Source organism: Pseudorhodobacter sp. W20_MBD10_FR17 (assembly GCF_052119765.1).
Lineage (GTDB): Bacteria > Pseudomonadota > Alphaproteobacteria > Rhodobacterales > Rhodobacteraceae > Pseudorhodobacter.
The window spans coordinates 1-91,398 of record NZ_JBGQOQ010000014.1 but is presented as its reverse complement, the minus strand read 5'-3'; the positions used below and the strand labels follow the sequence as shown (position 1 = coordinate 91,398).

Annotated in this window: 95 protein-coding genes, 1 tRNA gene, 1 other RNA gene and 1 pseudogene; 52 read left to right on the top strand and 46 right to left on the bottom strand. The window is 56.6% G+C overall.

What is annotated here, in order from left to right; genetic code table 11:
• The coding region (locus ACEN2J_RS11495; RefSeq protein WP_442105964.1) for a hypothetical protein at positions 1 to 198 on the top strand (198 nt) is incomplete at its 5' end.
• Between the two features lie 22 nt (positions 199 to 220).
• Here ACEN2J_RS11495 and ACEN2J_RS11490 read toward each other — a convergent pair.
• Positions 221 to 2,020 carry a TniQ family protein gene (locus ACEN2J_RS11490; RefSeq protein WP_442105963.1) on the bottom strand — a complete coding sequence of 600 codons (1,800 nt, stop codon included), beginning with the start codon at positions 2,018 to 2,020 and terminating at the stop codon, positions 221 to 223.
• 389 nt (positions 2,021 to 2,409) lie between these two features.
• Positions 2,410 to 6,090, bottom strand: coding sequence for a vitamin B12-dependent ribonucleotide reductase (locus ACEN2J_RS11485; RefSeq protein ID WP_442105962.1), 3,681 nt, complete (start codon positions 6,088 to 6,090; stop codon positions 2,410 to 2,412).
• A 743-nt stretch (positions 6,091 to 6,833) separates the two neighbouring features.
• On the opposite strand from ACEN2J_RS11485, the gene ACEN2J_RS11480 reads away from it, so the two are divergent.
• The 3 genes from ACEN2J_RS11480 to rarD all read left to right on the top strand — a co-directional run bounded on the left by ACEN2J_RS11480 (position 6,834) and on the right by rarD (position 9,702).
• Positions 6,834 to 7,253 carry a Fur family transcriptional regulator gene (locus tag ACEN2J_RS11480; RefSeq protein WP_442105961.1) on the top strand — a complete coding sequence of 140 codons (420 nt, stop codon included), beginning with the start codon at positions 6,834 to 6,836 and terminating at the stop codon, positions 7,251 to 7,253.
• Positions 7,254 to 7,338: 85 nt separating this feature from the next.
• A complete protein-coding gene (eno, locus tag ACEN2J_RS11475) occupies positions 7,339 to 8,616 on the top strand; it encodes a phosphopyruvate hydratase (protein ID WP_442105959.1) in 1,278 nt (425 codons plus the stop codon).
• Positions 8,617 to 8,790: 174 nt separating this feature from the next.
• Positions 8,791 to 9,702, top strand: coding sequence for an EamA family transporter RarD (gene rarD, locus ACEN2J_RS11470; RefSeq protein WP_442105957.1), 912 nt, complete (start codon positions 8,791 to 8,793; stop codon positions 9,700 to 9,702).
• Here rarD and ACEN2J_RS11465 read toward each other — a convergent pair.
• On the bottom strand, positions 9,689 to 10,783 hold the full coding sequence (locus tag ACEN2J_RS11465; protein ID WP_442105956.1) for an anhydro-N-acetylmuramic acid kinase: 1,095 nt from the start codon (positions 10,781 to 10,783) through the stop codon (positions 9,689 to 9,691). The genes rarD and ACEN2J_RS11465 overlap by 14 nt on opposite strands.
• Positions 10,784 to 10,856: 73 nt before the next feature.
• Here ACEN2J_RS11465 and tyrS point away from each other — a divergent pair, with 73 nt between their 5' ends.
• Positions 10,857 to 12,107 carry a tyrosine--tRNA ligase gene (tyrS, locus tag ACEN2J_RS11460; protein ID WP_442105955.1) on the top strand — a complete coding sequence of 417 codons (1,251 nt, stop codon included), beginning with the start codon at positions 10,857 to 10,859 and terminating at the stop codon, positions 12,105 to 12,107.
• 123 nt (positions 12,108 to 12,230) lie between these two features.
• Here tyrS and ACEN2J_RS11455 read toward each other — a convergent pair whose 3' ends face one another.
• The 7 genes from ACEN2J_RS11455 to ACEN2J_RS11425 all read right to left on the bottom strand — a co-directional run bounded on the left by ACEN2J_RS11455 (position 12,231) and on the right by ACEN2J_RS11425 (position 19,810).
• The gene (locus tag ACEN2J_RS11455) at positions 12,231 to 13,697 is read right to left on the bottom strand and encodes a mannitol dehydrogenase family protein (protein WP_442105953.1); all 1,467 of its coding nucleotides are present in this window, start codon (positions 13,695 to 13,697) and stop codon (positions 12,231 to 12,233) included.
• A gap of 12 nt (positions 13,698 to 13,709) precedes the next feature.
• Positions 13,710 to 14,483: an L-iditol 2-dehydrogenase gene (locus ACEN2J_RS11450; protein ID WP_442105951.1), complete on the bottom strand. Its 774-nt coding sequence runs from the start codon at positions 14,481 to 14,483 to the stop codon at positions 13,710 to 13,712.
• Complete coding sequence (locus ACEN2J_RS11445) at positions 14,480 to 15,484, bottom strand: ABC transporter ATP-binding protein (protein ID WP_442105949.1); 1,005 nt, start codon at positions 15,482 to 15,484, stop codon at positions 14,480 to 14,482. Before ACEN2J_RS11445 ends, ACEN2J_RS11450 begins: the two co-directional genes overlap by 4 nt.
• A gap of 12 nt (positions 15,485 to 15,496) precedes the next feature.
• The gene (locus ACEN2J_RS11440; RefSeq protein ID WP_442105947.1) at positions 15,497 to 16,327 is read right to left on the bottom strand and encodes a carbohydrate ABC transporter permease; all 831 of its coding nucleotides are present in this window, start codon (positions 16,325 to 16,327) and stop codon (positions 15,497 to 15,499) included.
• A gap of 24 nt (positions 16,328 to 16,351) precedes the next feature.
• Positions 16,352 to 17,224 carry a carbohydrate ABC transporter permease gene (locus ACEN2J_RS11435; protein WP_442105945.1) on the bottom strand — a complete coding sequence of 291 codons (873 nt, stop codon included), beginning with the start codon at positions 17,222 to 17,224 and terminating at the stop codon, positions 16,352 to 16,354.
• Between the two features lie 122 nt (positions 17,225 to 17,346).
• Positions 17,347 to 18,666 carry an ABC transporter substrate-binding protein gene (locus ACEN2J_RS11430; protein ID WP_442105943.1) on the bottom strand — a complete coding sequence of 440 codons (1,320 nt, stop codon included), beginning with the start codon at positions 18,664 to 18,666 and terminating at the stop codon, positions 17,347 to 17,349.
• Between the two features lie 109 nt (positions 18,667 to 18,775).
• A complete protein-coding gene (locus tag ACEN2J_RS11425; protein WP_442105941.1) occupies positions 18,776 to 19,810 on the bottom strand; it encodes a LacI family DNA-binding transcriptional regulator in 1,035 nt (344 codons plus the stop codon).
• A 428-nt stretch (positions 19,811 to 20,238) separates the two neighbouring features.
• On the opposite strand from ACEN2J_RS11425, the gene ACEN2J_RS11420 reads away from it, so the two are divergent.
• From ACEN2J_RS11420 to arsH, 5 genes are all read left to right on the top strand, one after another.
• Complete coding sequence (locus ACEN2J_RS11420; RefSeq protein ID WP_442105939.1) at positions 20,239 to 22,452, top strand: NADP-dependent isocitrate dehydrogenase; 2,214 nt, start codon at positions 20,239 to 20,241, stop codon at positions 22,450 to 22,452.
• Positions 22,453 to 22,561: 109 nt separating this feature from the next.
• Positions 22,562 to 22,906 (top strand): ArsR/SmtB family transcription factor, encoded by a 345-nt coding sequence (locus ACEN2J_RS11415; RefSeq protein ID WP_442105937.1) that lies wholly within the window; start codon positions 22,562 to 22,564, stop codon positions 22,904 to 22,906.
• Positions 22,903 to 23,916: an ACR3 family arsenite efflux transporter gene (gene arsB / locus ACEN2J_RS11410; RefSeq protein WP_442105935.1), complete on the top strand. Its 1,014-nt coding sequence runs from the start codon at positions 22,903 to 22,905 to the stop codon at positions 23,914 to 23,916. The genes ACEN2J_RS11415 and arsB overlap by 4 nt, the downstream gene beginning before the upstream one ends.
• Positions 23,913 to 24,341, top strand: a complete 429-nt coding sequence (gene arsC / locus ACEN2J_RS11405; RefSeq protein WP_442105933.1) for an arsenate reductase (glutaredoxin) — start codon at positions 23,913 to 23,915, stop codon at positions 24,339 to 24,341. The genes arsB and arsC overlap by 4 nt, the downstream gene beginning before the upstream one ends.
• On the top strand, positions 24,334 to 25,050 hold the full coding sequence (arsH, locus tag ACEN2J_RS11400) for an arsenical resistance protein ArsH (RefSeq protein WP_442105931.1): 717 nt from the start codon (positions 24,334 to 24,336) through the stop codon (positions 25,048 to 25,050). The genes arsC and arsH overlap by 8 nt, the downstream gene beginning before the upstream one ends.
• On the opposite strand, the gene ACEN2J_RS11395 is transcribed toward arsH, so the two are convergent.
• The 5 genes from ACEN2J_RS11395 to ACEN2J_RS11375 are packed head-to-tail and all read right to left on the bottom strand — an operon-like array spanning position 25,047 to position 27,859.
• A complete protein-coding gene (locus ACEN2J_RS11395; RefSeq protein WP_442105929.1) occupies positions 25,047 to 25,454 on the bottom strand; it encodes an OsmC family protein in 408 nt (135 codons plus the stop codon). The two genes, arsH and ACEN2J_RS11395, sit on opposite strands and share 4 nt — an antisense overlap.
• Positions 25,451 to 26,335: an MBL fold metallo-hydrolase gene (locus ACEN2J_RS11390; RefSeq protein ID WP_442105927.1), complete on the bottom strand. Its 885-nt coding sequence runs from the start codon at positions 26,333 to 26,335 to the stop codon at positions 25,451 to 25,453. The genes ACEN2J_RS11395 and ACEN2J_RS11390 overlap by 4 nt, the downstream gene beginning before the upstream one ends.
• A gap of 14 nt (positions 26,336 to 26,349) precedes the next feature.
• Complete coding sequence (locus ACEN2J_RS11385) at positions 26,350 to 26,577, bottom strand: thioredoxin family protein (RefSeq protein WP_442105925.1); 228 nt, start codon at positions 26,575 to 26,577, stop codon at positions 26,350 to 26,352.
• 11 nt (positions 26,578 to 26,588) lie between these two features.
• A complete protein-coding gene (locus ACEN2J_RS11380; protein WP_442105923.1) occupies positions 26,589 to 27,587 on the bottom strand; it encodes a permease in 999 nt (332 codons plus the stop codon).
• Positions 27,584 to 27,859, bottom strand: a complete 276-nt coding sequence (locus tag ACEN2J_RS11375; protein WP_442105921.1) for an ArsR/SmtB family transcription factor — start codon at positions 27,857 to 27,859, stop codon at positions 27,584 to 27,586. Before ACEN2J_RS11375 ends, ACEN2J_RS11380 begins: the two co-directional genes overlap by 4 nt.
• Positions 27,860 to 27,998: 139 nt before the next feature.
• On the opposite strand from ACEN2J_RS11375, the gene ACEN2J_RS11370 reads away from it, so the two are divergent.
• The 3 genes from ACEN2J_RS11370 to ACEN2J_RS11360 are packed head-to-tail and all read left to right on the top strand — an operon-like array spanning position 27,999 to position 31,068.
• Entirely contained in the window at positions 27,999 to 28,343 is a 345-nt protein-coding gene (locus ACEN2J_RS11370) for a DMT family protein (RefSeq protein ID WP_442105919.1), read from the top strand.
• A gap of 58 nt (positions 28,344 to 28,401) precedes the next feature.
• Positions 28,402 to 29,619: a multidrug effflux MFS transporter gene (locus ACEN2J_RS11365; RefSeq protein WP_442105917.1), complete on the top strand. Its 1,218-nt coding sequence runs from the start codon at positions 28,402 to 28,404 to the stop codon at positions 29,617 to 29,619.
• A gap of 51 nt (positions 29,620 to 29,670) precedes the next feature.
• Positions 29,671 to 31,068 carry a helix-turn-helix domain-containing protein gene (locus ACEN2J_RS11360; RefSeq protein ID WP_442105915.1) on the top strand — a complete coding sequence of 466 codons (1,398 nt, stop codon included), beginning with the start codon at positions 29,671 to 29,673 and terminating at the stop codon, positions 31,066 to 31,068.
• Here the strand turns inward: ACEN2J_RS11360 and ACEN2J_RS11355 are convergent.
• The 5 genes from ACEN2J_RS11355 to betI form a co-directional block, all read right to left on the bottom strand.
• Positions 31,065 to 31,304, bottom strand: coding sequence for a YdcH family protein (locus ACEN2J_RS11355; RefSeq protein ID WP_442105913.1), 240 nt, complete (start codon positions 31,302 to 31,304; stop codon positions 31,065 to 31,067). The genes ACEN2J_RS11360 and ACEN2J_RS11355 overlap by 4 nt on opposite strands.
• A 98-nt stretch (positions 31,305 to 31,402) precedes the next feature.
• Positions 31,403 to 32,053 (bottom strand): thermonuclease family protein, encoded by a 651-nt coding sequence (locus tag ACEN2J_RS11350; RefSeq protein WP_442105911.1) that lies wholly within the window; start codon positions 32,051 to 32,053, stop codon positions 31,403 to 31,405.
• Positions 32,054 to 32,134: 81 nt separating this feature from the next.
• Positions 32,135 to 33,781, bottom strand: coding sequence for a choline dehydrogenase (gene betA, locus ACEN2J_RS11345; protein ID WP_442105909.1), 1,647 nt, complete (start codon positions 33,779 to 33,781; stop codon positions 32,135 to 32,137).
• Between the two features lie 21 nt (positions 33,782 to 33,802).
• Positions 33,803 to 35,245, bottom strand: a complete 1,443-nt coding sequence (gene betB, locus ACEN2J_RS11340; RefSeq protein WP_442105908.1) for a betaine-aldehyde dehydrogenase — start codon at positions 35,243 to 35,245, stop codon at positions 33,803 to 33,805.
• Between the two features lie 4 nt (positions 35,246 to 35,249).
• Positions 35,250 to 35,834 (bottom strand): choline-binding transcriptional repressor BetI, encoded by a 585-nt coding sequence (gene betI / locus ACEN2J_RS11335; protein ID WP_442105907.1) that lies wholly within the window; start codon positions 35,832 to 35,834, stop codon positions 35,250 to 35,252.
• Between the two features lie 210 nt (positions 35,835 to 36,044).
• On the opposite strand from betI, the gene ACEN2J_RS11330 reads away from it, so the two are divergent.
• A complete protein-coding gene (locus ACEN2J_RS11330; RefSeq protein ID WP_442105906.1) occupies positions 36,045 to 36,887 on the top strand; it encodes a HalD/BesD family halogenase in 843 nt (280 codons plus the stop codon).
• 95 nt (positions 36,888 to 36,982) lie between these two features.
• Here the strand turns inward: ACEN2J_RS11330 and topA are convergent, their stop codons facing one another.
• Positions 36,983 to 39,742 carry a type I DNA topoisomerase gene (topA, locus tag ACEN2J_RS11325; protein WP_442105904.1) on the bottom strand — a complete coding sequence of 920 codons (2,760 nt, stop codon included), beginning with the start codon at positions 39,740 to 39,742 and terminating at the stop codon, positions 36,983 to 36,985.
• Between the two features lie 224 nt (positions 39,743 to 39,966).
• Positions 39,967 to 41,139 carry a DNA-processing protein DprA gene (dprA, locus tag ACEN2J_RS11320; RefSeq protein ID WP_442105902.1) on the bottom strand — a complete coding sequence of 391 codons (1,173 nt, stop codon included), beginning with the start codon at positions 41,137 to 41,139 and terminating at the stop codon, positions 39,967 to 39,969.
• 151 nt (positions 41,140 to 41,290) lie between these two features.
• Between dprA and ACEN2J_RS11315 the strand changes: the two genes are divergently transcribed.
• The 7 genes from ACEN2J_RS11315 (at position 41,291) to ACEN2J_RS11285 (ending at position 47,193) form a co-directional block, all read left to right on the top strand.
• Complete coding sequence (locus ACEN2J_RS11315; RefSeq protein ID WP_442105900.1) at positions 41,291 to 41,728, top strand: TerB family tellurite resistance protein; 438 nt, start codon at positions 41,291 to 41,293, stop codon at positions 41,726 to 41,728.
• A 111-nt stretch (positions 41,729 to 41,839) separates the two neighbouring features.
• Positions 41,840 to 42,646 (top strand): ABC transporter ATP-binding protein, encoded by an 807-nt coding sequence (locus ACEN2J_RS11310; protein WP_442105898.1) that lies wholly within the window; start codon positions 41,840 to 41,842, stop codon positions 42,644 to 42,646.
• A 43-nt stretch (positions 42,647 to 42,689) separates the two neighbouring features.
• Positions 42,690 to 43,412, top strand: coding sequence for a transporter substrate-binding domain-containing protein (locus ACEN2J_RS11305; RefSeq protein WP_442105896.1), 723 nt, complete (start codon positions 42,690 to 42,692; stop codon positions 43,410 to 43,412).
• Positions 43,413 to 43,492: 80 nt separating this feature from the next.
• Complete coding sequence (locus ACEN2J_RS11300; protein ID WP_442105894.1) at positions 43,493 to 44,374, top strand: ABC transporter permease; 882 nt, start codon at positions 43,493 to 43,495, stop codon at positions 44,372 to 44,374.
• Positions 44,371 to 45,198, top strand: coding sequence for an ABC transporter permease (locus ACEN2J_RS11295; protein ID WP_442105893.1), 828 nt, complete (start codon positions 44,371 to 44,373; stop codon positions 45,196 to 45,198). The genes ACEN2J_RS11300 and ACEN2J_RS11295 overlap by 4 nt, the downstream gene beginning before the upstream one ends.
• A gap of 3 nt (positions 45,199 to 45,201) precedes the next feature.
• Positions 45,202 to 46,539, top strand: coding sequence for a glutamine synthetase family protein (locus ACEN2J_RS11290; protein WP_442105891.1), 1,338 nt, complete (start codon positions 45,202 to 45,204; stop codon positions 46,537 to 46,539).
• Between the two features lie 60 nt (positions 46,540 to 46,599).
• Positions 46,600 to 47,193: a glutathione S-transferase gene (locus ACEN2J_RS11285; RefSeq protein WP_442105890.1), complete on the top strand. Its 594-nt coding sequence runs from the start codon at positions 46,600 to 46,602 to the stop codon at positions 47,191 to 47,193.
• A gap of 129 nt (positions 47,194 to 47,322) precedes the next feature.
• Here the strand turns inward: ACEN2J_RS11285 and ACEN2J_RS11280 are convergent, their stop codons facing one another.
• Positions 47,323 to 47,640 (bottom strand): DUF3775 domain-containing protein, encoded by a 318-nt coding sequence (locus ACEN2J_RS11280; RefSeq protein ID WP_442105888.1) that lies wholly within the window; start codon positions 47,638 to 47,640, stop codon positions 47,323 to 47,325.
• A gap of 142 nt (positions 47,641 to 47,782) precedes the next feature.
• On the opposite strand from ACEN2J_RS11280, the gene ACEN2J_RS11275 reads away from it, so the two are divergent.
• The 3 genes from ACEN2J_RS11275 to ACEN2J_RS11265 are packed head-to-tail and all read left to right on the top strand — an operon-like array spanning position 47,783 to position 51,123.
• Positions 47,783 to 48,463, top strand: coding sequence for a type 1 glutamine amidotransferase (locus ACEN2J_RS11275; RefSeq protein WP_442105886.1), 681 nt, complete (start codon positions 47,783 to 47,785; stop codon positions 48,461 to 48,463).
• A 24-nt stretch (positions 48,464 to 48,487) separates the two neighbouring features.
• On the top strand, positions 48,488 to 49,843 hold the full coding sequence (locus ACEN2J_RS11270) for a glutamine synthetase family protein (RefSeq protein ID WP_442105884.1): 1,356 nt from the start codon (positions 48,488 to 48,490) through the stop codon (positions 49,841 to 49,843).
• Positions 49,840 to 51,123, top strand: coding sequence for an NAD(P)/FAD-dependent oxidoreductase (locus ACEN2J_RS11265; RefSeq protein WP_442105972.1), 1,284 nt, complete (start codon positions 49,840 to 49,842; stop codon positions 51,121 to 51,123). Before ACEN2J_RS11270 ends, ACEN2J_RS11265 begins: the two co-directional genes overlap by 4 nt.
• Before the next feature lie 87 nt (positions 51,124 to 51,210).
• Here the strand turns inward: ACEN2J_RS11265 and phaR are convergent, their stop codons facing one another.
• The 3 genes from phaR to phaC all read right to left on the bottom strand — a co-directional run bounded on the left by phaR (position 51,211) and on the right by phaC (position 54,354).
• The gene (gene phaR, locus ACEN2J_RS11260; RefSeq protein WP_442105882.1) at positions 51,211 to 51,780 is read right to left on the bottom strand and encodes a polyhydroxyalkanoate synthesis repressor PhaR; all 570 of its coding nucleotides are present in this window, start codon (positions 51,778 to 51,780) and stop codon (positions 51,211 to 51,213) included.
• 157 nt (positions 51,781 to 51,937) lie between these two features.
• Entirely contained in the window at positions 51,938 to 52,387 is a 450-nt protein-coding gene (locus ACEN2J_RS11255; protein WP_442105970.1) for a Phasin, read from the bottom strand.
• A gap of 143 nt (positions 52,388 to 52,530) precedes the next feature.
• Positions 52,531 to 54,354, bottom strand: coding sequence for a class I poly(R)-hydroxyalkanoic acid synthase (gene phaC / locus ACEN2J_RS11250; protein WP_442105881.1), 1,824 nt, complete (start codon positions 54,352 to 54,354; stop codon positions 52,531 to 52,533).
• A 115-nt stretch (positions 54,355 to 54,469) separates the two neighbouring features.
• On the opposite strand from phaC, the gene phaZ reads away from it, so the two are divergent.
• Complete coding sequence (phaZ, locus tag ACEN2J_RS11245) at positions 54,470 to 55,777, top strand: polyhydroxyalkanoate depolymerase (protein WP_442105880.1); 1,308 nt, start codon at positions 54,470 to 54,472, stop codon at positions 55,775 to 55,777.
• A gap of 72 nt (positions 55,778 to 55,849) precedes the next feature.
• Here phaZ and ACEN2J_RS11240 read toward each other — a convergent pair whose 3' ends face one another.
• The 3 genes from ACEN2J_RS11240 to ACEN2J_RS11230 are packed head-to-tail and all read right to left on the bottom strand — an operon-like array spanning position 55,850 to position 58,298.
• Entirely contained in the window at positions 55,850 to 56,560 is a 711-nt protein-coding gene (locus ACEN2J_RS11240; protein ID WP_442105879.1) for an alpha/beta fold hydrolase, read from the bottom strand.
• A gap of 6 nt (positions 56,561 to 56,566) precedes the next feature.
• Positions 56,567 to 57,547 (bottom strand): alpha/beta hydrolase, encoded by a 981-nt coding sequence (locus ACEN2J_RS11235; protein ID WP_442105877.1) that lies wholly within the window; start codon positions 57,545 to 57,547, stop codon positions 56,567 to 56,569.
• On the bottom strand, positions 57,540 to 58,298 hold the full coding sequence (locus tag ACEN2J_RS11230; RefSeq protein ID WP_442105875.1) for an alpha/beta hydrolase: 759 nt from the start codon (positions 58,296 to 58,298) through the stop codon (positions 57,540 to 57,542). Before ACEN2J_RS11230 ends, ACEN2J_RS11235 begins: the two co-directional genes overlap by 8 nt.
• 175 nt (positions 58,299 to 58,473) lie before the next feature.
• Here ACEN2J_RS11230 and thrS point away from each other — a divergent pair, with 175 nt between their 5' ends.
• The 6 genes from thrS (at position 58,474) to ACEN2J_RS11200 (ending at position 63,477) form a co-directional block, all read left to right on the top strand.
• Positions 58,474 to 60,420, top strand: coding sequence for a threonine--tRNA ligase (gene thrS, locus ACEN2J_RS11225; protein WP_442105873.1), 1,947 nt, complete (start codon positions 58,474 to 58,476; stop codon positions 60,418 to 60,420).
• A 201-nt stretch (positions 60,421 to 60,621) separates the two neighbouring features.
• Entirely contained in the window at positions 60,622 to 60,912 is a 291-nt protein-coding gene (locus ACEN2J_RS11220) for a BufA1 family periplasmic bufferin-type metallophore (RefSeq protein ID WP_442105871.1), read from the top strand.
• A 54-nt stretch (positions 60,913 to 60,966) separates the two neighbouring features.
• Entirely contained in the window at positions 60,967 to 61,815 is an 849-nt protein-coding gene (gene bufB / locus ACEN2J_RS11215; protein ID WP_442105869.1) for an MNIO family bufferin maturase, read from the top strand.
• Positions 61,812 to 62,558 carry an HvfC/BufC N-terminal domain-containing protein gene (locus ACEN2J_RS11210; protein ID WP_442105867.1) on the top strand — a complete coding sequence of 249 codons (747 nt, stop codon included), beginning with the start codon at positions 61,812 to 61,814 and terminating at the stop codon, positions 62,556 to 62,558. The genes bufB and ACEN2J_RS11210 overlap by 4 nt, the downstream gene beginning before the upstream one ends.
• Entirely contained in the window at positions 62,558 to 63,124 is a 567-nt protein-coding gene (locus tag ACEN2J_RS11205; RefSeq protein WP_442105865.1) for a DoxX family protein, read from the top strand. The genes ACEN2J_RS11210 and ACEN2J_RS11205 overlap by 1 nt, the downstream gene beginning before the upstream one ends.
• Before the next feature lie 146 nt (positions 63,125 to 63,270).
• Positions 63,271 to 63,477, top strand: a complete 207-nt coding sequence (locus tag ACEN2J_RS11200; RefSeq protein ID WP_050523402.1) for a cold-shock protein — start codon at positions 63,271 to 63,273, stop codon at positions 63,475 to 63,477.
• Positions 63,478 to 63,523: 46 nt separating this feature from the next.
• On the opposite strand, the gene ACEN2J_RS11195 is transcribed toward ACEN2J_RS11200, so the two are convergent.
• Both ACEN2J_RS11195 and ACEN2J_RS11190 read right to left on the bottom strand, forming a co-directional pair.
• On the bottom strand, positions 63,524 to 63,847 hold the full coding sequence (locus ACEN2J_RS11195; protein ID WP_442105863.1) for an arsenate reductase family protein: 324 nt from the start codon (positions 63,845 to 63,847) through the stop codon (positions 63,524 to 63,526).
• 141 nt (positions 63,848 to 63,988) lie between these two features.
• On the bottom strand, positions 63,989 to 64,579 hold the full coding sequence (locus tag ACEN2J_RS11190; protein WP_442105861.1) for a TetR/AcrR family transcriptional regulator: 591 nt from the start codon (positions 64,577 to 64,579) through the stop codon (positions 63,989 to 63,991).
• Between the two features lie 178 nt (positions 64,580 to 64,757).
• Between ACEN2J_RS11190 and ACEN2J_RS11185 the strand changes: the two genes are divergently transcribed.
• The 8 genes from ACEN2J_RS11185 to ACEN2J_RS11150 all read left to right on the top strand — a co-directional run bounded on the left by ACEN2J_RS11185 (position 64,758) and on the right by ACEN2J_RS11150 (position 71,301).
• Positions 64,758 to 65,084, top strand: coding sequence for a hypothetical protein (locus tag ACEN2J_RS11185; protein ID WP_442105859.1), 327 nt, complete (start codon positions 64,758 to 64,760; stop codon positions 65,082 to 65,084).
• Positions 65,085 to 65,196: 112 nt separating this feature from the next.
• Entirely contained in the window at positions 65,197 to 66,483 is a 1,287-nt protein-coding gene (locus ACEN2J_RS11180; protein ID WP_442105857.1) for a homoserine dehydrogenase, read from the top strand.
• Positions 66,484 to 67,155, top strand: a complete 672-nt coding sequence (locus tag ACEN2J_RS11175; protein WP_442105855.1) for a ceramidase domain-containing protein — start codon at positions 66,484 to 66,486, stop codon at positions 67,153 to 67,155.
• A gap of 116 nt (positions 67,156 to 67,271) precedes the next feature.
• On the top strand, positions 67,272 to 68,237 hold the full coding sequence (gene glpX / locus ACEN2J_RS11170; RefSeq protein ID WP_442105853.1) for a class II fructose-bisphosphatase: 966 nt from the start codon (positions 67,272 to 67,274) through the stop codon (positions 68,235 to 68,237).
• A gap of 102 nt (positions 68,238 to 68,339) precedes the next feature.
• Entirely contained in the window at positions 68,340 to 70,085 is a 1,746-nt protein-coding gene (gene recJ, locus ACEN2J_RS11165; RefSeq protein WP_442105851.1) for a single-stranded-DNA-specific exonuclease RecJ, read from the top strand.
• 100 nt (positions 70,086 to 70,185) lie between these two features.
• Positions 70,186 to 70,260, top strand: a tRNA-Glu gene (locus ACEN2J_RS11160).
• 203 nt (positions 70,261 to 70,463) lie between these two features.
• Positions 70,464 to 70,922: a hypothetical protein gene (locus ACEN2J_RS11155; protein WP_442105849.1), complete on the top strand. Its 459-nt coding sequence runs from the start codon at positions 70,464 to 70,466 to the stop codon at positions 70,920 to 70,922.
• 115 nt (positions 70,923 to 71,037) lie between these two features.
• The gene (locus tag ACEN2J_RS11150; RefSeq protein ID WP_442105847.1) at positions 71,038 to 71,301 is read left to right on the top strand and encodes a hypothetical protein; all 264 of its coding nucleotides are present in this window, start codon (positions 71,038 to 71,040) and stop codon (positions 71,299 to 71,301) included.
• Positions 71,302 to 71,369: 68 nt separating this feature from the next.
• On the opposite strand, the gene ACEN2J_RS11145 is transcribed toward ACEN2J_RS11150, so the two are convergent.
• The 5 genes from ACEN2J_RS11145 to ACEN2J_RS11125 all read right to left on the bottom strand — a co-directional run bounded on the left by ACEN2J_RS11145 (position 71,370) and on the right by ACEN2J_RS11125 (position 73,606).
• On the bottom strand, positions 71,370 to 71,807 hold the full coding sequence (locus tag ACEN2J_RS11145) for a hypothetical protein (protein ID WP_442105846.1): 438 nt from the start codon (positions 71,805 to 71,807) through the stop codon (positions 71,370 to 71,372).
• 2 nt (positions 71,808 to 71,809) lie between these two features.
• A complete protein-coding gene (locus ACEN2J_RS11140) occupies positions 71,810 to 72,544 on the bottom strand; it encodes a hypothetical protein (protein WP_442105844.1) in 735 nt (244 codons plus the stop codon).
• 4 nt (positions 72,545 to 72,548) lie between these two features.
• On the bottom strand, positions 72,549 to 72,911 hold the full coding sequence (locus tag ACEN2J_RS11135) for a hypothetical protein (protein ID WP_442105843.1): 363 nt from the start codon (positions 72,909 to 72,911) through the stop codon (positions 72,549 to 72,551).
• Positions 72,912 to 73,010: 99 nt separating this feature from the next.
• A complete protein-coding gene (locus ACEN2J_RS11130) occupies positions 73,011 to 73,238 on the bottom strand; it encodes a hypothetical protein (RefSeq protein ID WP_442105842.1) in 228 nt (75 codons plus the stop codon).
• The gene (locus ACEN2J_RS11125) at positions 73,238 to 73,606 is read right to left on the bottom strand and encodes a hypothetical protein (RefSeq protein ID WP_442105974.1); all 369 of its coding nucleotides are present in this window, start codon (positions 73,604 to 73,606) and stop codon (positions 73,238 to 73,240) included. The genes ACEN2J_RS11130 and ACEN2J_RS11125 overlap by 1 nt, the downstream gene beginning before the upstream one ends.
• On the opposite strand from ACEN2J_RS11125, the pseudogene ACEN2J_RS11120 reads away from it, so the two are divergent.
• Positions 73,524 to 73,937: pseudogene (locus tag ACEN2J_RS11120) on the top strand (phage integrase central domain-containing protein); the annotation flags it as partial. The gene ACEN2J_RS11125 and the pseudogene ACEN2J_RS11120 sit on opposite strands and share 83 nt — an antisense overlap.
• Before the next feature lie 203 nt (positions 73,938 to 74,140).
• On the opposite strand, the gene ACEN2J_RS11115 reads toward ACEN2J_RS11120, so the two are convergent.
• Positions 74,141 to 74,593, bottom strand: coding sequence for an Arm DNA-binding domain-containing protein (locus tag ACEN2J_RS11115; protein WP_442105840.1), 453 nt, complete (start codon positions 74,591 to 74,593; stop codon positions 74,141 to 74,143).
• A gap of 752 nt (positions 74,594 to 75,345) precedes the next feature.
• Between ACEN2J_RS11115 and ACEN2J_RS11110 the strand changes: the two genes are divergently transcribed.
• The 4 genes from ACEN2J_RS11110 to ACEN2J_RS11095 all read left to right on the top strand — a co-directional run bounded on the left by ACEN2J_RS11110 (position 75,346) and on the right by ACEN2J_RS11095 (position 79,350).
• Positions 75,346 to 76,713 carry an ATP-binding protein gene (locus ACEN2J_RS11110; RefSeq protein WP_442105838.1) on the top strand — a complete coding sequence of 456 codons (1,368 nt, stop codon included), beginning with the start codon at positions 75,346 to 75,348 and terminating at the stop codon, positions 76,711 to 76,713.
• A 30-nt stretch (positions 76,714 to 76,743) separates the two neighbouring features.
• On the top strand, positions 76,744 to 77,790 hold the full coding sequence (locus ACEN2J_RS11105; protein WP_442105837.1) for an isopenicillin N synthase family dioxygenase: 1,047 nt from the start codon (positions 76,744 to 76,746) through the stop codon (positions 77,788 to 77,790).
• Between the two features lie 3 nt (positions 77,791 to 77,793).
• A complete protein-coding gene (locus tag ACEN2J_RS11100; protein WP_442105835.1) occupies positions 77,794 to 78,432 on the top strand; it encodes a LysE family translocator in 639 nt (212 codons plus the stop codon).
• A 123-nt stretch (positions 78,433 to 78,555) separates the two neighbouring features.
• Entirely contained in the window at positions 78,556 to 79,350 is a 795-nt protein-coding gene (locus ACEN2J_RS11095; protein WP_442105968.1) for a lytic murein transglycosylase, read from the top strand.
• A gap of 29 nt (positions 79,351 to 79,379) precedes the next feature.
• Here ACEN2J_RS11095 and ACEN2J_RS11090 read toward each other — a convergent pair whose 3' ends face one another.
• Positions 79,380 to 80,270 (bottom strand): LysR family transcriptional regulator, encoded by an 891-nt coding sequence (locus ACEN2J_RS11090; protein WP_442105833.1) that lies wholly within the window; start codon positions 80,268 to 80,270, stop codon positions 79,380 to 79,382.
• Positions 80,271 to 80,353: 83 nt separating this feature from the next.
• Between ACEN2J_RS11090 and ACEN2J_RS11085 the strand changes: the two genes are divergently transcribed.
• A complete protein-coding gene (locus ACEN2J_RS11085; RefSeq protein ID WP_442105831.1) occupies positions 80,354 to 80,572 on the top strand; it encodes a DUF1127 domain-containing protein in 219 nt (72 codons plus the stop codon).
• A gap of 161 nt (positions 80,573 to 80,733) precedes the next feature.
• Complete coding sequence (locus ACEN2J_RS11080; protein WP_442105829.1) at positions 80,734 to 81,513, top strand: Bax inhibitor-1/YccA family protein; 780 nt, start codon at positions 80,734 to 80,736, stop codon at positions 81,511 to 81,513.
• A gap of 344 nt (positions 81,514 to 81,857) precedes the next feature.
• Here ACEN2J_RS11080 and rpmG read toward each other — a convergent pair whose 3' ends face one another.
• Complete coding sequence (gene rpmG / locus ACEN2J_RS11075; RefSeq protein WP_022705513.1) at positions 81,858 to 82,025, bottom strand: 50S ribosomal protein L33; 168 nt, start codon at positions 82,023 to 82,025, stop codon at positions 81,858 to 81,860.
• A 178-nt stretch (positions 82,026 to 82,203) separates the two neighbouring features.
• On the opposite strand from rpmG, the gene ACEN2J_RS11070 reads away from it, so the two are divergent.
• From ACEN2J_RS11070 to ACEN2J_RS11050, 5 genes are read left to right on the top strand one after another with little or no spacing between them, the layout of a single operon-like run.
• On the top strand, positions 82,204 to 82,545 hold the full coding sequence (locus ACEN2J_RS11070) for an Hsp70 family protein (protein WP_442105826.1): 342 nt from the start codon (positions 82,204 to 82,206) through the stop codon (positions 82,543 to 82,545).
• On the top strand, positions 82,479 to 83,249 hold the full coding sequence (locus ACEN2J_RS11065; RefSeq protein WP_442105966.1) for an Hsp70 family protein: 771 nt from the start codon (positions 82,479 to 82,481) through the stop codon (positions 83,247 to 83,249). The genes ACEN2J_RS11070 and ACEN2J_RS11065 overlap by 67 nt, the downstream gene beginning before the upstream one ends.
• Before the next feature lie 41 nt (positions 83,250 to 83,290).
• The gene (locus ACEN2J_RS11060) at positions 83,291 to 83,461 is read left to right on the top strand and encodes a hypothetical protein (RefSeq protein WP_442105824.1); all 171 of its coding nucleotides are present in this window, start codon (positions 83,291 to 83,293) and stop codon (positions 83,459 to 83,461) included.
• Positions 83,442 to 83,579, top strand: coding sequence for a hypothetical protein (locus ACEN2J_RS11055; RefSeq protein ID WP_442105823.1), 138 nt, complete (start codon positions 83,442 to 83,444; stop codon positions 83,577 to 83,579). Before ACEN2J_RS11060 ends, ACEN2J_RS11055 begins: the two co-directional genes overlap by 20 nt.
• Positions 83,569 to 84,093, top strand: a complete 525-nt coding sequence (locus ACEN2J_RS11050) for a hypothetical protein (RefSeq protein ID WP_442105821.1) — start codon at positions 83,569 to 83,571, stop codon at positions 84,091 to 84,093. Before ACEN2J_RS11055 ends, ACEN2J_RS11050 begins: the two co-directional genes overlap by 11 nt.
• Positions 84,094 to 84,548: 455 nt before the next feature.
• On the opposite strand, the gene rnpB is transcribed toward ACEN2J_RS11050, so the two are convergent.
• The 7 genes from rnpB to thyX form a co-directional block, all read right to left on the bottom strand.
• Positions 84,549 to 84,973, bottom strand: an RNA gene (gene rnpB / locus ACEN2J_RS11045) — RNase P RNA component class A.
• 12 nt (positions 84,974 to 84,985) lie between these two features.
• The gene (locus ACEN2J_RS11040; protein WP_442105819.1) at positions 84,986 to 85,654 is read right to left on the bottom strand and encodes an N-acetylmuramoyl-L-alanine amidase; all 669 of its coding nucleotides are present in this window, start codon (positions 85,652 to 85,654) and stop codon (positions 84,986 to 84,988) included.
• A gap of 7 nt (positions 85,655 to 85,661) precedes the next feature.
• The gene (locus tag ACEN2J_RS11035) at positions 85,662 to 86,402 is read right to left on the bottom strand and encodes a hypothetical protein (RefSeq protein WP_442105817.1); all 741 of its coding nucleotides are present in this window, start codon (positions 86,400 to 86,402) and stop codon (positions 85,662 to 85,664) included.
• 36 nt (positions 86,403 to 86,438) lie between these two features.
• On the bottom strand, positions 86,439 to 87,920 hold the full coding sequence (gene gatA / locus ACEN2J_RS11030; RefSeq protein ID WP_442105815.1) for an Asp-tRNA(Asn)/Glu-tRNA(Gln) amidotransferase subunit GatA: 1,482 nt from the start codon (positions 87,918 to 87,920) through the stop codon (positions 86,439 to 86,441).
• Positions 87,917 to 88,204 (bottom strand): Asp-tRNA(Asn)/Glu-tRNA(Gln) amidotransferase subunit GatC, encoded by a 288-nt coding sequence (gene gatC, locus ACEN2J_RS11025; protein ID WP_442105813.1) that lies wholly within the window; start codon positions 88,202 to 88,204, stop codon positions 87,917 to 87,919. The genes gatA and gatC overlap by 4 nt, the downstream gene beginning before the upstream one ends.
• Positions 88,205 to 88,361: 157 nt before the next feature.
• Positions 88,362 to 89,393: a restriction endonuclease gene (locus ACEN2J_RS11020; RefSeq protein ID WP_442105811.1), complete on the bottom strand. Its 1,032-nt coding sequence runs from the start codon at positions 89,391 to 89,393 to the stop codon at positions 88,362 to 88,364.
• On the bottom strand, positions 89,390 to 90,313 hold the full coding sequence (gene thyX / locus ACEN2J_RS11015; RefSeq protein ID WP_442105809.1) for an FAD-dependent thymidylate synthase: 924 nt from the start codon (positions 90,311 to 90,313) through the stop codon (positions 89,390 to 89,392). The genes ACEN2J_RS11020 and thyX overlap by 4 nt, the downstream gene beginning before the upstream one ends.
• Positions 90,314 to 90,517: 204 nt before the next feature.
• Here thyX and ACEN2J_RS11010 point away from each other — a divergent pair, with 204 nt between their 5' ends.
• On the top strand, positions 90,518 to 91,351 hold the full coding sequence (locus ACEN2J_RS11010) for a hypothetical protein (RefSeq protein ID WP_442105807.1): 834 nt from the start codon (positions 90,518 to 90,520) through the stop codon (positions 91,349 to 91,351).
• Positions 91,352 to 91,398: the final 47 nt, after the last annotated feature.

Here is a 91,398-nt window from a genome sequence, read left to right as displayed (position 1 = left end):
CCTTGGCTGCGTGAATGTCAGCTGTCGCCATCGACGCACGGCAGGCTCGCACTTGCAGCGAATGCACACTTTCCGCCTTTCGTGAAGGGCACCAAGCTAAACATCGGACGTGGTGAGCTCAAACCTGCCAATTGCCACGAGCTGCACGCGGCAGGGATTAGGGCGGGCGTTGTTCTTGTACGGGCAAGCATCACCTAAACGGGCGAAGCAGCGCTTAATCTCACTCAATATCCCCTCGTCGATAGAGAAACTCTTTCTGTTCCGGACAGGTAAAGACGGGCCGAATTTCCCGCGCCAGAAGATCCCGTTTGACAAATTGAGACCGCCTGCTTGATCCGACAAATTTGCGAAGTGAGATATAGTCGGTGCTAAACTGTGTGACGTCTTCATCCGAAACGCGGGTCACAGGTTGATTGGTTCTGGCATCGATGCACTCGATCAGCGTGAAATATCCCGCTTCAGCCAACATCCGCAGCACTTTAGGGCTTATCCGAATTGCTGCGGCCAAGGAGGATAAGCTCTGAGACGTGCCCACGCCTCTGGTTACAGTAAGGAGCGTTGCGGCTTCGCCCTGATTAATCAATAGGCGGGCAAAGCCATTCAACCCATTTGCCCTTTGTACGGTTCCTAAACGCTGATCGATGACCAGCTTGAGAATTATATCTGTTGATGTGCCCAAACTGCGCGCAGCATCTGCGATGCTTGTAAGGGAATGATAGGGCCCGGCGGGAGGGAATGACGCAAAAAAGTCCGACCAATGCTGTATGCTGGCTTCGGTAAACCGTGGGCGCGCGGCATCCCCTCCCTCGCCCGGTTTCAAAAGGCCAGCACGGATCAGCGTTTCCATTTGACTGCGGGTCATTGCAAGGCGCTTTTGGGCAGAGGCAAGGCTCACCGCCGCGCTGGCCTGCTCAAGCATATCCCCCACATCCGACGCACGAAAAATAACTTCGGCATCGGGCGCATCGGTTTCAGATATAACCGCAGCATCCATCAAAATCCGGCGCAAACGTTTGGGATGAAGGCCGTAGGTTTTGGCAGCGGTGCGGATCGAATGCAGCCGCCGCTCCACAACCCGAAAATCCAAAGCTTGTTCACCCGGTCCTAATGGCCAAGTTTGAAGGATATGATCCCGCAGCAGGTCACGAATAGGGGCAAAAGCGGGTCCACTCCCGGCACCGCGTTTCAACCAGTCATAAATTCGGCCATAGCGGGATTGTGGCCTATCCTGCGGGGTACCCGATTGGCAGCGCAGGGTTTCAAAATAAGCGCTAAGGGCGCCCGCTCCCTGATCCAATAAAGCAAAACCCACCGACGTTGCTGTGGCAAGCTGCATTTGCGTCAGGGCACCCAATGTCATTTCTTTGCCAAAACTGCGCGATACGCCCAGCATCTCGCAGGCCGCCCCCAAGGCATCGATCGGAAAGTCGCTGGCCCAACTGGTGGTCCGTGCGCCCGCCAATCGCAAAGCGACATGCGCCTCAAAGGCCCCCCCTTCAGGGACGGCTTCATCAAGCTCCCCGGCCAAAATCTCCGAGAGCCATGGCACCCAGGATTGCAAGAATTCATGCGTGATGGCGTCCTCCGGTGGCGCAATCAACCGCAGATGGTGAATGGGACATACCCGTGCAGAGGCTAATGACCAAAGAATACGGCCGTAAGCGTTGGGAAGGGTTTGTTCCGCGATATGCCCTCCCGTATCAGCCCGAAAGCAGGCCGGGCAGATACGGTGAATGCCGCGAAGGAGGTTGTGCTGGCCAATTTCATGGCCTGCGATTTCAAACGATGACTTGCCTTTCAGGATGAAGGCGCGGTGTGTTAATCGCTGAACCGGTACATCCCCGAGGGCGGCAAGTCCTATTAGGACCGACCGATCCCCTTTCAGGAAATCCGCGAGCGAGAGGCGCGCGTCTGTAAACAGATCTACAATGCTCGGAACACCGTTGACCCAAGCAAGTCGCGACGCGAAGGACGTTGCCGATTCGTCATCGTTCAAACAGGTGCTGAAAGGCAGTTTCATTCTGATCCCTATCTGAAAGCCTGACGGAACAGACCAGATAGAGGTGTCGCAAAGATAAGGGACCGCTGCAAGGAGCAGTCGAAGCGATTTGCAATTGCCACCATCTCACCCACATTCAGCGCAGATCGTCTTGCTCTGAATGTGGGGGCTTGCAGGTAATTTTCGCGGGAAATTTAGGAGCCAATTCCACGGGCCAAAAATACACCCCCTCAAGTCACTGAAAGTTAACGAAAACCATGGCATCCCCATGACCTCCGCCAAAATTTATCTTGACAGGTGTTTTGCCGTAATTTTGAAATTCGTACGAAATTACGGCTTCTCACATCAGTGGAAAACGAGCAAATTTGTCTTAACTATGCCTCGTCCTACATACAGAACCTCAATTTATATCAGCTACAGCCAGACGTCCCGCCGCAGGTGTTGCACTTCATGCAGGTGCCGTTGCGGACCAGCGTGTAGTTACCGCATTCGCCGCAAGCCTCGCCTTCATAGCCTTGCATCTTTGCTTTCACACGGGCGTCCATCGACACTGCACCGCTTGAAATAGCGGTCGAAGATGCCGCTACCGCTTGTGCGGTTTGCGGGACCAGAGTGTTCAGTGCCGATACCGGGTCCATTCCAGACCTCACAGCCGCATTGATCCCACCTTGCAACACCGTCAACTCTTGCGGCAAACGCTTGCGCAGATAGCCGGTTGAAGAAATCTGACGCAGCACTTCAAGCCCACGGCTTGCCGCTGCATCGTCCAGAGGGTTGATATTGCGCTTGCCTTCGCCCACGCCGCCACCGAGGTCGTCGAACGTCGCCCCTTGCGGTTTGACATGCGCCAAATCGGTGCGGTCCAAGTAGGAAACAGCCAGCTCGCGGAATATATAGTCGAGGATCGACGTCGCGTTTTTGATGCTGTCGTTGCCTTGTACCATGCCGGCAGGCTCGAACTTGGTAAAGGTAAACGCCTCGACAAACTCTTCCAACGGCACGCCGTATTGCAGACCAACCGACACGGCGATCGCAAAGTTGTTCATCATGGCGCGAAAGCCCGCACCCTCTTTGTGCATGTCGATGAAAATCTCACCCAGCTGGCCGTCTTTGTATTCGCCGGTGCGCAGGTACACTTTGTGGCCCCCAACAACCGCCTTTTGGGTATAGCCTTTGCGGCGCTCGGGCAGCTTTTCGCGGTGCGATTTGATGATCTCTTTGATAATCACCTTTTCCACAATCTTTTCTGCCAGAACGATGGCCTTTTCTTGGTCGGAACCATTGATCAGGATATCTTCGGCCTCATCATCATCTTCAACCAAGGCCGAGGCCAATGGCTGCGACAGTTTTGATCCGTCACGGTACAACGCGTTCGCCTTGATGCCGAGGCTATGCGACAGCTCATACGCGGCTAGCGTTTCCGGGATGGTGGCCGAGTTCGGCATGTTGATCGTTTTTGAGATCGCACCCGAGATGAACGACTGCGCGGCGGCCATCATGTAGATATGGCTGTCAACCGACAGATAACGCTTACCTTTTTTACCACAAGCATTGGCACAATCGAACACCGAATAATGCGCAGGCGCAAGGAAGGGCGCACCTTCCAGCGTCATGGTGCCGCAAATATGCTCGTTCGCTTGTTCAATCTGCGCGCGTGTAAAGCCGAGGTGGCGCAGTAAATCAAAGGTTGGGTCGGACAGCTTTTCGGTAGGAATGCCCAGCGTTTTTTTGCAGAAATCTTCGCCCAGCGTCCATTGGTTAAACACAAAGCGGATGTCAAAGGCCGAGGCCAAAGCGCCCTCAACCTTTTCAATCTCACGCGGACCGAAACCGTGGCCGACCAACGATGTGTGGTTGATGCCGGGGCAATTGCCAAGCGACCCGTGGCCCACCGCATAGGCCACAATCTCGGAAATCTGCGCCGAGCCATAGCCCAGCTTTTCCAGCGCCGCAGGTACCGATTGGTTGATAATCTTGAAATAGCCGCCGCCAGCCAGTTTCTTGAACTTCACCAGCGCAAAGTCAGGCTCGATGCCGGTTGTGTCACAATCCATCACCAAGCCAATGGTGCCCGTCGGCGCAATCACCGTGGTTTGCGCGTTGCGGAAGCCGTGCACCTCACCCAAAGCCAGCGCCTCGTCCCACGCCTGCTTGGCCAAGGATACCAGCGTCGCATCGGGGCAATTCACTTGATCCAAAGCAACGGGATTGACGTTCACACCCACATAGTCGCCCGTGCCATGCGCGGCAGCACGATGGTTGCGGATGACCCGCAGCATATGTTCGCGGTTGCGGCCATAGCCCGAAAACGCCCCCAATTCGCCAGCCATTTCGGCGCTCGTCGCATAGGCCACGCCTGTCATCAGGGCAGTCAACGCACCACAGAGCGCGCGGCCTTCATCCGAGTCGTACCCAAAGCCCATGTTCATCAGCAAGCCGCCGATATTGGCATAGCCAAGACCCAACGTACGGAAATCATACGATTTTTGCGCAATCTCTTTCGATGGAAACTGCGCCATCATCACCGAGATTTCCAACGTCACGGTCCACAGCCGTGAGGCGTGGATATAGGCAGCAGAATCAAACTGGCCGTCATTAAAGAACGTCAGCAGGTTCATCGAGGCAAGGTTACAGGCGGTATCATCCAGGAACATATATTCGGAACACGGGTTCGACCCGCGGATCGCGCCATCTTCGGGACATGTGTGCCAAGCGTTTACAGAATCATGGAACTGAATACCCGGATCGGCACAGGCCCATGCAGCATGGCCCACTTGCGACCACAAATCGCGCGCCTTGATGGTTTTGGAAACCGAGCCATCTTTGCGGTTAAGCAGATCCCAGTTGCCATCGTTCTTGATCGCTTGCAAAAACGCATCCGTCACGCGGATCGAGTTGTTCGAGTTTTGGCCCGACACGCTTGAATAGGCCTCAGAATCCCAATCGGTATCGTAGGTCGCAAATTCAATGCTGGTATGGCCCTGCTTGGCATAATCCAACACGCGCTTGATATAGGTTTCGGGGATCGCGACGCGTTTCGCGTCCTTGATCGCGGTTTTCAGGCCCGCATTGGCAGACGGTTCATACGCGCCTTCAGCCGAACCATCAAACGCCTTGATGGCCGCAAAAATCGCGTTCAACTTTTGCTCGTGCATTTTCGAGCCGGCAACGATTGACGCGACCTTTTGCTCCTCAATAACCTTCCAATTGATGAAATCTTCGATATCGGGGTGATCGGCGTCAACGATAACCATTTTCGCCGCGCGGCGTGTGGTGCCGCCCGATTTGATCGCGCCAGCCGCACGATCACCAATTTTCAAGAACCCCATCAGGCCAGACGATTTACCGCCGCCCGACAGCTTTTCCCCTGCCCCACGCAAAGACGAGAAGTTGGTGCCAGTGCCCGAACCGTATTTAAACAAACGCGCTTCACGCACCCACAGGTCCATGATCCCGCCATCGCCCACCAAGTCATCGGCGACCGATTGGATAAAGCAGGCATGCGGCTGCGGATGTTCATAGGCGCTGGTCGATTTGGTCAATTCGCCAGTCAGGTAGTCTACATAGTAGTGGCCTTGGCTTGGGCCGTCGATACCGTAAGCCCAATGCAGGCCGGTGTTAAACCACTGCGGGCTGTTGGGTGCGGCCATCTGGTTGGCCAGCATGTAGCGCATTTCGTCATAATAGGCACGGGCATCAGACTCGGTCGTGAAATAGCCGCCCTTCCAGCCCCAATAAGTCCAGGCGCCAGCCAAACGGTCAAACACCTGTTTGGCCGAGGTTTCGCCCACAATCCGTTGATCTTCGGGCAGTTTTGCCAAAGCGGCCTCATCGGGAACCGACCGCCAGAGGAATTCAGGGATACCCTTTTCCTTGACTGCTTTCAGTTTTGCCGGAACGCCAGCTTTGCGGAAATATTTTTGCGCCAACACGTCCGAGGCCACCTGACTCCAGCCGCAGGGCACTTCAACAGCCTCATTGCGAAACACGATCTTGCCATCAGGGTTGCGGATCTCGGACACCGTGGTGGTAAAATCCATCGCCCCATAGGCGCCAGTTGCTTCAGCTGTGAATTTCCGCTCGATCTTCATTTTGCCTCGTCTCCGACGATTTGCGGGCGTTCGGCGCCCGTTGTTTACATTTGAGACAAGTCTTCAGGTCGCGCCTTTCAATGAAAAGCACGCGCCACAGGCCAACATGGCACCATGATCGCATATATTGAATACCGTCCCCTTGCGCTACCATATCTAGTGCTGACTGGCTGCTTGTCGTCAAACTGTCGTATTTCGCGGGGTGGTTCAACGGCCTTTTCACTTTTCTCCACAGTTTTTTCGCGGCCTGTGGGTGGTTTTTTTCAGTTACCGCTATTTCCAAAACCAACCACCAAAATCATTAATAAATCGTTAAAGCCCTTTAAACCCAATGGAGGCCTAGCCTCTGTTGCCGCTTTCCCCAAGCGTTTAGCACATTTACCACCCCTAGCCCAGAACCGGCCTCAATTCCGGCCAAGCTACTATATCTTGTATTTACGCCGAATCGGCCAGTCTGCACGCCAACAGTAGGATCATGCCACTGTTGCCCCTATGTGACGGTCGGTCAAATTTTCAAAATTACAGTGCGATGTTGTGCATTTGCGATTCTGTTCAACGCGGCCTTGGGCAGGCGCGCGCGGGCTTGGCAAACCCGTGATCAACGCCCGTGATCAACGCCCGTGATCAACGACAGTCACAACCAAGCAGGCCTGCCCCTGCTTACGCCCAAGCCAAACACAAACGGGTGGAATCTGCGGTTTTTTGTGCCTAAATAGAGGTACAAAAAACCGGGACACCAGACCATGACCAAAGACATCATCGCGCGCTGCGAGGCCAAAGGCCTGCGTATGACCGAACAGCGTCGTGTCATCGCCCAAGTGATTGGCGCCGCCGAGGACCATCCCGATGTCGAGGAACTCTATACCCGCGCCTCGGCGATTGATCCGCGCATTTCAATCGCCACCGTTTACCGCAGCGTAAAGCTGTTTGAGGAAGCCGGCATTCTGGAACGTTTAGAGTTTGGCGATGGTCGTGCCCGCTATGAAGACGCTGAACGTGACCACCACGACCACCTGATCGACCTCCATTCCGGCGAGGTCATCGAATTTGTCGACCCCGAGATCGAAGAGTTGCAAGAGCGCATCGCCGCCCGCCTTGGCTACACGCTTAAAGGCCACCGGTTAGAGCTGTTCGGCGTGCCCGTAAAAAAATCAAAAACCTGACTCCATTGCTCGGCCCTTCCCAAACCACCTCCCCCAAGGTAAAGACATAACCGAGAAAGCACTTCCCCATAAAGCCGGAGGCAAAATGTCTACAATCGTCGATATCCACGCACGCGAAATTCTTGATAGCCGGGGCAACCCAACTGTCGAAGTTGACGTCTATCTCGAAAGCGGCGTCATGGGCCGCGCGGCGGTTCCGTCGGGTGCCTCGACTGGCGCACATGAAGCCGTGGAAAAGCGCGATGGCGACAAGTCGCGTTACATGGGCAAAGGTGTGCTAGAGGCTGTGGCAGCCGTGAACGGCGAGCTTGCCGAAGAGCTGGTCGGTTATGATGCGATGGAACAGGTCGGCATCGACCGCACCATGATCGAACTTGACGGCACCCCAAACAAGGCCCGCCTTGGCGCCAACGCCATTCTTGGCGTGTCGCTGGCCGTGGCCAAAGCGGCTGCCGAAGTGTCGGGCCAACCGTTGTTCCGCTATGTCGGCGGCACCTCGGCCCGCATGTTGCCCGTGCCAATGATGAACATCATCAACGGCGGCGAACATGCAGACAACCCAATCGACATCCAGGAATTCATGATCATGCCCGTGGCTGCGGAAAACATCCGTGACGCCGTGCGCATGGGGTCCGAAGTGTTCCACACCCTGAAAAAAGAGCTGTCCAATGCGGGCCTCTCGACCGGGATCGGCGACGAAGGCGGCTTCGCGCCAAATCTTAGCTCTACCCGCGACGCGCTTGATTTCATTCTTAAATCCATTGAAAAGGCAGGCTACCGCCCCGGCGAGGATATGTTCCTTGCCCTCGATTGCGCCTCGACCGAGTATTTCAAAGGCGGCAAGTATGAAATGAAGGGCGAGGGCAAATCTTTGACCTCTGCCGAAAACGTCGATTACCTCGCCGCATTGTGCGACGCCTACCCGATCATCTCAATCGAAGACGGCATGGCCGAAGACGACTGGGCTGGCTGGAAGCTGTTGACCGAAAAACTCGGCAACAAAATCCAACTCGTCGGCGACGATTTGTTCGTGACAAACCCTGCCCGTCTGGCCGAAGGTATCGCCCAAGGCTGCGCCAACTCGATGCTGGTCAAGGTAAACCAAATCGGCACGCTGACCGAAACTTTGGCAGCCGTTGAAATGGCCCACCGCGCTGGCTTTACCAACGTAATGTCGCACCGCTCGGGCGAAACCGAAGACGCCACGATCGCCGATCTGGCCGTTGCCACAAACTGCGGTCAAATCAAAACCGGCTCGCTCGCACGGTCCGACCGGTTGGCGAAATACAACCAGTTGATCCGGATTGAGGAAATGCTGGGCGAAACTGCTGAATTTGCAGGCCGCTCGATCCTGAAACGCTAAAACCAACGACCTTGGCGGGCCATCCAGCCCGCCAGGGCACCACGCAACCGCTTCATCTGTTCAAAAATATCCTCGCCGAAGGCTTCGCCCTTTCAGCAAGGACCAAGCCGTCAAAATGTACCCGACACAAAATTGGCTCTGGTCGGCCCGCCAACATGGCGCTACGCCAAGTCCATGACCCAGCACTCACAAAACCCGACGAACCAAGACAGCCTTGCAGGCTTTCTTTTTGCCATGTCTGCCTATGTGTTTTGGGGCTTTTTGCCGCTTTACATGAAAATGCTCTCCCATATTCCCCCGCAAGAGGTGATTGCGCACCGCGTGCTGTGGTCTTTGCCAATCGCGGCAATCGTCCTGTCGGCGCAGGGTCGCACGGCTGACCTTAAGCTTGCGTTGCGCACCCCAAGCATGCTGGGCATGGCAGCGGTCACGGCGATCTTGGTCTCATTGAATTGGGGCGTTTATGTTTGGGCGATTGGTGCAGGCCATGCTTTAGATGCCGCACTCGGCTACTACATCAACCCGTTGTTTAGCATATTCCTCGGCGCTGTGCTGCTGAAAGAACAGCTTAGCAAACTGCAAAAATACGCGGTTTTTCTGGCTGCCGTCGCCGTAATTGTGCTGACCATTGGCGCTGGCCGCTTGCCCGTTGTGGCGCTGACGCTCACGCTCTCTTGGGGGTTCTATGCTTATTTCAAAAAGCAACTTCCCATAGGCCCCAACCAAGGCTTCACGCTAGAAATCTTGCTGCTAACCCCCTTTGCGATTGCCTATATCATCTATGCCCAAACCGCCGGAAACAGTCATTTTTTCAGTGGGAACGCCACCGACACAGCCCTTTTGTTCGGCTGCGGCTTGGTTACGGCTATCCCGCTGATGCTTTACGCCAACGGCGCGAAATTGCTGCGGCTCTCAACCATTGGCATTATGCAATATGTCGCGCCAACGATGATTTTCCTTATCGCGGTGTTTGCCTTTGGCGAGCCCTTTGGCCTGCCACGCATGATTGCCTTTCCAATGATATGGGCGGCACTTGTGCTGTACAGCATTGCCATGTTTCGCGGTCGCAAACCTAAGGTCGGCTGATCTGCCCGCCGCCAATCGCCGCACGAACGCTCGTCGTTCCGGGGCAAGAGGTGGGCAGCCCCATCGCCACCCGCACTGCCAAATAGGCAAAGGCCTGCGCCTCTAGCATGTCACCGTCCAGCCCCACGGCCTCAACCGGCACCACCTCGCATTGCATCAAATCGGCCAGCATCGTCATCAACGCCGCATTATGCCGTCCACCACCTGCCACCAACAGCCGTGATACCGGCGCGGGGAAGTGCTCGGCCCCTTTAGCCACAGCGGCGGCTGCGGCTGCCGTGAGCGTCGCGGCCGCATCAGCATCGGATAGCCCCGCCACAGCCGCACTCAACCCAGCAAAATCATTCCGGTCCAAAGACTTGGGCGGCATTTTATAGAAATACGGATGCGCCAAGAACTGCGTCACGATCATATCATCCGGCACGCCCGCAGCCGCCAAGGCGCCACCCTCATCACGGTCCAACCCCAACCGAGCCGTAACCAAATCATTGATCGGCGCATTCGCGGGGCCGGTGTCAAAAGCCAAACAGGCCCCCGCCTCCTCAGGCGCATGATGGCGTGGGTCAACCCATGTCAGGTTGCCAACGCCGCCGAGGTTCAAGAACGCGACAGGGGCCTCGGCCCCGATAAACTTGGCACAGGCAAAATGGAAAAATGGCGCCAGCGGCGCGCCCTGCCCGCCCATCTCAACATCCGCCGTGCGAAAATCCCACACCACAGGCAGGCCCAACACCTCGGCCAAAACCGCCCCCGACCCCGCCTGATGCGTGCCGCGCCCGTTTGGGTCATGCGCAAGGGTTTGACCATGAAAGCCAACAATCTCGGCCCCGTCAAACATCCCCAACACGGCTGCATGGGCGGCCTCCACCTCTTCGGCCACCGCCTCTACCCCGTCATCGCCTTGCCACAACCCAAGGCCTGAACGCAGCAAGTCCCGCTGGGTCGGCGTATAGGCGCGATAGGCCGTCGGCCCGAATTCCAGAATCCGGTGCCCATCAGTCAGCACCATCGCCGCATCCACGCCATCAAGCGATGTGCCCGACATTGCCCCCAGCGCCCAAACCGATCCTGCCTTCAACATTAAAGCCCCCTTTGACGGCACCCCGCCGCCCCGCTATACGCGCATTACCTGAACTATAAAGCACGAGAGCCCCATGACCTACCATGCAAAATCGGAATTCATGCGCGTAATGATAGAGCGCGGCTTTTTGGCCGATTGCACAGACTATCAAGCGTTGGACGAAGCTTTGGTCAAAGGCATCTTGCCCGGCTATATCGGCTTTGATGCCACAGCAAAATCGCTGCATGTTGGGTCACTGATCCAGATTATGATGCTGCGCTGGCTGCAAAAATCTGGCGGTAAGCCGATTGTCTTGATGGGCGGCGGCACCACCAAGGTGGGCGATCCGTCGTTCCGCGCCGATGAGCGCCCGCTGCTGACGCCAGCCCAAATTGACGAAAATATCGCAGGCATCCGCAAGGTGTTTACCTCGTACGTCACTTTTGGCGAGGGTGACACCGATGCTATCATGCTGAACAATGCCGAATGGTTGGACGAATTGAACTACCTCGATTTCTTGCGCGATATCGGGCGGCACTTTTCGATCAACCGCATGCTGTCGTTTGAAAGCGTGAAATCACGGTTGGACCGCGAGCAATCTCTGTCCTTCCTTGAATTCAACTACATGATCTTGCAAGCCTATGATTTCCTTGAGTTGAATCGCCGCTACGGCTGCCTGTTGCAAATGGGGGGCAGCGATCAATGGGGCAATATCGTTAACGGTATCGACCTTACACGCCGTGTGCTGGACAACCAGATCTTTGGCCTGACCTCGCATCTTTTGACGACGTCAGATGGTAAAAAGATGGGCAAGTCACAGTCGGGGGCCGTTTGGTTGAACGCCGATATGTTCAGCCCTTATGAATTTTGGCAATACTGGCGCAACACCACCGACGCCGATGTGGGCCGCTTCCTGAAACTCTATACCGAGTTGCCGATCGAGGAATGCGACCGCCTCGGCGCGCTCGAAGGGGCCGAGATCAACGCCGCCAAAGCCATCCTCGCCAATGAGGTGACAACGCTGTGCCACGGCGCAGATGCGGCGGCGGCGGCCGAAGCCACGGCGCGCGAAGTGTTTGAAAAGGGCGGCACCGGCGATGACTTGCCAACCTTTACGGTCACTGCGGCAGAGCTAGCCGATGGGGTTTCCGTCTCGTCGCTGTTTGTGAAATCGGGTCTGGCGAAATCTGGCAAAGACGCCAAACGCCTGATCGCCGAGGGCGGCGCGCGGCTGAATGATGAGGCCGTGACCGAAGCCGGCCAAATGATCACCGCCGCCGATCTGGCGAACCCGGTCAAACTGACCGCAGGCCGCAAACGCCATGCTTTGATCGTTCTCGGGTAAGACTTGGCCGCTTGCGTGGCGGGATCATCCGTCATGCAAGCGGCCAATGCCGAAACTATCCTACCAATTGAAAAGGGCGTGGTCATAAGCCACGCCCTTTTCAATTATTCACTTGGTAGGCACTTACTTAGCGCAATAGTCCATGATCGTTGGCGCACAGCCTTTTTGCCAAATGCTGGTCAGCGCACGGCCAAACGCATCGGCAAAGCGTGGCGCATCGGCCAAGTCGCCGTAAATATGGCTTTGCTCTAACCATGCTTGCGGGCGCGTTTTCGCTGCACGGGCGGCAGTTTGTAGCGCGTCCCAATAGGGGTCGTTAGGCTCGATCACTGTGCCATCTTCGCGCGTGCCATCGCACATCCGCGCCCAAATCGCCTCAACCAAGGCAAGCCCTTCGACAGGCACACCCGCCGCCAAACCAGAGCGCACCAAAGGCAGCAAGAAACCGGGGTGACGGGAGGATCCGTCAAAGGCCACGCGCCGCGTGGTATCAACGATCGACGGGTTCGAAAACCGCCGCTCGATCAGCTCGACATAGGCGTCTGGCGTCATGCCGGGGACGGGTTTCACATGCGGCGCAATCTCGGTTTTCTCAACCTTGTTGAACAGCGCGCGAATGGCCGGATGCTCCATACAGCCTGCAATCGTGACCACCGACATCAAATCACCGGCGTTGGCGATAACCTGATGGCCCGCGTTCAGAATGCGGATTTTCATGGTTTCATAATCATGCACATGGTCGGTAAAGGTGGCACCCACCTTATCCCAATCAGGGCGGCCCGCGCAGAAGGCATCTTCGATCACCCATTGGCGAAAGTTTTCATGCGTGACGGGGGCCGCGTCTTCAATGCCAAAGTCGCGTGCCAAGGCCAGTTCATTCGGGCCGGTCGCAGGTACGATGCAATCGACCATCGAGTTCGGGAACGTGCAGTTTTCATTGATCCAGTCGGCCAGCGCGGGATCAGACAGACGCGCAAGACCCACCACTGTTTGCCGCAAAATCGCGCCATTGCCTTGCAGGTTATCGCAGCTTTGGCAGGTGAACGGGCCTATGCCCGCATCACGGCGCAGCTTTAACGCCGCAACCATCGCACCAAAGGCGGTTTTTGGCGCATCCATATGTGCCGCATCATAGGCAATATCGGCGTGGCCCGCGTTAAAGCTGCCATCGGTCGGGTTGATGTAATAGCCGCCTTCGGTCACGGTCAGCGCTACAATACGGATCGCGGGATCGGCCATTTGCCGGATCAACGCGCCGTTGCCATCTTCAATCGGCACGAAATCGATCATCGAGCCTGTCACCTCAAACGACTTGCCTGACGGGTCAAGCTCGATCAACGTGGTCAGGCAATCTTGGGTCAACAGCTTGTCGCGCATCACTGCGTCATTGGCCCGCACCCCTGCCCCGATGATCGCCCAATCATGGTTAAGGCCAAGGTCAAACAAGCGGTGCAAATACCACGCCTGATGGCCACGGTGAAAGTTACCCAGACCGATATGCACGATCCCCGGCGTCAGACCCGCACGGTCATAGGTAGGCACCCGAACCGTATCGGGCAGGCTGGCCAAAGTGGCATTCGACAATTTCATCTGCGTTTCCTATCAACTCATCCATTGTCCGCCGTCGACGTTATACGTCTGCGACAGAATATAATCAGACTCGGGCGAGGCGAGAAAAACCGCCATCCCTGTCAAGTCATCCGGTGTAGCAAAGCGGCCCGCTGGCACGCCTGCAGCCACTTCGGCCTTTTTCTGACCGGGGGCTTTACCCTCAAGCTTGGCGAACATCGCATCCACATGGTCCCAATGGTCGCCATCCACCACGCCAGGCGCGATCGCATTGACGTTGATCCCATGTTTGATCAGGTTCAGCCCTGCCGATTGCGTCATAGAAATGACGGCCGCCTTGGTGGAACAATAAACCAACACGAGGGACTCGCCCCGCCGCCCCGCTTGGGACGCCATGTTGATGATCTTGCCGCCATGGCCTTGTTTTATCATCTGTTTTGCAGCGGCCTGCATGGTGAACAAAGTGCCCGCCACGTTCACCGCATAAAGCTTGTCATAGCTGGCGCGGGTAATGTCGACCGTCTCGGACGCGTCAAACAGCGCCGCGTTGTTGATCAAAATATCCAGCTTGCCTGCCTGCGCCACGACCGCCGCGATGCCTGCATCAATGCTGGCCTGATCGGTCACATCCAACTGCACGGCATAGGCGCCCTCGCCCAATTCGGCCGCCGTGGCCTGCGCCGCCACAAGGTTAATATCCGCGATGGCGACGGTTGCGCCCTCGCGGATATAAGCTGCGGCAAATCCACGCCCAATGCCACGGGCGGAACCAGTGATAAGCGCGGATTTACCAGCAAGCCGTTTCATTCGAACCGCAAGCCTTTGTCGTCGAAGCGGTGGATTTTGTCTGCTTCGGGGGTGAGGTATACGGTATCGCCGGATTTCAGTTCAAACTCACCGGGAACGCGGACGGTGATATCGTCAACAAGGCCGGTGTCATGCACGTAAAAGAACGTGTCAGACCCAAGGTGCTCAGAAACGCCAACGCGGCCCTTCCATGCGCCTTCGGTTTTCGACACGCCGATATGTTCAGGACGGATACCGATAGTGGTGGCGCCGTGCTTTTTGGCCTCGGCACCTGGAATCAGATTCATTTTCGGCGAACCGATGAAACCAGCAACAAACAGGTTGCGCGGGCTGCGATACAGTTCCAACGGGCTGCCGACCTGTTCGATGTGACCGGCGCGCAGCACCACGATTTTATCGGCCATAGTCATGGCTTCTACCTGATCGTGGGTCACATAGATCATCGTGGTTTTCAGACGCGCGTGCAGCTCGGTGATTTCCAAACGCATGCCAACCCGCAAGGCCGCGTCAAGGTTCGACAAAGGCTCGTCAAACAAGAACGCTGCAGGTTCGCGCACAATAGCACGGCCAATCGCCACACGTTGACGCTGACCACCCGAAAGCTGGCCGGGTTTACGGTCGATGTAATCGGTCAGGTTCAGAATTTTCGCAGCATTATCAATGCGGCGGTTTTGCTCGGCTTGGTCCATCCCTGCCATTTTCAGCGGGAAGGCGATGTTTTTGCGCACCGACATATGCGGATACAGCGCATAGGATTGGAACACCATCGCCAGGCCGCGCTTGGCCGGTGGGGTCAGCGTCGCATCCTTGCCGTCGATGCGGATCTGGCCGCCCGACACATCTTCCAGACCCGCAATCAGGCGCAAAAGGGTGGATTTGCCGCAACCCGACGGGCCAACAAACACCACAAACTCGCCCTCTTCGATCGTCAGATCCAGCGGCGGAATGACCTCTACGTCGCCAAACCGCTTTGCAACTTTATCAAGAGTAATACGTCCCATAGTCTGAACTCCTTATTTCACTGCGCCGAAGGTGAGACCGCGGACGAGTTGTTTTTGGCTGAACCAGCCCATGATTAGAATTGGTGCGATAGCCATGATCGAGGCCGCACTCAGCTTGGCATAAAACAGACCTTCGGGGCTGGAATAACCGGCAATAAAGGTCGTCAATGGGGCCGCTTTCGAGGCCGCAAGGTTCAGCGTCCAGAACGCTTCATTCCATGCCAGGATCACGTTCAACAGCAAGGTCGAGGCGATGCCAGGAATGGCCATCGGCGTCAAAACATAGATGATTTCTTCGCGCAGACCTGCGCCGTCCATCCGTGCCGCTTCCAAAATCTCGCCCGGAATTTCCTTGAAATAAGTGTAGAGCATCCAAACGATGATCGGCAGGTTGATCAGCGTCATCACGATGACGAGGCCCAATTTGCTATCCAACAAGCCGGTAGACCGGAAAATCAGATAGATCGGGATCAACACACCCACAGGTGGCATCATCTTGGTCGACAGCATCCACATCAAGATATCCTTGGTGTGTTTGCCCGGCACAAAGGCCATCGACCACGCGGCAGGCACCGCGATAATCAGACCCAACAGGGTGGACCCGCCGGCAATAACCACCGAGTTCCAAAAGTGTTTAAAGTAGTCCGACCGTTCCTGCACGGCGAAGTAGTTTTCCAACGTCCAGTGAAAGTTCAGGAAAATAGGCGGATCGGCAATCGCGTCAGCCTCGGATTTAAAGCTGGTCAGAAAGGTCCAAAGGATCGGAAAGAAAATCAGCAGTCCCAGCGCCCAAGCTAGGGCGGTGATGCCAATTTTGCGGCGAGTAGAGATCGCACGGGCCATCAGTAGTCCTCCATGTGCTAAGGGTTAGGAATCCAGGTTTTTACCGATTGCGCGCATCAAGAAGATGGCAACAATATTGGCCAGAATGATCGCAATCACACCCCCTGCCGAACCAGCGCCTACGTCAAATGACAACAAGCTTTTGGCGTAAACAAGATAGGTCAGGTTGGTACTTGCCGTGCCCGGGCCGCCATTGGTGGTAACCAGAATTTCGGCGAAAACCGACAGCAAAAAGATCGTCTGGATCAAGATAACAACCGTGATCGCACGGCTAAGATGCGGCAGCTTGATATAGAAAAAGCGGCTCAGCGGCGGCGCGCCATCAATCTCGGCGGCTTCCAACTGCTCACTGTCAAGGCTCTGGATTGCGGTCAAAAGGATCAGCGTTGCAAACGGCAGCCACTGCCAGCTAACAATACCGATGATCGAAGCCAGCGGCGCCTGAGACAGAAAGTCATAAGGTTGCATCCCCAGCGCCTTGGCGGCAAAGGCGAACAACCCATTGACAGGGTTCATGAAAAAGTTCTTCCACACCAGCGCAGACACGGTCGGCATAACAAAGAACGGCGCAATCACCAAAATCCGCACGATCCCTTGGCCAAACATTGGCATATCCAGCAGCAGCGCAAACAAAATACCAAAAACGATGGTGATGATCAGAACGCCCCCCACCAACAACAGCGTGTTGCCCATCGAGCTCCAGAACGCGGGGTTGTCGATAAAGTTGACGTAGTTGTCAAAACCAGCCCAACCGCGGCGATCCGGCGTAAGCAAGCGATAACGTTGGAATGAATAGTAAATTGTCATGACCAGCGGAACTAGCATCCAGACGAACAAAAGGAACGTCGCGGGTGCAATCATCAGTTTCGCGGCAGAGCGGGAATGCTGTGTGGACATTGGGGCCATCCTGCAAATGCGGTGAAAGGAGTCTCAGCGTAACACCGAGATGCATCAAAGCAAGCTTTGAAAAAAAGTGGGGCCAGCCAAGCCGGCCGGCCCCAACAAATCGGGCGCGCGGCTTAGTTGTAGCCCGCTGCCTTCATTTCTTTCACGGTCAGATCTTGTGCTGCCTTAAGCGCATCTGCTGCCGAGATCGTACCAGCCAAAGCAGCCGAGAACTGCTGACCAGTTGCTGTTGCGATGCCCTGGAATTCAGGAATAGCAACGAACTGAACGCCTGTGTAAGGCACTGGGTCAACCGATGGGTTGGTTGGGTCAGCAGCATTGATGCTGTCCAAAGTCATTTGCGCGAATGGAGCAGCTGCCAAGTAGTCAGCGTTTTCATACAGCGAAGTACGTGTTCCTGGAGGCACGTTTGCCCAGCCTTCTTTGGACGCAACCAGCGCAGTGTACTCTTTCGAGGTTGCCCAAGCTACGAACTTTTTAGCAGCTTCTGGCGAGTCTGTGCTTGTTGGGATGGCCAAGGACCACGCCCAGAGCCAGTTGCCGCGCTTGCCCAAACCGTTGTCGGGTGCCAATGCATAAGCCATCTGATCAGCAACTTGGCTGTCTTTTGGGTTCGATACAAAGGACGCCGCAACAGTTGCGTCGATCCACATGCCGCAATGGCCGGTTTGCATCAACGACAAGTTTTCGTTGAAACCGTTGTTTGCTGCACCAGGAGGACCGTAGTTGGTCATCAGGTCAAGATAGAAGTCGAGCGTGTCAGCCCATGGCTTGCTGTCGAATTGAGCGTTCCACTTTTCGTCAAACCACTTTGCGCCAAACGAGTTGGACATAGCAGTCAAGAACGCCATGTTTTCGCCCCAGCCCGCTTTACCGCGCAGACAGATGCCATAAACTTCGTTTTCTTTGTCGGTCATCTTCATCGCAGCTTCTTTGATGAACGCCCAAGTCGGCGCATCTGGCATGGTCAAGCCAGCTTTTTCCATCAAGTCCTTGCGGTACATAACCATCGAGCTTTCGCCGTAGAATGGTGCTGCATAGAGCTCACCATCAACCGACAGACCGCCCGAGATAGCAGGCAACAGGTCGCCCTTGTCCCACTCAGCAGGAAGGTCGTTCAATGAGGTCAGCCAGCCTTGCTTTGCCCAGATCGGAACTTCGTATGTGCCGATCGTCATAATGTCGAACTGGCCGCCTTTTGTGGCGATGTCCGTTGTTACTTTCTGACGCAGAGCATTTTCTTCCAGTGTAACCCACTCAAGCGTGATGTCTGGGTTTGCTGCGGTGAATTCGGATGCGAGACCCTGCATGCGAACCATGTCACCGTTGTTTACGGTCGCAATTGTCAGAGTTTCAGCGCTTGCAGCAGCCGAAAAACCAGCAGCCAAACCAAGACCAACAGCCGTGTTAAGAAGTGCGCGTTTAATCGCCATGTAAATGACCTCCCGTTTTTTTACATGTGTAAAAGATACCGGAGAAATTTACCTTCCGTCAAGAAAAAAATTCTACAAAATTTTGCCGCGCAGCAGCATTCGTTCGAAATCAAGCAGACTCGCGCAATTTTAGAACGCCATCAAACAACTGAACCCGCGTCTCATTTGCCCCAGCTTCCCCGCGTATCATTTCGACCAGCCGCGAAACCGATGCTTTTCCAATAGCTTCGACATTCTGCGCCACAGTTGTAAGCGCGGGTATCGTAAACGGGCACAGCGGGTAGTCATCATGCCCAGCAATCCGCAAACCGCCCTTTGCCATGCGCCCTGGCACCAACCCATGCCGCGCCGCAGCACGCAAAGCGCCAATCGCCACACGGTCATTTACGCACAGAATCGAACGATCCAGATGCTCGCCATGCGAAAAGTACTGGTCCAAAACAGCCTCGCCATGCGCCTCAAAATGCCAGCGCGAATCGATCAACTCGGCCCCGATCACCTCGGGTTTATGGCCAAGCTCGGTTAGCTTGGCGATATAGGCATTCTCTCGCTCTATGGCGTTAAAGTTCACGCGCGGCATGGCCAGAAAAATCGGCGGCCCGCCGACGCGGCACAGGTATTCTGCAATTAAACCAGTGCTTTGCCTATGGTCCGTACCCACAAAATCAACGTCCGGCATCGTCTTTGGACGCGAGTCCACAAGCATAAACGGCAGCCGTGCGCCCATGCGGCGCTGCACCTCCGGGTCGCTTTGGTCCCCCAAGGGCACCACCAAGGCACCATCTACGCTCATCGACATTAAGGTTTCAGCCGCACGCGCCTCAATCGCGGGGTCGGAATGCGAACATTGGGTGATAACCGTATACCCCGCCTCCATCGCAGCGGTTTCAATCGCCATCAACAGTTTGGTAAAGAAAAGATCGTTTAGATACGGGATGATAACTCCAATAATGCCGGTGGTCTTACGGTTCATCCGCGTGGCAAAGAAATTTGGTACATATTCAACGCGCTCCAGCCCCAGCCGGATCTTTTCCGAGGTTTTGCCCCGCACGCTGTCGGGGCTTTGAAAATAGCGCGACAAGGTCGGGCGCGACACACCGATCGCCTCTGAAAGCTCTTCCATCGTATTGATTTTCGGCTTCATCCAGCGTCCCAACATGTCCGGTTTGTCTATGGCGGCAGCGTTAGCACCCAAGCAAGGCATGCTGTAGCCATCAAATTCTTTACTCATGTAAACTTTAGGCGTTCAAATTTATAATTCAACCTTTCTTTCACTGCCCAGACAATCCGCACAGCCACGCGACGGGCGACAAGCCAAGCCCGTTAACGCCATGCTAATCTGCCCCCCCCCTTTGGCGCGGGGTCCGAGCGATACGCCGATGCGATGAAGACTACGCAGCACCCAAACCAATAAAACGGCCCAGGCTGTTAGCGATAACCCCTACTTAGCACAGCATTTTTGCGCAAAAATGTGGCGCCTTATTGCGGCGCGTCATTGCATTTTCTATCAAACTCGGGCATGGCAAAGCCAACTCCTAACGCATTTAACCAAGATGAAAGATAGGCCTGAACATGACCAACCCAGATATCATTTACACCAAGGTTGACGAAGCCCCGCAGCTTGCCTCGGCATCGCTGCTGCCGATCATTCAGTCTTTCGCGGCGGCTGCCGGCGTATCGGTTGGTGTTAAGGATATCTCGCTTGCAGGGCGTATCATCGCGACATTCCCCGAAAACCTGACGGATGATCAACGCCAACCCGATGATCTAGCCGAGCTGGGCAAGCTGGTCAAAACCCCGACGGCCAACGTCATCAAACTGCCAAACATTTCGGCCTCGGTGCCGCAACTTGTGGCCGCTGTTAAGGAATTGCAGTCCAAAGGCTATGCGATCCCCGACTATCCGGCAGATCCAAGCACAGACGCCGAAAAGGCAATTCGCGCACGCTTTGATGCGATCAAAGGCTCGGCTGTGAATCCGGTTCTACGCGAAGGCAACTCGGATCGTCGTGCAGCGGTTGCTGTAAAAAACTATGCCATGTCTAACCCGCATTCGATGGGCAAATGGGCGCCAGACAGCAAGACCGTTGTATCAACCATGTCGGCCAACGATTTCTTTTCTAATGAGAAATCGGCAACCCTTACTGCCGAACAGGCTGGCCCCGCCCGCATTGAACTTGTCACTGTCGATGGTGCTGTTACCGTGCTGAAAGACGGCGTAAAATATGGCGCAGGCACCGTGGTTGACGCTACGTTCATGTCGGCCCGCGCGCTGGATGCGTTCTTGGCCGAACAAATCGCCGCGACCAAAGCCGCTGGCACGCTGTTCTCGATCCACCTGAAAGCCACTATGATGAAGGTCTCGGACCCCATCCTGTTTGGCCACGCTGTTAAGGTTTTCTTGCAGCCGGTGTTTGATGAATTCGGCGACAAAATGGCCGCTGCTGGCGTGAACCCGAACTCTGGCCTTGGCGCCGTTTTGGACCAAGTCGCCAAAATGGATGAGGCCACAGAAATCCTTGCGGCAATCGACGCCGTTATGGCCGAACGCCCACCGATGTATATGGTTAACTCGGACAAAGGCATCACCAACCTGCACGTCCCGTCTGATGTGATCATCGACGCGTCCTTGCCCGCGCTGATCCGCGCTGGCGGCAAAGGATGGGGCCCAGACGGCAAGGCTGCGGATACCAACTGCATCATCCCCGACAGCTCTTACGCGCCGATCTATGACGAATCCGTTAAGTATTTCAAAGAAACCGGCGCGCTTGACCCGACCACCGCTGGCACCGTGCAAAACGTTGGCCTGATGGCGCAAAAAGCCGAAGAATACGGCTCGCACCCCACCACTTTTGAGATCCCAACCGCAGGCACCGTTCGCATCGTTCTGGCAAATGGCGACATTTTGCACGAACATGAGGTAGAAGCTGGCGACATCTGGCGCGCGGCATCCACCAACCAAGGCCCGATCGAAGACTGGGTGCAACTGGCCATCAGCCGTCAAAAGGCCGAAGGTTGCCAAGCGATTTTCTGGCTCGACGAAGCCCGTGCGCATGATGCCGAGCTGCTGAAATACGTGCGCCCAATCCTTGCTGCTGCTGGCGTCAGCGATAAGTTCCAAATCATGGCACCTCGTGCCGCGACCCGTTTGTCGCTGGAAACCATCCGCAAGGGCAAAAACTCTATCGCCATTTCGGGTAACGTTCTACGCGATTACCTGACCGACCTGTTCCCGATTCTGGAACTGGGCACCTCGGCCAAGATGCTGTCGATCGTCAAGCTGATGAACGGCGGCGGCATGTTTGAAACCGGCGCTGGCGGCTCGGCCCCCAAGCACGTTCAACAGCTGACCGAAGAAAACCACCTGCGCTGGGACAGCCTGGGTGAGTTCTGCGCATTGGGGGAAAGCCTGAAATTCCTTGCAGAAACAAAGGCGAATGACAAAGCCCGCATCCTCGGCGTTGCCGTTGATCGTGCGACCCAAGGCGTGTTGGATCACAACAAGTCGCCCGAGGCCAAAGTTGGCCAAAACGACAACCGCGCCAGCCACTACTACTTTGCGCTGTATTGGGCCAAGGCCTTGGCCAGCCAGAACGAAGACCCTGCGCTGATCGAACATTTCGCTCCCATCGCCAAAGCGCTGGAAGAAAACGAAGACACGATCTTGGCTGAATTGATGGCCGCCGAGGGCAAGCCCGCCGATCTGGGCGGCTACTTCCTGACCGATCTGGCCAAAACCAACAATGTGATGCGCCCTTCGGCCACCATGTTGAAAATTCTGGCCTAATCCAAACAGCACCGGTCCCAACGGGGGCCGGTGCGACCCTACAGTTTCATGCTTGACCCGCGCCTGTTTCGACCCTATCAAATCGTTAATCGACGATAGGCGAAATTATATGCATACCGACCCCCACCTGACAGAAACCCATTTGGCCGATTTGGCCAAGGCCCTGGCCCACCCGGCCAGGCTGCGCATTTTGCAGTTGCTAGCGCGCACACCCGGTTGCATCGGCGGCGATATCGTCGGGGCCATCGGCCTTGCGCAATCGACCGTGTCCGAGCACCTGCGCATCCTGAAAGCCGCCGGTGTGATAAGCGGCGAAATCGACGGCCCCCGCATTTGCTATGCGCTGGCGCCTGCGGCCCTTGCCCCGTTGTCAAATTTCATTGCTACGCTTCCCATTGCCGATAAAACCTGCTGCCTGCCTACGCAGGACATGACCATAAAGGACCGAACATGAGCCTGTTTGAACGCTATCTCAGCCTTTGGGTTGCCCTGTGCATCCTTGCGGGCATTACTTTGGGCAACCTGATGCCCGCACTTTTCGCCAGCCTCGCAGGCCTTGAATACGCCTCGGTTAACCTTGTCGTTGCCGTGCTCATCTGGGCCATGGTCTACCCGATGATGGTCGCCGTTGATCTCGGCTCGTTGAAATCGGTGGGTAAGCGGCCCAAGGGGCTGATCATCACCATCATCATCAACTGGCTGATCAAACCCTTTACAATGGCCGCGCTTGGGGTGCTGTTCTTCAAACATGTCTTTGCGGGGTTTATTCCCCCTGCACAGGCGACAGAATACATCGCAGGCCTTATTTTATTGGGTGCTGCCCCCTGTACCGCGATGGTGTTTGTCTGGTCGCAAATGACCAAGGGCGATGCGAATTACACCTTGGTCCAAGTGTCGCTGAATGACCTGATTATGGTCGTAGCATTCGCGCCCATCGTCGCCTTTCTTTTGGACGTGACCGAGGTTGCCGTCCCGTGGGAGACGCTGATCTTGTCGACCGTGCTGTACGTTGTCATCCCGCTGGTCGCAGGCATACTGACCCGCGCTTTGCTGGTAAAACGCGGCGCTGCCATCAGCGATTTCACCGCCCGCATCAAGCCCGCCTCTATCATGGGCCTGTTGCTGACCGTCGTGCTGCTGTTCGGCTTTCAAGGGCCGGTTATCCTTGCGCAACCCGCGCTGATCGCCCTGCTTGCGGTGCCGATCATCATCCAATCCTACGGCATTTTTGCCTTGGGCTATGGCTGGGCGTGGGCGTGGAAACTGCCCCATTCCATCGCGGCCCCTTGCGCGCTGATCGGCACCTCTAACTTCTTTGAACTGGCTGTCGCCGTGGCCATCGGCCTGTTCGGCCTTAACTCTGGCGCAGCCCTTGTCACCGTGGTCGGCGTGTTGGTCGAGGTGCCGGTGATGCTGTCGCTCGTCGCCTTTGCCAACCGCACCAGAGAGAGCTTTCCCAAATGACCTTTCCCATCACCATCCATCACAACCCCGCATGTGGCACCTCACGCAACGTTCTGGAAATCATCACGGCAGCTGGCTATAGCCCTGTCGTCATTGACTATATTACCGAAGGCTGGACCCGCCCACAACTCCTCGGGCTATTCGCCGCCGCCAATCTGACGCCAAGGCAGGCGCTACGGGTCAGCAAAACCCCGGCCGAGTCCCTCGGTCTAACCCAGCCGGATATCACCGACGATCAACTGCTCGACGCGATGGTCGCCCACCCTATTCTGGTGAATCGGCCCATCGTTTGCACCCCCAAAGGCGTGCGCCTGTGTCGCCCGTCCGAGGCGGTTCTGGACCTGCTTGACCAACTTCCCCCCGGTCCTTTTGCCAAAGAAGACGGCGAGTTGCTGATCGACGCGAAAGGAAACCGCCTTGTCTAACCTGTCAAATATCGACGCGGCCCTCTTGCCCGCAATCGACGAAACATCCCTGTTGGCACCGCCGCACAAAATCCACGCCCCGCGCATCCTGATGCTCTACGGCTCGCTACGCCCACGCAGTTTCAGCCGCCTATCCGCCGAGGAAGCTGGTCGCATTCTGACCCATCTCGGGGCAGAGGTGCGGTTTTTCAACCCCTCGGGCCTGCCGCTGGTGGATGACAATACCGATGCCACGCACCCCAAAGTGGCGGAATTGCGCGCGCTGGTCGCTTGGTCCGAAGGCATGGTCTGGTCTTCCCCCGAGCGCCACGGCGCAATGACCGGTCTGATGAAAACCCAAGTCGATTGGATCCCCCTGTCGGATGGTGCCGTCCGCCCGACCCAAGGCAAAACGCTGGCCGTGATGCAGGTTTCTGGCGGCTCGCAAAGCTTTAACGCGGTTAACCAGATGCGCATTCTGGGGCGTTGGATGCGGCTGATCACCATCCCCAATCAATCGTCAATTCCCAGGGCGTTTCAAGAGTTTGATGAGGCTGGTCGTATGCGCCCCTCGCCCCTGTACGATCGCATTGTCGACGTGATGGAGAAATTGTTCAAATTCACCCTCCTTACCCGCGACCGCGCAGATTACCTTGTTGATCGCTATTCAGAACGCAAAGAAACCGCAGCAGAGCTGATGAAGCGCGTGAACCAATCTGCCGCCACCTAATGCGGTTTGCGTACCAGCGTACCCTCTAGCGGCACAGCACCTGCAAGCGTGTTTGAAATCGTTCCATATTTCAATACGTTGCGGTGCAAAAGGTCCAGCCGTTGGTCGCTCTCATCACAATCCACCACAATCTGATAGCGGATCAGGGTCAGCTTGGGCGGCGCATCTTGGCGAATGCCCTCCAGTGCCACCTCTACCCCGCGCAGTTGGAATTGCAGCATCGGTGTCACCCGTTCAATGCCCTTTAACATGCAGGCCGCCAGTGCCGACAGCAACAGCTCGACCGGATTCATCGCATCAGCCCGCCCTGCCATATCGGTATCAAGCACAATTTCCGCCTCTTTCGCGCGGGCAAGGCTGCCGTGGCTGTCAACGCGGTGGGCGGCAACACGGTAGTCCATCATTCAAACTCCATCTGCGTAAAGGCCATTTCGGCATTCTTGCGCGCAAGGCTGTCAAACTGCTCTAACCCCGCAAAGCCCGATTGGTCCACATCTGCGGCCTGCCCAAGATCGCCCCCCGCCTCAATCAACGCCCCCACTTGGGCCCGCAGATTAAGCAAATAGTCATAGGTCTGCGCCCGCGCGGTATTCATATCGGTTGCATGGCCATGCCCCGGCACCACATGCGCGGCACCCGTTGCTGCCATCGCTTCAAACACCTCGGGCCATGTCAAAATCGACGATTGCTCGCCCACGCCCAAAATCCGTTCGACATAGACAATATCGCCCGTAAAAACAGTGTCCTTGGCAGGCACAAACACGAAAGCATCGCCCGGCGTATGCCCCGCCCCCGCATGGGTAATTTCAAACGTCACACCGCCCAGATCAAAGCTATAACCCGTCTCAAACATGGTCGTGGCATAAACAGGTGCGGTCCCCGCCAGCGCCCCGCCCAAAAACTGCGTCAGCCCCATCATCTGCACATCCACACGCGCATGTTGATCGGCCACCGCCGCATCGGATGCAATCACCTGCGCCCCTTGCGCCTGCCAATAGCCGTTGCCCAGCCAGCGATGATCTTGGCCACCGGTGTTGATGACCAACTTTACCGGTTGATCGGTCAGCCCTTTGATGGCGGCATCAATCGCAGCCGCCCCAGCCCAAGACCCTCCTGCATCAACCAACACCACGCCCGCATTCGTGACCACCACGCCGAACGTGGCATTATTGGCAAGGTTATCGGCCGATCGTTGCTCTTTCTCGCCCACCAGCGCCCAAACGCCATCGGTCACCGGTTGGACCTCTAGCCCCGCAGCCACCGCCGCCACGGGGAAAAATGCCAATAACGCCAAAGCCTTCACAGCAGCGCCCCAATCTCATCTGCCGTCAGCACCTTGCCCGACGACACCAGCTTTTCATCGATCACCAAAGCGGGCGTCGACATCACGCCATAGCCTGCAATAACCGCGAAATCAGTGACTTTAACGATCTCGGCCGTCTTCCCCGCCGCCTGTGCCGCCGCCGCAGCGTTATCGGCCAAAATGCCGCATTTTTTGCAACCAGACCCAAGGATTTTGATAATCATGATATGCCCTTTCAAATGAACATGTGCGTTATTGCGTTGAACGTAAATCCGATGGTCAGAATGCCAACCGTGACAATCCCAGTAAAGGCCACCAACAACGGCATTTTAACCACGCGTTTCAGCATGATAAGCGAGGGCAGCGACAGTGCCGTCACCGCCATCATAAAGGCCAGAACGGTACCCAACCCCACGCCCTTGGCCACCAGCGCCTCGGCAATCGGCAAAGTGCCGAAAATATCGGCGTACATCGGAACACCCACCATCGTTGCCACCGGCACCGCCCACCATTTATCCTGCCCCAGCAGCGCCGAAATCGTGGCCTCTGGCACCCAATTATGAATGGCGGCACCAATCCCCACCCCGATGAGTACATAGGGCCAAACCTTTCCCGCAATGTCGCGCACCTGATCGCGGGCAAAGGCAAGCCGCTCGGCCCGCGTCAGCGCCTCATCCGTATCCGTTACCGGCACGTTGTGCACAAAACTTTCAACCTGATCTTCCATCCCCAGATTGCCAATGATCGTGCCGCCAACCACCGCCACCACCAGCCCAACGCCGACATAAGCCAATGCAATCGGCCAAGAAAAAATCGACGCCAGCAAAATGACCGAGGCCATATCGACCAAAGGCGAGGATATCAAAAACGAAAACGTCACGCCAAGCGGCAATCCTGCCGCCGTAAACCCGATGAACAGCGGAATAGAGGAGCACGAACAAAACGGGGTAATCGTCCCCAGCAGCGCCCCCAGAATATTCGCCCCAACCCCGGATCGCCCGCCCAAAATCCGCCGTGTCCGTTCCGGTGGAAAAAAGCTTTGTACATAGGAAATCGCGAAAATCAGCACCGACAGCAGGATGAAAATCTTGACCACATCATAGACAAAAAACTGCACCGACCCGCCAATCCGCGACGCAGGGTCCAGCCCCACCGCGCGCACGCCCGCCGTCACAAGATCAGACAGCCACTGCATCCGCAGCAATTGGTCATTCATCCAGCCAAAAACGCTCACGCCATCACCTCTTCTACCAATGCCGCATCCAAAAGCCTGCGCAACGGTGCCGCCAAATCGGGGTTAATCCGGTAGCGCACCCATTGCGCATCACGCCGATCCACCACCAAACCCGCTTGCTTTAGCACCTGCATATGCCGCGACATCCGGCTTTGTGTGGCACCAAGCCGCGCCATCAACGCACAAACGCAATGCTCATCGTCATCATACAAGGCCCGCATCGCGGCGAGACGCGTCGGTTCGGCAAGGGCAGTTAGGGCTGTCAGAATCATCGTATCACCTCGGCTTTTGCGCATTTGCGCATAGGCCGATTTGAACGCCCCTGATCCAAATCAATCGGCCCGAAAAAACCGCTAGCACATCCGCAAAATTCTGCGACAAGGCCCCAAACACCCGCCAAAGGCCTCGCACATGCCCACACCCCTGATCACCATCGGCCTGCTCCTCGCGTCAAACGTCTTTATGACCTTTGCATGGTATGGCCACCTAAAGTATAAATCCGCCCCGCTGCTTGCTGTGATCGCCATCAGCTGGGGCATCGCGCTGTTTGAATATATGCTGCAAGTGCCGGCCAACCGCATTGGCCACGGCTATTTTTCAGCGGCCGAGTTGAAAACCATCCAAGAGGTCATCACCCTGCTGGTGTTCGCTGCGTTTTCGGTGTTTTACCTAAAAGAGCCGCTGTCATGGAACCACCTTCTCGGCTTTGGTTTCATCGCGCTGGGGGCGTTTTTCATTTTTCACAAATGGGCTTAACGCGCGGTCATTCATTTCTGCAATAGACAGGCCGCCGCGATGGGCGTAGCAGTTTTGCATGAGCACACCACCTACAGTCCGCTATTTTGATCGGACCACCGCCCCGCATATCACAACACTCGTTTTCATGGCCGGCGTCGCGGCGATGTCTTTGAACGTGTTCTTGCCATCGCTGCCGTCAATGGCGCTGTATTTCGGCGTAGATTATGCGGTGATGCAGCTGTCACTCTCTCTCTACCTTGCCGCAACGGCCCTGTTGCAGCTGTTCGTGGGCCCAGTGTCTGACCGCTTTGGCCGCCGCCCTGTTATCCTTGCCGCCACCGCCATTTTCACACTGGCCTGCGCTGGCTCGCTCCTCGCGCCCAATTACGGTGTGTTTTTAACCTTCCGCTTGGTGCAAGCCGTAATTGCGTCGGGCTTTGTGCTGTCACGCGCCGCCGTGCGCGATATGGTCCCCCAAGACCAAGCCGCCTCGATGATCGGCTATGTGTCGATGGGTATGGCCATGGTCCCAATGATCGCCCCCGTCATCGGCGGCCTTCTGGATGAGGCATTCGGCTGGCAAGCGTCGTTCATTATGCTGATGCTGTCAGGGGCTACCGCGTTTGTCGTGATCTGGTTCGATATGGGCGAAACCAGCACCACCCGCGCCAGCAGTTTTACCGCCCAGATGCGCCAATACCCGTCTTTGCTGCGCTCTCAACGGTTCTGGGGCTACTGCTTGGCAGCGGGCTTTGCCTCTGGCGCGTTTTTCGCCTATCTCGGCGGCGCGCCTTATGTCGGCACCACCTTCTTTCATATGGATGCAGCCACGCTTGGGCTGTATTTCGGCGCGCCAGCTTTGGGGTATATGGCAGGTAACTTTTTCTCGGGCCGCTATGCTGTGCGCTATGGCGTGAACCGCATGGTTCTTGTGGGCGCACTAACCACGACGGGTGGCATGTTGTTGCTGGCGATTTTGACGATGCTAGGCGCCACGGGGCCGAACCTGTTTTTCGGGTTGATGATCTTTGTTGGCCTCGGCAACGGCCTGCTCAGCCCCAGCGCCAATGCGGGTATGCTGTCGGTTCGCCCCAGTTTGGCAGGCTCGGCGGCGGGTCTTGGCGGTGCGTTCCTTATCGGCACCGGCGCGCTGCTTTCGGCACTTGCAGGCTTTGTGCTTGGTCCCCAAACGGGCCCAATGCCGCTGATCTTGGTCATGCTCCTCACCTCTGCCGCCTCGATCCTGTGCATTTTATGGGTCTTGCGCCGCGAGAACGAACTGAAATCCGCTTGACGCCACCGCTTTGCAAAGCCACGCTAAGCTTTGCAAACCAGAGGGCAGATTATGGCCACCCAAAAAATCTATGCGGGCGCAAAGCTGCGTGAATTGCGCGGCCGCCTGCGTCTGACGCAAAAGATTTTCGCGCAGAAACTTGGTATCTCGCTGCCCTATCTGAACCAGATGGAAAACAATCACCGCCCCATTTCGGCGGGCGTAGTGCTGGGCCTGGCCCAAGAGTTTGGTCAAGACGTGACCGAGTTATCCACAGGCGATAGCGAACGCATCGTCACCGACATGCGCGAGGCCTTGGCCGACCCAGTTTTCACCGCACCACCCCCATTGGCCGATCTGCGCCTCGCGGCCTCTAACGCCCCCGCCTTGGCCCGCGCGTTCCTAGACCTGCACCGCGCTTATCGCCAAAGCCACGAACGCCTCGCCTCATTGGATGAGGCATTGGGCCGCTCTGACAGCACCCCCTCGGCATGGGAAGAGGTGCGGGATTTCTTTCACTATTGCGACAATTACATCGACGCGGTTGATAAAGCGGCTGAGCGCTACGCCACCCTAAAAGGCCCTGATATTCCAATAGAAAACACGGCGCTGTCCACATTAGAGAGCCTGGGCATCGATTTGACACTTTCGAACATTTCCGAATTGCGCCGCTTTGACCCCAAGGCGAAACGCCTTGCCTTGTCCAGCCGCGCCACGGGTGCGACTCGCCGCTTTCAACTGCTGCATCAAGTGGCGTTGCTTACCCAAAATGACCTGCTAGAGGCGACGCTCGACCTCGCGCAATTCCAAAGCTCTGAGGCGCGCAGCATTGCCAAAATCGGGCTGGCCAATTATTTTGCCGGCGCGGCCGTGATGCCCTACACCAGCTTTCTGCGCACCGCCGCACAAGAGCGCCACGATCTTGAGCGCCTGTCTGATCTGTTCGACAGCTCTATCGAGCAAGTCGCCCACCGGCTTTCCACCCTGCAGCGCCCCGGAGCCAAAGGTGTTCCGTTCTTTTTCGTACGGGTCGATCAGGCTGGCACCGTCACCAAACGCCACTCGGCCACCCGCTTTCAATTTGCGCGGTTTGGCGGGGCTTGCCCGTTGTGGAACGTCCACCAAGCCTTTGAAACCCCAGGCCGTTTTCTGCGCCAACTGGCCGAAACGCCGGATGGCGTGCGCTATGTGTGCCTTGCGCGTGACGTGTCAAAATCCGGGGGGGCGTTCGGCGCGCCGGTACGGCGTTATGCTATTGGTTTGGGCTGCGAAATCGGCCATGCCGACCAACTCGTCTATGCCGATGGATTGGATCTAAAGGGCCGGTTCGAACCCATCGGCATTTCCTGCCGAATTTGCGAGCGGCCCGATTGTCATCAACGCTCGGTGCCGCCGCTGGAAAAGCGCCTATCGGTCAATCCCGATGCGCGTGGGGTCGTGCCTTATGGCATCGACCCCGACTTGCCTTAGGCTGCCGAAATCAGCGCCCAAATCTCATCTTTCAGCCGTGTGCGTTGCTTGCGCAGCTCGCCCTCATGGGCGTCATCAGTCGGCTCAACATTGGCTTCCGCCCGATGCACAGCACGGTTAACCTCGTGATATTCATCAAAAAGCTTGGCAAAATGCGCGTTCTCCAGCTTTAGCTTGTGCATCTTTTCTACAGCGTCCGGAAACTCTTCGGCCAATTCATGGGGTGTGTGCGACATGGAACTCTCCTTGTTGGTTCGTGATACGCGAACTATAGCCCCTGCCATGACGCAGCACTTTGACAGGGATCAACCCGACAAAAAAGAATATCGCTGATTCAGCGTTTTGCAGCGCGAAACCCGGCGGCTTGCGCATCGGCTTCCGAACAAAAGAACGCCTCGCCTTTGGCGACAGAAATCCGCGTCGCGTCATAATCACGCTGGCCAGGCATGTGGTAAATCCGCTTGCCTTTGGTGTTGATGTTGCCCTTGATCGCGCAGCCCTCGGGCGCAGGTTGCCGCTTGGCAATTTTGCGATAGTCGGCTGGTGCCGTCACCGCGCCCGACCACAGCCCCCGCAACTCGGCTTTGGCGGTCGCTTCCAGCGTCACATAATCAAGCGAATATTGAACATAGGCCGCCGCCGCCCCCTGCCGCACCATTTCGGCGCCGATATCGCGCCCAGCCGCAGTGCAACGCGCCACCGTGCAGCCATAGCGGTCACGGTCTAGCGCCTCACATTTCAGCACCCCGCGCGCCGCTAGTTTCGCCAACACCTGTGCCGCCCAAACGCCACACTCCCAGTTACGCCCCGATGGGTCGCAGCGTTGCCGCAGCTCGGGCGCGTCAATCCCAAACAGCCGGATACGTTCGCCAGCAACCACAATGGTATCGCCATCCACGATGCGTGCTTGCCCCGTCAGGGTTAACGCGCCGGCGGGGGCCGCAAGTAGGGCTGCCAGAACAGAAAGGGAACGAAGTATTAACATAACTGCGTTTTCGGCCCGAAACGGCCCGAAAGCAAGATATTTGTTAACTATTGGTTAACCTTTATTAACGTTACTCAACCGTTATCGCTGTGCCTCACGCCAGTCGTCATTCATCTTTGGCCCAAGGTTCAAAGGCGCAAGCGGCGTGCGGCCCAGAATATGATCTGCTGCCTTTTCGCCAACCATAATCGACGGCCCGTTCAAGTTCCCATTGGTAATACGCGGAAAAATAGAACTATCGGCCAGCCGCAGCCCTTCAACGCCAATCACGCGGCACTCGTTATCAACCACAGCCATCGGGTCATCACGGCGCCCCATCTTGGCGGTGCCACAAGGGTGATAGGCGCTTTCGGCATGTTCGCGGATGAAATCATCAATCTCGGCATCCGACTGCACGCCCGCCCCCGGTTGAATCTCATGCTTTACATGCGGCTGCATTGCGGCTTGGACAAACACCTCGCGCGTCAGCCGAATGCATGCGCGGAAATCCTCCCAATCTTGAGGGTCGGACATATAGTTGAATTTGATCACCGGATGCGCCGCTGGGTCCGCCGACCGTAGCCGCACCGTGCCCCGCGACGGGCTGCGCATCGGGCCGGTATGGACTTGAAAGCCATGCCCCTCAGCGCTGGCCTTGCCGTCATAGCGCACGGCAATTGGTAAAAAATGATATTGAATATCAGGGTATTCTACGCCGATCTTACTACGGATAAACCCACAAGCCTCAAACTGGTTAGACGCCCCCAGCCCCTTGCGCGTGAACAACCACTGCGCCCCGATCAGCGCCTTGCCCAGCAGGTTCCAGTATTTATACAGCGTGATCGGCTGTTTACTGGCAAACTGCATATACACCTCAAGGTGGTCTTGCAAATTGCTGCCCACACCGGGGCGATCTGCCACGACCGCGATCCCGTGCTCGGCCAAATGCGCGGCAGGGCCGATGCCCGACAGCATCAACAGCTTGGGCGAATTCAGGCTGCTGGCAGCCAAAATCACCTCTTTGCCCGCCGAAATCACCTGCACCGCGCCGCCGATTGACACTTCAACCCCCACGGCGCGGCCATTTTCAATCACCACTTTGCGTGCCAACCCGCGCACCAGCTGCACCTGCCCCGCTTTCATCGCAGGCTTCAAATACGCATTCGCCGCTGACCAACGCTGGCCTTTGTAAATCGTGGCCTCCATCGGGCCAAACCCCTCTTGCGCGGCCCCATTATAGTCAGTTGCTACCGGATAACCGGCCTGCGCACCGGCCTGAATAAAGGCATCAAACAACGGATTAGCCCGGGGTCCGCGCGTAATATGCAGCGGGCCATCGGTGCCACGATAGTCGGACGTGCCACCGTGCCAATGCTCCATCCGCCGGAAATAGGGCAGCACATCGGCATAGCCCCAGCCTTCAGCCCCTGCCTCGGCCCAATGATCAAAATCACGGGCATGGCCGCGCACATAGACCATGCCGTTAATGCTGCTTGATCCGCCAATGACCTTGCCGCGCGGCGTTACCAACGACCGCCCGCCCAAATGCGGCTCGGGCTCGGACGCCATCCCCCAGTCATACAGGCCCATATTCATCGGATAAGATAGCGCCGCCGGCATCTGAATAAACGGCCCCGCATCCGTGCCGCCAAACTCGATCACAATGACCGAGGCCCCAGCCTCGCCCAACCGGTAAGCCATCGCACAGCCAGCCGAGCCAGCGCCGACAATCACATAATCCGCCTTCATCATCTTACCCTATTTTCAGCATCAATACGGCGCATCAACCGGCCCCATGCCGACATAAACGCTCTTGATCTGGCTGTAATAATCCAGCGCTGCTTTGCCGTTTTCACGCCCCACGCCAGACAATTTGGCACCGCCGAACGGCATTTCTACCGGCGTCAGGTTGTAGGTGTTTATCCAACAGGTCCCCGCCTGCAACGCCCCGATCACGCGGTGTGCGCGAGTCAAATCTGCGGTAAACACGCCAGCCGCCAAGCCAAAATCCGTATCATTTGCGCGGCTTACAACCTCATCTTCATCCGAAAACGCAAGCACTGCCATCACCGGCCCAAAGACCTCTTCGCGTGCCAAGATCATGTCGTCGGTGACATCGGCAAACACTGTCGGCTGCACAAACATGCCGTCACGTTTGCCCCCTGTGACCAGTCGCGCGCCCTGCGCGACCGCGCCGTCAACATAGCCCATCACCTTATCGACCTGCGCGGCAGTCACCAACGGCCCCATCTGCGTGGCCATATCCAGCGGATCGCCCAATATAATTTTCTCGGCACGCACGGCCAAAGCCCTTAGAAACGCAGGCAAAATCGCCTTTTGCACGAACACACGCGTGCCGTTGCTGCACACCTGCCCTGCCGAGTAGAAATTCGCCATCATCGCCGCACCAACAGCACTGTCCAAATCTGCATCGTCAAAGATAATCAACGGCGATTTGCCACCCAGCTCCATCGTCACATTGCGCACGCCCTCGGCGGCCGCTGCATACACCTTGCGCCCCGTGGGCACCGATCCCGTCAGTGACACCTTGGCCACACGCGGGTCCTTCACCAGCCCTGCCCCAACAGAACCGCGCCCCTGTACCACGTTAAACAGCCCCGCAGGCAAGCCCGCATCCATGAAAATCTGCGCCAATTCAAGCGCCCCCAAAGGCGTCACCTCCGAGGGCTTGAACACCATCGCATTCCCCATCGCCAAGGCAGGTGCTGACTTCCAGCATGCAATCTGGCTGGGGTAATTCCACGCCCCGATCCCCACGCAAACGCCCAAGGCCTCACGCAGGGTATAGGCGAAATCGCCACCCAACGGGATGCTCTCACCGGTCACACTTGCCACAAGGCCGCCAAAATACTCCAACGCATCCGCGCCCGAAGGCCAATCCGCCACCAGTGTTTCTTGCAACGGCTTGCCTGTGTCCAAGGTCTCTAACCGCGCCAAAGCATCGCCGCGTTCGCGAATCAAATCCGCCGCACGCCGCAAAATCCGCCCGCGTTCCACCGGCTTGCGCGCAGCCCAGTCCGTTTGCGCGGCCTTAGCAGATGCCAAGGCCGCGTCGATCACTGCCGCAGTCGCCTCATGCACCCGCGCGATCACCGCGCCCGTAGCCGGATAAAGCACGTCAATCGGTGCCCCTGCGGTATCTTCCATCCAACAGCCATTCACAAAATGGCTCGCTTTTGGCTGCGCAATCATTAGCTTAGTCCTCTTTCAATTTCAATTCTGCGGCCAAATAGGCCTTAATCACTCGTACCGATGCCGCACCATCCGCAGGCCCATCACTCAGCGCCGCGCGCAAATAAACCCCATCAATCAACGCGCCTAACTGCTCGGCAAGCGCCACCGCGCGCGCGCCCACCAAGGGCCGCAACGCCGCCACAAGGTTCGATTGCAACCGCCGCTGATACACAACCAGCAACCGCCGCGCGCCGGGTGTCTTCTGCGCCAGCACATAAAAATTCAACCACGCGCTGACCACCTCAGCCCGAAAATTTGAAGGGCTAAATGAGGCCAGTAAAATCGCCTCCAGCCGTTCAGTTGGCGTTTTGGCAAGCGCCAACGCCTCCCGCACCTCTGCCCCATACAACGACAAAACATGCCGCATCGCGGCCAAAAAAATCTGCTCTTTGCCGCCAAAATAGTGATGCGCCAGCGCTGTAGACATGCCCGCCCGCTTGGCGATTTGCCCCACCGTCACATCCAAAGACCCCGCCTGCCCGATCTCAATGATCGTGGCTTTGACCAGCGCGGCCTTGCGGATGGGTTCCATTCCAAGCTTGGGCATCACAGATTTCCTCAAATCCCTCACCACCCGAGCTAGCGTAAAGTTTATTGACCCGTCAATCAATAAAAACACAAGCCGACCGCGGACCTTACGTCGCGGTCATAAAAAACCGATCCCTTTTGCAGAAATACGACAATGCAGCGTCGAAAACGAACCAGACACCCTGCCAAAACGGCTTCCAAATCGGGCTAACATTCAGGGGATTTGAAAATGCAATATGCCAGCACTGATCTGATCAACTATGATCGCTATCCGATTCACCAAGATGGCGCCGCGCGGAACGCCCTTTTGGCCCAGATCCGCGCCGATTTGGCCCGCGATGGCTGCGCCGTCCTGAAACAATTTCTGACACCCCAAGGGATCGCCGCCCTGACAACCGAGGCCGAGGGCGTCAACGACAAAGGGCACCGCAGCTATAACCGCACCAATGTTTATTTCACCAAGGATGACCCGACGCTGCCAAAGAGTGACCCGCGCCGCCAGTTTTTTGACCGATCAAACGCGTTTGTGCCCGCCGACAATTTTGCCAGCGATGGCCCTTTGCGCACCATCCATGACAGCACCGGCTTTGATCGCTTTATCCAAGATAGTCTGGAAGAGGTAAACTTTCACCGTTACGCCGACCCTCTGGCCGATGTGATCATCAACGTCGCGGATGAGGGCAACGGTTTTCCGTGGCATTTTGATACCAACAATTACACCGTAACCATCGCAATTCAGAACGCCGAGGCCGGTGGTGCGTTTGAATATGCACCTCGGATACGCAAAGATAGCGAGAATTTTGAAGAGGTCTCGCGCGTGCTGGCCGGCACCTCGGACGCCGTCAAAGTGTTAAACCTGACCCCCGGCGATTTGCAAATCTTTCGCGGCCGCTATTCCTTGCACCGCGTTGCCCCGCTCACCGGCAAGCGCCCCCGCTATGTTGCAATCTTTTCCTATGTCGAAGAGCCGAACATGGTAGGCGCGCCTGAGCGCGTGATGCAGCTTTACGGACGCACCTTGCCTATCCACCATGCGCGCGCAGGGCAACGAGCTGACAGCTACCTCGACTAAGGTTGCGCACAGGCAGGTTAAGAAAGGGTTGGTTTTTTATCTAAACCCAACCCTTTCAAATATTTTCAAATCAAATCACGTGCGATTCCGCAGCCTTATTCCGCATCACCCTCTTCAGGTTTTTTCACAGCCGCTTTCTTTGGCGCAGCTTTGGGGGCCGCTTTCTTGGCAGGCGCCTTTACGGCAGTTTTCGCGGGCGCTTTTTTTACCGCAGCTTTCGCGGCTGGTTTCTTGGCCACCGCTGTTTTAGGGGCTGCTTTCTTGGCAGGCGCCTTCTTTTTCGTACCGGTTTTCGCTGCCCGCTCGGCCAGCAATTCTATTGCCTGCTCCACAGAAACATCCGCGGGTTCGACTTCTTTCGGCACGGTCGCGTTAATCTTGCCCCACTTGATATAAGGCCCGTACCGCCCCGGCATCACAGCCATTGGGCCGCCCTCGGGATGCTCACCCAAATCCTTGATCGGTTCTGCCGCCACGCGGGCCTTGCTGTATTTATTGGCTAAAACTTCGACCGCGCGGTTCATCCCGATCGTGAAAACTTCTTCCACATCAGGCAAGTTTGCATAGACCTTGTTATGCTTCACATAAGGGCCATAGCGCCCGATCGCGGCCTCAACCATCTCGCCATCTTCGGGGTGCGGCCCGATTTGACGCGGCAAAGATAGCAAGGTCAGCGCCTTTTCCAAATCCATCGCTTCGGGTGCCCAGCCTTTCGGAAGGCTTGCGCGCGGCGGTTTTGGCACGTCTTCAGTCGCCTCGCCGCGCTGAACATAGGGGCCAAAGCGGCCTGTCCGCAGGCTGATCTCTTGGCCTTCATCGACACCCAAGACCTGCCCATCGGGCGAAATGACCGCCCCTTCTTCGCCACCCGGCACGGAAATCGGGCGTGTATATCGGCATTCCGGATAGTTCCCGCAGCCAATGAAGGCGCCCCCTGACCGCGCGGTTTTCAGATGCAAGCGCCCCTCGCCGCACACCGGACAGACCCGTGGGTCCGACCCATCGGCACGCTCCGGGTACAAATGCGGGCCAAGGAATTCGTCAATCTTCGTCAGAACCTCGCCAATCCGCAAATCCGCCGTCTCGGCGATAGCAGCGGAAAAGTCGCGCCAAAACCGTGCTAACACCTCTTTGTAATCGCGATCACCGGCCGAGACATCATCTAGCTGACCTTCAAGATCAGCGGTGAAATCATACTCGACATATCTGCGGAAATAGTTTGATAAAAACGCCGTAACCAGACGCCCTTTATCTTCGGGGAACAGCCGGTTCTTATCTTTGCGCACATATTCGCGGTCAACGATTGTCGTCATAATCGAGGCATAGGTCGAAGGCCGTCCAATGCCCAATTCTTCCATCCGCTTTACCAAAGTCGCCTCGGTATAGCGCGGTGGAGGTTGCGTGAAATGCTGCGCACCCAACACCGATTGTCCGGCATTCGTGACCGCCGAAGGCACCCGCGTGGCCGACGCCTCAATCACATCATCGTTTGATGCGGCAGCTTTGGCGAAAGCCTCAGCAAAAGCGCCCTTTACAAAATCAGCGGATTCCCCTTCTGAAATCTGCGGCAAGCGGCCCTCGTCGCCTTCGTCATCATCGCGGCCCTCTTCATACAGCTTAAGAAAGCCGTCAAACAGTACGACCTGCCCCGTTGCCCGCAGCACGACCTGGCCATCTTTGCTGCCGACGTCGACAGTCGTCCGCTCTAGCCGCGCCGCCGCCATCTGGCTGGCAATGGTCCGCTTCCAGATCAAATCATAGAGCTTTTTCTGTTCGCCATCCAAGCGCAGCTCATCCGCCGCTTTGTCCATATCGGTGGGGCGAATACATTCATGCGCCTCTTGGGCGTTCTTGGCCTTATTTTTGTAGACCCGCGGGCTGTCGGGCACGTATTTGTCACCATAGCGCGATTTGATAGACGCACGCGCCGCGGTGATCGCCTCGGGTGCCATATCAATGCCGTCAGTCCGCATATAGGTGATGTGCCCAGCCTCATACAGGCGTTGCGCAGCCCCCATGGTTTGCTTGGCGCCCATGCCAAACTTGCGGCTGGCCTCTTGTTGCAGGGTCGAGGTCATAAAGGGCGCCGAGGGGTTGCGGGCAGCAGGCTTTGCCTCAACCGAAAGCACCGTCAATGTTCGAGACGTGACAGCCTGCACCGCCAAATCGGCCGCCTCGACGTTGGAAATGTCGAATTTATCCAATTTCTTGCCGCCAAGAACGGTCAGCCGCACATCATATTCTTGCCCGCGGGGGGTTTGCAGGCGCGCATTTACGCCCCAAAATTCACGCGCGCGAAACGCCTCAATTTCCATCTCACGCTCAACAATCAGGCGCAGACATACCGATTGCACCCGCCCTGCCGATTTGGCCCCCGGCAACTTGCGCCACAAAACCGGCGACAGTTTAAAGCCCACCAGATAGTCCAACGCGCGGCGCGCCAGATAGGCATCCACCAACGGCACATCAATTTGGCGCGGATTTTTCATCGCCTCGGTTACGGCCGCCTTGGTGATGGCGTTAAAGGTAACACGGCTTACCTTAGTGTCCTTCTTAATGCTTTTGGCAAGCGCCTCTTGCAGGTGCCACGAAATCGCCTCGCCCTCACGATCAGGGTCGGTCGCGAGGATCAGTTCGTTATCGGTTTTCATCGCATCCGCAATGGCCTTCAAATGCTTTTTGCTGTCAGAGGCCACCTCCCACTTCATCGCAAATTCGTCTTCGGGATCAACCGAGCCGTCTTTGGGGGGCAGGTCACGCACATGCCCGAATGAGGCCAGAACCGTGTAATTGGAACCGAGATATTTGTTGATTGTCTTGGCTTTAGCGGGGGACTCGACGACGACAACAGCCATAATAACCTCTTGTTCAAACGGACCCGACAGGGGCAGGGCAAGATGTGGGCGAATGGCAGGCAATGTCAATGGAACACTGCCAAACCCCCAAAACCGCTGACCTGATTGCCTTTTTGTGCTTATACTACAAGTGCAGAAACACCGCATAACAAAGGTTTTATGGCTTTTGCAGGTCATGTATTAACTAAATGCCACGGCAGCCCTAGGCGCAAAACACGATCTGCCTAGTCAAGCCGTGACAGAAGGCCGCCAGCCTGGCGCAATACTTTACCCTCCAACTCCAGCATCAACAACTCTGGTGCGATGCGGGCCGAGGGCATCGCCAGATCACGGATCAGCTGATCCTCGGCCAGCGGGCTTGGGCCCAGACGGGCAAGAATTTGGCTGTGGAGGGTGGCCATTTCGGCCAAGGGGCGGCGTTCCGGCGCAGGGCCGGGCAAGGGTGGTGCAGGCTTAGGCTCCGGCTCGGGCCGCACGGGCGCGGATTGGCGTGCGGCAGGCATGCCTGTACCGATTGCCTCTATCACATCGGACGAATTGCGCACCAATGTCGCGCCATCACGAATCAGCATATTGCACCCTGCTGCGCGCGCATCAAACGGGTGGCCCGGCACGGCAAGCACATCGCGCCCTTGGTCAAGCGCATTGCGCGCGGTGATCAAACTGCCCGACCGCGCTGCAGCCTCAACCACGATCACGGCCCGCGACAGACCAGACACCAACCGGTTGCGCATTGGAAAATGCCGCGCTTGCGGTGCCATGCCCATCGGCTGTTCGGAAATGCGGCACCCTTTGGCGGCAATATCCTTGGCAAGGCTTGCGTTTTCTTCGGGGTAGATCACATCGACCCCGCCCGCCTGCACCGCCACCGTGCCCAAGGCCAGAGCAGCCTTATGCGCCACCGCATCAATTCCGCGCGCAAGGCCGGATACGACCACAAACCCCTTTTCGCCCAAGGTTTCGGCCAAACGATTGGCCATACGCAAGCCAAGGCTAGAGGCATTGCGCGCGCCAACCATGGCCACGCTGGGCCTGTTCAACAGCGCGACATCACCGATCGTCCAAAGCACCGGAGGCGCATCGGTCAGATCATAAAGCGCCTCGGGATAGGCCGCTTCGCCCCAGCACAGCATTTGTGCGCCCGCCGCCCGCGCCAATGACATTTCATGCAGGGCAACATCTTCGTGGCAAACAGAATAGTCCTTTACCGCAGCCTCTGCCGCAATGCGGGGCAACGCAGCCAGCGCAGCGGCCGCGCTGCCATGTTCGGCCAAAAGCCGGTGAAAGGTTACAGCCCCCACCCGTCTTGACCGGATAAGGCGCAGCCAATCCAGCCGTTGATCGGCCGTAAGGTCGGCGCGGGCGGCGCAAACATGGGCAAAAAGATCCGAATCCATTGGGCAGCTTTCGATTGGTCCTACAATCTTTGTCGCTAAGCAAAGTTAACAGGTGATGAATCAAACCGAAAATGCCCGTTTGAACGCCCAATCACAAACCCGTGCTTTTCTGCCGATTGGCACCGAGGACAATCCCCCCTATATCTAACCTATGTTTGATGCATTGCTGCGCCGCCTGACGGCCCCGACACCCGCCGCCCTAACCGAACCAGACGCCGATTTGGCGCTGGCCGCTCTGCTTGTGCGGCTGGCCCGCGCGGATGGTGACTACGCCCAGTCTGAAATGGCGCGTATTGATAACATATTGGTATCACGCCATAATCTAACCCCTTGGGCCGCAGCAAAGATGCGCGCGCAGGCCGAAATCTTAGAGCAAGAGGCCCCCGATACCGTGCGCTTTACCCGTGCGATAAAAAACGCCACCGCCATCGAGGAACGGGCAGGCCTTGTGCAGGCGATGTGGTCGGTTGCCCTTGTCGATGACAACCGTGATGCGGGTGAGGACCAGTTGATGCGACTTGTCGCCAACCTTTTGGGGCTGACCGATCAAGAATCTGCGCTTGCGCGGCAAAAGGCATCCCAAATCTGAGGCGCTACCGAAAAATATGCCCTCTTGACGCAACGATGCGCCAAATAGGCCGTTGCATCGCCGCACGTTTTGCGCCCTAATTTAGGAAATATCCTATCAAAGTGAGCTTTCGTGACAGTTAAGACCCGCCCTACGGCCCAAAGCACAAATGATGCAGCGACACCGGTCATTGAAATTCGGAACCTGCACAAAAGCTATGGCCAACTTGAGGTGCTGAAAGGCATCGATATGGTTGCACCCAAAGGCCATGTCATCTCGCTTATCGGGTCGTCCGGTTCGGGCAAATCGACGCTTTTGCGCTGCTGCAACCTGCTTGAGGACAGCCAGCAGGGCGAGATCACCTTTGAGGGCGAGCCCGTAAAATGGCGCGGCGAAGGGTTAAACCGCCAACCCGCTGACCGCAGCCAAGTCACCCGTATTCGCACAAACCTGTCGATGGTGTTCCAGCAGTTCAACCTGTGGTCGCATATGACTATTTTGCAAAACGTTATGGAAGCGCCGGTGACAGTGCTGAAACGGGATCCGGTTGAGGTAGAGGCCAAGGCCCGCGAATATTTGGAAAAAGTAGGCATTGGCGACAAGGCCGATGCTTGGCCTGCCATGCTTTCGGGCGGCCAACAACAACGCGCCGCCATCGCGCGCGCGCTCTGTATGGAACCCCGCGCGCTGCTGTTTGATGAACCGACCTCGGCGCTGGATCCTGAGCTGGAGCAAGAGGTTGTAAAGGTTATCAAGGCCTTGGCTGACGAAGGCCGCACCATGCTGTTGGTAACGCATGATATGCGGCTGGCAGCCGATGTATCTGACCATGTGGTGTTTTTGCACCAAGGCCGCACCGAAGAAGAAGGCCCACCAGACGCTGTATTCGGAAACCCGCAGACCGCGCGTTTGCAAGGCTTCCTTTCTGCGGGTGGCTAGGGCACAAAGCATCACCAAGTGACAAAACAATAGGGACATAACAATGAAAAAACTGATCTTGACCACGGCCATTCTAGCACTCACCGCTGGCGCCTCCTTTGCCGAAACTGTCCGCATGGGCACTGAGGGCGCCTACCCTCCCTATAACTTTATCAACGACAAAGGCGAAGTTGACGGGTTTGAGCGTGATCTGGGTGACAAGCTATGCGAAATGGCCAGCCTGACCTGCGAATGGGTCACCACCGATTGGGATGGCATCATCCCCAACCTGCAATCGGGCAACTATGATGTTATCATCGCGGGCATGAGCATCACCAAAGAGCGCGCCGAAGTGGTTGAATTCACACAGAATTACATTCCACCAGCGATGTCTGCCTATATGGCGCTGGATGCTGGCGTTGATGTAAATGCGGCCCCCGTCTCGGCACAAACCGGCACCATTCAGGCGGGCCATGTGCAAGAAAGCGGCGCGACCTTGGTTGAATTTGCAACCCCGGATGAAACCGTAGCGGCCGTGCGCAATGGCGAGGCTGATGCTGTGTTTGCCGACAAAGAATACCTTGCCCCGATCTTGGCAGAATCAAATGGTCAGTTCGTTTGGGCTGGCAAAGATGTAGCGCTGGGTGACGGCGTTGGCATGGCCTTCCGCAAATCCGATACAGCACTGCGCGACAAATTTGACGCGGGCATCACTTCGATGAAGGCAGATGGTTCGTTGAATGAGTTGATCGTGAAATGGTTCGGCGACACGGTCGCAAAATACTAAGCAGGGCCGTTTTCAACATTACAGACGGGCAGCGCAACCAGTTTTAACCCACTGGCTTGCGCTGCCCTCATCGGATTTTCATGTTTTCAAGCTGCGCCGACCCTTCCTCCTTGAACGGCCTGAACTGGCTGTTGTGCTACCTGACCACAGGCAAGCAGATTGATTTCTATTGGTCTTTTCTAACCGTGCTGACACTGCTTGCGGTCACAGCGCCGGTGGCCTTAGCCTTTGGATTTGGCGGCGCGATGATGTCGCGCTCGCAGCACCTGCCCCTGCGGATCATCGGTAAAACCTATACCGCTATGGTGCGCGGCGTCCCTGACATCGTGTTCTTTCTGTTCTTTGTGATCGCGCTGGACCAAGGGATCGAATATTTCTTTCACGTCGTCCGTTGCCCCGATTGGACCGAGCCCGTGCGCAATGGGCTAGAGTTTCGCGTCTGCCCGCAGGCCAAGGTACCGCTGAATTCTTCGGCACAAATCTGGCATTCACTTTACGGTTTTGCACTGGCCGTGGTGACCTTTGCGCTGGTGTTCGGCGCCTTTGCCTCGAACGTTTTATATGGCGCTATGCAGGCGGTGCCGCGCGCGCAATTGGAAACGGCCGAGGCTTACGGCATGAACCACGGCCAAGTATTTCGCCGCGTTTTGGTGCCGCAAATGTGGGTCTACGCCCTGCCCGGCCTATCGAACCTGTGGATGATCCTGATCAAGGCCACGCCTTTGCTATTTTTGTTGGGTGTGCAAGACATCGTCTATTGGGCGCGTGAATTGGGTGGCGCAAAAACCAGCGTCTATGCCTATCCACACCCCGATTGGCGGCTGTACTACTTCTTGGGTCTCCTTGTGTTTTACCTTTGCATGACCAAAATCTCCGAAGTGGTTTTGACCCGTATTCAAGCCCGCCTTAGCCACGGCCAAGCCACGGCCTCGGGCGAAGCCCAAAGAAAGGCCGCCGCATGAGCTGCCTGCAAACGATTGCCGATTACGGCCTGCGCTCGATGGGCATAGGCGAGCGCCTGCTGCCCAAAACCGATTTCACCTTGTGCCAGCAATTCACCCTGATCGGGTCGGGGATGCTGTGGAATGTCTATTTTGGCGTACTCGCCTTGCTCTTCGGCTTTGTCTTGGCCAATGCGATTGCGATGGCCAAGGCGTCAAACGTTAAGGTCCTGCGCAAAGCTGCCGAATGGTTCATATTTATCTTTCGCGGCTCACCGTTGTTTATTCAATTTTTTCTGGCCTATGAGGCGCTGGTGATGCTGCCGCGTAACGGGATAGAAATTTTTGGCATGACAACCGAGGTAAGCTGGTTGTCACGAGCTTGGGCCGGTGCGCTAATCGTGCTGTTTTTGAACACCGCGGCCTATACGGCAGAAATATTCTACGGGGCGCTGCGGTCTATCCCCAAGGGTGACCTAGAGGCCGCCGATGCTTACGGCATTTCCGGCTGGTCCCGCTTTATCCGCATTCAATGGCCAACCATGCTGCGCTTGGCATGGCCCGCCTACACCAATGAGGCGATCTTTCTATTTCACGCGACAACGCTGGTGTTCTTTTCGGGCTTTCCCGCGTTTCGGCAAGAAGGTGACGCGCTGTATTATGCCAGCTATTTCGTCGATAAAACCTTCAACCCCTTTATCCCCTACCCCATAGTCGCCTTCTATTTCATCTTGCTTACGCTGGCGCTGATTGGGGTCTTTGGGGTGGTCAACCGGCGGCTTAACAGGCATTTGCCATCAAACGAGCGGAGCAAGATCAAACTGCGCCCGCAAATCATCAGGTGACCTATGAAAGACTGGCTGAGGAAACACCCCGAAGTTCGCACGATCCGCGTCGCGGCTGCAGACCTGAACGGGCAAGCACGCGGCAAACGTGTGCCCTCGCGTTTCGCGGATAAGGCTGTCAAAGATGGAATCCGTTTTCCCTTTTCGGTGCTGAACCTCGACATCTGGGGCGAGGATATTGATGACAGCCCGCTGGTGTTTGAACAAGGCGATGCCGATGGTGTGCTGAAACCGACCGAGCGTGGGTTTATGCCAATGCCATGGCTAGAGGCCCCTACCGCCTTGCTGCCAATTTGGATGTTTCGCGAAAATGGCCAGCCTTATGATGGCTGCCCGCGTCAGGCCCTCGCGGCTGTGCTGGCCCGTTACAAGGCACGCGGTTTGACCCCAGTTTGCGCGATGGAGCTGGAATTTTTCTTGATCGACGATAGCGGCAAGAAAATGCAGGCCCCTGCCTCGCCACGTTCGGGCAAGCGGCGCAAAGCTGCTGAAACCCTGTCGATCCGGGCGCTGGACGCGTTTGATGTGTTCTTTACCGACCTGTATGACGCCTGCGAAGCAATGGACATTCCGGCAGATACGTCCACCTCGGAAACCGGCCTTGGCCAGTTTGAGGTGAACCTGATGCATTGCGATGATGCGTTGCGGGCTGCCGATGATGCGTGGTTGTTCAAAATGCTGGTCAAAGGTCTGGCGCGGCGGCACGGGTTTGCGGCGTCCTTCATGGCCAAACCCTACCCTGAATATTCCGGCTCGGGCTTGCACACGCATTTCTCGATTCTGGATGAGAAGGGCGATAATATTTTTGACAGTGGCGGGCCAAAAGGCACAGCCGCGCTGCGCCATGCCGTGGCGGGTTGCCTTGAGGCGATGAACGATTCCACGCTGCTGTTCGCCCCGCATGGCAACAGCTATGAGCGGCTGGTGCCAGATGCCCACGCCCCGACCGTAGTGTGCTGGGGCTATGAAAACCGCACGGCGGCCATTCGTATTCCGGCAGGGTCGGCGGCGGCGCGGCGGATTGAGCACCGCGTGGCAGGCGGCGATGTGAACCCTTATTTGATGCTGGCGGTGATTTTGGGTGCAGCACTGAACGGAATCGAAGACGCGGTTGATCCGCCTGCGCCGATCACGGGCAATGCCTATGCTTTGGAAGGGTTGGAGCAGATTCCGACCGAATGGGGTGCAGCGATCGAAGCCTTTGAGAAATCCGAGATTATGCCCCGCATTTTCAGTCGTGATTTGATCCGAAACTACGCACTGACCAAGCGGCAGGAAATGCTGTATTTGGATGAGCTGAGCGCCGAGGAGCAGCTAGAGCTTTACCTCGACACGGTGTGAAATTCCCCCCATGAATCGCACGGGAAGCCCTGCAAACCAGGTGGATTTGGAGCAATTTTGATGACGCCAATCCTCTATTCCTTTCGCCGCTGCCCCTATGCAATGCGGGCGCGGCTGGCGGTTGCGTCATCTGGTGTGGCGGTGGACCTGCGCGAGATTTTGCTGCGCGACAAGCCGGCGGCGTTTTTGGCAGCATCCCCCAGCGCCACAGTCCCGTGTTTGGTGACAGATACGGGCGTCATTGACGAAAGCCTTGATGTCATGCTCTGGGCGCTGCGCCAACATGACCCAGAGCGGTGGTTGGACATGCCCGAGGCCGGGTGGGATTGGATTGCGCGCGGCGATGGCCCGTTCAAGCGCGCGCTAGACCGCGTGAAATATGCCAGCCGCTATGAGGCCGCAGACGTAGACGCCGCGCGGGCCGAGGCGGTTGACTTTTTTGACGATTTGGAAGTGGCGATGGACACTTGGATTTTTGCGCGCGCCAGTTTGGCCGATTATGCATTGCTGCCTTTTGTGCGGCAATTTGCGTTTATTGATAAGGCTTGGTTTGATGCGCAGCCTTGGCCGCGCGTACAGGCGTGGTTAGCGCAGTTTTTGGCGTCAGGCCGGTTTGCGGATGTGATGGTGAAACGCGCGGTTTGGCAGCCATGACATGCCGCGCGTTTGGGCCGGAGTCAGATAGGTATTTGGACCAAGATGAAATAGGCGGTATTTCTATTTCTGAAGGTTGCAGAACTTGGCTTGCCGCCGCAGGCAGGGCAAGCATCAGGCTTGCATGGATTACAGTAGATCCTCTTCCTCGCCTTCGACATCGACGCCCATAGCATCAAGACCTGCCTCAAGGTTTTCGGCCAGATGCGGCATGCCCATTAGGTAATCGGCGGTTGGGGTGGTTTTTTCCGACCGCGCGGTGGCGAGGGCTTCGGCGTAATCTTCAACCTCAAAGCTGCCGCGCCCGACCCATGCGATAGCCGTCAGATGCGCCTGTTCGTCATCGTTCAGGTTTTCGATGAATTGGGACAGTTCAGCCGCAGCCACATGGCCTTCGCGTGCTTGAAAAATCACTTGGACCACTTTGCTGGCGCTAATGTCGATCATGGGGTGTCCTTTTAGGTTTGGCCCATGGTGGCGCAGGATGCAGGCCGTGGCAAGGGGGCGGCATGCTGTGCGGCGGCGTTTCCCCTCTTGCCGCCCCCCCGATGGTGGGGATAGGGTTTGACCATCAACAGATAGGTATTTCATGCTAATCGGCATTCTACAAACCGGCCTCGCCCCTGACCAACTTATGGATGAGATGGGGGATTACCCTGATATGTTCCAGCGTTTGCTGGCGGGGCACGGGTTTACGTTCAAAACTTACCGCGTGCTGGAGGGAGAGTTTCCCCCCGATGTGAAAGCCGCCGATGGCTGGTTGATCACAGGGTCGAAGTTTGGCGCCTATGAAGACCATGCTTGGATCCCGCCTTTGGAGGATTTCATTCGAGCGTCTTATGCTGCGCATGTGCCAATGGTCGGGATTTGCTTTGGCCACCAGATCATTGCGCAGGCGATGGGTGGGCGGGTTGAAAAGTTCACCAAGGGCTGGGCCGTGGGCGCTACGGATTATGATTTCGGCGGCACCAATGTGCGCCTGAACGCGTGGCATCAGGACCAAGTGGTGGAAAAGCCCGAGTCGGCCGAGGTTGTCGGCAGCAACGCGTTTTGTGCCAATGCAGCCCTGCTCTATGATGACCGCGCCTTTACCGTGCAGCCGCACCCCGAGTTCCAGCCCGATTTCGTTGATGGGTTGATGAAGACACGCGGCAAGGGTTTGGTGCCCGACGGCTTGTTAGAGGCCGCGACCGCGCGGCTGCAGGACCCCTTAAGCGATACCAGCATGGCGGGCCAAATCGCTGCATTTTTCAAACAGCCGAGGGGCTGAAGTTTCAAGGACCGGAGTTTTCCGATGAGCAAGTGGACAGATAAGCTACCCGACGCGGCACGCACCTATATCGCGGGGCGTCGCTTGGATGAGGTCGAGTGTATCATTGCCGATATTGCGGGTGTTGCGCGCGGCAAGGCGATGCCTGCGTCAAAATTTGCAACGCAGGAAAATTATTTCCTGCCGAACTCGATCTTTTTGCAGACGATAACGGGCGAGTGGGCCGATAACCCTTCGGGCCTGTTTACCGAGCCGGATATGGTTTTGGTGCCTGATTATTCCACGACAACAGCCGCGCCTTGGACGGCGGATGTGACGGTGCAGGTGATCCATGATGCACAAGATCAGCAAGGCAACCCTGTGCCGACTGCGCCGCGCAATGTGTTGAAACGTATACTGGCGCTCTATGCTGCCAAAGGCTGGGCCCCCGTCGTGGCCCCCGAGATGGAGTTTTTCCTGACGGCCCGCAACATTGACCCCAACATGCCGGTTATGCCGCCGATGGGTCGGTCTGGCCGCCGCGCTGCGGGCAAACAGGCCTATTCGATGAGTGCGGTGGATGAGTACGGCAAGGTGATCGACGATATCTATGACTTTGCCGAGGCGCAAGGCATGGAAATCGACGGGATTTTGCAAGAAGGCGGCGCGGGTCAGGTTGAGATTAACCTAGCCCACGGAGACCCGATCAAGCTGGCAGATGAGGTCTTTTTCTTTAAGCGGTTGATCCGTGAGGCGGCGCTGCGGCACGATTGCTTTGCCACCTTTATGGCCAAACCCATTGAGGGCGAACCGGGGTCTGCGATGCATATCCACCATTCGGTGGTTGATATTAAGACGGGCAAGAACATCTTTTCCAATACCGATGGCTCTGAGACCGATGCGTTCTTGCACTTTATCGCAGGGATGCAGAACCATTTGCCGGGGGCGGTTGCGCTGCTGGCGCCCTATGTGAACAGCTATCGTCGCTATGTACCTGATTTTGCAGCACCTATTAACCTTGAATGGGGACGCGACAACCGCACCACAGGCCTGCGCGTGCCGATTTCGGGGCCCGCCGCACGGCGGGTGGAAAACCGGCTGGCGGGTATGGATTGCAACCCCTATCTGGGCTTGGCGGCAAGCCTTGCTTGCGGATATTTGGGCCTGATAGAGGCCACAAAACCCCGCGCGGAATGCACGGGCGACGCCTATAACATTGAAACGGACTTGCCTTACACCATGGGCGACGCGCTTGACCTGTTGGAAGAAGACACGGCGCTTTGCGAGGTGTTAGGCACCGAGTTCTGCAAAGTTTACGATTCGGTAAAACGGAATGAGTATAAAGAGTTTCAGCAGGTCATCAGCCCGTGGGAACGAGAACATCTGTTGTTGAACGTATGAACCTGCTGCATGTGAACGATCAGGCGGGGCAGTACCCTGCCTCTTACTATGCCGCAACGGCAACACCGCTGGCTGCGTTTGCCCCCCTTAAGGGGCAGACCAGCGCCGATGTGTGCATCATTGGTGCAGGGTTTACAGGCTTGTCAGCGGCGCTGCATCTGGCGCGCGCAGGGCTTGATGTGGTCGTGGTTGAGGCGCATCGCGTGGGCTTTGGCGCCTCGGGGCGCAATGGCGGGCAAGTCGGGTCGGGCCAACGGCTAGAACAGGACGCGCTGGAAAAGCTTGCGGGGCGTGAGGCGGCGCACAAGCTGTGGGATATGGGCGAAGAGGCAAAGGCGCTGGTGCGCAAGCTGGCCGCCGAGATGGGCTTACCGTTTCATGCGGGCGTTGCCCATGCCTGTTATACCGACGCCGAGGTAGCCCATGCGCGTGGCTATGCCGAAAAGCTGTCACGCGATTATGGCTATGACAAGATAGAGCAACTGCCCGAAGGGTTGATCGGGTCAGCCGCGTTCAAAGGCGGCGATTTGGACCGTGGTGCGGGGCATTTGCACCCGTTGAACTTTACCATCGGGCTGGCCAAGGCAGCGGTGGCTGCGGGTGCGCGGATTTATGAACGGTCCGAAGTGCATCACATTCAGCACAATTTGCGGACCGAAGTGCAGACAGCACATGGGCGCGTCAGCTGCAACCATGTGGTTTTGGCGGGCAATGGCTATCTGAGCGGGCTGGACCGTAAAGTTGCGGCACGGGTGATGCCGATCAATAATTTCATCCTTGCCACCGAGCCGTTGGGCGACCGGGCCAAAGAGATTTTGTCGCAAAATGTGGCGGTGGCCGACAGCAAATTCGTGGTGAATTACTGGCGATTGTCGGATGATAAGCGCCTGCTGTTTGGTGGCGGGGAAAGCTATGGCTATAAATTCCCTGACATTTTGAAAACCGTGCGAAAACCTATGCTTGAGGTGTATCCGCAGCTTGCCGATGTAAAGATAGACTATGCTTGGGGCGGCACATTGGCGATTACGCTGAACCGGATGCCATGCTTTATGCGCACACATCCGCGGGTGTTTTCGGCCTCGGGTTATTCGGGGCATGGGGTGGCTATGGCCACGCTGGCAGGTAAGCTGATGGCTGAGGCGGTTCAGGGACAAGCAGGCGGCTTTGATGTGCTGGCTGCCCTGCCCCAGCCACGATTCCCTGGTGGAATTGCGCTGCGCTGGCCCCTGCTTGTGGCGGCGATGACATGGTACGGGATGCGCGACCGGCTGGGGATTTAAGCCGACACCAAAACGCTTGGCTTGGCCCGCCGCCGCAAACGATGATTCGTCGAAAAATCTGAATTTTCGACGAATCATCGCAAGTGGTCAGAGCTTGGAGAGCTTCTTTTGTAGCTCTGCCAATTGCGCCTTTATATCGCGCAGCTCGTCTGATTCTTTTGTCGCAGCTGCTGGTTCGTGTTCGGAATTGGCGGCATCAGCTTTACCAGACCAGCCCGGAACACCGCCCATAATGGTTTTAAGAAAGGCCTCTTGCTGTTTGCGCATGGCATCAAACCCCGGCACGGTCGCCATCGGGTTTGGCACTTTGGTCAGGTTTTGTACCATTTTGGACTGGCTGTCGCGCAGCATATCAAAAGAGGCGGCCAGAAACTGCGGCACGACCGAGTGGACGCCCGTGGTATAGCTGCGCACAAGATCATTCAGCACGTTGGTCGGCAGAACGCTTTCTCCTTTGCTTTCATGCTCGGCCACAATTTGCAGAAGATATTGACGGGTCAGGTCATCACCAGATTTCAGGTCGATAATCTGGACTTCACGGCCCTTACGAATGAAGCCGGAAATGTCTTCGAGTGTCACATAGTCAGAGGTTTCAGTATTATAGAGGCGACGGCTGGCGTAGCGCTTAATGAGTAGCGGCTTTTGAGTTTCGGCCATATTGCACCCCTTTGGAGACTGGACAGTGTGGTGCGCGGACTTGTTGCGCTACTGAAAAGCTTAGTGCAGCGCAGAAAAAAAGGAAAGAGCGGGCTTCGTTAGAAGCCCGCTCTTGGCGCGTCAACAACAGGGAGGCGGTCGGACGCGCCGACAAGCCTTACTTTACAGCAGAGGTTGCTTTTTTAGCAGCAGTCTGAACGTCAGCAGTTGCTTTTTTAACAGCAGCCGAAGTTTCTTCGGACAGGTCTTTGCCAGCAGCCAGCATCAGCTCAACAGTTTCCATCTGAACTTTTTTCGCAACTTCAGCGAAAGCAGCCATGTTTTCAGCAGCCATTTCCGAAGCAGCAGAAGCGAAGTCTGTTGCGGCTTTGGTATAGTCAGCGGCGTCAGCTTTGGCAGTGGTAATGCCCGAAACTTTTGCCAGCGTGTCTTTTGCCCATTTCGAAGAAATTTCGTTGGACTTTTCAGCAGCTTCCAAAGCCACTTTCGACAGCTTTTCAGCCATAGCAGCTTGGGTTTTGAACGCGTTCTGGAACGCCGCGTTGTCAACTGGGAAGGAAGCCATCATGTCTTGAACCATTTTCGTCATGTCTGGGGTCTTAGTCATTTTGAATTCTCCTGTCAGCGGCACATCACCGCGTTTCTTGATGATCCATATATACATGCTGCAGTGCGGCATTTCAAGCATTATTCTGCACCGCAGCATTACTTTGTTGCAATGCAGCAGTGCAGAATCCGCATGGATTGCCCTTAGGTCACTGACTCTGTTGCAGTTTTAGAGTTTTCAGGCGGGATTGCCCCGACATAAGTACCGGGTGCAGGCGCAAGAACCGGGTTCTCGGGGCCGCCCAAATCGCGTGCATCGACCATTTTACCCGATTGCGCGGCCAGCCATTCGCCCCAGCGTGGCCACCAACTGACCTTGTGGAACTCGGCTCCGGCCAAAAACTCGTCGGGTGTCGTCATTGGCGAATCATTGGTGTAATGGCCGTATTTTTGCTTGGTCGGCGGGTTGACGATGCCCGCGATATGGCCCGACTGCGCCATGATGAAGGTTTTGTCCTTAGAGCCAAACTGCTTGATGCCGTTATAGCTGCTTTTCCACGCGGCGATGTGATCGGTTTCACAGGCAATCGCACAGATCGGCACTTTGATGTCCGACAGGCTGACCGGCTCGCCAAACACCGGAAATACCCCGCGCGCAAGTCCATCATCTTGGCACAAGCCACGCAGGTATTCGATCGACATCTTTGCTGGCAGGTTGGTCCCGTCCCCGTTCCAGAACAGCAGATCAAAGGCCGGTGGGGCCTCGCCCATCATGTAGCTTTTGATGGCGGGTTGGTAGATCAGGTCGTTTGAGCGCAGATACGAGAAGGTCCGCGACATAAAGGATTTGCTGAGAATGCCATCCACCGCGACCTGCCGTTCGATCCCGTCAACAAAATCATTATTCAAGAACACGCCCACCTCGCCCTGATCGGAAAAATCGGTCAACGTGGTAAAGAAGGTCGCGGATTTGACGGTTTTATCGCCCGCTTTGGCCAGATGGCCAAGGGTAAGCGATAGCGTGGTGCCTGCGATACAATAGCCAACAGCGTTGATCTGCTTGGTGCCGCAAATGCGGCGGGCCTCGGCCATGGCGCGTAAATAGCCGTCACGAATGTAATCATCCATGCCAACATCGGCATAGCTGGCATCGGGGTTGACCCAAGACACCACGAACAGCGTAAAGCCCTGATCGACGACCCATTTGATCAGGCTGTTTTGGGGCTTTAGATCGAGGATATAGAACTTGTTGATCCACGGCGGAAACATAACCAGCGGGGTTTCATGCACTTGGCCAGTGGTCGGGCTGTATTGGATCAGCTCCATCATCTTATTGCGATAGACAACGGCGCCGGGGGTGGTCGCGATGTTTTCGCCAATTTTGAACGCCTGCTTGTCGGCCAAGGTGACCATCAGGTCGCCATTATTGCTTTCAATATCACGCACAAGGTTTTCCAAACCTGCGACAAGGCTTTCGCCATCGGTCGCCACGGCCTTTTCCAAAGCATCGGGGTTGGTGCCAAGGAAATTGGTGGGCGAGAGCATATCGACGATCTGGCGGGTGAAATACTCGATCCGCTTTTTATCGGCGGGTTCCATATTGTCCAACCCCTGAACGGTATTGGAGATCATTTCCGAATTCAGCATGTATTGCTGTTTCAGATAGTTGAAAAACGGGTGCTCCTCCCACATCGGGTTGGAAAAACGACGGTCCTTGGGGGTTGGATCGGCCGGCGCCTTAATTTCACCTTTAAGAAGGACATGCTGTGCGTCAACGTAATGCTTAAGGGTTTTGCCCCAATAGCTGACCTGATTCTCGATTAACTTGGAGGGGTTTTGCATCATCTCGGCGACATAGGCCGTCGCGGCCTGCATATAAAGATCTTGGCTGGGACCAGAAAGCGCGGGGTCGGCCTCTTTGCGATGCGCGAGTGCTGCTGTCAGGCGTTTGGACAAATCTTCGACTTTTTGAAGATTTGCATTCAAACGGGCCAAACGTTCTTCGCCCTCATTCTGAGTTGTTGCCATATTAATATTTTCCCCCTATATTCGCTGCAATGCAGCATATCCGTCTCATTCCTAAATTGGGCCAGGCCCTTGGAATGTGACCCTTGCGCCGCAACCTGATGGCATTGGAGCTGACATGAAGTATATGATGACCTACGACCTTATGGAAAGTGCCCGTAACACAAATGAGTGGTTGGGTGCTACTGCGCGGGCAATGGCCTCCTACCCCGCCTTTGGCCTATCCATGAACCCAATGATCAAAATGACGGCCGCTTGGGGCGAAGTTACCGAGCGCACATTTGCCCGTATGGTCGACAAACCCGACTGGGGCATCCGGTCGATCCCCGGCCCCGAAGGCCAAGACCATCTGGTCGACATCAAAAAAGTGGTCGAACGGCCCTTTGGCGATTTGATCCATTTCTTTGTTCGTCGCCGTGAACCCATGAAACGCAAGGTTTTGTTGGTTGCACCGATGTCTGGCCACTATGCCACGTTGCTGCGGTCTACAGTGACCAGCCTACTGCCAGACTGTGACGTTTATATTACCGATTGGCACAATGCGCGCGATATTCCGGTATCTGCAGGCAAGTTTGATGTCGAAGATTACACGCTTTATTTGGTAGATTTCCTGCGTGAACTTGGGCCGGACACGCATGTGATTGCGGTATGTCAGCCTGTGCCATTAGCTTTGGCCGCAACCGCCTATCTGGCCGCCGAAGACCCTGCGGCACAACCGCGCAGCCTGACGTTGATCGGTGGGCCAGTCGATCCGGATGCCGCCGCGACCGAGGTTACCGATTTTGGCAGCCGCGTGACGATGGGCCAGCTGGAACAAAGCGCTATTCAGCGTGTCGGCTTTTTGCATTCCGGCGCGGGGCGGCTGGTTTATCCAGGCCTGTTGCAGTTGCAGAGCTTTATCTCGATGAATGCCGAGCGTCATGGCAAGGCCTTTAAAGAGCAGATCATGCGTGTGGCACGTGGCCAAGCATCGGACCATGATGCGCACAACCGATTCTATGACGAATATCTGGCCGTGATGGATATGACTGCCGAATTCTATCTTTCCACCGTTGAGCGGATTTTCAAGAATCGCGAGATTGCGCTGAATGAATTTACCGTTGCCGGTAAGAAAGTTGATATCGGCGCAATTACCCGCGTTGCGGTGAAAACGGTTGAAGGCGCGAATGACGATATCTCCGCGCCGGGCCAATGTATTGCTGCTTTGGCGCTGTGTACCGGCTTGCCAGATAGCAAAAAGGCCAGCCATGTTGAACCAGGCGCAGGCCATTTCGGGATTTTCGCGGGCAAAAGCTGGCGTTTGAACATTCGGCCTTTGGTGCTGGCGTTTATTGATGCCAACTCGGGTGATGATGCCCCTGCCAAAACGCCCGCTAAGGTAGAAACCCTGAAAGCCGTTGATACAAAGGCACAAGCTGCCTCGTAACGGTTTGACGAGATTTAATAATATTCAAGAAGGCCCTCGGCAGGTAATGTCGGAGGCCTTTTTATTTGCAAATTAGCGCAGAATCAGCGGGCCGTTGAAAAAGCCTTCCAGCGCATCACTCACCGCCTCGGGCTGTTCTAGCGGTGACAGATGGCCCGCGCCGTCGATCACTTGCACCCGCGCCGTTGGCATAAGTTCGGCCATAAAGCTTTGCCGACGCAAGGGCACAAGACAGTCTTGGGCACCGGCAAGGATAAGCACGGGAATTGTGGCGCGGCGCAGCGTTTTTTGCTGATCGCGGCGGCGTTGAAGGGCGCGGGACTGGTCCATAAAAACCTCTGCTCCCAAGGCAAAGGCCATGTCTTCGACCAGCGTCATGATCTCATCTCGGTTTGAGCTGGCCGCAAGAGCGGCTTTTGGCAGCTCTTGTTCCATTGCCTCGACAAGGCGGCCGGTGCTGGCCAACAGCATACGTTTTTCGCGCGCGGCGGCGGCTTCGGGGGTTTCGCCCAAAGGGTCGGCAGACAGAAGGGCCACTTTGGTCACACGTGCCATGTCGCGCCGCATCACATCAAGGGCCACATGCGCGCCCAAGCCCAGCCCTGCTATGGCGAAGTGGTGCGGGGCGTTTTGCAGCACGTTTGCCGAGATCTCCTCAATCGTGCTGACCGGGTGCGGCAAGACCACCATGACCGCACGGTTGCGTGACAAATCGACGGTTTGCTGCCCGAATAAACGTGCATCCGACATCAAGCCGGGGATCAATATAAGGGCTTCATTCATCTGCGTTTACAAACCCTTAGCCCATTCCAAAATCCGCGCGATCGTGGGCGCTGTTTGATTGGGGCTCATGATATCGCCTGCAATAACATGGTGATAGCGATCATCTTTATCGGTCAGATCGGGGTGATAGGTATCATGCGGCCCGCCCCAAGCATCGGCAATTTTAGCGGTGACGCGGGGCTGCACGACGCGGTCATCCATCGCATAGATGAACAGCGCAGGAACGCTGGCCTTGGCATAATCTTGGGCCAGCGCATATTTAACCAGCGCCTCCATCGGGATGGCGGCAACCGTGGGGTAGCGGGTGGTCCAGAATTTGGCGTGATCGGCATTTCGGATGTCAAAACTGCGCTCCGCACCCGCGACAATTGGCCCCCACTCGCGCACGAAGGGCAGATTCAGCAAAAAGCTTGCGGTTTTGTCGATACCGAAATTGGCTGAGACAAAAACGATACCAGCGAGGTTTTGGGACAGGTCGGGATCGGTGGCGGCGATTGCGGCAAGCGTGCCACCGGTGGAGGTTGAGATCACGATCACCCGATCTCCCAACCGCCGCCCGATGGCCAAAGCCTCGGCCATGTCATTGATCCAATCACCAGCGCGAGGTTCGGCCATCGCGGCCGAACTGCGGCCATGACCGGAAAGCCGCGTATAGAACAGATTCGCGCCAAGACTGGCGGCAACGCGATCAGGGACAGGTTTGATTTCATATTTGGTGGCAGAAAACCCGTGCAGATAGACGACAGACAGAGGGGTCTTTGCGCCCTTTTCACCGGCCCAGATGATCTGTTTTTCGGTGGTCGGGGTGATATCCGGAAATTTTGCCTCCTCGGACGCAAGATAGGCATCAAGGTCGGGGCCAAGGGTGGCCGGATCAAAGGTGATGGTTCTGTCTACCGGCTCTTTTGCCGCAACGATAAAAGCAAGGGCTGTAAGCGCCGCGAGAGCCAGCAAAATGCGGCCAAGGGCTTTGCCAAATCTACGCATCGGGACCGGCTTTAGGCAGGATGTCGGCAAGGGACGCGGCGATCAGCGCAAGACAATCGGGCGTAGAAAAGCGGTGATCGGCGCCTTTGACCAACGTAAGCCGCAAATCGGGGCTTTGCGCATGATCAAGCAGTCGCAGCGCCACGGCGGGCGGAACATCTGTGTCATCAGTGCCCTGCAACAGCCGCACAGGAAACGGCAAGTGCAAGGGGCTGCGCAAAACAAGCCGGTCGCGACCCTCTTCGATCAGGCGTTTGGTGATGATATAGGGCTCATCGGCATAGTCGGACGGCAGGGCGACTTGGCCCGCTGCAAGCTCGGCCTTTTGCGCCTCGGTAAAGCTGGCCCACATGCTGTCTTCGGTGAAATCGGGGGCGGCCGCGATGCCGATCAGGCCTGCGATCCGGCCGGGAATGGTGCGCGCAACAAGCAAGGAAATCCAGCCGCCCATGGACGAACCGACAAGGATTTGCGGGCCAGAGGTGAGTGTGGCGATTGCGGCCAACGCATCCTCATACCAATCCCCGATGGCGCCGTTAAGGAAATCGCCCGACGATTGGCCGTGGCCAGAGTAATCAAACCGCAGGAAGGCCCGGTTATTCGCCATCGCCCAATCTTGTAAATAGAGCGCCTTGGTGCCCTGCATATCCGATTTGAAGCCGCCCAAAAACACCACGCCCGGCCCCTGCCCGCTGGTCAAATGATAGGCGATTTCGCGGCCGGTGGTCGTCGTAAAATGCTTGCTTTGCATGCTGCCCCCTATGCTTGTCCCAGCTATAGACCAGCACCGCGACAGCGCCAAGACGCCCGCGCGCAATCAACAGGTTTCGTACGCGGTTGACTTTTTTCAATCGGGCAATCATATCGAGCGAACATAAACCCGCAACCGGGCGCATCGTGGGCGCCAAACCGAGGAGGTGGCCCAGATGGCCCAGATTTCCCTTACTTTTCCCGATGGCAATATTCGCAACTTTGACGCAGGCGTTACCCCTGCCGAAGTCGCGGCCAGCATTGCCGTAAGCCTTGCCAAAAAGGCGATCAGCGCCACAGTGGATGGCGCGCATTTCGATATGCAATGGCCGATTATGGCAGATGCCTCGATTGCCCTGAACACCATGGCCGATGATGTGCCCGCGCTGGAACTGATCCGCCACGACCTTGCGCACGTCATGGCGCGCGCGGTGCAAGAACTGTGGCCTGACGTAAAGGTCACGATTGGCCCCGTTATCAAAGACGGCTGGTATTACGATTTTGACCGTGTCGAACCTTTCACGCCCGAAGACCTTGGCGCGATTGAAGCAAAGATGAAGCAAATCATCAATTTGCGCGATCCGGTTCGCACCGAAGTATGGGACCGCGCCCGCGCGATTGCACATTATGAGGCCAAGGGTGAGCCCTATAAGGTCGAGCTGATCAACAGCATCCCCGGCAATGAAGACCTACGCATGTACTGGCATGGCGATTGGCAAGACCTCTGCCGTGGCCCGCATTTGCAGCACACAGGCCAACTGCCTGCTGATGGTTTCAAGCTGATGTCGGTGGCTGGCGCCTATTGGCGTGGCGACAGCAGCCGTGCGATGTTGCAGCGGATTTATGGCGTCGCATTCAAAAACCGCGACGACCTAAAGGCGCATCTGACCATGCTGGAAGAGGCCGCCAAGCGCGACCACCGCAAGCTGGGCCGTGAGATGAACCTGTTCCACATGCAAGAAGAGGCCCCCGGCCAGATCTTTTGGCACCCGAATGGCTGGACGATCTACACCCAGTTGCAAGATTACATGCGCCGCCGCCAACGCGCCGACGGCTATGTTGAGGTGAACACGCCGCAAGTGGTGAACCGCAAGCTGTGGGAAGCCTCGGGCCATTGGGAAAACTATCAAGAGCATATGTTTATCGTCGAGGTTGATGAGGACCACGCGCGCGAGAAAACCGTCAACGCACTGAAACCGATGAACTGCCCGTGCCACGTGCAGATCTTCAACGTTGGCCTAAAATCCTACCGCGATTTGCCGCTGCGGATGGCTGAATTCGGCTCTTGCAACCGCTATGAACCCAGCGGCGCGCTGCATGGTATCATGCGGGTGCGCGGCTTTACCCAAGATGACGCGCATATTTTCTGCACCGAGGCGCAGATCGAAGACGAATCCAAAAAGTTTATCCGCTTCCTCTCTGCGATCTATGCCGACCTTGGTTTTGCCAAATGGCGCATCAAACTGTCCACCCGCCCTGAAAAGCGGATCGGAACCGAGGAAAGCTGGGATTATGCCGAGGCAGCCTTGGCCAATGCAGTCACGGCCTCGGGGCTGGAGTATGAAATCTTTGAAGGCGAAGGCGCGTTTTACGGGCCAAAGCTGGAGTTCGTGCTGACGGATGCGATTGGCCGCGATTGGCAATGTGGCACCTTGCAAGTTGACCCGAACCTGCCCGAGCGGCTGGATGCCAGCTATGTCGGCCAAGACGGTGCCAAGCACCGGCCGATCATGCTGCACCGTGCCTGCCTTGGGTCGTTTGAACGCTTTATCGGCATTTTGATTGAAAACCACGAAGGCAAGCTGCCGTTCTGGATTGCGCCACGTCAGGTTGTTGTGGCGGCTATTGTGTCGGATGCCGATGATTACGCGATGGAAGTGGCCGCCGCGCTGAACGCTGTTGGCGTGCGGGCCGAGGTTGATCTGCGAAATGAAAAGATTAACTACAAGATTCGCGAACATTCCGTCGGCAAAGTGCCTGTGATTCTGGCCGTGGGTATGCGCGAGGTTGAGGAAAAAACGGTTTCCGTCCGCCGCTTGGGTGAAACAAAAACCGTCATTGAAAGCCTTGATGCGATCACCCAGATTTTGGCGGATGAGGCCACGCCGCCAGACCTAAAATAAGTAACCCACTGAAAAAAAAGAAAAGCGTCGGATTTTCCGGCGCTTTTTTAATGCCCCACGCCCTGCCTACAGGTCGATTTTATGTTACAGTTGGTCACACACGTGTAGGACACGCTGCTGTTATTGGTTTGTTATCGTTCACAGCGATATCAAACACCCATCGCAACAGAGCGATAACGAAACCGTTTGAGGGAGAATACTATGTCAATCAATTCAAAAACACTGGTTGTTGCAGGTGCTTTGGCTGCGGCTTTGGCGTCGGCGGCGGTTCCTGCTGCGGCACAAGATGCCAAAGAAAAGTGCTTCGGCGTGTCATTGGCTGGCAAGAACGATTGCGCCGCCGGCCCGGGCACGACCTGCGCAGGCACCTCCAAAGTTGACTATCAGGGCAACGCTTGGTCGCTGGTCCCAGCAGGCACCTGCACCACGATGGAGCTGCCCGAAGGCCGGATGGGTAGCCTTGAGGCGCTTGAGCGCGACATGGCAGGCTGATTGTCTGCGCCCCCTGCCCGTACTGGCGGGGGGCCTTTCACCGAAGGAACGCACATGTTTGACGCCCTCCAAAGCCACCTGCCCGCCCGCCCCGGCGTTGGCTATAAAGCACAGCATTTCAAGGATATTTTAGAAAATCCGGGCACTGTGGCATGGCTGGAAATCCATGCCGAAAACTATATGGGTGACGGTGGGCGCCCGCTGGCGCAACTACGCCATTTGTCCGAACGTTTTGCCTTTTCCGTCCATGGGGTCGGGCTTTCCATCGGTGGCCAAGGGCCGCTGGATGAGGACCATCTGACCCGGTTAAAGCATCTGTGCAATTGGCTGAAACCCGCCAGTTTTTCCGAACATCTGGCTTGGTCGAGCCATGACGATATGTTTTTGAATGACCTGCTGCCCCTACCCTATACGGCGGCCACGGTGGCGCGTGTTGCCGACCATATTGACCGCGTGCAAGAAGTGTTGGGCCGCCGGATGCTGCTGGAAAACCCATCGTCATATCTGGCCTTTCAAGGCACGGATCGCAGCGAAGTTGATTTTTTGCGCGACGTGGCTAAGCGCACCGGCTGCGGGCTGCTGCTGGATGTGAATAATGTTTATGTCTCGGCCACAAATTTGAACTTTGATGCTGTTGCTTATCTGGCTGATTTCCCAGTGGAATTAGTGGGGGAGGTGCATCTGGGCGGCCATTTTGTTGATGCCGATGATCACGGCGCACCGCTGTTGATTGACAGCCATGGCGCGCAAGTTGTGGACTCGGTTTGGCAACTTTACACTGGGCTGATTGGCCGTGCAGGCCCCCTGCCAACGCTGATTGAGTGGGACAATGACGTACCCGACTGGCCCGTTTTGGCAGCCGAGGCGGCGCGGGCTGCGCGTATTATGGAGCCCGCAGCATGAACGAGACTGCATTCACGCAAGCCTTGCTGAACCCCGACTTGGCGATACCCGCAGAATTGGTTGATGCCCGTGGACGCCCTGCGGGACGACGCTTCTCGGTGTATCGCAACAATGTTGCAGGCAGTCTGACCGAAGCCTTGGCACAAGGATTTCCAGTGCTGCGAAAGCTGCTGGGTGAGGCGTATTTCAAGGCATTGGCGGGCGTGTTCTTGCGCCAATTTCCACCCGCATCACGGTTGATAATGCTTTACGGCCAAGAGATGCCTGATTTTTTGGCACATTTTCCGCCATTGGCAAACCTGCCCTATTTGCCCTATTTGCCCGATGTCGCACGGTTGGAAATTGCCCTGCGTGAGGCCTATCACGCCGCTGACGCACCTGCCGTGGCGCCAGAAACTCTGGCGACGCTGCCGTCCGAACGGTTTTTGGCGGCGCGGCTGCACCTCGCGCCTGCTGTGCGGATGGTTACATCGGACTATCCAGTTTGGTCGATATGGCAGGCCAATACAAATGGCGGCGCGCCCCCGACCATGCGCCCCGAGGCGGCGCTGGTCTTGCGCCCAGAATATGATGCCGCTCCGCATCTTTTACCACCAAACGGAGCGTTGTTTATGGCGGCGCTACAAGCTGAGAAATCAGTTGAGCACGCGCTGGAGTTGGCAGGCGAAGGCTTTGATATCAGTACCATGCTTGGATTGCTGATCAATGGCGGCGCCATTACCGGAATATGTGAGGAACCCTAATGAACACAGCTTTTTCAATCTATAACCGCGCCACTAAAATGTTGGACGCGGCCAGTCTTTTGTTGCTTCCGCTGCTTGCGCGGCTGGTTTTTGCAGCCGTACTTTTGTTTTACTTTTGGGCATCGGCCACCACCAAACTTGGCCCTGGGCTGACGGGAGTTCTGATCCCCTCGGATGGGGCCTATATCCAGATTTTCCCGAAAACGACCGAGGCATTTGGCTATGATTTCAGCCGCTTCGGGGTGTTTCACTATCTGGTCGTTTTGGCCGGAACACTGGCCGAATTTTTGCTGCCGTTGTTGATCGTGATCGGGTTGTTTACGCGCTTGGCTGCACTTGGGATGATCGGTTTCATTGCAGTGCAAAGCGTGGTGGATATTTATGGGCACGGCGTGACTGGCGATAGTTTGGGAGCACTGTTTGATCGGGCCTCAGACGCGCTGATCTGGGATCAACGGCTGATGTGGGTGTTTTTGCTGGCCGTACTGGTTTTGAAAGGCGGCGGTTTGCTGTCTGTCGACGGGGTATTGCGGCGCGGGCTTGGACGGACTGCACAAGTATCTTGATTTTTTTCTACGATTCGGCATGATTTTAGCAGTGATAAAAAGTTTTCCGGCCTATGGCCCCCATGGGGTACATGAGGCCGGAAAAACTGCGATCACGCGGTCTCGCGGCATGTCGCCAGCGAGGGAATTGAAGAAGGAGAGACGGCATGCCCACCGGCACCGTAAAGTGGTTTAACAGCACCAAAGGCTATGGTTTCATTGCACCCGATAACGGCGGAAAGGACATTTTCGTCCATATTTCAGCGGTTGAACGCGCCGGATTGACCGGGCTGAGCGACAACCAAAAGATCGGCTATGAAATGCAATCCGGTCGGGATGGAAAAGAATCGGCCGGTGACTTGCGGCTTCTCTGACGATTTGACGGCATGCTCCGGCCCGCTTTGGGCGGGCCGATTGCGCTTACAAATATTTGCTTTGAACCGTTTCATCCCAGCCCAAGGTTAGGCCATGGTCGCCGCGAATAACCGGGCGTTTCATCAAGGTGGGTTGCTGTTTCAACTGCTCGTCCGGCTCGGATGCTTTTAGCCAATCAGAGGCGCCGCGCCATGTGGTGGATTTTTGGTTGATAATCGCGCCGCCGAATTCGGTGACGAATTCCAGAATTTCCGACTCGGACAGTGGGTCGGCGCGTATATCGCGGAATTGGGGGCTGTGGCCTGCCGCCTCAAGCGCTTTGAGAGCTTTTTTGCAGGTGTCACAGGTAGAGATTCCATAAAGGATCATCGCGGTTTTCCCAAATTGAATCGCGCGCGGATGGTTTTGCAGCGCGTTGTTTTCTATGCAGTTTGCGATTTTTGTTAAACAAGACTTAACACCCAATCGCACAGCCTGCAGTATAGGGGCAAATGCGGCGGGCAACAGCCCCTACGGTGCCCCGACCGAGCGCAGCGCCATTTCGGCGTAAAGACTTTGTACATCATCACGCGATAGCCTGCCGTCTTTGCGATACCAATTGGTAACACCTGTTAGCATCGCGATCAGGGCCAAAGTCGCCATTTTGGCATCGGACAGGGTAAAGGCGCCCGTGCTTGCCCCCTGCGCCAGAATGGCTTGCAGGTGGTCCTCATACTGATGGCGCAGCGTCTCAATAGAGGTGAAGTTTTCGGGCGTTAAGGCGCGCAACTCCATATAAGCGATGAAAACAGCCTCGGGGCGGTCAAGGTGATAGCCAATGTGAAACCGGGCGAATTGATCAAGCCGCGCCACGGGCGTGGGCTGCATGGGCAGTGCCGCAAGGGCCGCCAACAGGTTGGTCATGTGATCGTGCATCAGATCAAACAGCAAGGCCTGTTTGTCGGGCGTATAAATATAGAGCGCGCCCGCCTGCACCCCGACCTCGGCCGCGATTTGCCGCATTGAGACGGCAGCGAACCCGTGGCGGGCAAACAGGGCCAAAGCCGCACTGCGGACGCGCGGGCGGGTGGTATCTGCAGAGGAGCCTATTTTGCGTGCCATAGGATCTGTGTATCGGAATAGGTGTTCAATTCAAGGGTGGGTTCAAAGCGCCAGGATTGGGATAAACTCTTTGGAACCCTTCGCGTTCCGCCAAGATGGACCCCAAAGGCGGGAGTGCTTGCCGAAGAGTAAGCTGAACGGTAAGGTTAGCGCAAGTTTGCTTGTGTGAAAGATACCAATGCTGCGTGCCGTTCTTACATTTTCGCTTTTGGCCCTGTTGCAGGGCTGTGCTGGCTTTCCAGATGTGGATGTGGTGCATGCGGAGTTTGCCCAAAAATCGGGGGAAAGCGCCACACCTGAGCTGGTCCCCATTGAAGGTTTGATTGCGCAAGCGGTGCCGGGGCGGGCCACAGCGGGGGCGCGCGATGCGTTGGTTGCGCGCGCAGCGCGGTTGCGGGCGCGGGCAGCGGCAATGCGCGGCGGCGCTGTGCAAAGTGCGGCCACGCGGGCGCGGTTGGCCGCAGCGATAGCGGCCTATCCGACGAAATTTACCGGCGAAAATTGAATGTGGCTATGCGGAGCTGCGTGCCTTGCACAAGTTGCAAGCCCATGTTGCAAGCCTGCGCCTGACAGGCTAACACGTCACAAGATTTACCCCCCTGTTGATGGAGAATGATATGACAGCCCCTTTGCGTTTAGGTTTGGCCGGTCTTGGGACGGTGGGGATTGGCGTTGTTCAAATCGTGCAAAAGCATGCTGATCTGATTGCGGCGCGCACAGGGCGCGAGGTGGTGATTACCGCCGTATCTGCGCGGGATCGCACCAAGAATCGCGATGCCGACCTGTCGGGTTTTGCTTGGGAGGTCGACCCGGTGGCGCTAGCGCAGCGCAATGATATCGATGTATTTGTTGAGGTAATGGGCGGGCATGAAGGCCCTGCCCGCAATGCCACCGAGGCCGCAATTGCCGCTGGCAAGGATGTGGTGACAGCCAACAAGGCGTTGCTGGCGCATCACGGCCATGCGCTGGCGCTTTCGGCAGAGGCGGCGGGGCGGGTTATTCGCTTTGAAGCAGCCGTGGCGGGCGGCATTCCGGTCATCAAGGCGTTGACCGAAGGGCTTGCGGCCAACGGTATGCGCCGCGTGATGGGCGTAATGAACGGCACCTGCAACTATATTTTGACACGGATGGAGGATGCGGGCCTGCCCTATGAGCAGGTCTTTGAGGAAGCGCGGCAACTGGGCTATTTGGAGGCCGATCCGAATTTGGACGTCGGCGGCATTGACGCAGGGCATAAGCTGTCGCTGCTGGCGGCGATTGCCTTTGGCACGCAGGTTTCCTTTGATGCGGTGGAATTGGAGGGGATTGGTGCGATTTCGGTCGACGACATTCACCATGCCGGCGATATGGGCTACCGGATAAAGTTGTTGGGAGTGGCGCAGGTAACTGGCCGCGGCCTTGAGCAGCGGATGACCCCGTGTCTGGTGCCGATGAGCAGCCCCTTGGGGCAGCTTTCGGGTGGCACAAACATGGTGGTGCTAGAGGGCGATTCGGTTGGCCAAGTGGTGCTGCGCGGGGCGGGTGCCGGTATGGGGCCAACCGCTAGCGCCGTGATGGGCGATGTGATGGATATTGCACGCGGTGTGCGGGTGCCGACCTTTGGTGTGCCTGCTGCGCGGTTGGCAGTGCCTGTGTCAGCTGCGGTAACATCGCCATCGGCGTGGTATCTGCGAATGATGTTGGTGGATAAGCCGGGGGCGCTTGCCAAGGTTGCGACGGCTTTGGGCGATGCGGGCATCTCGATCGACCGGATGCGGCAATATGATCATGCGGATGCGCAAGCGCCGGTATTAATTGTGACGCATAAAGCCACGCGCGATGATGTGAATGACGCGTTGGCACGCCTGTCGAAAACAGGGGTTGTTTTGGATGAGCCGGTCGCCTTGCGGATTGAAGAGGTCTAAATGGATTGGCTCGCAGGCGTAGATATTTATTGCGAGCGGCTGGGGGCTGGATTTTGGGCTGAACCTGTGAACGCGCTCAGCAACCTGTCGTTCCTTGCGGCGGCCTTTTGGGCTGCGGTTGAAGCGCGCAGGCGCGGTGCAGATACGGTTATCTGGGGGCTGATCGCGATGGCCGCACTGATAGGTGTAGGGTCGTTTTTGTTCCATACCTTTGCGAATACGTGGTCAGAATACGCCGATACAATCCCGATCTGGAGCTTTGTCGCGGCGTTTGTGTTTGTCGCGATGCAGCGGATTGGCGGGGTGAAACCGGGGCGGATCGGGGCGATTGCGCTGATTGTGGCAGCCGTGGTGATAGTTGTGATGCTGGCCGGCGGCGAGGGCGAAGCGGGTCCGCCGGGTGTGCTGAACGGATCCGAGCAATATGCGCCCGCGTTGATTGCGCTGTTGGTGTTTTCCGTGCTCAGCAGGCGGCGGGGGCATCCGATGTGGCCGTGGATTTGGGCGGCGACGGGGGTGTTTTGCCTGTCATTGTTCTTTCGCACGATTGATATGGCAGTCTGCCCAAGCTTTGCGATTGGCAGCCATTTCGTTTGGCACTTGCTGAATGGGGTGATGGTGGGTTTGCTGTTGCAAATGCTGTTACGGGCGCAGAGGCCGCTTGCGCGCTAAGGTTTTCGCCAAAAACAATGGTTTCATGTAAAATGTCCGGCGCTAACATGCTTGTCCTGCCCCTAGGGGACGCGCTACGACAGCGATGAATTTTACCAAATGGGAAGAGGCCTTGCATGTCTGACGCTACCGAATTTCACGATCGTCTGTTGTCGCTGGGCTTGGCCCGCGTCTCTGAGGCTGCGGCTTTGGCCTCGGCCAAGCTGGTCGGGCGCGGCGATGAAAAGGCGGCCGATCAAGCGGCGGTCAATGCGATGCGCGACCAGCTGAACCTGCTGGATATTGCCGGCGTTGTGGTGATTGGCGAGGGCGAGCGCGACGAGGCCCCTATGCTGTTTATCGGTGAGGAAGTGGGCACCGGCAACGGCCCTGCCGTCGATATCGCGCTGGACCCGTTGGAAGGTACGACGCTGACCGCCAAGGACATGCCCAACGCGCTGACCGTGATTGCGATGGCACCGCGCGGCACGCTGCTGCACGCGCCGGATGTGTATATGGACAAGCTGGCGATCGGGCCGGGCTATGCCGTCGATACGGTGACGCTGGATATGACGCCTGCCGAGCGGGTCCATGCGCTGGCCAAGGCCAAAGGCTGCGCCACCGAAGACATCACGGTTTGCGTGCTAGAGCGCCCGCGCCATGAAGATATTATCGCCGAAATCCGCAGCACAGGCGCTGCCATTCGTCTGATCACCGATGGTGATGTGGCTGGGGTTATTCACTGCGCCGAGGCGGATGTAACCGGCATTGATATGTATATGGGCTCTGGCGGTGCACCCGAAGGTGTGCTCGCGGCATCGGCGTTGAAATGTATGGGCGGGCAGATTTATGGCCGCCTGCTGTTTCGTAACGATGACGAACGTGGCCGCGCGGCCAAAGCAGGCATCACTGATTTGAACCGGGTCTATACCCGTGATGAAATGGTAACCGCAGATGTGATTTTTGCCGCGACAGGCGTGACAAGCGGGTCGATTTTGGCGGGTATTAAGCGTGAGCCGGGTTGGGTGACCACCGAAACCCTGTTGATGCGGTCCAAGACCGGATCGGTGCGGCGGATGACCTATCGCAGCCCAGCGAAATAAGCTGAACCTTGGATTTGCTGTAGTCTTTGAAACCCGCGCCTGTTGTTGGCGCGGGTTTTTAGGTATTTAAGCCAAGATGAAATTTCAGGTTTGGGGGATGGCATGGCAGAGCGCGCGTTTTTGGGGGTTGAGGCCTCGGCCACAGGGCGGCGTTGGGTTGGGCCAGACGCGGACGAGCAGCGCCTTTCCGAAGCTATGGCGCAGGTTACGCATTTGCCGCAAGCGCTGTGTGTAACCTTGGTGCGGCGCGGGGTGACGCCGGACGCCGTAGAAAGCTATATGGCCCCTGCCCTGCGCGACTTGCTGCCGGACCCTTTGACCTTGAAGGATATGGACCGCGCGACAAAGCGGTTCTTGGCGGCGGTGAAGACGCGGCAGAGGATTGCGATATTTGCCGATTATGATGTGGATGGCGGGGCATCGGCCGCGTTGCTGATTGTGTGGTTGCGGGCGATGGGGCACAGCGCCACCCTATATATTCCTGACCGGATTGATGAAGGCTACGGGCCGAATGTACCCGCGATGGAGGCACTGGCGCGCGACCATGATTTGATTGTCTGCGTCGATTGCGGAACCTTGAGCTATGAACCGATTGCCGCCGCCAAGGGCACCGATGTTTTGGTGCTGGACCACCATTTGGGGGGCGAGGAACTGCCCGCAGCTTTGGCCGTGGTGAACCCGAACCGGCAGGATGAAAGCGGCGATCTGGCGCATCTCTGTGCGGCCTCGGTGGTGTTTTTGCTGTTGGTCGAGGCGAACCGGCAGTTGCGGGGCGAGGGCGTTAAGGGGCCCGACCTGATGGCAATGCTGGACCTTGTGGCGCTGGCCACGGTGGCTGATGTGGCACCGCTGATCGGGGTGAATCGCGCGCTCGTGCGGCAGGGGTTAAAGGTCATGGCGCGGCGCGAGCGGATTGGGCTGCGTGCGCTGGCCGATGTGGCGCGGATGGACCAAGCGCCCAACACCTATGCGCTGGGTTTTTTGTTAGGGCCGCGGGTAAATGCTGGCGGACGGATTGGCGCTGCCGATTTGGGCGCACGGTTGCTGGCCTGCGAGGACGCTGCGGAGGCGGCAGCGCTGGCCGAACGGCTGGACATGCTGAACACCGAGCGCCGTGATATTGAGGCGGCGGTGCGTGCCGCCGCACTGGCGCAGGCGGAAGAGCGTGGGCTGGACGGTCCGCTGGTTTGGGCTGCGGGTGCAGGCTGGCACCCGGGCGTGGTGGGCATTGTGGCAGCGCGGTTAAAAGAGGCGACAGGGCGGCCTGCGGTGGTGATCGGGGTAGAAGGCGGTGTTGGCAAAGGCTCGGGCCGCTCGGTAGCGGGGGTGGACCTTGGGGCCGCTATTCACCGCATTGCCGCCGAAGGGCTGCTGCTGCGCGGGGGGGGCCATAAGATGGCGGCAGGTCTGACCGTGAATGAGGCGCAGATACCCGCCGCAATGGAGCGCCTGGCCGAGTTGTTGGCACGACAAGGGGCCGGTTTGGGCGGGCCTGCGGATTTGCGACTGGAAGGGTTGTTGATGCCGTCGGGTGCTACACCTGCGTTTATCGAGCAAATTGAGGCGGCAGGGCCATTTGGGGCCGGCTCCCCTGCCCCGCGCTTTGCCTTTGCCGACCAGCAGGTTACAGGGCGACGTGTTGGCGATAGCCATCTGCGCATTAGTTTCGGGGACGGCATGGGCGCCAAGATTGACGGGATCGCTTTTGGTGCATTCGATGGGCCGTTGGGACCAATGCTGGAGAATCCCGGCGCGCAGCGGTTTCATTTGGCCGGGCGATTAGAGATCAATAGTTTTGGCGGGCGCAGCAAAGTGCAACTGCGTTTAGAGGATGCCGCAAGGGCATAAAGACAGCAAATCTGGGGGTGTAAAATTTTTTGAAAAAAGATGAATTTTACCCCTTGCGCCTCTGCGCTACTCTGTCTAAAAACCGCCTCACAGAAAGCGCGGTCCGTTCGTCTATCGGTTAGGACACCAGGTTTTCAACCTGGGAAGAGGGGTTCAACTCCCCTACGGACTGCCACTGTACCTCCTTAAAGCATTGATTACGTTAGATAATCTTCAGCTCTGAATATATCTACCCACAACCTACCCACAACAAAATGCCCTCTGAAACGGGGCCTTTGAACGCCGCGACAGGCTGAGATTAATCACACATTCGTGAACCCTTTGCTTGCCCTGCCCCTCGGTTGCGCGGCAAGCTGCGGCAAAGGGATGGTGTTTTACATGGCAACACGCGACGAACTCTATACAAAATTCGGCATAACCGCCGAAGCGGCACAGCTTTTCGAAACGGAACTTGGAACATTGTTGCTTTCGGTTAGCGCAATAGAAAACGGTTGGTATGTGACGCCCGATCCCGTGAACGCTCGAAAAGCACTTGACCAGATCGAAGCGCATACGCTTGGGCGGTTGCTTGGGATTCTTAAAGGCAAAGTTGCTTTCGATGAACATTTAGCGGAACGTTTTGCTTCGGCCTTGAAGGCGCGGAACCGACTAAACCACGGCTTCTATGAACGGCACAACTTCAAGATACAGACCGATGAAGGCCGCGACGTGATGATTGCCGACTTGGAAGAACTTCACGAAGAACTTTTTCAGGTTTGGCGTATAGCTTCGGGCTTGACGGCGGTTATGACGGAAGTTGTGGCGAAACTCCGAAATGATCCGCCGACGGAAGAGTAAAAATGTTTCACCACTTCGATGCACTGCATCATAGTGTTTCGACAAACTCTCGACATGTTCCCGCTTTGTGCTAATATTAATATGATTGATTCTATTTAACTAAAGGACCAAAAAAATGGCTTTATTCACCGTTACATACGATTTGATTAAAGATAAGGATTACGATGCACTAATTAGTGCCCTTGATGATCTAGACACAGTGAAAGTTCAGCTTTCGCAATGGTTACTTTCGGCGAATAACACCGCGACAGAAATTAAGGATCACTTGGCCCAACATGTTGACGACGACGACAAGCTAATGGTTATCGAGTTTTCGAAACGTCCACAGTTTACGAAAGCAATCAAAGGGACGAACGATTGGCTAAACAAGCACTTTTGATTTACGATAAACAAAGCCCCGGCGCTTCGCAGCAACCGGGGCTAGTCAATCCGATCTTCAACGGAAATCTATTGGACGAACGCTTCGGCAGGGATGCCCACAAGTAAGCGGTCGGCGTCGGGGTCAATGCCTCTTGCTACAGCCGCTTGGCGCAAGGTCTGCCCTTCGGCGACCCGAACCACATGACAGGCGGGGAAGCCCCGCAGCGGGTCGTGTATCGCGGCCCCTGCGACCCAAACGATATGCGCGGCACGTTCATCTAACTTGGCCTGCCCCTCAATCGCTGTGAAGGTCGCTGCGGGCACGTCATGGGCCATCAGCAAAGGCAAACAGCCCAAAGCAAGAGCCGCAGACAGGTCGGGCGCAGGGTCGTCTAGGGCGACCGTCACAAGCTGCCCGTAAGCGTCGTGAATAATGGTATCGCCCATAGGTGACTTTTCGTCCTGCGACGACGCGACAAGCCATGCGGACAATTCGGCAAGTTGGGTTTCGGCTAATGTGGGCATCTTTATTCCCCCGCCTCGGGCGCAACAAGGGGCGCATCCACATCTACCCGGCTATAAGACGCCCGGTCGGCAAGGGCCGAATTGAACATTGCATGCCCTAGTTTGTTTAAGCCGATTTCCATTCTTTCGGCTTGTTTTCCAACTTCAAGCGCATGGGTCATATGGGCAATGTCGTCGGGTGCAAATGCTTCCAGCGCGTTTGTCACAAGGTGCATGCGACGATCATCGCCGACGCCCGAAAGAAAGCCCGGCGCGGCGTTAATAGCGCGGGCGGTGTCAAGGTCGCTGCGGCAAAGTTCACCCAAACGCATAGGCCAATCGGGGTCGCCCTTAGCGGCTTGTTCGCGGCAATATTGGCGAACCTCTGAATATACGGCACTTTTGGAAGCGTCGGGTTCCAGCACCGCAAAAGCGCGGTTCTTTGCGGCTTCGGCTTCGCGGTCGCCATAGCTGCGAATTGTTTTGATTGATTGCGCTACTTCCTTTGTCACATTCTTGAAGAGCGTTTTTGCCGCTTCGTTTTTAGCGTCGTTGGTTTTCGAAGTATCGGTTGCCAAACGTTCAAGGCGTGAGATTGCTTCTTGCACCGCATACTTTGCACGGGTCGCGGCGGTTCCCAGCACGGCGTCAATGTCTTCGACGTTCATCGCAAAAAAATTGACACGAAACCCAACATCAAGACGGGCCATATCCAGAAACTTCACATGATCGGGGTTGTTGTTCAAATAGCGGTTCATTGGCTTAGTTCCTTTTAATTTTAATTTCGGTGCCGTCGGCAAGATGAATGAAGTTCGGTTGCTTGCGACCGGGTTTTAGAGGCGCAGGGCTGTTGCCCACACTATCGCGGGTGAATGCGGCCTGCGGGTCGTCGGACATATCGCCAAACAGTCGAAGCAACTCATTTCGAAGTTCGGCTTGCTGATTACGGGCATATTGCGCGAAGGGTTGCCCGGTCGGCGTTTCGGGCCGTCGCAGGTAAAGAACGCCTTCAATTTCTTCGACGTATGTTTCGGGCAATCCGCCGATAACGCCCTTTGGTTTGTTGACTGCGGCTTTGTGCCGGGCTTCCAAACGTGCGACACGGGCCGCAATGCTACGGGTCATTCGCTCAACCCCTCTAGCTTCTCCAAGCGCCCTTCAAATTCGCCGCTTTCGATCATGCGGGATATGATAGCCAAAGCGTTTACAAGGCGGCTCATATCCTCAATTTTGATTTCGCCTTCCAACGCGCGGCGATACTGTCGGGCTGCTTCGCGACGGGTAAGCGTTTGCCTCAATCGCGGCCTGCCCTGTCTGACCCGACTGTGCCTGTTCTTCGCCCCATAGCGTGTATGCAGTCAACGGGCCGAACACCGCTTCAACTTCGGTAAGTTCGCAGCATATTTCTTTCGCAAGTTCGGCTTTGAAATGTTGGAATTTTTGCCAATCCATCACGCAACCCCTGCCCGCAGCGGAACGACCTTCGACGTTTCGCTTTCTTCACCCCGACAGAAAGCGGCATATGCATTCATCATGGCCCGGCGTTCTTCAACAAGATCGTCGCGGCGGTAGCGGCGTTCGACTTCGTTGCCCACATTATGCGCCAAGGCCAATTCACTTTGAATATTGTCGAACCCGCGTTTTGCCGCCCAATCCTTGAAGGTGGAACGCAATCCATGCGGAACAGCGGGGCGCGGCTGCGGTTCTTCGTCGGGGTTTTCTGGTATCGACAGGCGAATGTCTATCCAACCCTTTGCGTCTGTCTTGACCTTGGCTTCATGCATCCGTTTCATAACAGCCGACATTGTGGCGTCGGACATTTCACCGCCTCTTGGGGCCGGAAAAATCAGCGCCTTGGGGTTCGTGTGGTCGGCTTCGAAATTCGGAAGCGACTTCAACAATACAACGGCGGCGTCAGACAGGGCAACGTTCGCCGACGCTTTGGACGAATACATGAAGACCAACTACATCAACGGCCTTTCGAGTGAAAAGCACCGCAAGCAATGGCGGGCAAGCCTTGACCTTCACATTGTCCCGAAGTTGGGGGCGAAGAATGTGGGTACCATCACCATTGACGACGTGAAGGAAGTTTTGAAGCCGATATGGGCCACCAAAACAGACACCGCCCGAAGGGTAAGGCAACGCTGTGAAAGCATTTTTGCTTGGGCGATAGATGAAGGTTGCCGCCAAACCGACAATCCGGCATCGGTCGCGGCGCTGCAAATATGGATTAAAAACCAAAAAAAGGCCGAAGCGCAAAACCAACCCGCAATCCAACAGGACGATTTGCCCACATGGTTTGCAGCCCTTGGCAAGCGGGAAGGCATGGCAGCACGGGCGTTAGAATTTGTCACTTATTGCGCCAGCCGTAGCGGTGAAGTTCGGGGGGCAACATGGGGCGAAATCGACTTTCGGTCGAAGGTTTTCACAATCCCCGCAGCGCGTATGAAGGTCAAAAAGAACGGCGAACACCGCGTTACGACCTTCGGCACGTCGGGCACGGCGTTTAACGCGCGACGTTCTTCTACTGGGTCACGGCCTTCCCGAACAACTACGCGAAGCCGTTCAACTTCATAGCGGGCGTCTTTCAACGACACGTCTTCGACAGAACCAAGGCCCATGCCCCGCGCCTTACCTTGGGCAGTGTAGCGGAAGACCCACGACTTCGTTCCCCAAACCGATACTTGCAGATACAGCCCCTTGCCGTCGCGATAGTGCCCCGGTTCGGTCAGGGTTTTGCCGTCCAAATAGAAGACCGCTTCGCCCTTGGTCTTCATCATCGTCAAAAGTTCGGAACCCCGTCCCATGTGTTATCCTACTGATTTCCTACTACAGAAATTTGCCAGATACAGGCGGGCATATCAAGACAGCGAAGGACGCAACAATCCAACAGGCTATTGGAAACAATGAACTTTTTAGACATATCTGGACGCAGGTAAACATACCAATGGAAGCCCTACGGACTGCCACTGTAAACTTCCAAACAGATAAATTAGAACAATATTCTGATATGTTTTAAAAACAACGCGCCGCTTTTCCTACCATCGCAATTGCAGAAACCCTCTTTGGGAGAAGTGATGCTCGCAACGTCTTATCCCTCCCCATCGCAGTCTCAAACAACAAACTAACAGCCTACTGGCAGCTCCAACTCTTGAGCCTGCGGTATTGTTCAGCCATCGCCTGCAACTCTGTGATGAGCGACGCGCCCATGCCTCCGCCTGTTTCAAGATCGCCATGATCTGCGCGTCGCCAAATCGTCCGGTCCACATCGCAAATCACCGCAGATACCTTGCCGAGACGTTTCAACCTTTGAACGTCCCTAATTTTAGGGGGGAGTACCCAGCGAGCCTAGGGGCATCTTGGCTAACAATGGCGTCAATTACGCGTGGCATGCGTTTCAGGAACCGCAGAATCTGGCCCCAAACATGAGCCGACGTGAAAACGGTTTTCCTCCTACAGGCCACATTTCCTTCTGGTTGCGCAATCACTTTAGGCTATCGCGAGGCGGGAGTTTTGGTTAGAATCTAAGAACCCCAGCGCGAAAAAGGAAGACGATTCAATGCAATCGGCAGATAAACGCGACACCGAGACCCACATCCATGAAGCCGCTGCGCTGCGCACGCTGAATGCGTTTGCCATTGATTTGATCGCGATCCCAAACATCGACGACCTATTTTGGTATGTGGCAAAAAAAGTTGTGGGGCATTTGAACTTTGTCGATTGCGTGATTTATCAGGCCGATGACAGCCAGACGATACTGACGCAAGTGGCCGCCCTGGGTGAGAAAAACCCTTATGGGCGTAGCATTGTGAACCCGCTAAAAATACCGTTTGGCGAGGGAATTACGGGGCACGTCGCTCAGACCAAACAACCGGTCATTGTTGATGATCTGTTAAAGAATCAGAACTATATTCCCGATACGCAGCCTGCACGATCCGAGATTTGTGTGCCCCTGATCATCCGCGGTAACGTGGTCGGGGTGATTGACAGCGAACACCCCATGCCCGGCGCCTTTGGCGAGGCCGAGCTTGAAGTGCTGACCACAATTGCCGCGATGACCAGCGCCAAGCTTGAGCTTTTGGCCGAGGTCGCACGCTCGACCGTGCAATACCATACCTTGGTGCAGGCGCATGCCAGTTTGCATGCCGAAACAGTCAGCCGAAAGGCACTTGAGGCCGAGCTGTTTGCCGCCCGAAAACTGGAATCCGTCGGCCGCCTGACCGGACGTTTTGCACATGACTTCAACAACTTGCTAACAGTTATCTCTGGAAACCTAGAGTTTATTGAAGCGGAAATCATCAGCCCAGATGCCAAGGAATGCTATGCCGAGGCAAGATCTGCCGCCAATCAGGGGGCCAAGCTGATCCGCGACATGCTGGCCTTTGCACAGCGCACGCGGCTAGAGCCGCAAGTCGTCGATTTTAACCTGTTGGTGACGGACGCCTGCGACCACAGCAAACAGGTCTTGAACGGCTGGCTAGACGTTGATTTGGACCCGGATCTGTGGAGTGTAAAGACCGACCCTAAACTGGCCCAAGAGGCCATCCAAAACCTTATATCCAACGCGCGTGATGCAGCACCCAAAGGCGAAAAGCCCATAGTTTCAACGCAGAATGTGCAGCACAGTTGGGCCGATGCTGAGAAGCGTGGCTGCAAACTGACCCCAGGGCCCTATGTCCGCGTAAGCGTTAAAGACTTTGGTTCCGGCATTGCCAAACATATCTTGCCGCAGATTTTTGACCCCTTCTTCACAACCAAGCCCGAAGGGTCTGGAAAAGGGTTGGGATTATCGATGGTTATGGGGTTCATGCAGCAAACGGGGGGCGGCGTGGCCGTTGAGTCTGCGGTCGGGCATGGTGCTACATTTCATCTCTATTTCCCCGCCATTGCCAGCACTCGAAATGATTTGTTAACCATGAAACGCTAGCGTCATTTTGGTGCCAAGTTGGAGGTTGGGATGACCCTTTTATGCCATCGTGAAACGGACAGCCTGGACCGTTTGCCGCTGATATCTGTCCGCGATCTGTGGTCGGGCAACCCCGAAAAGATGGGGGGTTTGGCTGATGAGATTGGCCGCGCCGCACGTCATTTCGGCTTTTTCCGAATTTGCGACCATGGCATCCCGCTGGCGATGGTGGAGGCAACCTATCAGGCCGCCGCACAGTTTTTCGCACAGCCGCATGAGACCAAGCAAAAGTACTATATCGGCAACAGTTCTAACCATCGCGGATATGTGCCCTTTACGGAAAAGGGCGACTATCCCGATGAGGCAAACCGCAGCTATGAGGCCTTTGATATGGGCTTGGATTTGCCCCACGACGATCCCGACTACCTGTCTGGAAACCGCGTTTTGGGGCCGAATGTCTGGCCCGACCTGCCCGGATTTCAAGAGACCGTGGCCCAATATTACGCCCATATTTCCGCGCTGGGGCGCATGCTTTGCACCACGCTCGAGCTACATTTGGGACTGCCGCGCGGTGCCATGACCGGCCAGATGACCAAGCCGATTTCGCAACTGCGCCTGCTGCATTATGTACGTCAAAACGCGCTGGCCAACCATAAATCGGTGAATATGGGCGCGCATACCGATTATGAATGCCTGACCCTGCTGCACACGCGCAACCAAGGTTTGCAGGTGATGACACGCGAGGATAAATGGATTGATGTGCCGGTGGACCCTGCGGTTTTTGTGGTTAACATCGGCGACATGCTAGAGGCGTGGAGCAATGGTGTGCTGCGATCAACCCCGCACCGCGTATTGAACCTTGCGCCCGAGCGGTTTTCGATGCCCTATTTTGTCGCAGCCAACCATGACACCCTAATCAAACCCTTTGCGCAGCTGGTCCCTGCCGGTCAAAAACCGAAATATGATCCATTTTTTGCAGGGGCACATTTGGAGCAGATGCTGATCCGCGACTTCCCTTATTTACGGGATCCAAAGCGCACTGCAGCCAGACCAAGCCACAACCCGTTTGAGCACCGATTAAACCGGAGTACGAATTAGATCATGCCTGAGATCAGTACGATTCTGACCGTTATGTTTGCCGGCCTCGCATTAAGTGCAACGCCGGGGCCGTCTATGCTGTATGTTCTCTCGCGCAGTGTAGGGCAAAGCCGTGCGGCGGGCTTGGCCTCGGCGATTGGGCTGGGCTTGGGCGGGGTGATCCTTGCCGTCGCAACCGCGCTTGGCTTGGCGGCGGTGTTCGCCCAGTTTGACTGGATGGTTGTGGCGTTGCGCTATGTCGGCTCGGCCTATCTGATTTGGTTGGGCGTGGGAATGATCCGCGGCGCGCAAGCCAGCGCCAACCTGACGCTTGCGCCGCATAGGGTGGTGCCGAAATCATTTTCCGCAATCGTTTGGCAAGGGATATTGGTCGAGCTGCTGAACCCCAAAACCGTGTTGTTCTTTGCCCTGTTTTTACCGCCCTTTGTCCAAGCCGGGGACGGTAGTGTGCAATTGCAACTGCTTGTTCTGGGCGCATTGGTTCCGCTAACGGCGATTCCCTCTGACATAGTGGTCGCCTATATGGGCGGCACAATTACGAAAGCGATCAACTGTAACCGGGCGGCCCGCCTGTGTATGGCTTGGTTTGGCGGGCTGGTTTTGATCGGTATTGCCTTCAACCTGCATTTACACCTGATTTAAGGCGCGCGTTTTGATCGTTATGTCCGCATCGGATGCGGCAATATGTTTTTACAGCAACCCCTTGAAAGGCTGTGGGTTAGCCGTAGACTTCGACACAGCTGATTTAGGAGTGTGAATATGTCGATGTGGAAACCTGTAGTGCTTGCGCTTGTCTTATCCGGCGGGGGCAACGCTGCGATGGCCGCGTCATGCTCAAATTCGGGCGGGGGGTATGAGGCTTGGAAAGCAGAGATTGCCGGCGAGGCCGCAGCGCAAGGGGTTGGTGCCAAAGGCATTGCGGCGCTAAAGGGCTCTAGCTATTCGCGTGAGACGATTTCGGCAGACCGTAATCAGAAAAGCTTTAAATACACGATAGATAAGTTCATGCAGGTGCGCGGCGCCGATACGATTGTCAAACAGGGCCGCAGCCAAAAGGCGAAAAATGCCAATCTATATTCAGCACTTGAACAGCAATACGGCGTGCCCGCGGGGGTATTGATTGCAATTCACGGCATGGAAACGGCGTTTGGCGGCTATATGGGCGACACGAATATCGTGTCGGCGATTTCAACGCTGACCTATGATTGCCGCCGATCAGATTTCTTTCGTCCGCATATGATGGCCGCGCTTGTTTTGGTGGACCGCGGGTCGATTACGTCACAATCTGTTGGGGCAAAGCATGGCGAATGGGGGCATACGCAGTTTTTGCCGGGCAATGCGCTGAAATACGGCGTGGATGGTGATGGTAACGGGCGGGTGGATTTGAACAACCGTGTGGATGCGCTGGCGTCAACCGCCAATTATCTGCGGCAAAAGGGCTGGCGCCCGGGGCAAGGCTATCAAAAAGGTCAGCCGAACTATGCCGTTATAAAGGAATGGAACGCGGCGAGCGTGTATCAAGAAGCTATTGCGATCATGGGCGCGCGGATCGACAAATAGGCCGGTTTCGGGGGGCTGAACCGCCCCCCTTATTCCGCCCCACCGTAATTGGCCCGCAGTGCAGCGCGCAACGCGTCGGCCAGATCGCCCTTGGCTTGGCCGCTGTCATAGAGGCAAATGTAGGAATGGCCCAAATCGGGCAGCCCCGCGTCAAACCCGATCTCAACACAGCCTTGCGCCACTTGGCCTTCGATGCGGGCCGACACGCCAAGGCCCGCCGCGACGGTCGCCTCGACAACCGTTTCGCTGTCGCCATCAAAGGCATTTTCCCATGTGATTCCAGCCGCATCCAAGGCAGCATGCGCCACAGGGCGAAAAAAGCAGGTTTCCTTAAACGCCAACCGCAGCGGACGATTGTTGGCCGCGCGTTGATCGGGCGAGCCGATCCAGACAAGCCGGCGTTTGGCCAGCACCTCGACCCCTTCAGGAGGCGGAAACTCGGTCGTCAAAATCATATCAAAGTCACCAGCCCTGAAGCCCTCTTTCAAGGTTCGGCTGTAAGATGAGACCAGATTGATTCGCATCTTCGGGTAGCCAATTGACAGATCGCGCAGAATATTGGGGATTTGTGGTGCGACGATATCGTAAGGCACGCCCAGCCGCAGCTCGGCATCAAAGCTTTCGGGCGCCAGCCGCATCAGCAGCTCATCATTCAGCACCATAATGCGGCGGGCATAAGAAATTAACTTTTCGCCCTCCGCCGAAGGCTCCATTTTACGTGCGGCGCGGATGAACAGCTGCACGCCAAGCGCCTCTTCCAGCCGACGGATCTGCATCGAAACAGCCGATTGCGTGAGGTTGAGCAGCCCCGCCGCGCGGGTCACGCCGCCGGTATCGGCCACAGCCAACACGGCACGTAGGGCAGACATTTCAAGATTTCGCGACATATCAATATCCGTGCGGCTAAGGGCAACAATCATTCATTTCCATGATGCAATATGTTGCGGCATATATCAATAACTGGAATGAACCAGCCCCGAAAGATAAAGGTTAGGAATGTATTATGGAACATATTTCAACTGACAGCACCCGTCACGCCGCCTGCCCACACCGCAGCGGGTTCTGGAAAGTTTTGCAAGACAGACTAGCCCTGCAACGCCAACGGCGCGTGCTAGGCCAACTCGGCCCTGACGCATTGCGCGATCTCGGGTTAACAGGCCCCCAGGCCCAAGCCGAAAGCCAGCGCAAGATTTGGGACGCCCCAAGGCACTGGATACGCTAAAACGTCCAAGACATTGCCTTTACAAGAAAAAAACTTATGACTGAAATTGGTATTTTACAGCCAGAAAGGCTTGATATTGCCGCCCCCACCCCCAATATTCAATGGTAGTTGGATTTGCATTTTTTGTGCAGGGCCAGTCCTGAATTCTTATGGAGGCTGTTATGGCTGAGTATCAAACCATCAATTCGGTCGGCGCAGGTACCCGTTCTGCGCAAATCGATGCCGGGCTTCGCGCCCACATGAACAAAGTTTACGGGCTTATGTCGGTTGGCATGTTGCTAACGGGCGCTGCGGCTTGGGCGATTTCGGGCCTTGCCACCACCACCGATCCATCACTGGCGACAGTGCAGATGGGCAATGGCACCATGCTGACCAGCCTTGGCCAAGCGCTCTATACCTCGCCGCTGAAATGGGTGGTGATGTTTGCGCCGCTGGTTATGGTTTTTGCCTTCGGCGCGGTGATTAACCGTCTGTCGACGGCTGCTGCACAGCTGTTCTTCTACGCTTATGCCGCGTTGATGGGCGTATCGCTGTCGTCGATTTTCCTTGTCTATACAGGGACTTCGATTGCGCAGACCTTCCTGATCACCTCGATCGCCTTTGCCGGATTGTCGCTCTATGGCTACACCACCAAAAAGAACCTGTCCGGCATGGGTACGTTCTTGATGATGGGCCTGATTGGCCTGTTGGTGGCGATGGTTGTGAACATCTTCCTTGCCTCGTCGGCGCTGGCATTCGCCATCTCGACCATCGGCGTTCTGATTTTCGCAGGTCTGACCGCCTATGACACCCAGTCAATCAAGAACGAATATATCGAGCACGCCCAGCATGGCGATAGCGAGTGGTTGGGTAAATCGGCGATTATGGGCGCGCTGCGTCTGTACCTCGACTTTATCAACATGTTCATGTTCTTGCTGTCATTCCTTGGTAACCGTGAGTGAACGGTTAACAGGCAAGACATTAAAGGGTCGCCTTCGGGCGGCCCTTTTCATTTGGGCAGGTCGGTTTGCAAAAACCGGCTGACCAGCTGGGTGTTGCGCGGATACAAGTGGTGTTTATGCGCGGGCACGCTGTGCCAAAGCCGTTGATTTTTAAGGCGGCTGGTGCACCGTATCCGCCACATAGAGCGCCGAACTGCAGGGGCTTTGCGGTGCATGCCTCAGCCAGCAGTCAGAGCGGCTGTAATCACGAAACGAGTGCTGCGGGCCACCCAACTCAGGCACCCAAAAATGACAAAAGCCGCACCAATTGGCACGGCCTCGTCTTCGATACGGTTCGGCAGATCTTACTTGATCTTGCCTTCCTTATACTCAACGTGCTCACGCTTAACCGGGTCATACTTGCGTACAACCATCTTTTCGGTCATGGTACGGGCGTTCTTTTTGGTCACATAAAAGTGCCCGGTGCCCGCCGTCGAGTTCAGGCGGATCTTGATTGTCGCCGGCTTCGCCATAGTCATCTCTCCTGCGTGCGAGGGAAACAGACTTTCCCCGCGAAATCCTTATGAGCCGCGCTTATGCCCACATCACAGCGCCGAGTCAACGTGATATTCCCAGTTTTGTTTGATCTTTTCGAGGAACAGCCTGATAACAGTTAAAGCCCTGCTAAAGACGACTAAAGGAACCTAATTCGTGCATATTGGTATCGACTTAGGGACGACAAACTCGCTTATCGTGGTGTTTCGGGATGGCAAGCCGGAGCCGATTCCCAACGCGTTAGGCGCGGTTTTGACGCCATCGGTCGTGGCAATCAAAGATGGGTCGCTGATCGTGGGCGATACCGCGCGCGAAGTATCGCAAGCACAGCCCGCAATGGCCGCCGCATTGTTCAAACGCGTGATGGGCACGGAACGGCGTTACAAGCTGGGGCGCGAGGAGTTTGGCGCGCCCTTGCGGGCGATGCGTTTCTGGGCGGCGAGGACTTTGCAGAGACGCTGGCCCGCTATATCGCCACGCAATCGGGGCCGGATGTGAACAGGGCCGATCTGCGCCCCGGCCTGTTGGAACTGGCCGAACGCGCAAAACGCGGGCTGTCCAACGATATGCAAGCGGTGCTCGAGGCCGATTTGCAAGGCCATAAGATTGCAACGACGATCACCCGCTTCCGGTTTGATGACCTGACGGGGCAGATGATGACGCGGCTGTCGGCACCACTGGACCGCGCGCTGAATGACGCCAAGATGCAGCCCGAAAAAATCGACAAGGTGGTGCTGGTTGGCGGGGCGACGCGCATGGCCGCCGTGCGCGCCTTTGCCAGCCGCAAGCTGCGCCAATTCCCGATGATGGGGCTGGACCCTGACCATGTGGTGGCGCTGGGGGCGGCTGTGCAGGCGGCGCTGGTCGCAGAACATGCGGTACTGGATGACGTGGTGATCACCGATGTTTCGGCCTTTACCCTTGACGTTGAAACCGCGCATCACATGGGCCAAACTTACCGTGAGGGCTATTTTGCGCCGCTGATTGAACGCAACGCGATCATCCCCACGTCGCGCGAACGTAACTTTGCCATGGTCGCTTTGGGCCAACAAGAGCTGCGGTTTACAATCTATCAAGGCGAGTCGCCGCTGGTGATGAACAACCTGTTTTTGGGCGTGATGCGGGTCAAGGTGCCCCGCAACATGGAACGGCACGAATCGGCCATCGTGCGCTTTACTTATGACATATCGGGCTTGCTATAGGTCGATATCACCGTCGATTCGACCGGCAAAAGGCGCATTTGGTGATTGATCAGCTGGCGGGCGAGATGTCGGACAGCGACATCAAATCTGCCTTGGGCAAAATGGCCAAGCTCAAGGTGCATCCGCGCGATGAGGCGGCAAACCTGCACCTGCGCGCGCGGCTAGAGGCGGCCTATGCCATGGCACGGGCCGATGGGCGCGGATTGGATTAGCCGACTGCTGATCGACTTTGACGCCGCCATTGATGCCCAAGACAAGCAAGCGTTGGAAAAGATGCGCAAAGCCATGCATGAGGCGATTGACGCGTTTGAGGCCAATCATGTCACCTGACGCGAAATACCCGTGGTCGGTGCTGGGGCTCGAAAAAATGCCGCCTGAGGTGAAAGACATCCGCCGCGCCTATGCCCGCGCGCTGAAGCAGATCGACCAAGGCAATGACATAAAGGGCTTTTCAGCCCTACGCGCCGCCTATGAAAACGCGGTCGCAATCCGCGAAGGGCGTGATACGCAAAATGACTATAACCGCACCCGCAAGGCTGCAGCCAAGGCGGCGCAGGCCGAGGCCCCAGCAGAGCAGCCCGAGGACGCACAGGCCGAGGTCAGCCCTCCACCATCTGTGGGGCGTGCCCCCAGCCCCGATAAGCTGGTCACACAGGCGCGCCGTGACGCCGCCGAGGCATTGCTGGCCGCACTCGCCACCGATACCATAGCAATGTCGGGCGGCGAACGGATTAACGCGGCGCTGGACAGCCCTTTGATCCGCGATCCCGAATACGCCGATCGTATCTGCTATGCCATCGCCGATGGTCATCCGCACGCGCTTCAAACGTGGCGAATAGGATAGCACACTGTCGGCCCAGATTGACCAAGCTACCCTGCTACGCCTGGACAAAAACTATGGCTGGCTGTCCGATTTCGGCTCATTCCGCCGCGATTTTTTGAACGAGAACGACCTTCTGGATGCACTCGCCACCCGCGCCTATGTGTCCATCAAGCCACCAACGCCGCCAAAACTGCCGCCGAAAACACGGATAGGCCGCGCGTGGTTATGGGCTAGCCCCCATGCGACCGCCCTAACGCTTGGCTATATCGGGCTGATTGTGGCCACAGGGATGACCCTGCCCGACGGCCCCATTGGCGCATTTCTGGCAAACGTGCTGCTGTGGATGGCGGTGCTTTCCGTCGCGGCTGCGGTGTTCGGGGTCGCCTATATTATGTTCAACGGCGCATTCATAATGCTGTGCGCGGCGTGGCGCAGCGCCCATGATGCCGCCCTGCAGCTCAAGCCAAAGAAACAATTTGCGCGGATGGCCTGTAAGCCGGATTTTGTTCCAGGCGTTCCCGCCTTTCGATGACCATTCCTCTGGCCCCACTGTTACCAGTGGGATCTAGCTGCCAACCCGGGCCTCTGGGCTGATGCGTCCCTGCGGCGGTATTGGTTGCCCAACCTGCCCGCGTGAGGCCCCTATTCGGCATTGCTCCGGGTGGGGCTTGCCTTGCCATCCGTGTTGCCACGTCTGCGGTGGGCTCTTACCCCACCGTTTCACCATTGCCCTGACATGCAGGGCGTTCTCTTCTCTGTGGCGCTTTCCCTTGGGTTACCCCAGCCGGGCGTTACCCGGCACCCTTGCCTCATGGAGTCCGGACTTTCCTCGCATCTAACGGTTTCCCCCGAGTGTTACCTCGTGCGACTACGCCAAACACGCGGTCATCCGGCCATCCGCGCGAGGTGGGGCTTACGCTTGGTCCGCGCTGCCGTCAACGCGTTTCGCAAGCGCCTGTGCAAGTTTAAGGTCTGTCAGGTCTAGCGGCCCCTGCGCCATCGGACGAAAGCGCAAACGAAACGCCTGCAACAGCACATCGGGGGCAACATCTGGGTAGCCAATCGCCTGCGCCAAATCATAAAATGAGGCCGCATCAGGCGCCTCGGCCGCGTCCGGCGTGGGCCAAATCGACAGCCCCCCTCGCGCCAAGCGTTGCCAATCAAACCGCGCACCGGGGTCCGCTTTACGGCCCGGTGCCATATCAGAATGGCCGATCACGCCCTGCGGCGGGATGGACCAGCGCGCCATAATGCCCGCCAGCAGGGTTTCCAGCGCGGCCATTTGCGGCTCGGGGAACGGTTCCAACCCATCATTCGCCAACTCAATCCCGATGGACCGAGAGTTCATGTCATCCAAGCCGTGCCATTGCCCTGCCCCCGCATGCCAGGCGCGCGCCTCCTCGGCCACCAACGGGTGCACCGTTCCGTCATAATCTATCAAATAATGGGCAGAGACCTCAAACGCTGGGTCGCAAAGCCGATCAGCCGCAGCCTGACAACTGGCCATCGCCGTGTAATGCAGCACGATAAATTCGGGCAACAGCCCACCGCGCCGCTCACCAAAATTAGGGGAAAGCGGCACAGGCTGGTTATTTCAGTGCGTTACGGAACGGGCGCGGGTCCCATCCACAGGCAAAACCGTCACCATCCGGGTCAAGCCCTTCACGGTCTTTGTCTGGCCCGCCATTTGCCAAAAACGCCTCTTGGGCAAGATCGGGAGACGCGTATTTTGCACATGTTTTCAATGGGTCACGCGCGAACAGCCCACCACGGCTGTACATTTGCACGCCAGGCGCATGGGTGGTCGCAAGCGCAAATTGCACAATGCTGGCGCCGTTTTTATCTGTGCGCTGTGGCAATGCTTTTGGCTCGATCACCTCGTACTGGGCGCGCTGCTCGGCCAAACGTTCGGCGTTGCTTGCAATGCTTTCGCGCGATGAGACGGCTTTGAAATCCTGCTCATCCGATATGCTCGCCGCGCGGTTCATCTCACCCGATTCTTGCTTAATGCCAGCAGGGGCGTCGCCACGCGGGCGGTTCGCATCGGTATTGCTGTAAGTCGCGGGTGCCGTTTGGCCGATGACGCGGCCCGTTGTCGGAGTGGTACCCGTTGCCGCGTTATCCAGCGCTGCCCCAACGGCATCCGTCGAAAATATCGGCTGATTGGGCGCAGCGCCAAGTGGCTGCCCAGAAGGGGCTATTTGCCCCGCATCGCGCTGGCGCACATAGTCGGAATAATTGCCAAAACCAACCCCAGCCCCGCTATCCGGGACCGAAGGAGAACAGGCCGAGACGGCCAAAACAGCGACAATAACTTTAAGCGAGCGCATACGCTACTCCGACAGAAAATGGATTAACGTTGGCATTTACCACCATTTATCGGCTTTGGCCACAAAGCCCGCAGCCTGTTCAAGCACATAGGCGTGATTCAGCAGACCCGCCTCATCCCACGGCTTGCCGATCAGTTGCAGCCCCAAAGGTAGGCCTTGCGCATCTTGGCCCACGGGCACCGAAATACCAGGCAGGCCCGCAAGGTTGACGGTCACGGTGAAAACATCGTTCAGGTACATTTGCACCGGATCGGCATTCGCCATTTCGCCCAAACCAAAGGCAGCAGACGGCGTGGCCGGTGTCAAAATCGCATCAACGCCCGCCGCAAATACATTGTCAAAGTCACGCTTGATCAGTGCCCGCACACGCCGCGCGCGGTTGTAATAGGCATCATAAAAACCAGCCGACAGCACGTAAGTGCCAACCATGATACGGCGCTGCACCTCATGGCCAAAGCCTTCGGCGCGGGTTTTCTCATACATCTCGGTGATGCCATCACCAGCCTTTAAGTTGGCGCGGTGGCCATAGCGCACCCCGTCATAGCGCGCGAGGTTCGAAGACGCCTCGGCAGGCGCAATCACATAATAGGCAGGCAGAGCGTATTTCGTATGCGGCAAGGAAATATCAACGATTTCCGCGCCTGCATCTTTCAGCATCGCTGTGCCATCATCCCACAGCTTAGCAATCTCGGCGGGCATGCCATCCATACGGTACTCACGCGGGATGCCGATCTTTTTCCCGCGGATATCGCCGGTCAAAGCCGCCTCAAAATCTGGCACGGCAAGGTCTGCACTGGTGCTGTCTTTGGGGTCATGGCCGCACATCGCGCCCAACATAATCGCCGCATCGCGTACCGATTTGGTCATCGGGCCAGCTTGGTCTAGTGACGAGGCAAAGGCCACCACGCCCCAACGGCTAACACGGCCATAGGTCGGTTTAATCCCCACGATGCCGGTAAAGGCCGCAGGCTGGCGGATAGAGCCGCCGGTATCTGTACCCGTTGCCGCCAAGCACAAATCAGCCGCCACTGCCGCAGCCGACCCGCCAGACGAGCCACCCGGCGTCAACTGCCGGTCGTCAACCTTCCACGGGTTGATCGCATTGCCATAACAGGACGTTTCATTCGACGAGCCCATCGCGAATTCATCCATGTTCAGCTTGCCCAGCATCACAGCGCCCGCGTTGAACAGCTGGCTGGTCACGGTTGATTCGTATTCCGGCTTAAACCCTTTCAAAATGTTGCTTGCTGCTTGACTGTCTACACCTTTAGTGCAGAACAAATCCTTAATACCCAACGGAATGCCGCACATATCAGGCGCATCCCCCGCTTTAATACGGGCATCGGCGGCGCGGGCCATATCCAGCGCGATTTCCGGCGTTTTGTGGACAAAAGCGTTCAAACCGTCGCCCGCATCAATTGCGGTCAGGCAGGCCATGGTCAGATCAACCGCCGTGGTTTCCCCTGCGCGCAAGGCATCACGGGCGGCGCCGATGGTAAGTTCGTTCAGATGTGTCATTCCACCACCTTCGGCACTGCGAAAAAGCCTTCCCGCGCATCGGGGGCGTTCTTTAAAATTTGTTCTTGAATGTTGCCATCCGTGACCACGTCGGCGCGGCGTTTAAGGCGCTGCGGCGTGACCGAGGTCATCGGCTCAATGCCCTCGACGTCCACCTCATTCAGCTGCTCCATAAAGCCCAAAATGCCGGAAAGTTCGGTTGCGAGGGCGGGCAAATCCGCCTCTTCCACCCGAATACGGGCGAGTTTCGCGACCTTGCGCGCGGTATCGATATCAATGGACATGACGGCCCCTTTTTCAACGTTTCCCCCGTTTAACCCCGCGCGAGGATGGGTGCAAGCGGGGGTGAGGCGCGGCGGGAATTTGACGTTGAGAATGGCTTGCTGGGATTGCCAGAGTATTGACAGTATTATTCACAGAACCGCGACAAATCTAGTTATATCATTTAGCCGGCTGCTCGCAGAATGCGTATCCCACGCTTGCTTTCTGAAAGGCCCGATGCACTAAAGTTTCCCGCTTATCTTCATGCGAAACCTCAACTGAGAACATACTTGGAGGCTTTCGCATCTCACTAATATTGCCAGAAAGAGCAACTTTATCTCTTCCAGAGTCGAAAAATGCGATTTTTGTCAGTGCCGAGCCTTTGGGAAGCTTAAATATCATTAGATCAATGAATAAACGCTCAACATCAATCGACTTAATATAATAGCACCCATCGACACCAAACGTATATATATTTGCTAACCAGTTCGAAACAATTAGGTCGTTCATTTCAAGCGCGTTTTGAATTGAATATGTCTTCTCATAGCAATGAACAACACCAGACAAATGAAGCCTCGCAGGCGAAACAAGCCTATTGCTGGATTCATAATACCTTTGGGGTATTGCGTTCATTGCCTGCCAGAAGGGTAGTGAATTCCCACCTGCAACCCTACCTCGAAGGCCATGAACCAGCCGTTCAAGGTGTTCGTAGGAAGACAATCCCAGCTTGGAAACCCAGCGAAAAGCATGATGGGAACTGATTGGAAGATGAGATCCTATATGAACTTTCATATTAGAGAACTCCAGCCATTCACAGAAAACAGTAGGAAAAGTTGATAGCGCCTCATGGGAGATAGCCCTAAAATCTAGCAACCCTATCGAGTGCATTTTTGCTTTTGCAATTGCAGGCACTGTGAAGCCACTAGATGATACAGCCACCATCCCGTCCGCCCGAAGTGATATTTTTCGGCCGATTAACTCCTCAATCCATTTGACGTCCTGAGGACTTGAATGGTGTCGACATTCATAGTGCAATTCCTGACCTTGCCTCTGCACCAAAATGTCAATTTGTCTCCAGCTTGCAGTATCTTGGTCTACAACCTTTGCATTGTGCTCAACTGATGCGCCACCCTCTCCTAGCAGTCGGATGATTTGCGCAACCAGCTTTTCGAATTCGGTTGCGCTTATCGTTGCAGGACATGCGGAGTTCACCCCTCAACCACCCCCATAAACTCCCGCCATTCGCCCTTGCTCATGCCAGAATTCTCTTGCGTCACCTCTTCGCCCTTCAGCATCCGGCGCACGCAATCAATCGCTTTGCCCGACAAAGTCGCCCCACCCATCCGGTAATCCTCAAAGGCCGAAAACGCGATTGGGACCCAGTCGGCGACGACTTTGCAGATCGCGTCGGCATAGACGCGGATTTCGTATTGCGCATGGGCGTCGGCGCGCAGGCGCAGGAAGTGGAACAGGTTGTGCAAGTCGACCTTCCAATACCATTGAGTATAGATATTGGCGGGCAGGTTCATGCGGGCGAGTTCGCGGGCAAGGCCTTGCTGGGGCGTTCCGTCAGGTTGGGCCTGAGACAGCATTTCCTCATAATGATCATAGGCCGTATTCGAATCGCGTTTCAGCATTTCCAGCACGCGCGCGGCCTCGTCCCCCGTCAAAACCTCACCTCGGCCTTGGTTGTTCACCACCGATTGTGCGGCCAGTTGCTCGGGCGCGGGGATGTAAAACTCACGGTCCAAGATTGAGTAGCGCGCGGAATATTCGTTCACATTGGCGGTGCGGTGGCGGATCCATTGGCGGGCCACAAACACCGGCAATTTGACGTGCAGCTTGATTTCGCACATCTCGAACGGGGTCGAATGCCAGTGGCGCATGAGGTAGCGGATCAGGCCTTCGTCATTGGAAACATGTTTGGTTCCAGCACCATAGCTGACGCGGGCGGCCTGCACGATGGCGGCATCATCGCCCATATAGTCGATGACGCGGATAAATCCGTGATCGAGCACCTCATGGGCAACGTAAAGATGCGCCTCCATCCCCTCGCTTACCGCGCGCAGGGTGGGTTTCGGCGTGGCCCGCTGGGCTTCGATTTCGGCGATCTGGTCTGGAGAAAGGGGCATCGGGGCCTCATGCAAAAGGGGTTGGCCCCAGATGTATGGGGTGTTGTGCCGCAGCATACGAGATAGGGGGGCATGGGGGCAAGACCCAGTGGCGGCGCGACCTTTTTGCATCAACTTCGGCCCAGAACCCTGTGTGCTAATTGACAAAAACGGGATCGAGCAGGCATTGTTTCATAAAAAAATTCAGGCAAACGAGTAGTCATTATGAAAAACACCTCTGTGGCGCTTTACGCGCTTGTCATGGCCGTTGCGGGGTGCAGTGGCAACTCGCTGAACAATGTTACTGTGGCGACGTCGACGGGTAGCACAACGACAACCGCTGTCGTCGTGCCGACGACGCTTGCCAGCAATCTGACCAGTGCGCAGGTTGTCGAAGGCATTGACGGGGCCGCAGATACATTGCTTGTTAAAATTTCGGCGCTGGATACCACGCCTATTGAGGCGACATGGGCCCGCAATACTGCGCTTGAGGCAAGCAACCCCGGCTACCGCGCGTTCTATGTGCAAGAAGACGCGCTGGACCAGTTTTTCGTAGCCCTTGCAGCCATTAGTGCTGACGAATCTGTGGCGGCGGTTGTGGCAGGGAATGGTGGCCAGTTCAACGAATCGAACGGCGGGGCATACTATTCACGGACGGGCGGCTATACACCACCTGATGCCACGGTGATCGGCCCGGGCACTGGGCAAGTGTCTTATAAGGGCAAATATGCAGGCCTGTTGAATGGCGGCGGCGGGCGGGATGAGGCGCTTGTCATTGACCCTGCGCGTGACACGGCAGAATCCGAGATCCCTTACCAACCCGCACAAGTTACCGGCGATGTGTTTATGAATGCCAACTTTGCGACGAATAAAACTGTCGGCATTGTCAAAAATCGCAGTGCCGAGATTTTGGGGACCAGCACCAGCTTGGAAGACTTGGTTTTAACCCAGTCTGCCATTGCGACCAATGGCACGTTTAACGGGGTTACGCAGCGGCCAAGCGATATTGACCCTGATAAAACCGCTAATCCGACATCCCCCAAGTGGCTTGCCGTTTGACCTCAAGATCGCCCAACCAGGCCACCCGATCAAGCGTTTTTTGCCCC

What these genes read in the sequence shown, in the direction of transcription:
- ACEN2J_RS11490 (WP_442105963.1), bottom strand. Translation starts at nt 2,020, where the DNA reads ATGAAACTGCCTTTCAGCACCTGTTTGAACGATGACGAATCGGCAACG.
- ACEN2J_RS11485 (WP_442105962.1), bottom strand. Translation starts at nt 6,090, where the DNA reads ATGAAGATCGAGCGGAAATTCACAGCTGAAGCAACTGGCGCCTATGGG.
- ACEN2J_RS11480 (WP_442105961.1), top strand. Translation starts at nt 6,834, where the DNA reads ATGACCAAAGACATCATCGCGCGCTGCGAGGCCAAAGGCCTGCGTATG.
- eno (WP_442105959.1), top strand. Translation starts at nt 7,339, where the DNA reads ATGTCTACAATCGTCGATATCCACGCACGCGAAATTCTTGATAGCCGG.
- rarD (WP_442105957.1), top strand. Translation starts at nt 8,791, where the DNA reads ATGACCCAGCACTCACAAAACCCGACGAACCAAGACAGCCTTGCAGGC.
- ACEN2J_RS11465 (WP_442105956.1), bottom strand. Translation starts at nt 10,783, where the DNA reads ATGTTGAAGGCAGGATCGGTTTGGGCGCTGGGGGCAATGTCGGGCACA.
- tyrS (WP_442105955.1), top strand. Translation starts at nt 10,857, where the DNA reads ATGACCTACCATGCAAAATCGGAATTCATGCGCGTAATGATAGAGCGC.
- ACEN2J_RS11455 (WP_442105953.1), bottom strand. Translation starts at nt 13,697, where the DNA reads ATGAAATTGTCGAATGCCACTTTGGCCAGCCTGCCCGATACGGTTCGG.
- ACEN2J_RS11450 (WP_442105951.1), bottom strand. Translation starts at nt 14,483, where the DNA reads ATGAAACGGCTTGCTGGTAAATCCGCGCTTATCACTGGTTCCGCCCGT.
- ACEN2J_RS11445 (WP_442105949.1), bottom strand. Translation starts at nt 15,484, where the DNA reads ATGGGACGTATTACTCTTGATAAAGTTGCAAAGCGGTTTGGCGACGTA.
- ACEN2J_RS11440 (WP_442105947.1), bottom strand. Translation starts at nt 16,327, where the DNA reads ATGGCCCGTGCGATCTCTACTCGCCGCAAAATTGGCATCACCGCCCTA.
- ACEN2J_RS11435 (WP_442105945.1), bottom strand. Translation starts at nt 17,224, where the DNA reads ATGTCCACACAGCATTCCCGCTCTGCCGCGAAACTGATGATTGCACCC.
- ACEN2J_RS11430 (WP_442105943.1), bottom strand. Translation starts at nt 18,666, where the DNA reads ATGGCGATTAAACGCGCACTTCTTAACACGGCTGTTGGTCTTGGTTTG.
- ACEN2J_RS11425 (WP_442105941.1), bottom strand. Translation starts at nt 19,810, where the DNA reads ATGAAGCCGAAAATCAATACGATGGAAGAGCTTTCAGAGGCGATCGGT.
- ACEN2J_RS11420 (WP_442105939.1), top strand. Translation starts at nt 20,239, where the DNA reads ATGACCAACCCAGATATCATTTACACCAAGGTTGACGAAGCCCCGCAG.
- ACEN2J_RS11415 (WP_442105937.1), top strand. Translation starts at nt 22,562, where the DNA reads ATGCATACCGACCCCCACCTGACAGAAACCCATTTGGCCGATTTGGCC.
- arsB (WP_442105935.1), top strand. Translation starts at nt 22,903, where the DNA reads ATGAGCCTGTTTGAACGCTATCTCAGCCTTTGGGTTGCCCTGTGCATC.
- arsC (WP_442105933.1), top strand. Translation starts at nt 23,913, where the DNA reads ATGACCTTTCCCATCACCATCCATCACAACCCCGCATGTGGCACCTCA.
- ACEN2J_RS11395 (WP_442105929.1), bottom strand. Translation starts at nt 25,454, where the DNA reads ATGATGGACTACCGTGTTGCCGCCCACCGCGTTGACAGCCACGGCAGC.
- ACEN2J_RS11385 (WP_442105925.1), bottom strand. Translation starts at nt 26,577, where the DNA reads ATGATTATCAAAATCCTTGGGTCTGGTTGCAAAAAATGCGGCATTTTG.
- ACEN2J_RS11375 (WP_442105921.1), bottom strand. Translation starts at nt 27,859, where the DNA reads ATGATTCTGACAGCCCTAACTGCCCTTGCCGAACCGACGCGTCTCGCC.
- ACEN2J_RS11370 (WP_442105919.1), top strand. Translation starts at nt 27,999, where the DNA reads ATGCCCACACCCCTGATCACCATCGGCCTGCTCCTCGCGTCAAACGTC.
- ACEN2J_RS11365 (WP_442105917.1), top strand. Translation starts at nt 28,402, where the DNA reads ATGAGCACACCACCTACAGTCCGCTATTTTGATCGGACCACCGCCCCG.
- ACEN2J_RS11360 (WP_442105915.1), top strand. Translation starts at nt 29,671, where the DNA reads ATGGCCACCCAAAAAATCTATGCGGGCGCAAAGCTGCGTGAATTGCGC.
- ACEN2J_RS11355 (WP_442105913.1), bottom strand. Translation starts at nt 31,304, where the DNA reads ATGTCGCACACACCCCATGAATTGGCCGAAGAGTTTCCGGACGCTGTA.
- ACEN2J_RS11350 (WP_442105911.1), bottom strand. Translation starts at nt 32,053, where the DNA reads ATGTTAATACTTCGTTCCCTTTCTGTTCTGGCAGCCCTACTTGCGGCC.
- betA (WP_442105909.1), bottom strand. Translation starts at nt 33,781, where the DNA reads ATGAAGGCGGATTATGTGATTGTCGGCGCTGGCTCGGCTGGCTGTGCG.
- betB (WP_442105908.1), bottom strand. Translation starts at nt 35,245, where the DNA reads ATGATTGCGCAGCCAAAAGCGAGCCATTTTGTGAATGGCTGTTGGATG.
- betI (WP_442105907.1), bottom strand. Translation starts at nt 35,834, where the DNA reads ATGCCCAAGCTTGGAATGGAACCCATCCGCAAGGCCGCGCTGGTCAAA.
- ACEN2J_RS11330 (WP_442105906.1), top strand. Translation starts at nt 36,045, where the DNA reads ATGCAATATGCCAGCACTGATCTGATCAACTATGATCGCTATCCGATT.
- topA (WP_442105904.1), bottom strand. Translation starts at nt 39,742, where the DNA reads ATGGCTGTTGTCGTCGTCGAGTCCCCCGCTAAAGCCAAGACAATCAAC.
- dprA (WP_442105902.1), bottom strand. Translation starts at nt 41,139, where the DNA reads ATGGATTCGGATCTTTTTGCCCATGTTTGCGCCGCCCGCGCCGACCTT.
- ACEN2J_RS11315 (WP_442105900.1), top strand. Translation starts at nt 41,291, where the DNA reads ATGTTTGATGCATTGCTGCGCCGCCTGACGGCCCCGACACCCGCCGCC.
- ACEN2J_RS11305 (WP_442105896.1), top strand. Translation starts at nt 42,690, where the DNA reads ATGAAAAAACTGATCTTGACCACGGCCATTCTAGCACTCACCGCTGGC.
- ACEN2J_RS11300 (WP_442105894.1), top strand. Translation starts at nt 43,493, where the DNA reads ATGTTTTCAAGCTGCGCCGACCCTTCCTCCTTGAACGGCCTGAACTGG.
- ACEN2J_RS11295 (WP_442105893.1), top strand. Translation starts at nt 44,371, where the DNA reads ATGAGCTGCCTGCAAACGATTGCCGATTACGGCCTGCGCTCGATGGGC.
- ACEN2J_RS11290 (WP_442105891.1), top strand. Translation starts at nt 45,202, where the DNA reads ATGAAAGACTGGCTGAGGAAACACCCCGAAGTTCGCACGATCCGCGTC.
- ACEN2J_RS11285 (WP_442105890.1), top strand. Translation starts at nt 46,600, where the DNA reads ATGACGCCAATCCTCTATTCCTTTCGCCGCTGCCCCTATGCAATGCGG.
- ACEN2J_RS11280 (WP_442105888.1), bottom strand. Translation starts at nt 47,640, where the DNA reads ATGATCGACATTAGCGCCAGCAAAGTGGTCCAAGTGATTTTTCAAGCA.
- ACEN2J_RS11275 (WP_442105886.1), top strand. Translation starts at nt 47,783, where the DNA reads ATGCTAATCGGCATTCTACAAACCGGCCTCGCCCCTGACCAACTTATG.
- ACEN2J_RS11270 (WP_442105884.1), top strand. Translation starts at nt 48,488, where the DNA reads ATGAGCAAGTGGACAGATAAGCTACCCGACGCGGCACGCACCTATATC.
- ACEN2J_RS11265 (WP_442105972.1), top strand. Translation starts at nt 49,840, where the DNA reads ATGAACCTGCTGCATGTGAACGATCAGGCGGGGCAGTACCCTGCCTCT.
- phaR (WP_442105882.1), bottom strand. Translation starts at nt 51,780, where the DNA reads ATGGCCGAAACTCAAAAGCCGCTACTCATTAAGCGCTACGCCAGCCGT.
- ACEN2J_RS11255 (WP_442105970.1), bottom strand. Translation starts at nt 52,387, where the DNA reads ATGACTAAGACCCCAGACATGACGAAAATGGTTCAAGACATGATGGCT.
- phaC (WP_442105881.1), bottom strand. Translation starts at nt 54,354, where the DNA reads ATGGCAACAACTCAGAATGAGGGCGAAGAACGTTTGGCCCGTTTGAAT.
- phaZ (WP_442105880.1), top strand. Translation starts at nt 54,470, where the DNA reads ATGAAGTATATGATGACCTACGACCTTATGGAAAGTGCCCGTAACACA.
- ACEN2J_RS11240 (WP_442105879.1), bottom strand. Translation starts at nt 56,560, where the DNA reads ATGAATGAAGCCCTTATATTGATCCCCGGCTTGATGTCGGATGCACGT.
- ACEN2J_RS11235 (WP_442105877.1), bottom strand. Translation starts at nt 57,547, where the DNA reads ATGCGTAGATTTGGCAAAGCCCTTGGCCGCATTTTGCTGGCTCTCGCG.
- ACEN2J_RS11230 (WP_442105875.1), bottom strand. Translation starts at nt 58,298, where the DNA reads ATGCAAAGCAAGCATTTTACGACGACCACCGGCCGCGAAATCGCCTAT.
- thrS (WP_442105873.1), top strand. Translation starts at nt 58,474, where the DNA reads ATGGCCCAGATTTCCCTTACTTTTCCCGATGGCAATATTCGCAACTTT.
- ACEN2J_RS11220 (WP_442105871.1), top strand. Translation starts at nt 60,622, where the DNA reads ATGTCAATCAATTCAAAAACACTGGTTGTTGCAGGTGCTTTGGCTGCG.
- bufB (WP_442105869.1), top strand. Translation starts at nt 60,967, where the DNA reads ATGTTTGACGCCCTCCAAAGCCACCTGCCCGCCCGCCCCGGCGTTGGC.
- ACEN2J_RS11210 (WP_442105867.1), top strand. Translation starts at nt 61,812, where the DNA reads ATGAACGAGACTGCATTCACGCAAGCCTTGCTGAACCCCGACTTGGCG.
- ACEN2J_RS11205 (WP_442105865.1), top strand. Translation starts at nt 62,558, where the DNA reads ATGAACACAGCTTTTTCAATCTATAACCGCGCCACTAAAATGTTGGAC.
- ACEN2J_RS11200 (WP_050523402.1), top strand. Translation starts at nt 63,271, where the DNA reads ATGCCCACCGGCACCGTAAAGTGGTTTAACAGCACCAAAGGCTATGGT.
- ACEN2J_RS11195 (WP_442105863.1), bottom strand. Translation starts at nt 63,847, where the DNA reads ATGATCCTTTATGGAATCTCTACCTGTGACACCTGCAAAAAAGCTCTC.
- ACEN2J_RS11190 (WP_442105861.1), bottom strand. Translation starts at nt 64,579, where the DNA reads ATGGCACGCAAAATAGGCTCCTCTGCAGATACCACCCGCCCGCGCGTC.
- ACEN2J_RS11185 (WP_442105859.1), top strand. Translation starts at nt 64,758, where the DNA reads ATGCTGCGTGCCGTTCTTACATTTTCGCTTTTGGCCCTGTTGCAGGGC.
- ACEN2J_RS11180 (WP_442105857.1), top strand. Translation starts at nt 65,197, where the DNA reads ATGACAGCCCCTTTGCGTTTAGGTTTGGCCGGTCTTGGGACGGTGGGG.
- ACEN2J_RS11175 (WP_442105855.1), top strand. Translation starts at nt 66,484, where the DNA reads ATGGATTGGCTCGCAGGCGTAGATATTTATTGCGAGCGGCTGGGGGCT.
- glpX (WP_442105853.1), top strand. Translation starts at nt 67,272, where the DNA reads ATGTCTGACGCTACCGAATTTCACGATCGTCTGTTGTCGCTGGGCTTG.
- recJ (WP_442105851.1), top strand. Translation starts at nt 68,340, where the DNA reads ATGGCAGAGCGCGCGTTTTTGGGGGTTGAGGCCTCGGCCACAGGGCGG.
- ACEN2J_RS11155 (WP_442105849.1), top strand. Translation starts at nt 70,464, where the DNA reads ATGGCAACACGCGACGAACTCTATACAAAATTCGGCATAACCGCCGAA.
- ACEN2J_RS11150 (WP_442105847.1), top strand. Translation starts at nt 71,038, where the DNA reads ATGGCTTTATTCACCGTTACATACGATTTGATTAAAGATAAGGATTAC.
- ACEN2J_RS11145 (WP_442105846.1), bottom strand. Translation starts at nt 71,807, where the DNA reads ATGCCCACATTAGCCGAAACCCAACTTGCCGAATTGTCCGCATGGCTT.
- ACEN2J_RS11140 (WP_442105844.1), bottom strand. Translation starts at nt 72,544, where the DNA reads ATGAACCGCTATTTGAACAACAACCCCGATCATGTGAAGTTTCTGGAT.
- ACEN2J_RS11135 (WP_442105843.1), bottom strand. Translation starts at nt 72,911, where the DNA reads ATGACCCGTAGCATTGCGGCCCGTGTCGCACGTTTGGAAGCCCGGCAC.
- ACEN2J_RS11130 (WP_442105842.1), bottom strand. Translation starts at nt 73,238, where the DNA reads ATGGATTGGCAAAAATTCCAACATTTCAAAGCCGAACTTGCGAAAGAA.
- ACEN2J_RS11125 (WP_442105974.1), bottom strand. Translation starts at nt 73,606, where the DNA reads ATGTCCGACGCCACAATGTCGGCTGTTATGAAACGGATGCATGAAGCC.
- ACEN2J_RS11115 (WP_442105840.1), bottom strand. Translation starts at nt 74,593, where the DNA reads ATGGGACGGGGTTCCGAACTTTTGACGATGATGAAGACCAAGGGCGAA.
- ACEN2J_RS11110 (WP_442105838.1), top strand. Translation starts at nt 75,346, where the DNA reads ATGCAATCGGCAGATAAACGCGACACCGAGACCCACATCCATGAAGCC.
- ACEN2J_RS11105 (WP_442105837.1), top strand. Translation starts at nt 76,744, where the DNA reads ATGACCCTTTTATGCCATCGTGAAACGGACAGCCTGGACCGTTTGCCG.
- ACEN2J_RS11100 (WP_442105835.1), top strand. Translation starts at nt 77,794, where the DNA reads ATGCCTGAGATCAGTACGATTCTGACCGTTATGTTTGCCGGCCTCGCA.
- ACEN2J_RS11095 (WP_442105968.1), top strand. Translation starts at nt 78,556, where the DNA reads ATGTGGAAACCTGTAGTGCTTGCGCTTGTCTTATCCGGCGGGGGCAAC.
- ACEN2J_RS11090 (WP_442105833.1), bottom strand. Translation starts at nt 80,270, where the DNA reads ATGATTGTTGCCCTTAGCCGCACGGATATTGATATGTCGCGAAATCTT.
- ACEN2J_RS11085 (WP_442105831.1), top strand. Translation starts at nt 80,354, where the DNA reads ATGGAACATATTTCAACTGACAGCACCCGTCACGCCGCCTGCCCACAC.
- ACEN2J_RS11080 (WP_442105829.1), top strand. Translation starts at nt 80,734, where the DNA reads ATGGCTGAGTATCAAACCATCAATTCGGTCGGCGCAGGTACCCGTTCT.
- rpmG (WP_022705513.1), bottom strand. Translation starts at nt 82,025, where the DNA reads ATGGCGAAGCCGGCGACAATCAAGATCCGCCTGAACTCGACGGCGGGC.
- ACEN2J_RS11055 (WP_442105823.1), top strand. Translation starts at nt 83,442, where the DNA reads ATGGGCGCGGATTGGATTAGCCGACTGCTGATCGACTTTGACGCCGCC.
- ACEN2J_RS11050 (WP_442105821.1), top strand. Translation starts at nt 83,569, where the DNA reads ATGTCACCTGACGCGAAATACCCGTGGTCGGTGCTGGGGCTCGAAAAA.
- ACEN2J_RS11035 (WP_442105817.1), bottom strand. Translation starts at nt 86,402, where the DNA reads ATGCGCTCGCTTAAAGTTATTGTCGCTGTTTTGGCCGTCTCGGCCTGT.
- gatA (WP_442105815.1), bottom strand. Translation starts at nt 87,920, where the DNA reads ATGACACATCTGAACGAACTTACCATCGGCGCCGCCCGTGATGCCTTG.
- gatC (WP_442105813.1), bottom strand. Translation starts at nt 88,204, where the DNA reads ATGTCCATTGATATCGATACCGCGCGCAAGGTCGCGAAACTCGCCCGT.
- thyX (WP_442105809.1), bottom strand. Translation starts at nt 90,313, where the DNA reads ATGCCCCTTTCTCCAGACCAGATCGCCGAAATCGAAGCCCAGCGGGCC.
- ACEN2J_RS11010 (WP_442105807.1), top strand. Translation starts at nt 90,518, where the DNA reads ATGAAAAACACCTCTGTGGCGCTTTACGCGCTTGTCATGGCCGTTGCG.